This window comes from Alphaproteobacteria bacterium 33-17, from assembly GCA_001897445.1.
Lineage (GTDB): Bacteria > Pseudomonadota > Alphaproteobacteria > Rickettsiales > 33-17 > 33-17.
The window spans coordinates 1-104,657 of the sequence record MKSX01000017.1; the positions used below are offsets into that span (position 1 = coordinate 1).

At 33.6% G+C, this 104,657-nt stretch carries 100 protein-coding genes, 1 tRNA gene and 1 other RNA gene; 40 read left to right on the forward strand and 62 right to left on the reverse strand.

The annotated features are described in order from the left end of the window. Positions 1 to 107: 107 nt before the first annotated feature. The 11 genes from BGO27_08020 to BGO27_08070 are packed head-to-tail and all read right to left on the reverse strand — an operon-like array spanning position 108 to position 9,276. Positions 108 to 2,102 carry a DNA topoisomerase IV subunit B gene (locus tag BGO27_08020; protein ID OJV13830.1) on the reverse strand — a complete coding sequence of 665 codons (1,995 nt, stop codon included), beginning with the start codon at positions 2,100 to 2,102 and terminating at the stop codon, positions 108 to 110. Continuing rightward, positions 2,095 to 2,382: a hypothetical protein gene (locus BGO27_08025; protein OJV13925.1), complete on the reverse strand. Its 288-nt coding sequence runs from the start codon at positions 2,380 to 2,382 to the stop codon at positions 2,095 to 2,097. Before BGO27_08025 ends, BGO27_08020 begins: the two co-directional genes overlap by 8 nt. 22 nt (positions 2,383 to 2,404) lie before the next feature. Further along, entirely contained in the window at positions 2,405 to 2,878 is a 474-nt protein-coding gene (locus BGO27_08030; protein OJV13831.1) for a hypothetical protein, read from the reverse strand. Next, positions 2,865 to 3,833, reverse strand: a complete 969-nt coding sequence (locus tag BGO27_08035; protein OJV13832.1) for a hypothetical protein — start codon at positions 3,831 to 3,833, stop codon at positions 2,865 to 2,867. Before BGO27_08035 ends, BGO27_08030 begins: the two co-directional genes overlap by 14 nt. Then, complete coding sequence (locus BGO27_08040; protein ID OJV13833.1) at positions 3,823 to 4,899, reverse strand: hypothetical protein; 1,077 nt, start codon at positions 4,897 to 4,899, stop codon at positions 3,823 to 3,825. The genes BGO27_08035 and BGO27_08040 overlap by 11 nt, the downstream gene beginning before the upstream one ends. Beyond that, positions 4,890 to 5,522, reverse strand: a complete 633-nt coding sequence (locus tag BGO27_08045) for a guanylate kinase (GenBank protein ID OJV13834.1) — start codon at positions 5,520 to 5,522, stop codon at positions 4,890 to 4,892. The genes BGO27_08040 and BGO27_08045 overlap by 10 nt, the downstream gene beginning before the upstream one ends. A 2-nt stretch (positions 5,523 to 5,524) precedes the next feature. After that, on the reverse strand, positions 5,525 to 6,454 hold the full coding sequence (locus BGO27_08050; GenBank protein ID OJV13835.1) for a hypothetical protein: 930 nt from the start codon (positions 6,452 to 6,454) through the stop codon (positions 5,525 to 5,527). Beyond that, complete coding sequence (locus BGO27_08055; GenBank protein ID OJV13836.1) at positions 6,417 to 7,052, reverse strand: hypothetical protein; 636 nt, start codon at positions 7,050 to 7,052, stop codon at positions 6,417 to 6,419. The genes BGO27_08050 and BGO27_08055 overlap by 38 nt, the downstream gene beginning before the upstream one ends. Further along, on the reverse strand, positions 7,052 to 8,704 hold the full coding sequence (locus BGO27_08060) for a membrane protein insertase YidC (GenBank protein ID OJV13837.1): 1,653 nt from the start codon (positions 8,702 to 8,704) through the stop codon (positions 7,052 to 7,054). Before BGO27_08060 ends, BGO27_08055 begins: the two co-directional genes overlap by 1 nt. Next, positions 8,679 to 8,954, reverse strand: a complete 276-nt coding sequence (locus BGO27_08065) for a membrane protein insertion efficiency factor YidD (protein OJV13838.1) — start codon at positions 8,952 to 8,954, stop codon at positions 8,679 to 8,681. Before BGO27_08065 ends, BGO27_08060 begins: the two co-directional genes overlap by 26 nt. Then, the gene (locus BGO27_08070; GenBank protein OJV13839.1) at positions 8,941 to 9,276 is read right to left on the reverse strand and encodes a ribonuclease P protein component; all 336 of its coding nucleotides are present in this window, start codon (positions 9,274 to 9,276) and stop codon (positions 8,941 to 8,943) included. The genes BGO27_08065 and BGO27_08070 overlap by 14 nt, the downstream gene beginning before the upstream one ends. A gap of 295 nt (positions 9,277 to 9,571) precedes the next feature. On the opposite strand from BGO27_08070, the gene BGO27_08075 reads away from it, so the two are divergent. From BGO27_08075 to BGO27_08090, 4 genes are read left to right on the forward strand one after another with little or no spacing between them, the layout of a single operon-like run. Further along, complete coding sequence (locus tag BGO27_08075) at positions 9,572 to 11,332, forward strand: hypothetical protein (GenBank protein OJV13840.1); 1,761 nt, start codon at positions 9,572 to 9,574, stop codon at positions 11,330 to 11,332. Continuing rightward, a complete protein-coding gene (locus tag BGO27_08080) occupies positions 11,332 to 11,916 on the forward strand; it encodes an acyl-phosphate glycerol 3-phosphate acyltransferase (GenBank protein OJV13841.1) in 585 nt (194 codons plus the stop codon). Before BGO27_08075 ends, BGO27_08080 begins: the two co-directional genes overlap by 1 nt. Positions 11,917 to 11,930: 14 nt before the next feature. Next, on the forward strand, positions 11,931 to 12,719 hold the full coding sequence (locus tag BGO27_08085; protein ID OJV13842.1) for a hypothetical protein: 789 nt from the start codon (positions 11,931 to 11,933) through the stop codon (positions 12,717 to 12,719). Between the two features lie 46 nt (positions 12,720 to 12,765). Further along, a complete protein-coding gene (locus BGO27_08090; GenBank protein ID OJV13843.1) occupies positions 12,766 to 13,653 on the forward strand; it encodes a hypothetical protein in 888 nt (295 codons plus the stop codon). On the opposite strand, the gene BGO27_08095 is transcribed toward BGO27_08090, so the two are convergent. Together BGO27_08095 and BGO27_08100 are read right to left on the reverse strand one after the other, a co-directional pair. Continuing rightward, positions 13,650 to 15,269 (reverse strand): hypothetical protein, encoded by a 1,620-nt coding sequence (locus BGO27_08095; protein ID OJV13844.1) that lies wholly within the window; start codon positions 15,267 to 15,269, stop codon positions 13,650 to 13,652. The genes BGO27_08090 and BGO27_08095 overlap by 4 nt on opposite strands. Positions 15,270 to 15,397: 128 nt before the next feature. After that, positions 15,398 to 15,919: a hypothetical protein gene (locus BGO27_08100; protein OJV13845.1), complete on the reverse strand. Its 522-nt coding sequence runs from the start codon at positions 15,917 to 15,919 to the stop codon at positions 15,398 to 15,400. 341 nt (positions 15,920 to 16,260) lie between these two features. On the opposite strand from BGO27_08100, the gene BGO27_08105 reads away from it, so the two are divergent. The 3 genes from BGO27_08105 (at position 16,261) to BGO27_08115 (ending at position 18,798) form a co-directional block, all read left to right on the forward strand. After that, positions 16,261 to 17,235 carry a hypothetical protein gene (locus BGO27_08105; GenBank protein ID OJV13846.1) on the forward strand — a complete coding sequence of 325 codons (975 nt, stop codon included), beginning with the start codon at positions 16,261 to 16,263 and terminating at the stop codon, positions 17,233 to 17,235. Further along, complete coding sequence (locus BGO27_08110; protein ID OJV13847.1) at positions 17,236 to 17,604, forward strand: hypothetical protein; 369 nt, start codon at positions 17,236 to 17,238, stop codon at positions 17,602 to 17,604. 78 nt (positions 17,605 to 17,682) lie between these two features. Continuing rightward, entirely contained in the window at positions 17,683 to 18,798 is a 1,116-nt protein-coding gene (locus BGO27_08115; GenBank protein OJV13848.1) for a tRNA 2-thiouridine(34) synthase MnmA, read from the forward strand. A 54-nt stretch (positions 18,799 to 18,852) separates the two neighbouring features. On the opposite strand, the gene ssrA is transcribed toward BGO27_08115, so the two are convergent. Further along, positions 18,853 to 19,154: a transfer-messenger RNA gene (gene ssrA, locus BGO27_08120) on the reverse strand. A 37-nt stretch (positions 19,155 to 19,191) separates the two neighbouring features. Here ssrA and BGO27_08125 point away from each other — a divergent pair. Both BGO27_08125 and BGO27_08130 read left to right on the forward strand, forming a co-directional pair. Further along, entirely contained in the window at positions 19,192 to 19,986 is a 795-nt protein-coding gene (locus BGO27_08125) for a hypothetical protein (GenBank protein ID OJV13849.1), read from the forward strand. 74 nt (positions 19,987 to 20,060) lie between these two features. Beyond that, positions 20,061 to 21,875 (forward strand): hypothetical protein, encoded by a 1,815-nt coding sequence (locus tag BGO27_08130; GenBank protein OJV13850.1) that lies wholly within the window; start codon positions 20,061 to 20,063, stop codon positions 21,873 to 21,875. On the opposite strand, the gene BGO27_08135 is transcribed toward BGO27_08130, so the two are convergent. From BGO27_08135 to BGO27_08165, 7 genes are all read right to left on the reverse strand, one after another. Continuing rightward, positions 21,872 to 23,203, reverse strand: a complete 1,332-nt coding sequence (locus BGO27_08135) for a phosphoglucosamine mutase (GenBank protein ID OJV13851.1) — start codon at positions 23,201 to 23,203, stop codon at positions 21,872 to 21,874. The genes BGO27_08130 and BGO27_08135 overlap by 4 nt on opposite strands. A 147-nt stretch (positions 23,204 to 23,350) precedes the next feature. Continuing rightward, entirely contained in the window at positions 23,351 to 25,240 is a 1,890-nt protein-coding gene (locus tag BGO27_08140) for a cell division protein FtsH (GenBank protein ID OJV13852.1), read from the reverse strand. A 110-nt stretch (positions 25,241 to 25,350) separates the two neighbouring features. Then, a complete protein-coding gene (locus tag BGO27_08145; GenBank protein OJV13853.1) occupies positions 25,351 to 26,319 on the reverse strand; it encodes a tRNA lysidine(34) synthetase TilS in 969 nt (322 codons plus the stop codon). 45 nt (positions 26,320 to 26,364) lie between these two features. After that, complete coding sequence (locus BGO27_08150) at positions 26,365 to 27,375, reverse strand: tol-pal system protein YbgF (GenBank protein OJV13854.1); 1,011 nt, start codon at positions 27,373 to 27,375, stop codon at positions 26,365 to 26,367. Between the two features lie 104 nt (positions 27,376 to 27,479). After that, on the reverse strand, positions 27,480 to 27,845 hold the full coding sequence (locus tag BGO27_08155; GenBank protein ID OJV13855.1) for a hypothetical protein: 366 nt from the start codon (positions 27,843 to 27,845) through the stop codon (positions 27,480 to 27,482). Beyond that, positions 27,835 to 28,113 (reverse strand): hypothetical protein, encoded by a 279-nt coding sequence (locus tag BGO27_08160; GenBank protein OJV13856.1) that lies wholly within the window; start codon positions 28,111 to 28,113, stop codon positions 27,835 to 27,837. The genes BGO27_08155 and BGO27_08160 overlap by 11 nt, the downstream gene beginning before the upstream one ends. Positions 28,114 to 28,128: 15 nt before the next feature. Beyond that, positions 28,129 to 28,590 carry a hypothetical protein gene (locus BGO27_08165; protein OJV13857.1) on the reverse strand — a complete coding sequence of 154 codons (462 nt, stop codon included), beginning with the start codon at positions 28,588 to 28,590 and terminating at the stop codon, positions 28,129 to 28,131. Positions 28,591 to 28,701: 111 nt separating this feature from the next. Here BGO27_08165 and BGO27_08170 point away from each other — a divergent pair, with 111 nt between their 5' ends. The 6 genes from BGO27_08170 to BGO27_08195 are packed head-to-tail and all read left to right on the forward strand — an operon-like array spanning position 28,702 to position 34,842. Beyond that, the gene (locus BGO27_08170; protein ID OJV13858.1) at positions 28,702 to 29,880 is read left to right on the forward strand and encodes an acetyl-CoA acetyltransferase; all 1,179 of its coding nucleotides are present in this window, start codon (positions 28,702 to 28,704) and stop codon (positions 29,878 to 29,880) included. 32 nt (positions 29,881 to 29,912) lie between these two features. Continuing rightward, on the forward strand, positions 29,913 to 30,638 hold the full coding sequence (locus BGO27_08175) for a beta-ketoacyl-ACP reductase (GenBank protein ID OJV13859.1): 726 nt from the start codon (positions 29,913 to 29,915) through the stop codon (positions 30,636 to 30,638). 8 nt (positions 30,639 to 30,646) lie between these two features. Next, on the forward strand, positions 30,647 to 32,194 hold the full coding sequence (locus tag BGO27_08180) for a hypothetical protein (GenBank protein ID OJV13860.1): 1,548 nt from the start codon (positions 30,647 to 30,649) through the stop codon (positions 32,192 to 32,194). Further along, entirely contained in the window at positions 32,191 to 32,892 is a 702-nt protein-coding gene (locus BGO27_08185; GenBank protein OJV13861.1) for a hypothetical protein, read from the forward strand. Before BGO27_08180 ends, BGO27_08185 begins: the two co-directional genes overlap by 4 nt. Beyond that, entirely contained in the window at positions 32,889 to 34,118 is a 1,230-nt protein-coding gene (locus BGO27_08190; protein OJV13862.1) for a hypothetical protein, read from the forward strand. Before BGO27_08185 ends, BGO27_08190 begins: the two co-directional genes overlap by 4 nt. A gap of 58 nt (positions 34,119 to 34,176) precedes the next feature. Continuing rightward, positions 34,177 to 34,842, forward strand: a complete 666-nt coding sequence (locus tag BGO27_08195) for a hypothetical protein (GenBank protein OJV13926.1) — start codon at positions 34,177 to 34,179, stop codon at positions 34,840 to 34,842. Here the strand turns inward: BGO27_08195 and BGO27_08200 are convergent. The 5 genes from BGO27_08200 to BGO27_08220 form a co-directional block, all read right to left on the reverse strand. Continuing rightward, positions 34,821 to 35,852, reverse strand: coding sequence for a hypothetical protein (locus tag BGO27_08200; GenBank protein ID OJV13863.1), 1,032 nt, complete (start codon positions 35,850 to 35,852; stop codon positions 34,821 to 34,823). The genes BGO27_08195 and BGO27_08200 overlap by 22 nt on opposite strands. A 3-nt stretch (positions 35,853 to 35,855) precedes the next feature. After that, entirely contained in the window at positions 35,856 to 36,407 is a 552-nt protein-coding gene (locus BGO27_08205; protein ID OJV13864.1) for a NifU family protein, read from the reverse strand. A gap of 66 nt (positions 36,408 to 36,473) precedes the next feature. Continuing rightward, positions 36,474 to 37,382, reverse strand: a complete 909-nt coding sequence (locus BGO27_08210) for a 3-oxoacyl-ACP synthase (protein OJV13927.1) — start codon at positions 37,380 to 37,382, stop codon at positions 36,474 to 36,476. 58 nt (positions 37,383 to 37,440) lie between these two features. Further along, on the reverse strand, positions 37,441 to 38,484 hold the full coding sequence (locus BGO27_08215) for a hypothetical protein (GenBank protein OJV13865.1): 1,044 nt from the start codon (positions 38,482 to 38,484) through the stop codon (positions 37,441 to 37,443). 16 nt (positions 38,485 to 38,500) lie between these two features. After that, a complete protein-coding gene (locus BGO27_08220; GenBank protein ID OJV13866.1) occupies positions 38,501 to 38,746 on the reverse strand; it encodes a 50S ribosomal protein L32 in 246 nt (81 codons plus the stop codon). 111 nt (positions 38,747 to 38,857) lie between these two features. Here BGO27_08220 and BGO27_08225 point away from each other — a divergent pair, with 111 nt between their 5' ends. Next, positions 38,858 to 39,295: a hypothetical protein gene (locus BGO27_08225; GenBank protein ID OJV13867.1), complete on the forward strand. Its 438-nt coding sequence runs from the start codon at positions 38,858 to 38,860 to the stop codon at positions 39,293 to 39,295. Between the two features lie 21 nt (positions 39,296 to 39,316). Here the strand turns inward: BGO27_08225 and BGO27_08230 are convergent, their stop codons facing one another. The 11 genes from BGO27_08230 to BGO27_08280 form a co-directional block, all read right to left on the reverse strand. Continuing rightward, positions 39,317 to 40,348: a hypothetical protein gene (locus BGO27_08230; protein OJV13868.1), complete on the reverse strand. Its 1,032-nt coding sequence runs from the start codon at positions 40,346 to 40,348 to the stop codon at positions 39,317 to 39,319. Between the two features lie 57 nt (positions 40,349 to 40,405). Then, positions 40,406 to 41,185: an ABC transporter permease gene (locus tag BGO27_08235; protein OJV13869.1), complete on the reverse strand. Its 780-nt coding sequence runs from the start codon at positions 41,183 to 41,185 to the stop codon at positions 40,406 to 40,408. A 2-nt stretch (positions 41,186 to 41,187) separates the two neighbouring features. Beyond that, positions 41,188 to 42,318, reverse strand: a complete 1,131-nt coding sequence (locus BGO27_08240; protein OJV13870.1) for an alanine racemase — start codon at positions 42,316 to 42,318, stop codon at positions 41,188 to 41,190. After that, complete coding sequence (locus BGO27_08245) at positions 42,281 to 43,705, reverse strand: replicative DNA helicase (GenBank protein OJV13871.1); 1,425 nt, start codon at positions 43,703 to 43,705, stop codon at positions 42,281 to 42,283. The genes BGO27_08240 and BGO27_08245 overlap by 38 nt, the downstream gene beginning before the upstream one ends. A gap of 121 nt (positions 43,706 to 43,826) precedes the next feature. After that, entirely contained in the window at positions 43,827 to 44,228 is a 402-nt protein-coding gene (locus BGO27_08250; protein OJV13872.1) for a hypothetical protein, read from the reverse strand. 121 nt (positions 44,229 to 44,349) lie between these two features. Next, complete coding sequence (locus tag BGO27_08255) at positions 44,350 to 44,886, reverse strand: hypothetical protein (protein ID OJV13873.1); 537 nt, start codon at positions 44,884 to 44,886, stop codon at positions 44,350 to 44,352. Further along, positions 44,883 to 45,233, reverse strand: coding sequence for a hypothetical protein (locus BGO27_08260; GenBank protein OJV13874.1), 351 nt, complete (start codon positions 45,231 to 45,233; stop codon positions 44,883 to 44,885). The genes BGO27_08255 and BGO27_08260 overlap by 4 nt, the downstream gene beginning before the upstream one ends. Positions 45,234 to 45,323: 90 nt before the next feature. Further along, positions 45,324 to 45,971, reverse strand: coding sequence for a superoxide dismutase (locus BGO27_08265; protein ID OJV13875.1), 648 nt, complete (start codon positions 45,969 to 45,971; stop codon positions 45,324 to 45,326). 57 nt (positions 45,972 to 46,028) lie between these two features. After that, on the reverse strand, positions 46,029 to 47,177 hold the full coding sequence (locus tag BGO27_08270; protein ID OJV13876.1) for a molecular chaperone DnaJ: 1,149 nt from the start codon (positions 47,175 to 47,177) through the stop codon (positions 46,029 to 46,031). A 72-nt stretch (positions 47,178 to 47,249) separates the two neighbouring features. Further along, entirely contained in the window at positions 47,250 to 49,160 is a 1,911-nt protein-coding gene (locus tag BGO27_08275) for a molecular chaperone DnaK (protein ID OJV13877.1), read from the reverse strand. Between the two features lie 209 nt (positions 49,161 to 49,369). Continuing rightward, positions 49,370 to 51,397 carry an RNA polymerase sigma factor RpoD gene (locus BGO27_08280; GenBank protein ID OJV13878.1) on the reverse strand — a complete coding sequence of 676 codons (2,028 nt, stop codon included), beginning with the start codon at positions 51,395 to 51,397 and terminating at the stop codon, positions 49,370 to 49,372. A 261-nt stretch (positions 51,398 to 51,658) separates the two neighbouring features. Between BGO27_08280 and BGO27_08285 the strand changes: the two genes are divergently transcribed. From BGO27_08285 to BGO27_08320, 8 genes are read left to right on the forward strand one after another with little or no spacing between them, the layout of a single operon-like run. Continuing rightward, positions 51,659 to 51,961 carry a hypothetical protein gene (locus BGO27_08285; GenBank protein ID OJV13928.1) on the forward strand — a complete coding sequence of 101 codons (303 nt, stop codon included), beginning with the start codon at positions 51,659 to 51,661 and terminating at the stop codon, positions 51,959 to 51,961. After that, positions 51,958 to 52,245 (forward strand): hypothetical protein, encoded by a 288-nt coding sequence (locus tag BGO27_08290; GenBank protein ID OJV13879.1) that lies wholly within the window; start codon positions 51,958 to 51,960, stop codon positions 52,243 to 52,245. Before BGO27_08285 ends, BGO27_08290 begins: the two co-directional genes overlap by 4 nt. Next, positions 52,242 to 52,541 carry a hypothetical protein gene (locus tag BGO27_08295; protein ID OJV13880.1) on the forward strand — a complete coding sequence of 100 codons (300 nt, stop codon included), beginning with the start codon at positions 52,242 to 52,244 and terminating at the stop codon, positions 52,539 to 52,541. Before BGO27_08290 ends, BGO27_08295 begins: the two co-directional genes overlap by 4 nt. Next, positions 52,538 to 53,104 carry a hypothetical protein gene (locus BGO27_08300; protein OJV13881.1) on the forward strand — a complete coding sequence of 189 codons (567 nt, stop codon included), beginning with the start codon at positions 52,538 to 52,540 and terminating at the stop codon, positions 53,102 to 53,104. The genes BGO27_08295 and BGO27_08300 overlap by 4 nt, the downstream gene beginning before the upstream one ends. Beyond that, positions 53,091 to 53,759, forward strand: a complete 669-nt coding sequence (locus BGO27_08305; protein ID OJV13882.1) for a hypothetical protein — start codon at positions 53,091 to 53,093, stop codon at positions 53,757 to 53,759. The genes BGO27_08300 and BGO27_08305 overlap by 14 nt, the downstream gene beginning before the upstream one ends. Then, entirely contained in the window at positions 53,756 to 55,069 is a 1,314-nt protein-coding gene (locus BGO27_08310; GenBank protein ID OJV13883.1) for a hypothetical protein, read from the forward strand. Before BGO27_08305 ends, BGO27_08310 begins: the two co-directional genes overlap by 4 nt. Further along, entirely contained in the window at positions 55,047 to 56,057 is a 1,011-nt protein-coding gene (locus BGO27_08315; GenBank protein ID OJV13884.1) for a hypothetical protein, read from the forward strand. The genes BGO27_08310 and BGO27_08315 overlap by 23 nt, the downstream gene beginning before the upstream one ends. A gap of 9 nt (positions 56,058 to 56,066) precedes the next feature. Next, positions 56,067 to 56,642, forward strand: coding sequence for a malonic semialdehyde reductase (locus BGO27_08320; GenBank protein ID OJV13885.1), 576 nt, complete (start codon positions 56,067 to 56,069; stop codon positions 56,640 to 56,642). A gap of 119 nt (positions 56,643 to 56,761) precedes the next feature. Here the strand turns inward: BGO27_08320 and BGO27_08325 are convergent, their stop codons facing one another. The 7 genes from BGO27_08325 to BGO27_08355 all read right to left on the reverse strand — a co-directional run bounded on the left by BGO27_08325 (position 56,762) and on the right by BGO27_08355 (position 67,462). Continuing rightward, on the reverse strand, positions 56,762 to 57,154 hold the full coding sequence (locus tag BGO27_08325) for a flagellar export chaperone FliS (protein OJV13886.1): 393 nt from the start codon (positions 57,152 to 57,154) through the stop codon (positions 56,762 to 56,764). Between the two features lie 15 nt (positions 57,155 to 57,169). Beyond that, complete coding sequence (locus BGO27_08330) at positions 57,170 to 58,915, reverse strand: hypothetical protein (protein OJV13887.1); 1,746 nt, start codon at positions 58,913 to 58,915, stop codon at positions 57,170 to 57,172. 105 nt (positions 58,916 to 59,020) lie between these two features. Beyond that, entirely contained in the window at positions 59,021 to 61,657 is a 2,637-nt protein-coding gene (locus tag BGO27_08335) for a hypothetical protein (protein ID OJV13888.1), read from the reverse strand. Between the two features lie 148 nt (positions 61,658 to 61,805). Then, a complete protein-coding gene (locus tag BGO27_08340) occupies positions 61,806 to 64,463 on the reverse strand; it encodes a hypothetical protein (GenBank protein ID OJV13889.1) in 2,658 nt (885 codons plus the stop codon). A 36-nt stretch (positions 64,464 to 64,499) separates the two neighbouring features. Next, positions 64,500 to 65,276 (reverse strand): hypothetical protein, encoded by a 777-nt coding sequence (locus BGO27_08345; protein OJV13890.1) that lies wholly within the window; start codon positions 65,274 to 65,276, stop codon positions 64,500 to 64,502. 117 nt (positions 65,277 to 65,393) lie between these two features. Further along, positions 65,394 to 66,377: a hypothetical protein gene (locus BGO27_08350; protein ID OJV13891.1), complete on the reverse strand. Its 984-nt coding sequence runs from the start codon at positions 66,375 to 66,377 to the stop codon at positions 65,394 to 65,396. Between the two features lie 62 nt (positions 66,378 to 66,439). Beyond that, positions 66,440 to 67,462 (reverse strand): hypothetical protein, encoded by a 1,023-nt coding sequence (locus BGO27_08355; GenBank protein OJV13892.1) that lies wholly within the window; start codon positions 67,460 to 67,462, stop codon positions 66,440 to 66,442. 83 nt (positions 67,463 to 67,545) lie between these two features. Between BGO27_08355 and BGO27_08360 the strand changes: the two genes are divergently transcribed. Continuing rightward, positions 67,546 to 69,357 (forward strand): aspartate--tRNA ligase, encoded by a 1,812-nt coding sequence (locus BGO27_08360; GenBank protein OJV13893.1) that lies wholly within the window; start codon positions 67,546 to 67,548, stop codon positions 69,355 to 69,357. Positions 69,358 to 69,486: 129 nt separating this feature from the next. Here the strand turns inward: BGO27_08360 and BGO27_08365 are convergent, their stop codons facing one another. From BGO27_08365 to BGO27_08375, 3 genes are read right to left on the reverse strand one after another with little or no spacing between them, the layout of a single operon-like run. After that, entirely contained in the window at positions 69,487 to 70,518 is a 1,032-nt protein-coding gene (locus tag BGO27_08365; protein ID OJV13894.1) for a hypothetical protein, read from the reverse strand. Next, positions 70,499 to 71,275, reverse strand: a complete 777-nt coding sequence (locus tag BGO27_08370; protein OJV13895.1) for a hypothetical protein — start codon at positions 71,273 to 71,275, stop codon at positions 70,499 to 70,501. Before BGO27_08370 ends, BGO27_08365 begins: the two co-directional genes overlap by 20 nt. A gap of 4 nt (positions 71,276 to 71,279) precedes the next feature. Beyond that, positions 71,280 to 72,554: a hypothetical protein gene (locus BGO27_08375; protein OJV13896.1), complete on the reverse strand. Its 1,275-nt coding sequence runs from the start codon at positions 72,552 to 72,554 to the stop codon at positions 71,280 to 71,282. A gap of 183 nt (positions 72,555 to 72,737) precedes the next feature. Here BGO27_08375 and BGO27_08380 point away from each other — a divergent pair, with 183 nt between their 5' ends. The 5 genes from BGO27_08380 (at position 72,738) to BGO27_08400 (ending at position 77,707) form a co-directional block, all read left to right on the forward strand. Then, on the forward strand, positions 72,738 to 74,612 hold the full coding sequence (locus tag BGO27_08380; GenBank protein ID OJV13897.1) for a hypothetical protein: 1,875 nt from the start codon (positions 72,738 to 72,740) through the stop codon (positions 74,610 to 74,612). A gap of 95 nt (positions 74,613 to 74,707) precedes the next feature. Further along, positions 74,708 to 75,307 carry a hypothetical protein gene (locus tag BGO27_08385; GenBank protein OJV13929.1) on the forward strand — a complete coding sequence of 200 codons (600 nt, stop codon included), beginning with the start codon at positions 74,708 to 74,710 and terminating at the stop codon, positions 75,305 to 75,307. Further along, entirely contained in the window at positions 75,304 to 76,236 is a 933-nt protein-coding gene (locus BGO27_08390; GenBank protein ID OJV13898.1) for a hypothetical protein, read from the forward strand. The genes BGO27_08385 and BGO27_08390 overlap by 4 nt, the downstream gene beginning before the upstream one ends. 86 nt (positions 76,237 to 76,322) lie before the next feature. Continuing rightward, the gene (locus BGO27_08395) at positions 76,323 to 77,558 is read left to right on the forward strand and encodes a hypothetical protein (protein OJV13899.1); all 1,236 of its coding nucleotides are present in this window, start codon (positions 76,323 to 76,325) and stop codon (positions 77,556 to 77,558) included. 72 nt (positions 77,559 to 77,630) lie between these two features. Beyond that, positions 77,631 to 77,707: transfer RNA gene (locus BGO27_08400), tRNA-Val, on the forward strand. 96 nt (positions 77,708 to 77,803) lie between these two features. Here BGO27_08400 and BGO27_08405 read toward each other — a convergent pair. After that, a complete protein-coding gene (locus tag BGO27_08405) occupies positions 77,804 to 78,079 on the reverse strand; it encodes a hypothetical protein (protein ID OJV13900.1) in 276 nt (91 codons plus the stop codon). Between the two features lie 119 nt (positions 78,080 to 78,198). On the opposite strand from BGO27_08405, the gene BGO27_08410 reads away from it, so the two are divergent. Next, positions 78,199 to 78,576, forward strand: a complete 378-nt coding sequence (locus BGO27_08410) for a hypothetical protein (GenBank protein OJV13901.1) — start codon at positions 78,199 to 78,201, stop codon at positions 78,574 to 78,576. 36 nt (positions 78,577 to 78,612) lie between these two features. Here the strand turns inward: BGO27_08410 and BGO27_08415 are convergent, their stop codons facing one another. From BGO27_08415 to BGO27_08445, 7 genes are all read right to left on the reverse strand, one after another. Beyond that, positions 78,613 to 79,302 carry a hypothetical protein gene (locus tag BGO27_08415; protein ID OJV13902.1) on the reverse strand — a complete coding sequence of 230 codons (690 nt, stop codon included), beginning with the start codon at positions 79,300 to 79,302 and terminating at the stop codon, positions 78,613 to 78,615. Further along, positions 79,302 to 80,117: a cytochrome C oxidase subunit III gene (locus BGO27_08420; GenBank protein OJV13903.1), complete on the reverse strand. Its 816-nt coding sequence runs from the start codon at positions 80,115 to 80,117 to the stop codon at positions 79,302 to 79,304. Before BGO27_08420 ends, BGO27_08415 begins: the two co-directional genes overlap by 1 nt. 92 nt (positions 80,118 to 80,209) lie before the next feature. After that, positions 80,210 to 80,737 (reverse strand): hypothetical protein, encoded by a 528-nt coding sequence (locus BGO27_08425; GenBank protein OJV13904.1) that lies wholly within the window; start codon positions 80,735 to 80,737, stop codon positions 80,210 to 80,212. A 126-nt stretch (positions 80,738 to 80,863) separates the two neighbouring features. Continuing rightward, the gene (locus tag BGO27_08430) at positions 80,864 to 81,379 is read right to left on the reverse strand and encodes a hypothetical protein (protein OJV13905.1); all 516 of its coding nucleotides are present in this window, start codon (positions 81,377 to 81,379) and stop codon (positions 80,864 to 80,866) included. Between the two features lie 286 nt (positions 81,380 to 81,665). Then, positions 81,666 to 82,568, reverse strand: coding sequence for a protoheme IX farnesyltransferase (locus tag BGO27_08435; protein OJV13906.1), 903 nt, complete (start codon positions 82,566 to 82,568; stop codon positions 81,666 to 81,668). A 7-nt stretch (positions 82,569 to 82,575) separates the two neighbouring features. After that, positions 82,576 to 84,159, reverse strand: a complete 1,584-nt coding sequence (locus BGO27_08440; protein OJV13907.1) for a cytochrome c oxidase subunit I — start codon at positions 84,157 to 84,159, stop codon at positions 82,576 to 82,578. Between the two features lie 26 nt (positions 84,160 to 84,185). Then, on the reverse strand, positions 84,186 to 85,046 hold the full coding sequence (locus BGO27_08445; protein ID OJV13908.1) for a cytochrome c oxidase subunit II: 861 nt from the start codon (positions 85,044 to 85,046) through the stop codon (positions 84,186 to 84,188). Between the two features lie 39 nt (positions 85,047 to 85,085). Here BGO27_08445 and tldD point away from each other — a divergent pair, with 39 nt between their 5' ends. Both tldD and BGO27_08455 read left to right on the forward strand, forming a co-directional pair. Further along, on the forward strand, positions 85,086 to 86,519 hold the full coding sequence (gene tldD / locus BGO27_08450) for a metalloprotease TldD (GenBank protein ID OJV13909.1): 1,434 nt from the start codon (positions 85,086 to 85,088) through the stop codon (positions 86,517 to 86,519). After that, positions 86,516 to 87,088 (forward strand): hypothetical protein, encoded by a 573-nt coding sequence (locus tag BGO27_08455; GenBank protein OJV13910.1) that lies wholly within the window; start codon positions 86,516 to 86,518, stop codon positions 87,086 to 87,088. The genes tldD and BGO27_08455 overlap by 4 nt, the downstream gene beginning before the upstream one ends. Here the strand turns inward: BGO27_08455 and BGO27_08460 are convergent. After that, positions 87,085 to 87,291: a Fe-S assembly protein IscX gene (locus BGO27_08460; protein ID OJV13911.1), complete on the reverse strand. Its 207-nt coding sequence runs from the start codon at positions 87,289 to 87,291 to the stop codon at positions 87,085 to 87,087. The genes BGO27_08455 and BGO27_08460 overlap by 4 nt on opposite strands. Before the next feature lie 150 nt (positions 87,292 to 87,441). On the opposite strand from BGO27_08460, the gene BGO27_08465 reads away from it, so the two are divergent. Beyond that, positions 87,442 to 88,584 (forward strand): 23S rRNA (adenine(2503)-C(2))-methyltransferase, encoded by a 1,143-nt coding sequence (locus tag BGO27_08465; protein OJV13912.1) that lies wholly within the window; start codon positions 87,442 to 87,444, stop codon positions 88,582 to 88,584. On the opposite strand, the gene BGO27_08470 is transcribed toward BGO27_08465, so the two are convergent. Then, positions 88,581 to 89,075: a hypothetical protein gene (locus BGO27_08470; GenBank protein OJV13913.1), complete on the reverse strand. Its 495-nt coding sequence runs from the start codon at positions 89,073 to 89,075 to the stop codon at positions 88,581 to 88,583. The two genes, BGO27_08465 and BGO27_08470, sit on opposite strands and share 4 nt — an antisense overlap. A 2-nt stretch (positions 89,076 to 89,077) precedes the next feature. Next, entirely contained in the window at positions 89,078 to 90,475 is a 1,398-nt protein-coding gene (locus BGO27_08475) for a type I glutamate--ammonia ligase (protein OJV13914.1), read from the reverse strand. A 101-nt stretch (positions 90,476 to 90,576) separates the two neighbouring features. On the opposite strand from BGO27_08475, the gene BGO27_08480 reads away from it, so the two are divergent. From BGO27_08480 to BGO27_08490, 3 genes are all read left to right on the forward strand, one after another. After that, entirely contained in the window at positions 90,577 to 91,839 is a 1,263-nt protein-coding gene (locus tag BGO27_08480; protein OJV13915.1) for a hypothetical protein, read from the forward strand. Then, complete coding sequence (locus tag BGO27_08485) at positions 91,808 to 92,950, forward strand: hypothetical protein (GenBank protein ID OJV13916.1); 1,143 nt, start codon at positions 91,808 to 91,810, stop codon at positions 92,948 to 92,950. The genes BGO27_08480 and BGO27_08485 overlap by 32 nt, the downstream gene beginning before the upstream one ends. A gap of 163 nt (positions 92,951 to 93,113) precedes the next feature. Next, on the forward strand, positions 93,114 to 95,234 hold the full coding sequence (locus BGO27_08490; GenBank protein OJV13917.1) for a hypothetical protein: 2,121 nt from the start codon (positions 93,114 to 93,116) through the stop codon (positions 95,232 to 95,234). Here BGO27_08490 and BGO27_08495 read toward each other — a convergent pair whose 3' ends face one another. Further along, the gene (locus BGO27_08495) at positions 95,235 to 96,176 is read right to left on the reverse strand and encodes a hypothetical protein (protein ID OJV13918.1); all 942 of its coding nucleotides are present in this window, start codon (positions 96,174 to 96,176) and stop codon (positions 95,235 to 95,237) included. A gap of 63 nt (positions 96,177 to 96,239) precedes the next feature. Between BGO27_08495 and BGO27_08500 the strand changes: the two genes are divergently transcribed. The 3 genes from BGO27_08500 (at position 96,240) to BGO27_08510 (ending at position 101,869) form a co-directional block, all read left to right on the forward strand. Then, positions 96,240 to 97,862 carry a hypothetical protein gene (locus BGO27_08500; protein ID OJV13919.1) on the forward strand — a complete coding sequence of 541 codons (1,623 nt, stop codon included), beginning with the start codon at positions 96,240 to 96,242 and terminating at the stop codon, positions 97,860 to 97,862. A gap of 113 nt (positions 97,863 to 97,975) precedes the next feature. Continuing rightward, entirely contained in the window at positions 97,976 to 100,639 is a 2,664-nt protein-coding gene (locus tag BGO27_08505; GenBank protein ID OJV13920.1) for an aconitate hydratase 1, read from the forward strand. Further along, complete coding sequence (locus BGO27_08510) at positions 100,640 to 101,869, forward strand: hypothetical protein (protein OJV13921.1); 1,230 nt, start codon at positions 100,640 to 100,642, stop codon at positions 101,867 to 101,869. A 3-nt stretch (positions 101,870 to 101,872) separates the two neighbouring features. On the opposite strand, the gene BGO27_08515 is transcribed toward BGO27_08510, so the two are convergent. The 3 genes from BGO27_08515 to BGO27_08525 are packed head-to-tail and all read right to left on the reverse strand — an operon-like array spanning position 101,873 to position 104,552. Continuing rightward, on the reverse strand, positions 101,873 to 102,820 hold the full coding sequence (locus BGO27_08515) for a hypothetical protein (GenBank protein ID OJV13922.1): 948 nt from the start codon (positions 102,818 to 102,820) through the stop codon (positions 101,873 to 101,875). A 55-nt stretch (positions 102,821 to 102,875) separates the two neighbouring features. Beyond that, on the reverse strand, positions 102,876 to 103,700 hold the full coding sequence (locus BGO27_08520; protein ID OJV13923.1) for a hypothetical protein: 825 nt from the start codon (positions 103,698 to 103,700) through the stop codon (positions 102,876 to 102,878). A gap of 33 nt (positions 103,701 to 103,733) precedes the next feature. Further along, positions 103,734 to 104,552, reverse strand: a complete 819-nt coding sequence (locus BGO27_08525; protein ID OJV13924.1) for a hypothetical protein — start codon at positions 104,550 to 104,552, stop codon at positions 103,734 to 103,736. Positions 104,553 to 104,657: the final 105 nt, after the last annotated feature.

The following is a 104,657-nucleotide window of genomic DNA, read 5'->3' on the forward strand; positions in this document are numbered from 1 at the left end:
CTCAACCCTCAAAAATTAATCCCTAACTTATTAATAAATCGTTGCACTACTATCTAGAATGTACCATTATTACTACCATAACAATCTATGCTTTGACAGCTTTCAAATTAAACATCGATATTGTCTTTAATAAAGTCCATATGGTTTTGGATAGCTTCAGAAATAAATTTAAAGCGCATTTCTGGTTTTTTACCCATTAAATTGTCAATAAACTCAGATACTTCACCATAGTTTTCGATCGTTACTTTAATTAGATTACGCTTTGTAGGATCCATAGTGGTAGATTTTAATTGCTCTGGCGTCATCTCACCTAGCCCCTTAAACCTTCCCATTTCTATATTTCCCTTATTTTTAGGGAGCTTTTTTATGATTTCGTCTTTGTCTTTGTCATCACGCGCGTAATAAACTGTTGTACCGTGGTTTATTCTATAAAGTGGCGGCATTGCCAAATACAAATGCCCATTCCTAATCAGCGGGTTCATTTCTAGGAAGAAAAATGTCATAAGGAGTGAAGCAATATGCGCACCATCAACGTCAGCATCTGTCATGATAATAATTTTGTCATATCTAAGGCTATCTAGCTTGAAGTCTTTACCCCTACCCGTACCAAGAGCAACTACAATATCTGCAAGCTCCTGATTACCATAGATTTTATCTTTAGAAGAGCTAGCAACGTTTAATATCTTACCACGAAGAGGTAGAATCGCCTGTGTTTCACGGCTTCTTGCTTGCTTAGCAGAACCGCCCGCAGAATCACCCTCTACCAAGAAAAGCTCTGTGCCTTCCCTGGCACTTCTGGAACAATCTGCAAGCTTACCAGGAAGTCTAAGACGCTGGGTCATAGATTTACGATTAATATCTTTTTGCTTTTTACGGTTTAGCCTTTCTTCTGCTTTAGCAACGAAAAATTCTAATAGCTGGTTAGCAGCAGTTTTATAGGTAGCAAGCCATAAATCAAAAGCGTTTTTAATTGCATTTTCAACAATTTTAGCAAGTTCAGGATTAATTAACTTTTCTTTTGTTTGCCCTTGAAATTGTGGCTCTGGAATGAATACCGATACTAATGCGCATACATCATCATCTAAATCTTCTACAGATATATTTGCTGCCTTTTTATTGTTTATCATCTCAGCATAGGCTTTTAAGCTTTTAAGCAGCCCTTGTTTAAAGCCCTGCTCATGTGTACCGCCAAGTGGCGTATAAATAGTATTGGTATATGATCTGATGAAATTTTCCTTAACTTCGCCCCAGCCTACTGCCCACTCAATTTTACTAACACCATCTGGAAGGTTAACATTTCCATCAAAAAATTCTCCACCCACAACTGATGTTTTGCTTTCAAAGTAATCAAGCAAATACTCCTTAAGACCACTTGGGTAATGGAATGTCGCCTTACTGCTAATGTTACTTGATGGACTTATTAGTGATTCATCACATGACCAGTTAACAATCACGCCTCTGTATAAATAGGCCTTAGCTTTTGCAAAATTGTATAATGATTTTACATTAAATCTAACTGATTTAAATATTTCAAAATCAGGTAAAAATTCGATAGTTGTGCCTGTTTCTTTTTTAGCTGGTTTTTCTGCTTTTATTTCGGTTACTGCATGACCTTTGCTATATTCCTGTACCCATGTCTTACCATCACGCTTTACTCTTACCACTAATTTTTCAGATAGTGCATTCACAACTGAAATACCAACACCATGAAGACCACCCGATGTTTGGTAAGCTTTATTTGAGAATTTTCCGCCTGAGTGAAGAGTTGTTAAAATTACTTCAAGCGCTGATTTATCAGGAAACTTAGGATGCGGATCTACTGGAATACCGCGACCATTATCTGAAATCGTAACTGTCTGATTTTCGCTAATATGAATGTTAATATATGTTGCATAGCCTGCAATTGCCTCATCCATACAGTTATCGAAAACTTCTACAACCAAATGCTCAAGACCCTTTTCATCTGTACCGCCAATATACATGCCTGGTCTTTTTCTAACAGCTTCTAATCCTTCTAAAACCTCAATATCTTTAGCGGTATAAGTATTTACAGTTTTTGAAGTAGTTTTACGTGGTGTGTTATTGTTAAATAAATCAGACATTTTTATCCAGCGATTGTTTTGATAGTTTCCAAAAATATATAGTACCTAATAATAATAGAATGAATGGAACTAGCCAAACAAAAAGATTATTTATATCCATTTTTGGTGCAAATACTACAAAATCGCCGTATTTTTCACGCATTATATTTAAAATCTCAGCTTCACTTTTGCCATTTTTTATTAATTCATCAACCTGAGTACGCATTTTTCTGGCCGAGTCTGTTTCCGATTCTAAAATGGACTGACCATTACAGGTTATACATCTAAGCTGCTGCTTAATTTTAAATCCATTATCCGCAAAACTATTTTGGCTGAAACAAAGGTATAATATGATTATTAATAGTCGCATTTTGAAGTAATCCTACACTTTGAAACTCAATTTGTCTGTTAATCACAATTAAAGTATGTGGAATACCGTATATATCAAGGCTATATGGTAATTCCTCAGAATGCATAAATAAGACCTGATCAAATAAGCCTTTTGCATGCTGATTTACCCATCTTTCTGATGCTTCATCATTCTTATACCAAGAAATTCCGATATGATTTATATCAGGAAGCTTTTCTCTTAGTTTTTCAATGTAATAATGCTGCTTTATACAATATTTACATGTTGGTGAAAATATATAATAAATTGCGGTTTTAGGTAGTTCACTTGTAGGAACTTTATATTTCGTTTCCATATCAGTAAATTCATATTCTGGTAATAACTTACCTTTATTTGATGTAATGATATTTTTAGGATCTACATATTCAAAACCATTATACATTATCATGGCAAACGCCATAAGGCATGCCGCTATTAACCATGTTCTCAAGCTTATATTCATTCTCAATCTCTATAAATTTTAAAATTAATTCTTCTGGAAGGTTTATATTACAACTCTCTATATTTTCTAGCAAATGTTTTTCTTTTGTAGTGCCAATTACACTACTTGTAATATTAGGATTATTAATTACAAATTTAAGCGCTATAGATTGCGGTGTAAATTCTGGATATTTATCAAAAAATTTCTGCAATTTTTTAGCTTTCTCCAGCTCTAATTTTCTTATTAAATACGCTCTAAGTATATACCAGAACGATGCTATGGAATTTATTCTTAAAAATTTTTTGTCAATGTAGTTACTAGCAAGGGGTGCTGCTGCAATTATATCTCTGCCCTTTACTTTTATATCATTAAAGTGCTTAATTTTCAGTGGATTTACAATGTTATAATCTAGCATGTAAACATCTATAAAATCTAGTTTTATACATTCATTAATTACATTACTATTAAATGAGTTTATACCACCCAGCCTTAATTTTCCTTTCTCTTTTGCTAAATGTAAAAACTTTATCATATCTTCATTAAGCTCGTTAGGTCCATGTAGATATAATATATCTATATAATCTAAATGCAGGACCTTGAGACTTTCATCTAACTGTTTTTCTAAAAAATCATATTCAAAATTTAGCAGAATTTTTCCATCTTTATGATAGGAACCTACTTTAGTAGATATCACTAAACTATCTCGAGGATAGTTTTTAATAATATTTCCAAGCCTAATCTCAGCACTGCCTTCTGCGTAGCTATGACCTGTATCAAAGTAATTGACGCCATTATTAATAGCCGTATCAACTATTTTTCTCGCGTTTTCAAAACTATAGAGTTTATTTGCCCAAAAACTTGCGCATCCTAAACCTAAATTACTTATTTTAATATTACTATTTTGAAGTAAGTTATACTGCATTTTTCTTGCCGCTATAATACAGAATAAATGCAAATACTTGCGCAGCTAACCACCAACTCTGCCAAATGCCGTATGACACAAGTGATATAAAATAATATGTTATAAACATAGAGCAAAATATATGATCATGTTTATATTTGTGAATTAACTTAGATATTAAAATAAAATATAGTCCAAGCCCAACAACTCCGGTTTCATATATAATTTGTAAAATATGGTTATGAGGATGTAGTGGTACTAAAACTTTATAAGTTTCATAAATATTTCTGCTACTATCAAAACCTCTGCCTAATATAAAATCTGGTAAATTTTGCATCATATGCAAAATCAATCCCTGCCAAATATCTAATCTTAACTTTACAGTCAGCATAATATTATCTGATGCTGAAATATTCCACATAATAACTGGAAAAGCAATAGATCCTAATATAGTTACTGGTATAAAAGCTTTTTGTATAAACTTAAATCTACATAAGTAAAAACCCATACCTGACACAATTGCAGCTATAAGTGAAGTTGCAGAATCTGATGAAGCAAGCAACATTATAAATGCAATATAAAGTATACTGCTATAAAACTTACTTTTTTCATATAAATACCCTATTAAAGGCCATAATAACAAACTACCAAATGTCATAGCACGGTTTAAATCATCTAAAATAAATGGTCTGTAAACTTTAGTAAAATATGTTCTAAATATATTAGTTACCGCGCCTTTAGATGTAATTTCAATAAATGCTAAAGCAACGTATATTATAAATGCAATTACAACATATTTAGTATTTATAGTCTCTTTAAGAAGCGGTCTTACCATCAAAGCTACTAAAATAGTTGCAATAAATGTTTTAATAGAGGCATGATTTACATTAAATGCCAGGCAAATAATCAGATATACAGATACTATAAATATAGTATTTTGGTAAATTTTTATATTTTTAATAGCATTCCAGAGTTTTTGCTTAATTATAATCAAGACACTCATTATCCCATAAACAGGCGCAACAGCCAGACCTGCATAGACTGAAATAATTATAGCGATACTTAAAAAAACAGTAACTAGTTGCATAACTGTAGTGCGAATTCATCAATTTTAGGAGTACGTCTTCTTTTCATGCGCTCTACTTTGATAATATTACGAATCAAATATAGCGTATCTTCTACATTTTCATTAACTACCACATAGTCATATTCATTAAAGTGACTGATCTCAGATTTAGCTTTTTTCATACGTTTCATTATCACTTCTTCACTGTCCTGCCCTCTTTTACGGAGACGGTTTTCAAGCTCATCCATAGATGGTGGCAATATAAATATACTTACTAAGTTATCTCTGGAGTATCCTCTAAGCTGCGCTGCACCTTGCCAGTCAACATCAAATAAAACGTCATAGCCATTTTGTAAATGTTTCTCTACTGTCATTTTAGGGGTACCATAAGAATAATCAAATACCCGCGCATATTCCATAAGCTCGCTATTATCTACCATGTTTTCAAATTGAGGCTTATCAACGAAATAATAGTCAACGCCATCTTGCTCGGAAGGACGCTTTGGTCTTGTAGTTACTGAAATAGACATTTTAATTAAACCATCTTCTTCAAGCAAACGTTTACAAAGCGTAGACTTTCCAGCACCAGAGGGTGAAGAAATAACTAATAATAAAGAATCACCACGATATATAGAATTATTCATAATTAAACATTACAAGGATAAATTACAGTTCCGGGTCTATTGTCAGACAATACTTCAAAAATTAGCCCATGCTCAACACTTGAACTTAAGAAATGCGCAGATTCAGTAAAACCCTCTACTGCTTCTATAGCTGATTTAATTTTGTTTTTAACACGTAAGTTTTGCTTCGGTGTTATAGCATTTTTAGCCTGAACTGACGAAATTTCCTCAATCACATTGCTTTCATCATCTAAAAAAATATTTTCTTCTGTTAAATATATTACTTTAGAAGCTGATATACTTGAAGAAATCATAGATGCAACGCTATCATGATTTAAATATAATGTTGGATGATTGTCGTTAAAGCCAATAGAGGCAATTACTGGGATTAAGTCAGATTCATCTGTACATGATAATAAATCAGGATGGATAGCCAAAACCTCTCCATTAAGAGAACTGGCAAATATTTCAACATTATTGACCTTTTTGGAAGTGCTTGAGCGAACCTTTTTTGCTTCAATTAAACGAGCATCTTTTCCAGAAACACCAACTGCTAAGCCATCATTATTATTAATATAGCTTACAATTTTCTTATTAATAAGTAGAGCAACCATTTCAACTATATCAATATTCTGAGTATCTGCGTTTATTACACCATCTGTTTCAGCAATAGGATAATTATTTTTATCACAGAAAATTTTAATATTAGAACAAGCGCCGTGTACTATAATAGGATTAATTCCAGCATTTTTAAGTAATACTAAATCTTGTGCAAATGACTGCATTATTTCATGGCTCTCTAACATAGCCTCATCAAAGCTAATAACCATTGTTTGCCCTTCATATAATTTAATGTAAGGTATTGCCTCACTTAATATATTAAATTCGTTATTGTAAGCTTTTGGCTTATGAATATTATTTGCAATAACGGAAGGATGCTTTAGCAATCTCATTTCGTAGCTCCATGATCGACGCACTATCATGAACACTTGTTACAAGCATTTCAGGATAGAGCGCTGTAAATTTACTCATTTCGGATTTTATTTGATCTTGTACTTTTTGTAAATCATTAGAATTGGTCTTATCTGATTTTGTAAGTACCAGATGATATGACATAGCAGAATCATCCAGGAATCTGAAAATTTGTCTATCTGTATCTTTAAGCCCGTGCCTTGAATCTACTAATACAAAAACTTTTTGCATTTCGCGTCTACCTTTTAAATAGCGCGTGATTGTATTATTCCATTCATGCGATTCTTTCTTAGAAATTTTTGCAAATCCATAGCCTGGCAGATCAACCAGAATTAATTTGTTATTTAAATTAAAAAAGTTCATTTGTCTGGTACACCCTGGGTTAGATGAAACTCTAACAAGGCTTTTGCGATTTACCAAACTATTAATAATACTGGATTTACCAACATTAGATCTACCAACAAAAGCAACTTCAGGCAGCCCATTTAAGTCAGGCACTTGCGATAAGTTTTGCGCCCCTGCAACGAATTCACAAGGGCTACTAAACAATTTTTCTACTTCTTGTACTGTTAATTCCATTAGAATCTATTTAGCTCTTTTTTAACTCTTTTTTGAACATAAAGCTGCTGTAGTATTGAAAGTATATTGTTCCATACCCAATAAAGCACCAAACCTGATGGGAAATTGTAGAACATAACAGTAAATACAAGCGGCATAAACTTGCTGATTTGAGCCTGAACAGGATCTGCAGGTTCAGGATTCAGCCTTTGCTGAGCATACATTGAAATACCCATTAATATCGGCAATATACCAATCGAAAGGAAGCTTGGCGCTGCCCATGGCGCTAAGCCAAAGAAATTGAGAATTGACGTTGGATCTGGTGCAGATAAATCCTGGATCCAGCCAAAAAATGGAGCATGTCTCATTTCAATTGTAATATATAAAACTTTATATAATGCAAAGAATACAGGAATTTGAATTATAATTGGTACGCACCCAGAAAGAGGATTAATTTTCTCTCTTTTATAAAGCTGCATAAGCTCATAGTTAAAGCGCATCTTGTCATCTTTATACTTTTCCTTAAGCCTTGCTACTACAGGATTAAGCTCTTTCATTTTGGTAATAGAAGCATATGACTTATTCGCAAGCGGAAGCATTATAAGCTTAATAAGTACTGTAAATACTAAAATTGCTATACCAAAATTATATGTATATTTATAGATAAACTGAAGCGCCACAAAGAATGGCTTTGTTAGAAAATATAACCAACCAAAATCAATAGCATGATCAAATTTATCTATACCTAATGTTCTTTCGTATTCATCTAATATATTGATACTTTTTGTACCAGCATAAAAATGTGTTATATAATTTGTAGACGCGCCCTTATTTAGCGCTATCTTTTGACCTAAAAAATCTACCTGGAATCTGTCAATTCCATTTACAATTTTGTAGTTATAACTTGCATCAAAAGCATATCTTGAATCTGGTACAACAGTAGTCAGCCAGTATTTATCTGAAATACCAAGCCAGCCTTTGCTATTATTACGGTGGTCAACTTTTACTTCATCTTTTAGCTTTTCATATGCCATTTCATTTAAAATGCCATTAAACAAGCCAACAGGACCTTCATGAAGTATCGCTGAAGAATCTACTTTGTTTTTCACCATTTTACTGACTAAACCATAAGGCATAACAACAACGTCTTTGGCAGAGTTATTTTTTACAGTTTGAGTAACAGAAAACATATAGTCGTCATCAACTTCAATTTTAACGTGGAAATGTAAACCTTCACCGTTATCCCAGGTAAGATCAACGTCATTATCAGGAGTAAGATTGTGGCTGTCTGCACGCCATATTGTTTCAGCATTAGGGAGTTTCACACTACTATCATTAGATAACCAGCCGAAATTAGAAAAATAACCGATTTCTGTATTATTTGGGTTTAATAGTTTTACTTTCGGACTCTCTTTACTGGCTTCTTCATGATACTCAAGTAAAGTCAAATCATCAAATTTGATTCCTTTTAAGTCTATTGAGCCTTTGAATTTAGGAGTAACAACATGAATTCTATGATTTTTTGAAGCTTCAATAGCAACCTCAGGCTTCACAAGTTCAACGTTATTTTGCTGTTCAATAGCAGTATTATTTTTACCTAAAAAATAATACACACCCAATACGACAAGAGCCGCAACTACAAATGTTTTAATTATGCTTTTTATATTTTCCATTTTTCTTTTCCATTTTATCCCTATACTCAGGAACAGGATCAAAGCCCCATGGTGCAAAAGGATGGCATTTAATTAGCCTCTTTAAACCCAAGTATAATCCATAAAAACCATGGATCCTTATAGCTTCAATCATATAACATGAGCAGGATGGTTTAAACCTACATGATCTAGGGATTATAGGCGAAATTATGTATCTGTAAAGTAATAAAGGAGGTAAAAATAAATAGTATGCTAAGTTATTGTTTTTCATAAAAACTTGATACCAGATTTTGAAGTTCTGCCTCTATTTCTTGATATGGCTTACTAAAAATTATAGCTCTTGGAATAATAACTATGTCCAAAGGCAATTCAAATGACCTTAGAATATCATGTAGGGCAGCTTTAATGCGCCTTCTTATCTTGTTACGTTTTACTGCGTTACCCAATTTTCTGGAGGTAATTACACCAAGACAAAAAGCGCCAGACTTTGAAAGCCTAGCGCACATTATAAAATTTTGAGAGTGTATTTTTTTTGCTTTGAACTTTATGGCTTTAAAATTATTATCACCCGTTAAAGCAGAAAAACTACGCACTTAATTTTTTGCGTCCTTTAGATCTGCGGTTGCTGATTACTTTTCTACCACCTACTGTAGACATTCTATGTCTAAAGCCGTGACGACGTTTACGAACGATTTTACTTGGTTGGAATGTACGTTTCATGATTTCCTCTAGCGAATATCAAAAGTTTTCCAATTCTTCTATAGCAATTTTTACATAAAGTCAATGATTTTCTTAAATCTTTATATATCAATCGCTTGACTTACGAGCAAACATATGACCTACTATTAAAAGTAGATATTCATATATTATTCAAAATCTATAATTATCATGGCAGAAAAAAAATCTTACGAAAAGCTTACAGAAAATCTTTTTAACATAGCAACCAACTATCCTAAACTCCTCAATGATTATATGAATAAGGTTAAGGATAATTATCCAAATTATGCCAACAACAATCCTTTCAATCTTGTAACAGAATTCTGGAACGGCATTATCTCAAACCCTGAAAAATTTATGAAAATCAATGAGGATTGGTATAGTAATCACATGAAAATTTTAAATAACGTGGTTAACAAATTTAAAGGCGAAGAGTTAGACGATATTTATAAAGCTCAGGACAAAGATGCAAGGTTTCAAGATCCTGCATGGGATAAAAATGTGTATTTCGATTATTTAAAACAAACATATCTTATGACGTCCGAATGGATGAATGATATTATTAATGATAATATGCCTCAGGATCCTAAAAATAAAAAAAAGGTTGAGTTTTATGTACGGCAAATTACTGACGCTTTTTCGCCATCAAATTTTGTATGCACTAATCCTGCGGTACTCAGAGAAGTAATTGATTCCAATGCAGATAATTTAATTGAAGGCTTAGATAAGTTATATAAAGATGTTGTTGAATCTAAGCTCCCAAAAATAAGCTCTGTTGATATGAACGCTTTTAAAGTTGGTGAAAATATTGCTACAACACCAGGAAGAATCGTTAAAAAGACTGATATATCAGAGCTAATTTGCTATTATCCTAAAACTAAGGAAGTGAAGGCAGAGCCAATTGTCATTGTGCCTCCATGCATTAATAAATATTATATTCTTGATTTGCAGCCTAAAAATTCATTTGTTAATTGGTTGCTTGAGGAAGGATATCAGGTTTATATTGTTTCATGGGTAAATCCCGATGCTAAATTAAAAAATACTGGCTTTGACGATTATGTTCTTGATATTTGTGAGAATATCTTAAAAGCGCAGGAGTTTTCACATTCTAAAAAAGTTTCGGTAATTGGATATTGCATTGGTGGCACTTTACTTGCGACAAGTCTTGCTTATCTTACTGCGAATGAACAAAGCAATATCATATCTTCCGCAGCTTTTCTAACTACCTTAATAGACTTCACCGATCCAGGTGATTTAGGTGTATTTATTGACGAAGAACAAATAGAGGCAATGGAAGCTAAAATGGAAAGGCTGGGCTATCATGATGCAAGTGACATGAGCATGACCTTTAACTTACTCAGAGCTAATGATATGATTTGGAGCAATGTGGTAAATAATTATATGCTTGGCAAAAATCCATCTGCCTTTGATTTGCTATACTGGAATGCCGATGCTACAAGAGTACCAGCAGCTTTTCATAGCTTTTACTTAAGAGAAATGTATCTAAAGAATAATCTGATTAAGCCAAATAAAATCAAGATTGATAATGTTCCAATAAATATTTTGGACATAAACATACCGATGTATTTTATGGCTGCAAAAGAAGACCATATCGTGCCATGGCAAAGTTCATACGAAATTACCAAAACTCATAAGAAGAATATCAGGTTTATTTTATCTGAATCAGGTCATGTAGGAAGTGTTGTAAACCACCCGTCAAGGCAGAAATACGGTATATATGTAAACAATAAATATAGCGCCAATACTGAAAAATGGTTAGAAAATGCTGAATATCATAAAAAATCATGGTGGACAGATTACAGCGAATGGAATAATAAATATTCTAAAACCATGGAAAAAGCGCTTACTAAAAAATACATAGATTCCAATTCTTTGTATAACGCCCCTGGTATATATGTAATGGAGAAATAATGGATCAGTATATTATATTTTTATATTCCTATTTAATAGGATCAATACCCTTTGGTCTTATAATTGCCAGAGTTTTTGCAGGCAAAGACATCCGCAAAGAAGGCTCAGGTAATATTGGCACTACAAATGTCTTAAGAACAGTTGGTAAAAAATCGGCACTACTTACCTTATTATTGGATGGAATAAAAGGCGTGATTGCCATACTTATAACTCAGATACTTTTTAAATATCATCCCTACGATGTCTATCTATCTGGATTTGCTGCGATTATAGGTCACATGTTTCCTATTTGGCTTAAGTTTAAAGGCGGAAAAGGCGTTGCAACATCTGCTTTTGTACTTTTATATATAAATCCTATATTAGGATTAACAACAATAGGAACCTGGATTATTGTATTCTATCTTTCACGTATATCATCTTTATCAGCTATAGTTGCGGCTGCATTATCGCCAGTATATGCTATTACAATGTTTACCAGTGAAGATTTGCCAATTTTTTGTTTTGTGATATCATCCCTGGTGCTAGTAAAACATGCTAGCAATTTTAAAAGAATAATTAGGGGCGAAGAAAAGCCATTTAAATAGAATTTGGGAAAAATATGTTAAAACTTATTTCATTATTATTTGCTGTCATTACATTATCTGGCTGCTTTGGTCTGGTTGCTGCTACTTCTGCAACAACTGGCGTAGTTCTCAATAAAGATAAAACAGTTGGAAGTTCCGTAGATGATTTTGCTATTCGAACAAAAATCCATAACGATTTATTACGCAAAGATATTAACAGCCTATTTAGCAGGGTAAATGTTAAAGTATCGGAAGGAAAAGTATTACTTACAGGTGTAGTACGTAATCCTGAAGATAGAATGGAAGCCGTCAGAATCGCATGGAATCAGAACGGTGTTCGTGAGGTAATTAACGAAATAGAAGTTGATGACCGTGATAGATTTAATATTGGCGAATATAGCAAAGACACATGGATTACAACCAATATTAAAACCAAGCTACTTTTTAATCAAAATATCAAATCTGTAAACTTTAATATCGAGACCATTAAAGGCGTAGTTTATATCATTGGTATTGCAAGAACTCCGAAAGAACTTGAGTTAGTCAACTCAGTTGCATCAAGAGTTAGGTTCGTAAAAAAAGTTATCAGTCATGTTAAAATTAAAGACAGATTAAATGACACCCCAGAACAGGTTGAATATAACCGCGATCATAATGGCGTGGTTGATACAACATACAAAAATCACAAAATTGAGCCAATTAAATCACGTGAAATTTCAGCACCTGTAAACTCAAGACCAATTTCTGCTCCAGTGTCATCACGCACAGGCATGCCAGTCGATGAAAGCGGCATCGTAGAAGAATTTGACAGTTTTGATGATTAATTTTATTCAAAGCAGACCTTTATTTTAGGTCTGCTTATTTTATACCATGACAAAACTTATTTTATTTCAAATTGACCATCCATCTAAGCTTAACTTTGTAACTGATACATCTATACTATTTATCCGTCACTTAGAAAAGTCACACGACGTATGGTGCTATACGCCTAAAGATATATTTTTTGATGGCAGCTTAAAAGCAACTATTAGCAAATATATTTTTGAACAAAATAGCTTTAAATGTTTAGTTACAAAAACCATTAATTTAGAGCAAGCAGATAGCATTTTTATCAGGCATGATCCGCCATATAATATGGATTATTTAACATCCTGCTATATGCTTAAAACTATTGAGCATAAGGTTAAAATTTATAACAAACCTTCTGTGATTACCTCTCACCCTGAAAAAATAATACCTGTTTATTTTAAAGATTTTATGCCGAAGACGCTTATTACTGCATCATTAGATGAGGCTATAAAATTTAAAAAAGATCATAAGTGTATTATTAAACCTTTATATGGTCATGCAGGTGAAGGGGTAAAAATTTTTGAAACTTCAAATGACTTTTTAGACTATCAAAAAATTTATGGTGACTATTTAATTATTCAGGAGTTTTTACCTGAAATAACACAAGGTGACGTACGGATAATAATGTCCTTTGATAAAATTATGACCAGTTTTATCCGAGTACCTTTAGAGGGTGAGATTAGAGCAAACACTGCAAGGGGTGCAACACCGCATCCTTACAATTTAACAAGCAGGCAACTTGAAATGTGTAATAAAATAGGTATGTTTTTAAAAGAAAATGACATATTGCTCGCGGGTATTGATATGATTGGTAATTATGTTACTGAAGTAAACATCACCTCCCCTACAGGAGTACCGCTTGCAAATAAGCTTTATGGGAAGAGGTTTGAAGAAGAGATATTGGGTTAGTTATTTCTCAAATTAATTCCTTTATTTTTTCCTGGTGATTCATTTGGAGAATTTAATGGACTTACGGAATAATTTTGAACATTACCATATAAATTTGCATTGTTAATTTTCTTATCAGCTTTCATATTATTTAAATTACTCGCATTGTCTTCAAGAGCTGGTTTATTATTCCTAACTTGATTTGATGGATTCAAATTATTGTTATTTATGGAATTATTTGAGTGACCATGATTATGATGGTTATTATGCCCATGACCATGGTGATGACCGTGGTGATCGTGACCAGAATTTTCAGGAGATTGACTATTACTACCATCCTGAATCCAGTTTGGTCTGCTATGATGATCGCCCTTGTTTTCACCATGTTGATGGTTATTCTCTTTTTGATTTTCAATCTGACTAGTAGGATTTTGTGACCTTGGATCAAAATGACTAGGAAGACTATTGGTATTAGTATCGATTCTATCTGAACCTAAAACTTGTGCAAGCCCCCTGTCAACCTCCGAAGGTAAACTATTAACATTTTTATTTGATTCAAATGGATTTAAGGATTGTATAGCATCCCCAATTTTATCAAAAACACCTAGCATTCCTTTACTTTCTTCTTGTTTAGCCTGCTCTTTTTTAGCTTCTTCTTTTAGCTCTTCTAGTTTTTTAGCTTCATCTTTTTTATCTTCTGATTGTTTTTCCTCTGTTTTCTTTTCATCCTGCTTACTTGCTTCATCGCGATTTGCAGTTTCATTATCCTTGCTTGATTTATCTTCTAATTCGTGTTTAAGTTTTGGCTTTCTTAGAGCTATATCGTTTCTTTCAGCCTGAATTAATGACTTAATTTTATCACGCAATTTTTCAAGCAACTCTTTTAAGGGACCTTTATAACCCCTTTTATCAAGCATGTTTAGCAAACCTTCAAGCCTGGCAAGCATTTGATTCAGCAAAAACACTTTAAAGCTTTTACCAAAGTTTTTAAATCCAAGCACGCAGGCAAGTTTGCCAAGCAGTAAAACAGCTTCCTTAAAAATACGAATATGGAGCTTTGGTTCAACCATTTTAACATCTCTGCCTTTATTCTTAGCAGACGGAATGCCAAAAAGTTTTTGAAGCAAAACCATAAGTGGGGCTTTGTCAAGATCATCTATCTCATCCTGAAGCTGCTCTAATGCATCTTCATTTAAGGATTTTATATCCATTTCTAATTCTTGTTCTTTTTCTGCAAAATCCTGACCCATGGCAAGCATCATTTCTTTAATAACTTCCATATATTTTTGACCTGTCGGTCTTCCTGCTTCCCATTTGAAATTATCAACAGATGGCAGTGATCTTAATTTTTGCTGGATTTCTTCATATTTTTGTGGGCTTTTAAAATCACGATTGGGAGCTTCAGCAATCTGATTTTCAACATATTCGGTAAGTTCCTCTAGAACTTTTTCGGCAAATTCTGCATTACCTTTTTCAAGTGCATCTAGCACTTCAGGCATTTTATACTTCTGCCCTTTAATATTAACTTCAACATGACTAATATCGTCAATAAAAACAGGCATTAATTTTTTTTGAGATTTGATAGGCACTAAATCTTTTTTTTCTAAAAATTTATCTTCATTTGAAGAGTCTTCCATACCAAATTCAGCCTAAATTAAAAATACAAAAGTGTTAATATACTTAGATATTATACTTTATCTAAATATATTAACACAAACACTATTTTATATTTTTGCATTATAAATGTAGAATTGATAACCTAAAATTATAATACTCTACCTTTCTTCACTTCTTTCTTGGCTTCTTCTTTTGCTCTTTTGTTCTCGGCTTTTTCTGCTTTTTTAGATTCTTTCAATTTCTCCTTAACTAATTTAGCTTGCTGTTTTGCTATGAGTTTATTTCCTTCTTTAGCAAAATCATTTACTTTAAACTCAGCCATAAAGTAAAATACATCAGTCATTATTCTTTTAAAAGTATTGATTTCATTCTGTCTTATCGCTGCAGCTGATTTATTTTCAGGATCATCTTTAGTATTTAACACATTTACAATTCCTGTGTTACATTCAATTAATTTTCGCAATCCAGTTGTAAAGTCATAAACTTTGTTTGCAAGTTGCGGAGCCGATTTTAATTTATTTTCTTTTGAAGTATTCCCAAAGTATTTCAATTCTTTATTTACTTCTGGTTCCATTGGACCATAAATATCTAAATATTCTTCTCTTAATGCCTCTAAACGATCATATTTTTCTCTAGGGGTTTCATTAACTTTATTAGCGCTTGATGACATGATTCTTACCTTACATTTAAAACTTAAGTTAACATTTTATTAATAATTTTACCATCCAATTACCCTGGACGTCAAATAAGTTAAAATATTATATAATTTTATGCCATAGGCTATATTTTATACCCCAGACACAACTGATACATATAATATTTTTACCTGAATACAATTTATACGATTATCATCTTTTTTCATATATATCAATTATTTAGATTTATTGTCAAAAAAGATACAAAAAAATTTATTTTTAAAAAAAATTCAAAAATCATTATTTATCAATAAGATAAAATTTGAAAAAAAATTTTTAAGTTATAGAATGAATGTGAATACTTTAGGAAATGTAAATGTCTAAATCCATAATACTCAAAGCCCCTGGCGGGGTTGAAAACTTCGAAATATCAACACCTTCTATAACAGAAGCTAAGGGTAATGAAGTAACAATTGACCAAAAATTTATTTCAATAAATTACTCTGACATTTTATTACGTACAGGTGTTTATCAGGCAGATTTCCCTCTTTTACTTGGTAGCGAGGGGATAGGCGTAATCAGCAAGATTTCATCTGAAAATAAGTTCCCTGACTTAAAAGAAGGCATGCGAATTGCATATGCTACAGCACCTTATGGAGCATATACCGAAAAGCGCAATATAGATTTCAAATACTGCGTTGTAATTCCCGACGATATTGATGATTTAATATTGGCAGGATGCTTTTCTAAAGCCTTGACTGCCCATTATTTACTGAGACGCGTTGTAAGACTTCGCGAAGGGCAGACTATACTTGTTCATGGCGCTGCTGGAGGAGTAGGTCACATTTTATGTCAGATGGCAACTTCGCATAATATAAAAGTTATAGGTACTGTTAATTCACCTGACAAAGTAAGCTTTGCCCAGGAAAACGGCTGTATACACGTTATAGACACTTCATCAACAAATTTTGTAGATGAAACTTTGAAATTTACAAATGGGATTGGCGTAGACGTTATTTTTGACCTTATCGGTGGTGATTTTATATCAAAATCTATAGATTGTCTAAACTACCTGGGTATTGTTGTATCTTGTGGTGATACAGCAGGTACAGCGCCAATACTTGACTTGTCAAAACTGGATAAAAAATGCGCATACGTCACAAGAACAAGGCTTGAAGTCTATAGATTCTATAGACTAGAGCTTTTAATTGCATGTGAAGATGTCTTCGATTTAATAAGAAAAGGCGCTATCAAACCACATGTAAATGAATATAAATTCAATGAAATTCCTAAAGCTCATAAAGATATTGAGCAGGGTACTAAAAACGGTTCATATGTAGTGAGGTTATAAATGAATAAAATATCAAAAATTCTTTTTATCTTAGCAGGTATATTAAGCTTTAAACTCGCAAATGCTGCAACTATTATCGATAATATAGGTTTAATAAACGGTGACGTTGAAATTTTATTATCGATAACTGATAACATAACAATTACAGAATCTAAAAAAAATGGTGACAGATACTGGGTTACTTTTAAATCAGGTGAACGTTCTTTTTCTGTTAATATACCTAGTCGTGATTACGAAAAAATATCAAATAATCAAAAAGTTACATGCAATACATTACCTATGCCAAATTTAACAAGCATAGTGTGTAACAATACTGAAATATCACAAGTTGCTACTTATACGATTAAAGATCTGTTATCTCGTAAATAATATATACTTGACTTTTTTACTAAGTTATTATAAAAACTACTGCAAATTAACCAGAATTTTATAATAACTTCAGTAAAAATGCTTACAGCCCCTCATCTAACTAAACCTATTCGTGATACCAAAATTATCGTCGCCATGTCTGGAGGCGTTGACAGCTCAGTTGTTGCAGCCCTGCTGCATGAAGCTGGTTATCAGGTAATTGGCGTAACACTGCAGCTATATGACCTTGCCGTAACTCTCGAGAAAAAAGGTGCCTGCTGCGCAGGGCAGGATATTTACGATGCAAAAAACGTTGCAGATAAAATAGGCTTTCCACACTATGTTTTAAACTACGAAAGCCTTTTTAAAGAGTCTGTTATTGAAGAATTTGCTGATAGTTATATGAATGGCGAAACCCCCATTCCATGTGTTAAATGTAATCAATCTGTTAAATTTCGTGACTTATTGAAGGTTGCTAAAGATTTAGGAGCTGACGGGCTTGCTACTGGTCATTATATACAAAAAACCTATATAAATAATGAACCCGTATTACTTAAAGGAAATGACGAAACAAAAGATCAAAGTTACTTTTTGTTTGCAACCACTAAAGAGCAGCTAAATTATACGTTTTTCCCACTTGGACATATGAATAAAACCGAAACCAGAGAACATGCAGCTCGCTTTGGACTTGATGTTGCTAATAAAAGTGATAGTCAGGATATTTGTTTTGTACCAAATGGGGATTATGCATCCGTTATATCTAAACTAAGACCTGGCGCATTAGATGCAGGTGATATTGTAGATATGGAAGGCAAAGTATTAGGCAGGCATACAGGAATTATTAACTACACAATAGGTCAAAGAAAAGGTCTTGGTATAGCAGCAGCAAATCCGCTATATGTAGTGAAAATTGACGCTGAAAACAAGAAAGTAATTGTCGGAAGTGAAGATGATCTTAAAAGCAAAAACTTTTTCATATCTGGTCTTAATTGGCTGGGAATTACAGATTTTCCTGAAGAAGGCTTAGATTGCTTTGTAAAATTACGCTCTACCCATAAAGGCGCACATGCCCATATCAGTAAAACTGACGATAATAAATATAAAGTTACTATGTTTGATCCTGAAAGAGCGGTAACCCCTGGTCAGGCTTGCGTTATGTATGATGAAAATAAGGTTTTAGGTGGCGGCTGGATCACGCGTGACCATTTAAAGTAAATATGTTTCGTACGTGCGCGATGAGCGAGCATGAAATGGCTATTACTTCAAGATTTTGGGGGCATTCTGTTGCCCGGGGCCCCCTAACCGCGTAGAAAACTAAGCAGCGAGTGCTGAGTTAGCTACAGGTGCATTATTATCGTTTGCACTTACTTTTTTGATTTATCACGGCTAATCACACCGAGCAAAAACCACACCTTTATTACGCATGTCGAAGCTAATTCATCCCCATAAAATTATTTGGTGGAGATGCCGGGTACCGCCCCCGGGTCCATAACGTCTATTCCGAATAGCGTTTATTGCCATAGCCTTGCGGCAGTTACATTATATATATTTTTAACTAAAAATACAATATATCTTTACAAATATAAATATTTAGGTTAATAAATAAATATGGTTTTAATTTTACGTCAAGATTGGTTCATGGAAAGTCACGACGCGGAATTCGGTGAAATAGTTAGAAAAACGAGAGAATACAAGAGTCTTTCGATTGAAGACGTATGCCTAAAGCTTAAAGTCAATAGCCGCTACATTAAGGCTATCGAAGAAGGTAACATATTTAATATTGTAGCTAAAGTTTACGCAACAGCATATTTAAAAGCATACAGCGATTTGCTAGGTCTGTCAGTACCTGAAGAAATTAGATCTCATCCCGCACAACAGGACAATAATTATATATCGCCTGTATTTAATGACACTATGGAACGTAAACAGAGCAAATCATTAGCTGTTACGTCTTTATTTGTATTAGTCGTCATTTACGGAATATTATTTTTATATCATAAGAATAGCAACAAAAATCAGATCAGAGAACAAATTGTTAAATCAGCTCTTTTATCAATTCGTGATGTAGAAAATGTTAAAATGTCTGCATCAAATTTTTCAGTAAATCAGGTATTTAAAGATATTTTTGGTAGCAATAATTCTACTGTTTTAATTGCTTCAGAAAAAACAGCGTTAAAAATATATGATCCTAGCAGCAAACTACTTACAAATAAAATTATGGAAGTTGGCGATACTCTTTTCTTAAACAAAGAAGAAGGTTTAATAATTACCGCCGATAATGATAAAGGCGTGGAGGTTTTTGAAGAGAATGACTTAAAACCACTACATGATTTATATACTCATAAACTCAAGGATAAGTTTTATATTAAGTCAGCAAGATATATTCCTGTATCAAAAGAATAAATTTCTCTTGAAATTATATAAAAAATCTACAAAATTCTTAAAACGTTCTCAATTCAGCCTAATAACCAGTTATAATGTATAAACGCCCCGAAAAAACACTATCATCTGACTATTTTCACTTTATATTTATTGTAAGCTCAATACTTATTATTATTTATGCATGGATAAGCTGGCTGAATTTTAACAAACTTGAATCTCAGTATCAAAATGATTTAAGGTTACATTTAAATGGTCTGGATCAGGAAATAACTCAAAACTTTGACTATATTAACTACATTACAGATTTTATAGCAAATCAAATGCAGTATATTTATACTGATATTCCACAGGTTGCTAAACTATTTAGAAGTCTTGAATCGCATGTTGGTAACTCTACAAATTTACCTGCTATTACCACGTTCTCCTGGGCTGGACTTGACCGTAAAATTATTGTTAGTAGTAAGTTTGGATACCATCAGAAGCCGATTGATATTTCCTACCGCAAAGGAGCCGATACATCTTACAAAAACCCTGGTAAACTTGTATTTGACAGACAAACCTATGGTATAATCTCTGGGAAACGTCTTATTCCTGCGCTTAAAGCAATCAAGAACTTTTCTAATGAGATTATTGGATACATTAACGTAGGACTATCTATTGAAGGTTTAGCTCAGTATATTGATAAGGCAGTAGATGCTAATTTAGTTGCTTATATGATATTTTCTGAAAATGGAGAGATAATATTACAGTCTACTGCAAAAGGTGTAAAAATCCCAAGAGATTATTTTATCGACCAATTCGTTTCTAAGCATATTCCAAAACATTTAAAGTTTAATGATATAAATTACGATATTGTGCGTAAATCCTCTAAATATCCTTTTATAATAGCCGTAGGTTATTATCCTAATGTAATTTGGAATGATATTAAAGAAACCCTAAAACTCCAGGTAATTCCGTTTGCAATAATGGGATTATTATTTGCGGTAGTACTATATGAATTTAAGCATAGAATTTTCAAACCATTATTTAGCTTGTCTTTTGTAGTAGATGAAATTGCAAAAGGTAATACAGAGGTAAAAATTCCTGAGTTTCAAACATTTGAGATCAATAACTTTGCCCTCCATCTTTCTAAAATTAAGGACTATATTCGTGAAATTATTGAGATTGAAGAAAAATTACGCATCGCTAAAACCGAAGCAGAAGAAGCAAATATCGCTAAATCACAGTTCTTAGCAAATGTAAGTCACGAACTCAGAACTCCCCTATTTACGATTAGCGGATATGCAGAAATTATTAAAGAAAAAATCCATGGCGCACTAAAACCTGAATACGTAAATGCGTCTAATTATATTTATAACGCAGGTCAGCATTTGCTTGAGCTGATAAATGACATTTTAGATACAAGTAGAGCTGAATCAGGAACTATTTTACTTTATGAAAAACGTGTAGATATTTTGGAAATCATCATAGGTGCAATTGAGTTAATAGAATATCAGGCAAAAACTAAAAATATATCTGTAAATTATGAGATTTTGAACAAAATCAGATTTATATTTGCAGATGGTCTTAGGCTTAAACAAATATTTGTAAACTTACTTTCTAACTCAGCTAAATTTACTCCTGATAATGGGAAAATAGATCTTAAAGTTGGTATAGAAGGTAAGTTTATCTATTTTGATGTTATTGATAACGGCATAGGTGTAGAACCTGAGGATATACCTGTAATTATGGAAGAATTTGGACAAGTACGCCATGCGTTCCTTAGGGAATCAGAACAAGGAACAGGGCTTGGTTTGCCGCTTTCTATCAAACTAGCCAAGTTACATGGTGGAAATTTAGAGTTTCACTCGACTCCTAACATAGGCACTAGAGTTAGAATAACTATTCCTGTCAAAAGAATGCTATCCTAGCTAATTACAGCATTTTCTATTTTATCAGCAATGCTACCTAAAAGCTCTTCATTTTCTGCTTCAACCATAATCCTTATTAATGGCTCAGTACCTGATTTTCTTACTAAAATCCTAGCGCCAGTTTCCTTAGTTATTTCGTCAACTAAGTCTGATATCTTAGCAGAATCATAATTTGTGTCACAAAGCCTTACATTTTTAAGAATTTGAGGGTATGGCTTAAATAAATCGCTAATATCAAGGCTATTAAGTCCAGCTTCTACCATTACGCTTAATATTTGAAGCGCAGCCAGTAACCCATCACCTGTATAGGCAAAATCTGAGAGAATAATATGACCAGATTGTTCACCACCTAAATTTATATTATTGTTATGCATTTCCTGCATAACGTACCTGTCGCCTACGGCAGTGCGAATAACTTCTATACCGTAATCGTTTAGGAAGTCTTCCAAAGCCTTATTAGCCATCACAGTAGTAACAATTTTGTTTTGTGTAAGCTTTCCGTTTTTTTTCCAGTTCATAGCAATCAGAGCTAAAATTTTATCTCCATCGATAATTTCACCTTTGCTATCGACAATTATTACTCTATCTGCATCACCATCTAGAGCAATTCCTATATCAGCTTGATTTTCAAGCACTTTTTGAACTAAAAAGCCTGGGTAAGTTGATCCGCATTTTTCATTTATGTTATATCCATTTGGATTATCACCAATAGCTATAACATCAGCGCCTAGTTCCGATAAAATTACAGGTCCTACTGAGTATGCTGCACCATTTGCCGCATCCAGAACTATTTTCATACCAGTTAGTGACATTCTTTTAGGCAGAGTTGCTTTTAAAAACTCTATATATCTTCCGTGTGCATCATCTATTCTTTTTGCCTTACCAAGATCAGATGATCCCGCTAGGTATATCTCCCAGTTATCATTTTCAATTATCCTTGATACTTCTTTTTGCAAATCATCAGATATTTTATAACCATCTGGTCCAAAAATTTTAATCCCGTTATCTTGATATGGATTATGAGATGCTGAAATCATAATACCAACGTCTGCTCTCATAGATTTTGTAAGCATTGCTACTGCTGGAGTTGGGACTGGTCCTAATAAAAACACGTCAATACCACTTGCAATAAATCCTGCTGTTAAGGCATTCTCAATCATATACCCTGATAGCCTTGTATCTTTACCTATTACTACTTTAGCATGCTGCCTGCTTGATTTTTGTGACAACAAGCCAGATAATGCCACAGCTACTTTCATGACAACGTCAGGTCTTAAATTACCAAAATTTGCAACTCCTCTAATACCATCTGTGCCGAATAAGTTCATCTATGTACCTGATAAATAAGAAATTTTAAATATTATTAATTTATAATATACTTCTATTTCACTATTTTTTCAGCCTAATTTAGGTTACATTTTGTTACGATCAAATAAAAAACCCGGGATAAACCCGGGCATTTTATTTATAGTGAATTATGTAGCTTGTGGCTCCGGATCATCACCCATATCACGAGTCACAAATGTAGACTTTTTAGGTGTATAATCATTATCCTGCCTGATGATTTCCTTACCATTTATAAGATCACGTATTTCATCACCTGTCAGAGTTTCATAATCAAGTAGTGCTTTTGCTACCATATGAAGTTTATCAAGATTCTTGGACAAAATGTCTTTAGCAACATCATAACCAGTTTCTACAACAAGCTTGACTTCATCATCAATAAGCTTTGAAGTTTCATCTGCTCTAACCTTAGCAGCTCCGCTTGAACCCCCTAAGTATGCGTCTTGCTGATCACCACCAAAGAAAATTGGCCCTACTTTATCACTCATACCCCATTCTGTTACCATAGCTCTTGCCATACGAGTTGCTTGCTGAATATCTGAAGATGCGCCGCTTGTTACTTTTTCAGTACCAAATATTAGCTCTTCTGCAACACGTCCGCCCATAGCAACAGCAATATCAGCTTTAAGCTTCTCATAGGTTACTGATAATCTGTCATTCTCAGGAAGCCTCATTACTAAACCTAAAGCTCTTCCCCTTGGAATAATAGTTGCCTTATGAATAGGATCAGATGCAGGAGAGTAATATGCAACAATAGCATGACCGCCTTCATGATAAGCCGTAAGCTTTTTCTCATCTTCTGTCATAGCTAGCGACCTTCTTTCCGCACCCATCATAACCTTATCTTTAGCTTCTTCAAACTCAGTCATGGTAACAAGCTTACGATTACGCCTTGCTGCCATAAGAGCTGCTTCATTCACAAGATTTGCAAGATCAGCACCAGAAAAACCTGGGGTACCTCTTGCTATTACCCTTGCATCCACATCTGGCGCGAGCGGTACTTTCTTCATGTGAACACTTAAAATTTGTTCTCTACCATTAATATCTGGCGCTGGCACTACTATTTGTCTGTCAAAACGACCAGGTCTTAAAAGCGCAGGGTCTAATACGTCTGGTCTGTTTGTTGCAGCAAGAATGATTACACCCTCATTTGCTTCAAAGCCGTCCATCTCAACAAGTAACTGGTTAAGTGTTTGCTCTCTTTCGTCGTTACCACCCCCTAAGCCAATACCACGGTGTCTACCAACAGCATCAATCTCGTCGATAAATATAATACATGGAGCGTTCTTTTTACCTTGCTCAAACATGTCACGAACGCGGCTTGCACCAACGCCAACAAACATTTCAACAAAGTCAGAACCAGAAATACTAAAGAATGGTACATTTGCTTCACCAGCAATCGCTCTTGCTAATAAAGTTTTACCAGTACCAGGAGAACCTATTAAAAGTACGCCTTTTGGAATTTTACCGCCAAGAGCCTGGAATTTACCCGGATCCTTAAGGAAATCTACAATTTCTTCTAATTCTTCTTTTGCTTCATCAATACCAGCTACATCACTGAAAGTAACCTTAGCTTTTTCAGAGAGTAATTTAGCCTTAGATTTACCAAAGCCCATAGCTTTACCGCCACCGCCTTGCATTTGTTTCATGAAGAATACCCAAACACCAATTAAAAGGAATATTGGGAACCATGAAAGTAGTATACCAAATAAAGAATTGAATTTGCTTTCATTTGGCACAGCTTCAATTCTTACATTACTTGATTTAAGTTTATCTACAAGATTTGGGTATTCTGGCGCGTATGTGGAGAATCTTGTACCATCTGCCATTCTGCCTTCAATAGTACGACCCTGAATTATAACGCTTGATACCTGACCTTCATCAACTTTACCTAAAAAATCTGAGAAAGCATAAGATGAATATGACCCTGATATACTGCCGCCCTGTATAAAATTGTAAACTCCCGCAAGAGTAAATATTAGCAGCATCCATATAAGGAAGTTTTTAAGAAAGTTGTTCATTGTAATAAACCCAAATTTTTTAATCTATTATATTTATATTAAACAGGCATTTGACATGCAGTGCAACTACAATATGAATTTTAGGTGTAGTTTTAAATTTTTCAAGGCTGTTATGATGGTTTTTTATTTTTTTTCCTAATTTCTTTAGAAATCATTATATCCATTTTACTATTTTTAAATATTAAATTACCAGCGGTAACCGTTTTATTTAAACTTATTTTACTTATAACAGAATCAAGGGTTTTAAGGCGAATATCTGGCTTATCAGTATTTAGATTAGTTATTATTTCCGATATAAGCCTTCTTTTTTCATCTAGGGTAAGCGTCTGGAATATGCATTTATTTACTTTAATTTGCGCAGCACCTTTAAATTCAACAATATGTATGATTTTATTTATATAATTTTCTTCAGCTGAGTCATATGCAGCGCTGATATTTTTAAGAGTCGTTTTTATCGAAGGTAAATCTTGAGCCATATTTTCCAAAGATTTTCTAAGTCTTGACCTAAGATATTTATCACTAAAATTACTTTGGTCATTGCGGTATTCTATTTGATTTTCTTCTAAATAATTCAAAATTTGCTTTTTAGTAGAGTTTATTAATGGTCTGATCAATTTAAATTTTGAAGTTATTGAAGCAGGTTTATATACATTCATACCCTTTAAGCCACTGCCTCTGCCCACTCTTATAAAGAAATTTTCAATAATATCATCTAAATGATGGGCAGTAAAAATATAGGGCGCTTCAATTTTGTCTGCATGTTCAAAAATTAGCTTGTACCTGCCGTCCCTCGCCTCTTCCTGATTTTTAGCAAGCGGCATATCATCCTGCCATTCTAGAGTAATATGATTTATACCTAAATTATTGCAGTATTTTGCTACAAACTCCGCTTCTTCAAACGCTTCAGGTCTTAGCTTGTGATTTACCGTTACTACGTATAGCTGATCGATATTTACCAATTCTTTCATTAAGTTCAGCATAGCCATTGAATCACAGCCGCCTGAAACACAAATGACAAACTTAGTGTCTTTAAAAAACACTTCATTATTAAATATTTTCTTAAATTCTTGTAAAATCATATAAAGGTTTAGCTCGGGATAAAGATCTTCCCGAGCTTATTAAATTTATTTTTTACAACCAAGTTGCTTATATTCTTTCTCTGATTTTTTTCTAATATCAGGATTCATATCAGGGAACCTGTCTTTAAGTTTATCCAGAGTAGAACAAGCTTCTTGTGCTTTATTTAATTTTCCTAATGCAATAGACAATTTAAGTAATGAGTCTGGCGCTCTTTTACCTTTTGAGAATTGTTTATAACCTTTAAGATAATTTATTGCAGCTTTTTCATATTGCTTTTTGGCACTATGCACTTCACCAAGCCAGTAATATGCATTACCAACTAATGGATCATCTTTATATTTTGTAATAAAATTACCTAGCTCTAGTTGCGCTTTATCTAAGTCAGATTTTTTGATCATATCAATGATATTATCATAGCTTTTTCTTTTCTCCGCATCTTCCATAGCCTTTTTATCTGATGGCTCATCAAGTTCAGTTGACTTAATATCACCTTTTTGCTCACCAGGCTTTGCTGATTTATTGACCTGTTCATTTAAAGGTTTCCCTTTAGCATATTGCGTTTCACCTTTTTGATTTGCAAATGCTTCTTCATCATTGCCACTTAAATCCATATGTTCTGCATTTATATCAGACTTTGGATCTAAAGCACTACCATCTGAATGATTAAGATCAACAGGTTTTACTCCACCTTTCTCAAGCTGCTTAAATCTGAAGTCTGTATCTTTACTTAGCATTTCAACTTTATCTAAAAGCTGTTTACTTACAAATTGCGCTTCTTCAATTCTTCCGTTTAAATCTCTTAGCTGCTCTTCAATCATTGAAAGCCTTGATTCCATTTCAGCTACCTGATTTCCTGCAATACCTGTGGTACCCCCAGAAAATTTCGATGGCGCGGCATCACCTGTTCTGTAAAATTGCTTTTGCATTATAGATACATCACGCTCCATTCTATCAATCCGATCGATAAGCTGGGCGTTAACTTGTGATGAGTAATCAGCCGCAAAGCTAGTATTAGAAAAGGCGAATATAGTAAACGCTAAAAAGATTTTTTTCATATTATTTAAATATTTATGTTAATTGTTACATGCAAATTATGTACTTTATACTACAACTTCAGCATATGTATATCAAGGTTCTTTTACAGTCTTTGATTAAAAAATTAAAACTCAGGTTTAAATACCATAAGTAATATTATTACCTGTAGCAAAAACCAGGATCCCCACCATAAAAATCTATTATCTACAAATTTGTGAGATATACCTATTAATGGTATATATAGACCCAAAGCCATTAGTGCGTGTTTAATCCAGAAATCACTATACTCCATGCCTGCAACGTCCACTAAAATAGTACCTGTTGCTATTACACCAAGTAATGCGACTAATAAAGTATATCTTGGAGCTTTCAGATTAATGTTGCTAGCCAAATGCTTAATTTTAGGAAATATCATCATTAAAAATAGTTGTCCGCCAACTAAAATACTGGCAGCTACTATATGTACATATTTTAAGCTACTATATAACATTGATCATACTCTCATAAATTTGTTTAACAAGATCCTTAGACGATGTAAGTCCATAACTTATACGTTCCTTACCTGCTGCCAGCATGTCATCATTGGGGCTTTTAGGAACTATCATAAATCCTGACATTTCTAAAGATTTTATAACGTTATATGCCTGTTTATTATGATCCGCAATAAAAAAGAGGCCACGATCGACCTCTTTAATAGCATCTCTAACAATAGAAAAAATATCTTTAGAAGATTTTTTTTCATTTTTAATTTGCTTCATGTTAAAGTTACCAGATTAATTTTTGGCACTGTTATTGTTTTTGCTTTCTAATTTATCTTCAATTTTTTTTATTCTTTCGATAGCGTTTTCTTTTTTTTCATCAATTTTCTTTTCAATCTGATCTTGTTTTTCTTGCAAATGTTCTTTCTTTTCTTCAGCTTTTTCTGCTATATGTTCTTTTCTTTTTTCTAATTTTTCTTTTAATTTTGCTTTCCTGTCGGCTCTTTGCTGCATTCTAAGTTCTTTATTTTTTCTATTAACTTCATTTATTGCGCCTTTTGCCTCATCCGACAATTTTTCATATATCTCTTTTTTGGTATCGTTTAATTTTTTTACTTCAGCCCTATATGTTTCAACTTCGGTCTTAATATTCTCTGGCTTGCCATTTAGCACTTCTTTTTCAACATCGTTAAATTCAACTGCTACAGCGAGATTACTAATGATTCCGAAACAAATAAAAAGAAAAAATTTCAACATAAATACCTCAATAAAGTTAAAATAGTTAGAAACTGTTGATTTAATTATCAAGTACTTATAGTATAATTAAGTTGTAATTGTATAGTAAAATTTAATTCACTGGTATAAATTATGTCGAATTCAGAAGTGGTCATAGTTCAGGCATTACGAACTGCCGTAGGATCTCTTAACGGAACACTAGCTTCCATAGCTGCATGTGATCTTGGCGCTCACCTTGTTAAAGAAATAGTCAAAAGAGCATCACTTAAGAATGATGAAGTAGATGAAATTATTATGGGTCAGGTTTTAACTGCCGCCCAAGGACAAAATCCCGCAAGACAAACATGCATTAAAGCAGGACTTCATCATAGCGTTTCAGCATGGACTATAAACATAGTATGCGGATCTGGTTTAAAGTCAGTTGGACTTGCATTTGATTCTATCAAAAATGGCAATAGCAAAATTGTTATTTGTGGTGGGCAGGAAAGTATGAGTATGGCTCCACATGCTATTAAGCTTAGAGAAGCCGTGAAATTCGGTGACGCAAAAATGATAGATACCATGGCATTTGATGGGCTTACTGATGCTTTTCATCACTATCCGATGGGCATTACTGCAGAAAACATTGCAAAAAAATGGAATATTTCAAGAAATGAGCAAGATGAATTTGCATTGAATTCACAACTAAAGGCTGAGAAAGCTATTAAAGAAGGAAAGTTTAAAGATGAAATAGTACCTTACGTAATTCCATCTAAAAAAGGTGATATTACATTTGATCAGGATGAATTTCCAAGACTTGGCTCAACTTTAGAGGGTCTTACAAAACTAAAACCAGCATTTGACAAAGAAGGTACTGTAACTGCAGGAAACGCTTCAGGTATTAATGATGGCGCTGCTGCTCTATTAGTAATGACTAAAGAAGAAGCTGACAAAAGAGGGCTTAAAGTTCTTGCAAAAATTAAGTCATTTGCACAAGCAGGCGTTGAGCCTGAAATTATGGGTGCAGGACCAATTTATGCGGTACGAAAAGCTATTGAAAAAGCTGGGTGGAATTTAAACGAAATAGACTTAATTGAATCTAATGAAGCTTTCGCAGCTCAATCTATTTGCGTAATGAAAGAGTTAAATTTAGACGCAAATAAAGTCAACGTAAATGGGGGTGCAATAGCAATTGGGCATCCAATTGGAGCATCTGGCGCAAGGGTTTTAGTAACATTAATCCACGAAATGAATAAACGAGATGCTAAAAAGGGCTTAGCTACATTATGCATTGGTGGCGGCATGGGCGTTGCACTTTGTATTGAAAGGTAACAAATAAATTATTGGGAGGGAAATACTTTAAAATGTCAAGAATAGCAGTAGTAACTGGCGGAACCAGGGGAATAGGAAAAGAAATTGCCAGAACACTTAAAAATGCAGGATATACTGTAATTGCAACTTATAACAGTGACGATGCGAGTGCTGAAAAATTTAAGCAAGAAACAGACATCGGAATTATGAAATGGGACGTTTCAAATTTTGATGAATGCAACAAAAAAGTAAATGAAATTATTGCTACATACGGCAATCATCCTGAAATTTTAGTTAATAATGCTGGAATCACCCGAGATGGAATGCTACACAAGTCTAAATATGAAGACTGGGATTCTGTAATGAAAACTAATTTATATTCCTGTTATAATATGTGCCATGCTGTAATTACCAAAATGCGCGAAAACAATTTTGGTCGTATTGTAAATATCAGTTCTATCAATGCTTTATCAGGTCAATTAGGACAAACAAACTATTCAGCTGCTAAAGCTGGCATGATCGGTTTTACAAAAGCACTAGCAAAAGAAGGGGCTGTTAAAAACATTACAGTAAACGCAATTGCTCCAGGTTATATTGCTACTGAAATGCTTGCTACCATCAAAGAAGAAGTTTTAACCAATATTAAAAGTCAAATCCCAATGGGTAGACTTGGCACACCAGAGGAAGTAGCAAGAGCTGTAGAATTTTTAGTATCTGATAATGCTGGATTTATTACAGGCTCTACTATTTCTATTAATGGTGGACAGTACATGGCCTAAGGAGCTATATGGATATCAAAGCGCCAAAAGAACCAAAAATACTTATTACTAAGCCAAAGTCATTCTTTGTATTAGTTATTGGCGATTATGGCGCTATTTTAGTGTTTGGAAAAGGCAATACACTGGAAATGCGAAATTTTTTCCCAAATACAGATAGCAAATACTTAGATGACCTAAAAGATATAATTTCAGCCGATCCACAAACTCCAGTTTATGTTTTAATCGATGTTTTGGATCAAACATATAACCCTCAATCACTACCAGCTGTAAATGCCTTAAGCATTGGCGGTCTGGTTAAGAAAAGATTGGAAAGAGATTTTCCAGACAATAGCCTCAAAGGCAGCCTCTTTATTGATCGTAATCAAACTGGTAGAAAAGACTGGAACTATTTATTTATTGCAACTCCTTATGCTCCTCCACTTACAGAATGGTTAGAGGCAATTCTTGCTCTTCCAAACAGACTAAAACATATTGGATTGGTACCTGTAGAATCAGAGGTATTTTTTAATAAAGTCAGCAAATTAGTTTACCCTAAGGTTAAGTCACCCTTTAACATTCAAATGCTTGTAATGCATACTAAAGTTGGCGGTATCAGACAGGTAGTCTATAAAAATGGTCGCATTATTTTTAGTCGCTTAATTTCTGTAGAGAATATAGAAGACGACCAAATTGTAGCAGGACAATTTGAACAGGAAATTCAAAACACTTTACAATATTTAACCCGCGCATCTAAATCTACTGAAAAAATTGAAGTTTTTATTATTTGCGGCACAGCGATAAAAACTGCTTTAAGTACCAACAAAGAATTTCATATCTATACGCCCTATGAAATATCTGTACATATGGGTTTTAAAAACGCGGTACTGCCAAATGACAAATTTACCGATGTAATGTTTGGGATGATGTATTGCAATGCAAGACCAGTTTTACCTTTTAGTACTTCTGAAACAAGGCTATTAAATAATCTTTATGTTACACATAAAGTAAGCAAAGCATTATCTGCACTATTTTGTTTTACAATTTTTGCAATATACGCATTATATTTCATTACAACAGAATCGATATCTAATCAGATTGATGCCGATCAAGAAAAATTAGGGTATATAGCAAGAGAAATTGATAGCCGTAAAAAAGAAACTAAAATTGATGAAAGCGAATCAAGAAAAATAATAGAAGTTACATCTATATACAAGACCCTTACAGAGGACAAACTAAACCCCAAGGCAATATTATCAAGAGTTCAAAAAGCTATTAGAAAGGATGCTACAATAAGAAGTTTTGAGTGGAAATCAAACAATATCTCAACAGTTCCTCAAGCCTCCACGCCTAATCCTTTAGGTATGACAGCACTGGAAATCTCTATTAGCGTAAGCTTTATTAATACGGGTAACTCTTACCAGGAGCTATTCAATAATTTTGATAATTTTGTTAAAAATATTGAAAATGAGTTTAAAGAGTACCAGGTTGAATATACTAGAATTAATCAGCAAATTACTTTTCAGGAAAGCAAACAGCAAATCCCTATTAATATTACTTTAAGAGGGCCCAAATCATGAATTTAGAAGATCTTAAAAGTAAACTAAACAGTGATAAAAACGCAGCCGCTAAAAATTCAAATATAACACCTAAACAATTAAAAAATAACAAGATCAAATTGCAGGCTGTGGTATTTTTTATTATTTGTCTATTGCTACTAGCAATATCTCTTGCATCATATAATTATGCATCGCTTTCTAAAGATGAAAAAATCAACAGAGCTAACAGTCTTCGGATTCAAATTATGAATGCACAGCAAGATATGGCTAATTTAGAAAATAGAATTAGAGAATTTGAGGAAATTAAAAAAATATGGGAAAAAATTAAAGGCACGAATATTAAAAGAAACGGACTTGATTTTGATAAAGCACGTTTAGTTATAGCTGAACTTAATAAATCAAAATTTTTACCTGCTCCTGTAAATGTAAATTTATCCCCACCCTCCATGACCGTACATGATGAGAAAAGTTCTATTGGTATTGAAACAAGTGTGATGGATATCAACTTTACAGCTGTAAGTGATGTATATGCTTTAAAAGTTGTAGATATATTTACCGAACAACTACCTGGATATATAAAATACAATAATTTTAAAATAGTTAAGATCAAAGAATTATCTAATGATATAATTGACAACCTAAACAAAGGTTTTTATCCATCAATGATTGAGCTAAGCATGCAGGTTAGGTGGCAGAACTTAAAGGATATAAATAAATGAGGCTATCTTATATAATTTTAATCTTTATAAGCCTAAATCTGGTATATGCAGACGACCAGATCCTTGAAGTTATTACCAAATTAAATTCAGAAAATACCGATCTTGAAATTAACGTTGATGAGCTTTTAAATCCAAATTCTTCTATGCCAAACCAACAAGCTCCCGTTACAGTTAAAGACAGCCCTGCTAGCGACTTAACAGCTCCTAAAATTTCATTACCTGACATCAATACCACAAATAGTAATACTTCCCCTTCTATTAGCGTTCCGACTATAAATATTCCAAGTTCATTACCCGTTACCGAGCCTGCTACTAATGAAACCCCAAAAGCAATAATTGAGCCTGTAATAACAAAAGAATTGCCACCATCTAATATTATTAGCAGCCCTAAATCACCAGGATCTTCAAGTACTGTTATCAATATAGCACCTAAAGCAGAGTCAGAGAATTCAACACCAGAAACCAGGGCAGATCAAATTCAGCCTAGTATTCAAATACCAAAAGCTATAAGTCCGACTTTAGCACCAAAACCCAATGAAAATATTGACGATATTATAATACCTACATCTCCACAACAAGATCTACCCGTCTCTAATACTATAGCAGCACCGAAAGCTGTACCAACTAAGACGACGCAAACAGACAAACCTTCAAATACACCACCTATTTTTGAAGGGTTACTGCCAAAAGAAAATAATAAAAACTCAAAAACGCCCGATAATAAAAACCAGACTTCAGAATATCAGGTAGTTATCAAACCAGAACAGCTTTGGGAAGGTTCATTTATGTTCACTAAAGATGAACAGGATGAAATGTTGATTGCTTTATCTAATTTTATCAGTGGCATGACCAAAATTAAGAGTGATTCAGACACTCCTACTAAAGTAGTAAAAAAGAATAAGGTGAGCTATACAATCACATTAAGATCAATAATGTACATAAATTCTGAAAACTGGACGATTTGGATAAATAATTCAAGGATTTCCAGTAAAGATAAATCTAAAAGCAACAATGAATTCAAAATCCTTAAAGTTGAGCCTAAAAAAATATCTATTGAGCTAGTTCTAAATGATGATATGGATCTGCCAGATATGCTAACATTACATCAGGGTCACGGTCTTTTCACCGCACCTGTAGAATATAGAATTGGCGATAAAAAAGTAAAATTCGATATTAGTCCAAATCAAATCTTTAACTCAAAAACAATGACCATAAATGACTTATAAAATATTAGATATAAAAAATTTAAATAAGAATTTTTATGATAAACAAGTACTTGATGATATAAATTTTGCAATTACATCAGGGCAAATTTGTGCTTTAGTTGGATTAAATGGCATCGGCAAAACTACAATTATTAAATCTATTTTAGGCATTATATTTCCTGACTCTGGCAGTATTTTAATTAAAAATAATGATTATAAAAATTATAGTTCAAGAGATGATATTTTCTATTTACCAGAAAAATTTGCTCCAAATCCGAATCTTACTGCTAGAGAATATATAAACTTTGTTTTGTCTTTTTATAAAGTTGAGTTAAATAATGACAAATTAAACAAACTTATAAAAGACTTTAATTTACCTGAAAACTTTTTAACTTCGCGAATTGGCAAATACTCCAAAGGAATGACCCAAAAACTAGGACTAATAGCCATGGTACTATCTAACCGTAATTTATGGATATTAGATGAGCCAACAAGTGGTCTTGACCCCATGGGCAGGTATGAGCTTAAGAAAGTATTGCTAAATCATGCCAAAAATGGAGGAAGTATTTTATTTAGCTCCCATATTCTTAGTGATGTTGAGGAAATATCTGATCAAGTAGTAATTCTTCATAATACTAAGATTATGTATGATGGCACTGCATCAGATTTAAAGCTAAAATATAATACACAAAACTGCGAAGAAGCTTTCATGAAACTTTGTGGTTATGAGTTAGAATTTAAATAACTTTTAAGAAAACTTAGTGCCATTTCTTTAATATCACAGGGGTTTCCTGTTAAAGGTGAAACAATACAGTTATTTTTTATATAATAGTCCCCTAACCTTAAATCCTTGCTATTTAATCTCCTATCTAAATATTCAATTCGTTTATCTTTTGATATCAATTTATCTTCATCTGACTCTGAAAATTCAAACCAAACTATTGAAGTAACAAAATAACTCCTTTGAATAGCATTTTTTAGTAATCTATATTCTTGATCTGAACAATTCCTACCAAAATATGACCCCAGTAATATTTTATTCTTGTTTTCATCAAAACCATTTACAGCAGCTAAAAACCCAAGATCAGTATATTTATTGTCCCAGGTTGCAGTTGTCCAATCTAAAATTTGCAAATCATTATTTTTGTCTAACATAATATTAGTACGGTTGAGATCTCTATGGCACAGTACTATATTTTCCTTATTTTCAATAATTTGATAACCTTCTTGTATAAATTCTTCATACAATTTATGTACACAAGATGGGTGTGCAACGTCTTTTGCAATAGCTCTTGTATAATGTTTAACTACTCTATCGATGTTATTAGAAGTTTGATTAAGTGATCCTTTAAATTTATGTATTTGTGATAATATATTACCTAATTTATTTATGATATTTATATCATGAAAATCTTTATGTTCTAGAACCCTTCCTTCAATATATTCTATAATTAAAAACCTTAAATCTTTGTCTTCAAATATAATTTTTGATGCAAAACCTAGATTTGCGGCATAATTATGTGCAGTAACTTCAGTTTTTCGGCTATCATAACTATGTTTTGTTTTTAATGGTCTTAGAACATATTTTTTATCCTCAACGCTAATAATATAAAGCTGTATAGAAGACATTCCACCATCAAGTATGCTGATATGAATTTTATGTAAATTATTATCTGATATTGCTTTCAATCCGTTTATTAAGCCAGGCTGCAAATCACTTCTTAGATCTAAAAAACCTTCAGCAGTCCAATTCATTTTTTACTCAACAGCCTCAACTGCTACTACTTCTGGTACATAATACTTTAGCATATTTTCTATTCCGTTTTTAAGTGTAACACTTGAGCTAGGACACCCTGCACAAGATCCGTGAAGGGCAAGTTTTACAACACCGTCTTCGTATCCTCTAAATACTATATCACCACCATCTTGAGCAACTGCAGGTCTTACTTTTTCTTCAATAATTTCAACAATTTGTTTAACTATTTCGCCTTCTTCGCCGCTATAGTTATTGGTAATCTCGTTAGCTTCGTTGAAAGTAACCTGCTGACCTTTGGTGAAAAAGTCCATAATAGTTGCTATAATAAGCGTCTTAAGGATTGTCCAGTTTTCTTCTGGCTTTTTGCTTACTGTTACAAAATCTGCACCTAAATAAACAGAAGTAATTCCATCTATATCAAATATTTCCTTAGCTAAATTGCATTTCTCTGCATCCTGTTTTGATGAGAATGACATCGGAGATGATGTAACCTCAATGCCTGGATTAAATTTAAGTGTTTGTGGATTTGGTGTATCTTCAACGTTTATAAGCATAACATAACCTAAAACTAAATAATTTAGTTTGTAAATATCATACTCTACTATTTTAGTAAACTATTATTATGATCTAATGATTAAAGATCCCCATGCAAGACCGCCACCAATTGCAGTCATGAGAATATTTTGATTTGATTTTAGCATTCCTGCTTTTTTTGCATGATCTAAAGCAAGTGGAATGGTTGCAGCAGAAGTATTTGCATGTAGATCAACAGTTTTTATAACTTTTGAATCATCAATGCCAAGTTTTTCTCCTACGCTATTGATAATTCTGATATTAGCCTGATGAGGTACAAACACATCTACATCACCAATAGATAAATTAGCTTTATTCAAACACTTACTCACTGAAGACGACATTTTTTCAACTGCGTGCTTAAATACTTCCGTACCTTTCATGGTAAGATAATTTGAACCTTTATCCTGATAAAAACTTGCTGTAGTTCTTAATATCTCTAAATAATCACCATCCGATCTTAAATCAGACGCTATAATGCCCTTAGTATTATCATTTGAACCTGATAAAATAACTGCACCCGCTCCATCACCAAACAGCACGCATGTAGCCCTATCTTCCCAGTTAACAATCTTAGACATCGTTTCAGTACCAATAACCAAAACGTTTTTAACATTATTATTTTTAATTAATGCATCAGCAATTGTAAGTGCATATATAAAACCAGAGCAAACTGCCTGAACATCAAAAGCAAAAGCATTTTTTGCCCCTATTTTTGATTGTATAATGGTTGCCGTTGAAGGAAATGTAAGATCAGGAGTAGTTGTTGCTACAATTACTGCATCAATTTCGCTAGCTTGAATCCCAGCATCTTTTAATGCAAATTCTGCAGCTTTAGCACCTAAATCTGAAGCATATACTTCTTTTTCTGCAATGTGACGCTGTTTTATTCCGGTTCTGGTTTGAATCCACTCATCATTCGTTTCAACGACTTTTGCAAGATCTATATTGGTCATAATTTTTTCAGGAAGAAAACCGCCAATACCTTTTATAATAGAACCTATTGTCACTTTGCTACTCTAGTAATCCATGTATATTTATTGAAGAATCTAATGCTTCTGTAAGCAAACTATTAATTTTTGATTTTGCAAGATTTGCAGCAACACCTATAGCATTTGCATTTGCAATTTCATCAGCAGAACCATGGCTTTTAACTACTATTCCGTCAAGACCAAGTAACATCGCACCGTTATAATATCTGTGATCCAAGCGAGAAAATGTATTTTTGATACTTTTTTTAGCAAATAAGTAACCAATTTTTGCTAAAATAGAGCTTTCAAAACTTTGTTTTAAAAATTCTCTGCATAACTTCGCCGTACCTTCTGCTGTTTTAAGCGCAACGTTTCCTGTAAAACCATCTGTAACAATAACGTCGACACTGCCTTTTACAATGCCGTCACCTTCGACGTAACCAACGAAATTAATTAAATCTTTGCATTCTCTAATCATTTGAGATGCAAGTTTAATGGTATCACTACCTTTTATTTCTTCAGATCCAACATTTAAGACAGCAACTTTAGGCGAATCAAGTCCAAGTATTATTTTAGCAAAATTTGAACCCATTAGAGCAAATTGCATTAGTATACTTGCCGAGCAGTCAATGTTTGCCCCCATATCAAGTAAAATTGATTTTCCCGATACTGTTGGAATAATGCCTGCAATGGCAGGTCTTTCAATAGAACTTAGCATTCTAAGGATAACCTTTGAAAGTGCCATGAGTGCGCCAGTATTACCAGAAGATACTACGGCATGCGAAATACCAACTTTTACATCTTCAATAGCAAGCCTCATACTTGAGCGTCTTGCATTTCTGATAGCATAAGCGGGAGTATCATTAGATGATACAATTTCATCAGTATGAATTATTGTATAACGGTTTTGAAGACTACGATGTCTTCTGCATTCAGGAAGAATTTTAGTTTCATCACCAAACATTCTAAAATGTATGTCATGATTCTTTTCTGCAGCAATTGCAGCGCCAGAAATCATAGATTTATATCCATGATCTCCACCCATAACGTCAAGGGCAATAACTAATGTGTTATTAGAGCGCTGCATTTATTCAGTAATCTTTTTAATGATTATGATCTTCATGATCGTTATGATTATTACTATCATTTTGATCATTAGAATCATCTTGTTTTTTTGTATTTTTAATAAATACTTGTCTACCTTTATAGTATCCATCTTTTGTCATATGATGTTGATACTGAAGTTCACCTGTTGTTTGGTTTTCAACAACGCCTGCAATAGCGATTGCGTCGTGTGATCTTCTCATACCTCTTACAGAGGGACTAGTCTTTCGTTTAGGAACTGCCATGATAAAACCTTTGATTATTTAAAATATATAGTTTAAAACAGTGTAATACATAATGCATTTTCTTCAATTTTGCAATTTATTTTTACACAAAACCGTAATTAGTTGAATTTTATGATAAAAATTAATACCTTATTCTTAGTATCTACCCTTCTTATTAGCTCCTGTATTAAAAATACGCATATTTCTGGCGCAGCCTCTAATATATCTGTTGCTCAGGAGCTACCAAATTTATCTAAAGATGAAGTTATTAATAAACTTGGCTCCCCAACTGTTATTAATTACAAATTTGGCGAAACATGGGCATATATATCTGATGTATATGAAAAAAAGGCTTTTCTACACAATAAAGTTACAAAACAAAACGTTTTAATAGTTAAATTTAATGGCGATAAAGTATCTGATGCTAAATATTATGGCGAAGAGGAACTTAAACCTGTAAAATACTCAAAGCTTTCAACTCCATCATTTGGAGATGACACAACTTTACTTAAAGAAATGTTCTCAAACCTTGGCAGATTTAATGTTAGAAAAGGAAATCAGACAAAATAGATTGCCTTTCCCTGTAATTAATTACTGTCCGAATTTAGATAAAACATCCGCTATAGGAAGCGGGTCATATACGGCATTATCTTTGTCTATAAAAGATTTTTCAAATCTATCTTCCGCGGCTTTTAAACCCTTTTCTTCCATTTCCTTTTCATAAGAACTCCATTGAGAGCCATGAGCAAGCGCAATTTTACCCTGTTTCTGAACCGCAATATTTGCTTTAGCACCGTTTAGAAACTTTTTATGTACCTGGGAAAGCGACCTTATAGGATATTCAGTCATATGAATACCTAAAGTATTGCCTGCAGTGTAACTTAATGATTTGAATATTTTAGTTTTTTTACCTAAAACATTTGACCAGTTTTTAGTGGCAAAATGATTACCCTGCTCAATTACTATATCTTTATGCGCCCTTACTGCAACTTTACCAAGCCTTACTTTAAAAGCATTTTCTCTAAATTTTATGTTGTCGTAAAAAGGCGTAGAATCAATTTTTGAACCTTTTACTACATGATGTCTAGCGCATAATATTTGAATAGCATCAATATTTGCAGCTACTTTATTTAAAGCTTCGCGTAAATCTTTAGTAGGCACTATAAATTCATCAGCATCAATCGGGAATATCCACTCTACTTCAGACCATATGCTTGAAGCAAATTTATAAGTCCCTGTCATTTTCCTGCTTTGAATATACTCAAATATTGGATCATTAATAATAATTACCGTAGCTGTATCTTTTACTTTTTCTTTAAACTTGCTGATAAGATCTAAAGTTTGGTCACTTGAATTATTATTCAAAATTATAAACTTCCTGAAACCAATGCTATAATGCCAAACCAGATTCTCAAATATAATATCATCTTCGTCTTTAACCATGCCAATATAGGCAATATTATCTATGCCTTTCTCATTAAATACGGGTACCATTTTCTCTGAAATATTAACTTCTGCGTTTTGAGCGGCAGCATTTTTAATAGAATATTTTTTATAATTCAATACCATTACCAAAGCTATAGCAGCAAGACTAATAAAAATAGTCTTAAACTTTTTATTCATAGATTTGTTTCCTTGAAGATTTCATTTTAAACTAGTGTTTATATATATAATATCTAACTAATTTGCAAAGAATACTTGCGTGATAAAGTAATTGAAGCAAAGAATTAGTATAGATGAGCTAACAACTGCGTTAGTGGTTGCAACCCCTACACCTTGCGCACCTTTACCTGAATTAAAGCCATGGTAGCATCCCATAAGCGCAACAATAAAACCAAATACCGATGCTTTCACAAGCCCTGATATAACGTCCATGCTTTCTAAATACATAAATGTATTTTTTAAGTATGATACTTCAGCAAAGCCTAAATTATAAACAGCCACAGCATATCCACCAAAAATTCCAATAATATCAGCTATTAATACTAATATTGGCAAAGTAATGCTTGCAGCCAAAAGCTTTGGAGAAACTAAATAATATATAGGATTAGTAGATAAAGTTTGAAGCGCATCGATTTGCTCTGTAACCTTCATGGTTCCAATTTCCGCAGCAATAGACGCCCCTACTCTTCCTGATACCATAAGACCTGCCAGAACCGGTCCTAACTCACGTGTTATTGATAGTACTACGATTGTAGCAATTGTACTTTCAGCTGAAAACCTTGATGATCCTATGTAAGTTTGTAATGCTAGAACGGCACCTGTAAAAATTGCAGTTATTCCTACTACTGGCAAAGAATAATAACCTATTTCCATTATCTGGCGTAAAAATACCTTTGGGTAAAATGATTTCAGGTTAAACCAGCCATATACACCAGTAACCATAAATACAACAACCCTTCCGACTGCTGTAAAAATATCTAAAGTTTTAGCGCCTATTAATCTACAAATGTTTTTCATAATTATTTCCTTACATACTCACGAATCATTCTGCCGCCAAGACGCGCAAATAATTCTGAACTTGAAGTTCCAGACTGCACCAAAATGTCATGAAAATCAATATTTTTACCAATCAACTCTACAAAATTTCCTAATGCCAAAAATTCATCAGGTACATTTGTTACATCTATCGTTACTAAATCCATAGAAATTTTACCAATTACAGGCAAATGGTAACCCTCATAATATACCTTAGATATATTGCCAAAAAGCCTCATATAACCATCTGCGTATCCAATTGCTAAAGTTGCAATTTTTGAACCTTTTTTAGCTATATGGCTTGCGGCATATCCTACAGGAGAGTCTTCTTCAATTTTTCTAATTTGGATAATAGGAGCATATATACTTACAGCAGGTTTTAAGCTTTCAGGGAGCGCTGCATATTTATTGGGTCCATAAAGCGCCCTCCCCACCCTTATCATATCAAAATAATATTCATTACCAAGCGACATACTAGGTGAATTAGCAAGACTAAGTTTTGCGCCTTTAAAATATTTAGCAGCTTGCTTAAACTTTTCTATTTGCTGAAGATTCAGCTCACTATTTTTATTCTCAGCATATGATAAATGCGAAAGCACCAGAGTCACATCAAGCAAATGACTATCTATATTATCCCTTAGTTTCTTTGCACTATTTATATCAAAACCAAGCCTGTTCATACCGCTATCAAAGTGGATAGCACATCTAAGCTTTTGACCTATTTTCTTCGCATAATTTTGCCAGATATCTAATTGATAAAAATCATTAAGCACTGGAATTAGATTATTTTGATATGCAATTTCTTCCTCACCTTCCATAATTCCATGAAAAACAAAAATATTAGAGGAATCACTTAATGTTTGTCTGGCTTCCATACCTTCTATTATAAATGCCACAAAAAAATTGCTGCACCCAGCCTCTTCCTCTAGCATTTTACTTATTCTTGCCTGACCAAGACCATATGCATTAGCCTTAATAACGGCAGCTACTTCTTTACCATCTATAGTTTCTTTACAAACATCGTAGTTATGCTTAATAGCATTAAGATCTACTACTAATTTTGGCAGCGATTTATTACTAAGCACCTTCATATTCTGAATAGCCCCTTTCTTCATTATGATCAGCAAACCTTGTAGTATTTGAGCTAAACTTAAGCGTTACATTCCCGATAGGACCATTACGCTGTTTTGCGATAATAATCTCGGATAAATTTTTCACTCTTGCAAGTTTTGCCTCTATTTCTGGGCTTGGACTGCCATTATACTTACGCTCTAAATAATAAGAATCACGGTAAATAAACATTACAACGTCAGCGTCCTGCTCAATACTTCCCGATTCCCTAAGATCTGATAGCAAAGGTCTTTTGTCTTCCCTTTGTTCTACAGCACGCGAAAGCTGAGATAATGCAATAACTGGAATATCAAGCTCTTTAGCAATAGCTTTTAGTCCTTGGGTAATCTCTGAAATCTCCTGAACCCTATTACCTTCATTATTAGAGCTTCCCCTCAGTAACTGAAGGTAGTCTATAAATATCGCGCCAACGTTATGAACTCTTTTCATACGTCTTGCTCTTGTTCTAAGGGCTGAAATTGATAATGCAGGTGTATCATCAATATAAAATGGGTTTTGAGATATTTCCTTACAAACATCTGATATTTTGGCAAAATCGTATTGCGATACCGTACCATTCCTTAACGTTGCCGCATCAATTCCCGATACCATAGATAAAATCCTAGAGGTTAGCTGCTCACCTGACATCTCAAGAGAGAAAAAGCCAACAGATTTAGGTTTACCATCTTCATCTGGGTTATTTCTAAAAAACAGGCACGAATTATATGCCATATTAATAGCAAAGGCTGTTTTACCCATAGATGGCCTTCCCGCTAAAATCAAAAGATCGGATCTTTGAAGACCTGCGAGTATTTTATCTAAATCCCTAAAACCAGTTGATACACCTACTACGTTCTCTTTATTATTGATAGCAAATTCAATCTTTTTAAGCGACAATTCCATTGCCTTTTTATAGTGCATAGCACCAGTTTCGCTATGACCACTAGATGCAAGCTCAAAAAGCCTTTGCTCACACATTTCTATTTGAGTTGAAGCCTCATTCTTTCCTTCATACGCGCCATTTATCGTATCTTCCGAAATACGGATTAAATCACGTTTTAAGGCAAGATCATATATAAGCTTGGCATAGTCAGATATATTTAAAACAGTACTTGAAAGCGCAACCAGCTGGTTTAAATAAGCGTTACTGTCACCATTTTCAAAGGCTTGGTCATTATCTAGGTAATTTTTAAGGATTACAGGGGTAACGTACAGCCCTCTATCAATGAGTGACAGGACAGTTTCATATATTTTACGGTGAACTGGCACATAAAAATGGTCAGCAGTTAAATATTCACCAAACTTATTGATAGAGTCATTATCATAGATTAAATGACCAAGAACTATCTGCTCAGCCTCAATATTGTGGGGTACTACTCTAACATCTGCCATTGATTTATATACATTTGAAAATTGTTATGGCTGATTATAGCTGGTTTATATAATTTGGTCTATATAAGGCTTGAAAAAAATTTATGTCCTTACTTTTTAACTAAAATAATTCCATTAGTTTTTATTCCTCAACAAATTTATCTGCAAACCGAGAGGCTCTATCAAATATCTGATTTTGAAATGATTTGTAATTTCTAACGTTTTCCGTGTTTGGTTCCTTTGTCGCTTTTGCTAAAAGTTCATTTCCTAATTCTCTAATCTGCTGATCTGACATTCCTTCAATATTAATTAACGGATTTCCATCTTTATCATTTAATTCTCCTGATTCTTCAACAAATTTATCCGCAAATTCAGAGGCTTTAACTAACATTTCTTCCACTTCATTTTTTTGATAATTTCTATAAAAATCATTTGCAAAAGCATCTGAACCTATAAATACTAGCATTAAAAATAATATTTTCATAAACAACCATATTTCAATTAAATTATTGTTTAAATAATCAAGCCAAAATACAACTGTCAATTAAAAATCTACCTAATATATACCCTAAAGCTGAAAATAACACCCATTTTTAATCTCTTAAACTTCCTAAATACTAGAATGTAATGCAGAAGTGGATAATTAGAAATATTTTATCTATTGACTAGATATGCTTATTTGAAGAATAAGCTTTATCGAAACCTTTCAGCCAATGATCTGTTTCTTTATGTGCTTTGAATACTATGTAATCCTTACCTTCTATTTTGTTTTCGAAATATTTACCATAAGCTTTCTTCTTTTTATTATACGAAAATAAAATATCAAATATATTGGAAAAAGTTTTTGTAAAACTTTCACAATTACCATTACATACCGACTCTCTTTTCATAATATTATGTATCATACGCTTTAACGCCCCATACATACATCTCATTATACTATAATCAAGCCAAATTACTGTATCACAGTTATCCCATAAAAGATTTTTTAGTTTTGAACTATTACCGCTAAATACCCATGTTTCCTTATCAATCACGTTACTTATAAGCTTAATAAAATCTTCAGTTTTGCGCTCTTGCCAACTAGGAAGCCAATAGTAGTCGTCTATATCATATGCATCTATATTTAATTTACTACCCAGCTCTTTGGCCAAAGTAGTTTTCCCACTTCCGCTATGTCCTATTATGAAAATTCGCTTCATGAATAATCTGCTAGTCTCTTGATTTTACCGTTTTCAATCTCAAAAATTGACACTCCTCTTAGGTCTATTTTAGAATCGTTTATTAGAATACCCTTAAAGATAATTTCTGCCACAGCATGATTGTCTCCAGTATACAGATTTATTATCTGCTGCTCTTTAGTGCTAAAAATCTCCTTAGATTTTTCAACTAATGACTTCAGTTCATCTTTTCCAGATATTTTGAGGATACCGTTAGAATTCGAAATATTTTCAAATATACAGTCTGTCGCAAACAAATCTAACATTTCATCAATGCGAAAATTATTATAACATTCAATATATTCAGAAATTATTTGCTCTAGATCCATTTTTTACCTTTTTTACAGATATAAAAAATGAAATTTTGGAAAAAGTCAACAAAAGGGCTTGAGTATTACGTCCAAGCCCCTTTTTTATAATTAAGCCTTTAAGTTATCAAGTGCAAAGTCCCAGTTAACCAGGTGCTCAATGAATGTTGTGATGTAGTCAGGGCGTCTGTTTTGGTAGTCAATATAGTAAGCATGCTCCCAAACGTCTATTGTAAGAAGCGCTTTCTCACCGTTTGTAAGCGGAAGCTCTGCATTACCAGTCTTACGTACCTTTAATTTTCCTTCAGAATCAACAACTAGCCATGCCCAGCCACTACCAAACTGAGTTGTTGCAGCTTGCTTAAATTCTTCTACAAATTTCTCATATGAACCAAAATCACTTGCAATTTTATCCATAAGCTCGCCAGATGGTCTGCCGCCACCGTTTGGCTTCATAGAATTCCAGTAAAATGTGTGGTTCCAGATTTGAGCAGCATTATTAAATAATCCTACAGTTTCTTGCTTACCTGCTGATTTCATAATAATTTCTTCTAAATCAAGGTTTTGGAAGTCTGCCTTGTCTTTGAGCAAATTATTTAAATTTGTAACGTAAGCATTGTGGTGTTTGCCATGGTGGAAACTAAATGTGTTTGCGCTTAAATGTGGCTCAAGTTTGTTTGCATCAAATGGAAGGCTAGGAAGTACAAATGTACCTGCTGGTTGATTAGCAATTTTATTGCCATGTTTTAATTTAGTCATAAGAACCTCTCTTTGTTAAAAAAGGCCAAATTTAAAATTCAGCCTTTCATTTTCTAGTTAAAATAAATCCTTGATTTTATTAAAAAAACCTTCAGATTTTGGGCTTGATTCATTTTTAGACTGATTATTAAATTCTTCAAGCAATTCTTTTTGTCTGCTTGTTAAATTCACTGGAATTTCTACGTTCACTGTAATGATCATATCCCCACGAGTCTTTGACTTCATAGCTGGCATTCCCTTGCCTCTAAGCCTTAATTTATCACCATACTGAGTTCCAGCAGGAATTGTAAGACTTACTAAGTCGCCATCAATTGTTGGAACTTCTATAGTGCCGCCAAGAGCTGCAGTTACAAATTTAAGCGGAATGTTGCAATATAGGTTATTGCCGTCTCGAGTAAATAATTGATGATCCTTAATAGATACAAATATGTAAAGGTCACCCGAAACGCCGCCTCTAACTCCAGCCTCACCTTCGCCAGATATCCTGATTTTAGATCCGTCTTCAACGCCTACTGGGATGTTTACAGATAGCGTTCTTTCTTTCTGGTATCTTCCTTCACCATGACATTTCTTACATGGGTCTTTAATCATTTTACCAGAACCATTACATGTATGACATGTACGCTCTACAGTAAAGAATCCTTGCGATGATCTAATACGACCAGAACCATGACATGTTGAACAGTTTGTAGTACCTTTTTTGCTTGCGCTTCCTGTTGAGTCACATGAATCACATGATACATAAGTTCTAAATTTAATAACTTCTTGCTTGCCGTTTAAAACGTCTTCTAACGTAATATTTAAGTTATATCTTAAATCTGAACCACGTTGCCTGCCATCATGGTTGTGTGATCTTCCGCCACCCATAAAGTCGCCGAAAATATCACCAAAAATATCCGAAAAGCCCGAACCATGGAAATCAAAGCCTGATTGACCGAAACCACCGCCGCCAAAGCCACCAGGACCACCGCCTCCACCATTTGAGAATGCTGAGTGACCAAACCTATCGTATGCGGCGCGCTTTTGCTCATCTTTTAAAACGTCATAAGCTTCGTTTACTTCTTTAAACTTTGCTTCTGCTTCTTTATTTCCCTGGTTTTGATCTGGGTGATATTTCATAGCAAGCTTACGGTAAGCTTTCTTAATTTCATCCGCAGATGCAGTTTTAGAAATACCAAGGAGTTCGTAATAATCTTGTTTGCTCATAGTTTTTTAAATACCAAAGTGGTGCATAAGGTTTTTAGCCTTTTATACACCACTTTTATTAAGTTTTACTTATTACTTATTTTTGTCGTCTTTGATTTCTTCATATTCAGCATCAACAACTTTTTCATCATTTGCATTTGAAGAAGCACCTGTATCTTCTGTTGCAGCTGCGTCAGTTTGCTGATTCTTATAAATATGTTCACCAAGTTTCATTGAAGACTGCATAAGTTTATCAGTTGCAGCTTTAATGCTTTCAGCATTTTCACTATTTATAACTTCTTTAAGTGATGCAATATCTGCCTCGATTTCAGATTTCACCTCACTCGGAACACTTGCTTCATGCTCTTTTAAGCTTTTTTCTGTCGAGTATAAAAGGCTATCAGCATGGTTCTTAGCTTCAACTGCTTCTTTACGAGCTTTATCTTCACCAGCATATTGCTCAGCTTCTTTAACCATTTTTTCAATGTCAGCATCAGATAAACCACCACTTGCCTGAATCTTGATTTGCTGCTCTTTACCGGTTGCTTTATCTTTAGCAGATACTTTTACTATACCGTTAGCATCAATATCAAATGTTACTTCAATTTGCGGCATTCCTCTCTGAGCTGGCGCAATACCCTCTAAGTTAAACTGACCTAGAATCTTGTTTTGTGCAGCAATTTCTCTTTCACCCTGGAATACTCTAATTGTTACAGCTGTTTGGTTATCTTCTGCTGTAGAGAATACCTGGCTTTTTGTTGTAGGAATTGTTGTATTTCTGTCAATAAGCCTTGTAAAGATACCACCAAGAGTTTCGATACCAAGTGAAAGTGGTGTTACGTCGAGTAATAATAAGTCTTTTACGTCACCTTGTAATACACCACCCTGAATCGCAGCACCAATTGCCACTACTTCGTCAGGGTTTACGCCTTTGTTTGGCTCTTTACCGAAGAATTCTTTAACTTTATCAATTACTTTTGGCATTCTTGTCATACCACCAACGAGAATTACTTCGTCGATTTGGCTAGCAGATAATCCTGAGTCCTGGATAGCTTTACGGCAAGGCTCAATTGTTCTTGTAATTAAATCATCTACTAATGACTCAAACTTTGCTCTTGTAATTTTCATATTGAGGTGTTTTGGACCACTAGCGTCTGCTGTAATATACGGAAGATTAATTTCTGTATCAAGTCTGCTTGAAAGTTCAATTTTAGCTTTTTCAGCAGCTTCCTTAAGTCTTTGCAATGCTAAAGGATCTTTCTTAATATCAATGCCAGATTCTTTTTTGAATTCATCAACCATATGCTCTAAAAGTCTCATATCGAAGTCTTCACCACCAAGGAATGTGTCACCATTTGTAGATTTAACTTCGAATACGCCATCACCAATTTCTAAAATAGAAATATCGAATGTACCACCACCAAGATCATATACTGCAATTGTCTTGTTTCCTTGTTTATCAAAACCATAAGCAAGAGCTGCTGCTGTTGGTTCGTTGATAATTCTGAGAACCTCTAAACCCGCAATACGACCAGCATCTTTTGTAGCTTGTCTTTGAGCATCGTTAAAGTATGCAGGAACTGTAATTACAGCTTTTGTAACAGTCTCACCTAAGAAAGATTCTGCTGTTTCTTTCATTTTTGTTAAAGTGTAAGCACTAATTTGGCTTGGTGAGAATTTTTCGTTATTTACTTCTACCCACGCATCACCATTATCAGAAGATACGATATCATATGGTACTAAACCTTTATCTTTTTCTGTAAGCGGATCATTATAACGTCTACCAATAAGTCTTTTTACTGCAAAAATAGTCTTTTTTGGGTTTGTTACAGCTTGTCTTTTAGCTGGGTCACCAATAATTCTTTCACCAGAATCTGTAAAGGCTACAATAGATGGTGTAGTTCTTCTACCTTCACTGTTTTCTATTACTTTTGGATTTTTACCGTCTAGGATTGCAACGCAAGAATTTGTTGTACCTAAGTCAATACCAATAATTTTACTCATAATATTTACTACCGTTTTTAAAAGTTTTTCTTTCGATACTATAGATATAAGTATATTTAAAACGAATTCAATAGCTGAAAATCAAATTTTCTGAAAAATCTAGGTAAATCAATGACTTGATATTATTTATTCTCTTCGTAAAAAAGAAAAACCCTTACAGAATATGCTCTGTAAGGGTTTTTCTTTTTCCAATATGAGGAATTATGATATTAATCCTGATCATCCATATCAAAATCCCCTAAATCGTCTATCCTGTCATCATCTCTATCATGATCTCTGTCATCTTTCTTACTGTTCTTTACATTTAAGAAACCTGAAAGTTTACGCGCTCTTGAAGGATGCTTAAGCTTTTTAAGGGCTTTTGCTTCAATTTGCCTGATACGCTCCCTTGTTACTGAGAACTGGTGACCTACTTCTTCCAAAGTATGGTCTGTATTCATACCGATACCAAAACGCATTCTTAATACTCTTTCTTCACGCGGTGTAAGAGAAGCAAGAACTTTTGTAGTAATTTCACGTAAATTCGAGTGAATAGCAGCATCTAAAGGCAATACGGCATTTTTATCTTCAATGAAATCGCCAAGTGTACCGCCATCTTCGTCACCGATAGGGTTTTCTAAGCTTACAGGTTCTTTAGCAATTTTCATTACTTTACGTACTTTTTCTACAGGAATAGAAAGCTTTGTAGCGATTTCTTCAGGTGTTGGTTCTTTACCAATATCATGGAAAATTTGCCTTGAAGTACGGATAATTTTGTTAATTGTTTCAATCATATGTACAGGAATACGGATGGTTCTAGCCTGATCCGCAATAGACCTTGTAATAGCTTGCCTAATCCACCATGTCGCATATGTTGAGAACTTATAACCACGTCTATATTCGAATTTATCTACCGCTTTCATAAGACCTATGTTCCCTTCCTGAATAAGGTCAAGAAACTGAAGTCCACGATTTGCATATTTTTTAGCAATCGAGATTACAAGCCTTAGGTTAGCCTCAATCATCTCTTTTTTAGCTTTGTTAGTAGTACGCTCACCTTTTTGCACGGTATTTACAAGGTTTTTAAACTCTGTAATATTCATACCTACTTCTTTAGCAATACCAACAATACTTTCGTAAGTAGCCTCTAGCTCTTTAATATGATTTTCAACCAAAGCTGACCAGCCTTTTTCTTTCGATTTCACAGCCTCTTCAAGCCATGTAAAATCCATTTCATTGCCCATATAGCGCTTGATAAAGTTTTTACGATCAACTTTTTCAGATTCCGCAAGCCTTAAAAAGTTTGTTTCAATACCGATAAGCTTTTTATTGTAAGAGTAAAGTGTATCTAGCATCTCCTGAATTCTTTTATGATTCAGTCTTATTTCTTTAAGATGAGATAAAAGCTCTTCTACTGACTTCTTATGCTTTTTCTCATCAGATGCTGCGGAAGGCTTTTTACCTTTTGACTCACCAACAATAGCTTTAAGCTTTTTCATTTGATGCTCTAGGATTTCCTCAGAAACTTTTGCTATTTTGCTAAAATGCTCAAGCACTCCAGGAAGCATTTCCCTTTCCATATCCGAAATAGTAGCCGTTACGCTATCTTCTTCAACCTCATCAAAATCATCAAAGTCATCGGTTGGATTTTCTGCATCTTCTTCAGTATCTTCCTCAAAATCATTGGCTTTTTCATTAAATTCTTCTGTAACGCCATGCGTTGCGTCCAAATCTATAATCTCCCGTAGCAAAATTTTCTCATGCGCAAGATCCTGGTACCAGGAAATAAATGTTTTAAGCGCAACAGGCGTTTCGCAAAGGGCAAGCATCATTGTTTCCTTACCTTCTTCAATACGCTTTGCTATTTCAATTTCGCCTTCACGTGACAGTAGCTCTACGCCACCCATATCACGAAGATACATTCTTACAGGATCGTCGGTTCTTAAACCATCACTATCTTCTTCGTACACCTCGTCTTCAGCTTCAGCGTCTTCCTCATTGTAGTCACCGCCTATTGCCAGACCTTCTTCGTCATCACCATCGTCAACGATTTCGATTCCTGCTTCAGAAAGAGTAATAAGTGTATTATCAATTTGATCAACAGATAAACCATCACTAGGAAGCATATCATTTAACTCATCAAAGGATAAACTGTTACCCTGAGCCTTTCCTTTTAAAACTGCTTTTTTAACATTACCTTTTAGGCTTGAATCCTCACTAGATGATTCATTTTCAAAATTTTTAATTTTTTTGGTCATATATTATTAATTATGGATAATTGAATGGTTGACACTATATTCATCGTTATATAATCTTATATTTATATTTTTGTTTTACAAGCATTATCATGCTTTCCCCAAATAAAAACGGGTATTTAAATGCTATTTATCTCTGCTTTTTATTATTTTTCAATATGGTGCATACTCTCAGGCGACCCTGATACAACCATGTTAATTACAGGATTCATTGCATCCTTAACAATTTCATACCTAGTTAACAGAGACACAGAACAAGGAAAAATTAAATTTTTGAAATTTCTTCAATATTCTTTCTGGCTGACAAAAGAAGTGAGTAAAAGTTCGTTAACTACAATCAAAATTATTTTAACAGGCAAAATCAGACCATCATTTGAAAAAATTGAGATTTCCAATATATCGGAACTTGGTCATACAATTTTTGATAACTCTATTACCTTAACACCTGGTACAGTTTGTATTTCAGATAAAAATAATAATGTTTTAATTCATGCATTACACACTGATTTCCTTCATGACATAAAATCTGGCTTATTAGAACATAAAATGCGAGAAACAGTAAAATAATGAATGTATTTGAATTTTATATATTACTTGGTTCAATAATTTTTATGGTTATATCATTTGCATTATTGCTTGTCAGAGCAGCAAATGGCCCCACAGTATTTGATAAGCTTTTAGCAATAAATTCTATTAATAGCAAAATCAATGTAATGCTAATTATTTTATCTATTTTTTCCAATAATCAGTCATTTATAGATATTGCCTATGTTTATGCACTTACCAGTTATATAGCAATGTATTCAATACTTAAATTTATTAGAAATCGTAATCTGGATGTTAAAGAATGATTATTAGCCTTATAGCTTATATTTTAATAATTATTGGCAGTTTAATTTGCTTATTAGGATCTATTGGCGTTATCCGCTTCCCTGACTTTTTTACCAGACTTCATGCAGCTGGGGTGATTGACAGTTTCGGAGTTGTCCTGATAATGATAGGACTTGCTATACTATCGCCTTTAGTTCCTGCACTTAAAATTTTAATGATAGCTTTTTTTATCTTTCTTACCGCACCTACCAATACTCACTCCTTGGCAAACAGTGCATTTTTATATAAAAAACAGTCAGCAGAGCCAAAATTATGAATCTAGTATTCCCAGAACTTATTCAGGACATTATTATCTATTCAATGCTATTTTTTTTAGTAGTTATTGCAGTGATGGTTATGCGATCAAATAACCTGATAACAAAAATCGCTTTAGTGTCTGGATTCAGCCTGATTATTACATTTATATACACTTTACTAGATGCACCCGATGTTGCGCTCACCGAAGCTTCAATCAATGCGGCAATAGGAACTGTGCTACTTATTGCCGGAACAATTAAAGGTAAGTTTAGTTCTAGAAGCCAAAAATACAATCAGCTGTTAGGTTTTATAGCCTGTACATTATTTGCCATAGCCTTAATATATGGTATTAAAGATATTTATGATTTTTCCGATCCTAACTCACCTGTATTTGGCGAAACATACCAGTATTATATTAACAATACCGAAACTGAAATTGGCATCCCAAGTTTTGTAGCAGCAATTCTTGCAAGTTACCGTGGTTTTGATACAATGTGCGAAACTTTAGTAATTGCTATTGCCGCTATTGTAATAAGCGGATTACTTAAAAACAATGAACAACCTAAGTATGACAAAGCATAAAAACGTTTTAGTAGTGGATGATGATAACCGCATCAGGTCTTTACTTAGCAAATATCTTGCCGAAAATGGCTATTTTGTGATGTCAGCCGAAAATGCTAGCACCGCTATCGACTTACTTAATTCAAGTGCAATCGACATTATTGTAATGGATATCATGATGCCAGAAGAGTCAGGCATTAACCTTACAGCAAGAATTAGGAACAATGGTAAATCTATTCCAATTATTATGCTAAGTGCATTATCAGATGCAGATAATAGAATAAATGGCTTAGAGATTGGTGCAGATGATTATCTGACGAAGCCTTTTGAGCCAAAAGAACTTTTATTACGCATTGAGAAACTTTTAAAAAGACATCAAACAAACAAAGATATTATCAAATTTGGAGAATATTCCTTTCATATTGACTCAAGAAAATTATTGAAAAACAATGACATAATACCACTTACATCCAGTGAAATTAACCTCCTAATATTACTTTCAAATTATATTAATCAGCCCGTATCTAGGGATGAGATTGCCAAAGTATTTTACGGCGTAGGCGAGAGATCGATTGATGTTCAGGTTGTAAGACTCAGAAACAAAATAGAAGAAGACCCTAAAAATCCAAAGTACTTACTTACCGTTCGTAATATTGGCTATGGATTATATATATGATTAAAATTTTTAAAAAACATTTTATACCCAAATCGATTTGGGGAAGATTCTTCCTAATTATCATTCTGCCTGCTATTTTAATTCAAATAATTACAGCTTATGTTTTTTATGATCGCCATTGGGAAGATGTTAGTACTTATTTAGAAAAGTCTGTAATTGGTGATATTTCTTTAATTAATAAAATGTTACAGGACAAAAAACTTCCTAATTATGAAATTAAGAGTCTGGCAGCAGAAAATTTGTTTATTAGAATTTTACCTTATAAACCGCTCGATAATACCGATGATGAGAAATTTGATTCCTTAAAACTTCACTTACAAAAAGTTTTTAAATCTGATAGTTTTATTATTAATCAGCAAAATGACCGTGAAGACATTTATATTAGCGTTAATCTTCCAGATTATAAACTAACTTTTGAAATACCTAGAAAACGTCTATATACACCTACCTTAAATATTTTCATTGCATGGATGTTAGGGGTTTCTACTATTCTTATCATTATTGCGCTGTCATTTACTCGTAATCAGGTCAAATCTATTGAGAGGTTATCTACTGCTGCCCGTGTATTTGGTGAGGGCGGTGACATTAGTAACTTTAAACCTGAAGGTGCTGAAGAAGTACGCCGCGCGGGCTACGCCTTTATTGCCATGAAAGAAAAAATTGAACAGCAAATAAATCAGCGTACGCAAATGCTTGCTGGTGTTTCACATGACCTCAAAACTCCTTTAACCAGAATTAAACTGTCGTTAGCGATGTTTCCTAAAAATGATGAGACAGATGCTATTCAAAGTGATATTACTGAAATGCAGCATATTATTGATGAGTACTTACAATTTGCCGGTCAAATTGAGGTAGAAAGCAAACAAAAAATAGATATTATAGGTCTTCTTCAGGACATTGTAATTCGTTACAAGTCACAAGGTGCAAAACTTAAAATTAATAAAGATATTGAATCATGCATGATTTTTGCTCGCCCCGTATCGATGAGACGTGCATTTACGAACATTATAGATAATGGTCTTAAATATGGCGAAGAAGCAGAGATTACAGTTCATCATACTCGCTCAAGACTGACAATTATTATTGAAGATAATGGTTCAGGTATTAAGCCTGAAGAACATGAGAAAGTATTTAGTGCATTTTACAGATCTGACTATGCACGCAACATGAGCGATAAAAAGCAATTAGGAGCAGGACTTGGTCTTGCGATAGCACGAGATATTTTTAACGCACACGGCGCTAAAATTAAGGTTAATAAAACCAACCTAAAATTAAAAGGAGCCTCAATTGAAATTCAGTTCAAAATATAAAATTTTATTATTTATTCTAATTGCCACATTATTTTCTAATATATCATTTGCCAGTGACAATATACTCTTTAGTGAGATTAAACATTTAGAAGATAACTTCTATAAAAGCAAAATCAGAATTGGTTTCCATGCAATGGATTTAGATTCAGGCAGAAGCATTGGGTACAGAAATAATGAAAGCTTTATTATGGCAAGCACTGTAAAAGTTCCAGTTAGCATTTATCTTATGAATCAGGTAGATGAGGGCAATATAGACCTAGCAAAAATGATTTATATTGATAAATCCGATTTAGTACCAGGCAGTGGGAAAATTGGTTATTTTTTAACTCATGATGGGCTTGCAATATCAAATGCCAATTTACTTGAGCTTATGATGGCGATAAGTGATAATACAGCAACTGATTTAATTATTAGACAATTAGGCATGAATAATATCGCTAAGTTTTTTAATAGTTATCCTGATATTAGTCTTAAACATAATATTATGCAGTTATTTGATATTTATTATAACCTCAATCATAAATCAGATAAATCTCTGTTCGAACAAATTGCTGAATATAGATCTCGTTCAAATGATATAACAGCTAAGTATGCTAAAGATTTTTATTATAACAAAGCAGATAGAACTACACCGAAAGCTATGGCACTGATTCTCAAGGATTTTATGGATGGTAAATTTACTTCTATAAAATCAAGGGACTTCTTGCTAAAAGTAATGTCTCATACCGAGAACAAAGATCGCCTAAAAAAAGAAGTTCTACATTCTAGTGACTTTATCCATCATAAAACCGGAACCTTTGATTATTACAGCAATAAATTTGCCTTTGTCAGCATTGCTGATGTAGGTATAGTAAAGCTTAAATCTTGCAAAAAGATTATAATTAGTTTATACTTAGATAGTGTAGACACAGAGCTTAATGCTAAAGATCTTGAACAAGTATTATCAATAGCTGCACGCATCATTACCGATTATTTTTTATTTTCATAAGGGGTATATATGAAAGAAATTAAAGACTTATTATTTTATAATGCTCGCAGCGTAAATAGCTGGATCAATAAAGACATTTCTGAAGAAGTTATCAAAGAACTTTATGACCTAGTTATTATGGGACCTACGTCTTTTAATAGCTTACCTATGCGCCTAATTTTTGTAAGAAGCAGCGAGGCAAAAGAGCGTTTAAAATCTTGTATGATTGAAAAAAATATTGAAAAAACTATTACATCACCATATGTGGCAATTATTGGCATGGACAATAATTTCCCTGATGAATTTGTAAATACGTTCCCTGGACGTGATATTAAATCATTTTTCGCTGGTAATCAGTCACTTATTGAAACAACTGCTATGCGCAACTCCTCCTTACAAGGTGCTTACCTAATTTTAGCTGCAAGATTACTAGGTTTAGATGTAGCACCCATGTCTGGCTTTGATAACGCAAAAGTAGATGAAGAATTCTTTAAGGGCACAAGTATAAAGTCAAATTTTATTTGCGCATTAGGTTATGCAGACCATAGTAAAACTTATCCACGTTTACCAAGACCTGATTTTGATAAATACGCAAAAATTGTGTAATGGTTAGGGCTGTATAGTTAAAGTATTTGAAGGGTACAGGAATGAATAGCGAAGCCTAGGTGAGTGAGGAAATGACACCTACCAAAATTATAAAGACTTAACTATACAGCAGCCCTATTTTAGTCTTTCTTAATATCTTTATCTATGGTTTTTTCAACTTCACGCCATGATTCAAGCATGTTGTTTAGATCTTTTAGAATTTCTTCGCATTGCTTTACATCGGGCGTGTGATGAACAGACATCATTTTGATGTAAACGTGGTTATAATAACTTTCTAATGCCTGGGCTATATCTTTAGCATTTTTGTGATCAAGAGCCTCTTTCAATCCAAGTACTATTCCTGTAGCTTTTTCAAGTACGTTAAATCTGTTTTCCACATCATTATTTTGAATACAATCTATCACTTTATTCATGTGCTTTATAGCACCTTTATATAGCATTATAACCTGCTGAATATTTCCAGATGGAATTTGATTTAAATATCTAGAATATCCTTTGTTTACAATACTCATCTGTTTTTACCTATTTTATTTATTATTAGAAGCGTTGGTTTGAGCCTGCAAGAACATTATTGTACTGTTAAAACTAGATATCATTTGTTCAACTCTACCAAACTGACTTTTTAATTTCTCAACATAATCATCGAGGTCAGATTTTTTCTTTTTAACTTCTTCAGCATATTTAGTATTAATGTCATTAATAGATTTAATGGCAAGCTCAATATCACCACCTGGTTTAGATATATCTTTTAAGTAATTATAAAGTTTATCCGCAATACCCTGAGTCAGTGTTACGCTTACATTATCAGTACCGTCACCAACGTAAATCATGCTAAGACCATCTAGCACAGTATTTTTTTGTCCTGTAATAGCTCCGCTAGTAGTTGTCCCGTCATAATCAGCGTTAATAGTAACATTGGTTACTCCGTTGTGATATGTAACTCTTACCTGATCTCCGGCTGCTCTGCTCGTATCAATATCAAGGCTAAATGCTGTAGTATTAAGCGCGTTAGTTCTACCAGTATTTGCAATTGTTTTTGAGCTGCTTCTAAAATCAAATTCAAATACCCTTCTCACGTTTTCATACTGTGTTGCCAGGACATTATCTAAAATTGCATCATCTATCCTTAGTATATTATTAGTATGTGGGTTTTCATCATCACCCTCATATTCTATAAATGCAAGACCGACTTCACCAATTGTAATAAAGCTACTAGTTATACCTTTTACATATGAAGACATTTCAGTCATGATTTTACTACTAATTAATCGTAATGTACTATCGTTGCCAAGTACAGCTGACTCTTTATATTTAAAGTCCTCATCAAGCTCTTGTTGCTTTGAAACAAATAACGCAACATCGTTATATGCACCTACGAAATTCTTTATAGCAAGTTTTGTAGCTTCAACATCATTATTAATACTTAAGTATCCATACTTACCCGCATCAGTTGGTTGCTTTAGGGTAAAAGTTACATTTTGAATCACATCACTAATAATATTAGATGATCTTGTAATAGGAATTCCGTTTAAGTTAAATGTTGCATCTGCTGGAGTTTGCAAGTTAGAGAAAGTCACGTCACTTACAACATTACTAGCGTCTGTAATATTTATACTATTTGCAATACCAGTATTATTTGACCTTAATACTAAACGATAATCTGTAGCACTTACTTGAACAATACTTGCTGTAACCCCACTTGAACTGCTAACTGCATTTATAGCAGACTTTATTTCAATTAGGCTATCACCTGCTTTTAGGGCAACATCGATACCATTAATCTGAAATATGCCTTCAGAAAACAGCCCAGAAGTTATTCCACCAGCTGCTTCGGTAACAGAGGTGGTTTGACTGGTAAAAGTTTGACTTTGGCGAGCATGAGCCTTTGCTATGCTTATAACCTGAAGGCTATAATTTGCAAGATCAGATCCTTTATCGGCAAATACATCTATATAATTATCAATAGGTTGGCTACAATCTGTAGTCATTACAACTTTTCTGCCATTAAAACTATTTAAAGTCTTATCCATACTTGGCACATTTCTTAGAAAATTAGCAGCTTCCTGAAATATTTCTACTTTTTCTTTAAAATCGTGAAAAGCCTTATTTTTTTTATCGTTAATACTGATTGTATCTTCAAGCTGTTTAATAGGTATTTCTTTTGCTGCTTTAAGTCCGTCAATGATTGCTTTTGTATCAAAACCAGATGCTATACCGCTTATTACGGTTTGACCACCAATATCATTTACATTTCCAAAATTGACTTTAGACACAGGCAATACCAGCTAACTATAATTTATATTAAAATATTAGCATATTTTTCTTGTTATTCAAAGACATTAAATAAAAAAAGGGGATTTGAACCCCCTTTTTTTGCTTTACTTATCACCCCAGTTTAGGTTACCAGAGCCAAACCAGCACGGGTCACCCCAATCCCAGAGGTTTTGGTACAGATCACTGTTGAAGGTCCAGTGATTACCTGGGCATGTATCTTTTGTACCATGGTTTGTTGACCACCAGTACCTTGTATCATATAAATAATATGTCTCCAAAGTACGTTGACGATCAAGGAAGAAGTTATTGGTTACTTGTCTGCTATGACCTCCAGAATTATACCATATAGGTGCATTCATTTGTTGTCCTGCTACACCTGAATAGTTTCTCCATCCAAATTGATTAATAAATGGGGGACCAAATCTACTATCAATTACTCTTGAGCCTCCTCCATACGAAGGATTGTATGTATCCCACTGAATAATATTTGCTTCATGCAATATGAAAGTTAAACCAGTTTCGCCTAAAATAATTGAAGGTGTATTTCCACCCAGGAAAGTAGTAAAATTACTACCTATACCATTTAACCATACATCTGATGTACTTGTATGCACCAATTTACGGCTTCCATTTTGTGGATGAAAATACATTGTCCAGTCATTTCCACCAAAGTTTTGGTCACTTGATGCCATAAATTTTACTGGTGATTTCTCAAAATATATAGGTGCATATCTTCCACATTGCGGCCATATTGCAGCACATGAAGAAACGCATCCTACGTCTTCTCTACCACCAGAATTTCCCCAACCATCATCCCATTTACAGTCACTAAATCTTCTATTTGCAGGCGACTCCCATTCCCAGTCTTTGTTATAGGATATTTCATCTAAAGTAGTATCCATCATCGCCAAAAAGGCAGGAGTATTTGCACTAAATTTCTTGAAATTAGTACGATTATCCGCGGTATATGAGAATGCAAAATTTGAATCGTATCCCCATGCCCATCTTGGTTTACCTGCATACCTAAATACAGGAACCCATTGTGAACCACCCCCATTCCTATGTATTGTCAGGAAAGCCTTAACATTAGAATGGTTTATACCAAGTAAGTTTCTTCCATCCCAGTCAGGCGGTGCATTTACAAAAGAGAACAATCCTAAAACTGCAAATCTACCGCCCAGATCATTGCTAAATGCGGTATCATATGATACCCTACCTGGAATTTCCACACCACCACCATCTGCAGTTCGGTAGCGAGCATCTACCCCTGATAAGTCTATATGTTTATTACCCCATGAGTGATCTATAAGCGTAAGAACTCTGTCACCATCAGCTGGATATAATGAAGAGCTAGAAACAGCTAATGGATTGGCCCCTGAGTATACGGCTTCATAAACCCCATATCTACCCCATGCAGCTGGCATAAAGTTTGCGGTAAACGCACTGTATTGCGCTCCATGCCATAATTCTTGATATGGCCTTGATGTACTGGAAAAGTTCGTACATACCCCGTTGTTAGAATAAGTGTATGTGCCGTAGGCAGATCCGCTATTATAACTACATCCTATTGTTATTTGCCTATTGGTAAATAAAGTATTGGTAGAGTCAAAACAAGGTGTATAAGATGGTATAGTTCTTGGAGTACCATTTGATGTTTGATAAAAAGTTGCAATAGGTATTTCCCCTAAAGCTTTACCAAATGCTCCAGCAGGAATTGTAATAATATCATCTTCAACTATTTGAGGTAATCTCATGGATCTACTAACATTTGTTGGAACAGCAGGGTTATAGCAACGTTGTTTACAACCAGGACCCGAGACTGACCCCCACCCAGTTGCTTCACCAGTAATGGAATCTCTGTTACAAGTCCTGGTAGTTGTTGACACAACACTTCTTGCACCATTACCACTGGAAGGATTACACATTGAATTAGTTGCAGTAACGGTTACACCAGCATCTGTAGCAGGCCAGTTTACAAGTGACACACTTGAAGCAGCACACTGATCATTCTCAACTTCAATTGTCACTCCTGTAAATACTTTGTTTGTATCATAAGACGCACCAGAAAATGCTCCCATTAGTAATTTTAAAGTATTTGTTGTTGGCGAAGTTGTAACCTCATAAGCCTGATAATCTCTCATAGTGCCTGGCTCAGGACTTTCAGCAGTTGGGTTCTGAAAGTTACAAATTGTGTTATACGTCGTATTAACGAAAGGAGATACAGTAGTTCTAATTGTATTACTGGTACTAACATTTACTAGATTAACTATAAACATATGATATTGACCAGGCTGCGAAGGAGCTCTAAACCTTAGTTTCCAATGTGTGTTAGGAAGCTGCGGATTCTTTTTGCCACCTGCATCTGTTGCAAAACGCGTATCAACATCAAGATCTTTAATACATTTTAAAATTGCCCTACCGTTATTAGTGTTATGGTTTGTTGGTATAAAACCAATTATAAAACCATTAGAAGCATTGTTTTCTTTCCAAAAAACTTCCCCGTTGAGCTGTATATCCTGTCCTGTATATAGAAGAGGGCTAGAGCCGCTAGTTTGTTTAGTTGCACTTGATCTCCAGTTTAAATTCGTAGTAGCACCAGGATGTACATAAAAATTCATTACATTTGTGCTTCCTAGGGTTCCCAGGAATTCACGTAAATTAAAATGCACTACAGGCGCAGCATTTGAATTAAAAATAATGATGAATAAAAGGATAGTGGTTTGCAATATAAACTTAAACATTTGAAATCCTTATACAACGGTTTTGATAATATTATAAAAAAATCTTAACATACATTTTTTTTAAATAAAAACCTTTTTATTTATTCAGCGTTATGTTTTTAACAATACTATAAAATACAGGCAATTTAAGCTTTCAAAACTGCAAGGCTTATTTTCTTCCCCAATTCATTTGATCAACACCGTATCTACATGGATCATCCCAATAAAAGTAATCAGGCCATAGATCATTACTAAAAACGTGATGATATCCTGGACACCTATCTGTTACACCATGAAGCCTTGCCCAGCCATTACGAACATTGTATTGATAGTATGTTTCTAATGAACGCTGACGATCAAGGAAAAAGTTATTTGTAGCTGAGCGCCCTGCCACAATGCCTGTTAATGCCTCATTGCCACGCCATCCATAACTATTATTAAAGGGTGCAGATGATCTTGAATTTATTACTCTTCCACCGTCCTTACCATCGTAAACATCCCACTGAATAATATTCATTTCATGTAATATGAACGTTATTTGATCAGATCCTATTAATATTGAAGGACTATTACTTTTCCATCTGTATTCATTATATTTCCCTAACCCATTGGTTTCAGGTGGATCACCACGTCTGTGATTTAATAATCTACTATTACTTTGTGGATGAAAATACATTTTCCAATCATTTCCTGTATATTCCCCATCATCACCACTAATCATGAATTTAACGGGAGATTTCTCAAAATAGATCGGTCCATATCTGGTACCAGTAAAGTAATTTTGGCAACTATCCATTGTATCCTTAAAAACATTAACCTGAGCGCATGGAGAATAGGTATTATCATTATTGGTACTTTTAGTCCAACCATCTCCCCATTTACAATCGCTAAATCTTTTACAAATGTTTCTGTCTCTTGCATCATTTTCCCAATCAATATTGTAAGATATCTGATCTAAAGTAGTGTCTGCCATACTAACATAAGTTGGTCTATTATAATGCAGTAGTTTTACACCTGGTCTATCGATAGCCCTAAATGAAAATGCAAAATCAGGATCATTCCCCCATCCCCATCTAGCGGAACCATTATACATAAACACAGGAGTCCAGGCATTACCAAATTTTTTTGCTGTTATGAAGGCTCTAGCTTCGTGAGCATTTATTGCAATCATATTATTTGCGTTAGAATCATTGTGATTAACTAAAGAAACCATCCCCATTAATGCAAAACGCCCACCCATTGCATTAGAAAATTCAGGGTAATATCTGGCTTCACCAGTAATCTCAAGACCGCCGCCCTTTGAACTGCGGTAAATTGCTCTAACATTTGATAAATCAATATGTTTTCCACCCCATGACTGGTCTATTAAAGTAAGCACTCTATCACCATCGTTTGGCAACATATCTGAACTTGGCTGTGATAAGGGATTATAACCACTATAAACTGCCTCAAATTGACCAAATCTTCCAAATGTATTTTCCATTTTATCATTCAGCGAGTGATATTTATTGTTGTCACGAAGCTCAGAATACACATTTAAATTTGTGTTTCTTAGATCAACGCATACACCATCTGAATCAAAGCTATACTCTCCAATATAATTATTGGGGTTATATTCGCATTTAATTTTAACTGACTTATTTGACATTAATACGTGATTTTCACTATAACAAGGCGTAAAGCTTCCTATGTTTCTGCCCAGATCTGTAGTTGTGTAAGTTGTTACAGGTATCTGACCAAATGCCTTACCTGCAGAACCTGCATGTACAGTTAAAGTTTCATCTTCATATAAAGACGGTAAGTACATTGTTTTACTACCATCAAAACCTCTATTTTTGTTGCTTCCACACCTTTGTAAACATCCTGGACCACTTACAGGCGACCAGCCTTGAGATCTTCCTGTAATTTGATCTTTTATACATTGTCTATATGTTGTACCTACAACTTCTCTGTTACCATTACCACCATTGGGATCGCACATTGTATTAGCAGCGGTAATTGTAACACCAACATCTGTTTTAGGCCACTTAACATTAGAAGCTATATCTGTATCACACTGATCATTTATAACTTTAATAATTCTTTCTTCAAAAACTTTACTTTTATTGTATGAGTATGTACTTCCTGATCTGTTAACCAATTTAAATGTATTAGTTAAACGATTAATAGATGTCTCGTAGCCTTCTAAATCTATATCATCAAGTGCAACCTCAACGCCTTCGCTTCGCTGATTATCGCATATCTCTTGCAAAGAGTATGACTTGTTAGTATTTTTTACAATATCACTAGTGTTTTGAAATCTTGTACTTGAGGCGTTTATTGCATTTGTGACAAACATATAATATTCACCTGCTTCCGATGGCGCTCTGAATCTTAAGTCTTTATGAGTATTTGGTAGATACGGATCCTGATTATTATATAAATTTTTGCTACCTAGTTTTCTGATACATTTAAAAGTTATTTTACTCTTAGAGCCATCTTTATAAGCTACTGGCAAAAAACCAATAACAAATCCATATGAGTCATCATTTTTCTTCCAAAATATGTCACCATTTAACTGAATCGACTGACCAGTGTACAACAATGGTTTATTGCCTGATTCCATTTGAGTTCTGGCATTTTCCTTCCATTTTTTATTCTTAATATTACTCGGTTCTTCGTAAAATTTTATTATATTATCATTATTATTGCACTGACCAGCTTCTTTTGCACCAGGGCAACGCGTCATTAAAAAATCTTTTAAATTAAAATGTAATCTTTTCTGCCCTGCTTCTGCATTTATAAAGTTTATACAAATTAGCAATAGGGTAGCAAAGATTATACGCATTTCAAAAGCTCATATATTACATATTAAAGATTCTACCTAGCTCATTCTAATACGAACTCTGCAAAGTGGAGCAGTATTTACGTTATTATACTGATCCGGAGTCGGCGTACTATTAACACAGAATGCAGCCGAAGCACCACCTGCGCCGCTTGTTGCAGCACCGTTAGGCGTAGTATTTCCTGTTGCAGTTACAACCCCAGTTGTAGGCATCCCATCGTCAAGCTTAGAGTCGATACCAAAAGCATCAGCTGGAGCCAGTCCATCAAATAATGTGTAAGCACCCGCAGTAATACCTGTAATACCAGTGATCTCATAATAGTTTAAACCTGAAGCAGCATAAACTATGAAAAAGTTACCCTTACCTAGTTTTGCTGGTAAAAAGTATTGCTCAAGTGGTGTTGAACCAAGTGTAATTGCAGTTGCAGGAGCAGTATAGGCACTTGTATTACCTTCGATTAATCCTGCAGAAAAAAGATCCGTCCAGAAGAGAGCTGTTTCACCTGAAGCAGCTGTTGCACCTGCGCCACCAATTGATTCTATAAGACCATTACCATCACCCACACCTGCAGCACCTGAACGTGAAGTTAGACCAAATGAAGATGCCGTACTTGAATTTAAATCGCCTGGAAGACCATTATATTTAATACGGAAAGCCGCAACAGACGCATTAAGGTTAGAGATTTGTCTTATTGTAGCACTGATCTCAGCAGATCTAATTAAGTTTTGACCAACTAACACACCACCAATAATAAGACCAATAATTATAAGTACTATTGATAACTCTACTAGTGTAAAACCTTTTTTATTATACATAACTTCGACCTGATTTTATTAAATATATAATAAAAGTGTATATTTATTAATCTTTGGTGTCAAATCAAAAGCTACGTAATTTTAAAGTTTTTCACCATTTGCAAATAATGTTTACCTTTATTTTGTTGGATTAAGCGATCCATCCTTGTAACATGATGCATCAAATTGCATCTGATAAAGGAAAGCTTTTATGTCTGGAATTTCTTTAAATTCATCCCTAAGCTTATCAACATTATCACCCATATTATTACAAACATTATTTATGTATTGAACTTTAGCTTCGATTCCATCTATTTTTTGTTGCATTTGTTTTTTCTGCTCAAAATATTCTTTTACTTCATCATGTTTATCCTTGAATTTTTTCTCAATCTTACACATTACAGCAGAACTTATAGGTGACCACACTATAGAGGTTATTAGTGTATTCAAATAAAAGTTTGATATATACTTACCAATAATTCTTGATACAAAAGCCTGAGCTGTAATACACATCAGACCATTTAAAGCACCTACAAAATAGGAGAGTTTTCGAGAGGAAGCATCATGAACGTTATTACCAAATATCATTTCTTGATTCGGACATTTATCATATCCTTGCATTAATGCACTAAATGCCAACACCAGAGCTTTACTTCCTTTTGAATAATGATGAATCATGGATAGAACTATATTATCCAGAAAATAATAAGAATGCCATTCTGTAGCGCCTTTTGTTTTATCCACTGGTAATGTAGGTGCGCAGCAATTCTTAAATAATCCTACAGGCTCAAATTTTTTTGTAACATCATTTTTTAATTTAAACGTAGTAAGCCATACAAAGCCTCTATAAATATATATTTGCAAGTTTGTAAGCCCAATCTTTGAGAATACATTATTACCTAGATATGCGCTAAACTTTGTAAATAGGTACTTAAACCTTAAAGTTAAATTTTCAAATGTATATTCTACCTGTTTATTATCAATAAATAGCTCATTGCCAATATATGAGGGGTTACCGATTCTATAGAAGTAATTATATATATTATTATATTTATTTTTAAAAAAACCACTTACTCTAACTGACTGATTATCAAAGAAATCATATATTTGTTGTAGCCCCATATATCCCTCATATTAGTAAACAAATTTCATTTATGTAGCATCTATACTACTAATAGAAAAAGTCAAATATTTATCAGTTGATTTAAAATATTTGATAGCAGTTTTTTTCGCCATCCTTTATTAATTTTTTTAGAATTATCTTGAGGGTTTAAAGCAAAACTTATTAACTCCTCTTGAGTAGCAATTAAATGAGGCGGTAATTTTTTGATATTACAAATATAGTTGATCACTTGTTTTAAAAGACCTTTTAAATCAACTTTACCATTGAAACCCTTAATTTTTCTATATTCTTCATTAATATTTATTTTCTGATTTATAGGGAAAATCTCATCTAATTCGTTATTTCTAAAAATCTTATGGATAGACAGGCTTTTTATAACACTATCACTTAAAAGTAAACTTGGAGATATATCTAATTTTTTTGCTTCAATTTCTCTCCAGATAGTCAAATATCTTAAAACTCTATACTCTTTAATATTTTTTGGATTTGAGTTAATTCTAATCCAGATATTTCTTTCTTCTTCTAAGCTACACAAATAACTCATTTCCTCTAAAAGCCAGTCTTCTCTTTTTAAATCTTTGATTTTTAGAGAAAGATTTTCATAAATTTGCTCAAGGTATTTTACATCAAGTAGCGCATAATCAATATGTTTTGTAGAGAGCGGTCTTTTGAGCCAATTTGTATACTGCATGTCTTTGTTTAAAGTTATACCCAAAATTGCCTTACAAAGCTCAGCAAGACTCGGTGAATTTAGGTAACCTGTAAGCATTGCGGCAATTTGCGTATCAAAAATATTTTTTAAATTAATATTCAGCGAATGTTTAAGTGCTATAATATCCTGATGAGATGCATGGAAAATCTTAAGAATTTCCTCTGCTTCAAGAATATCTTTTAAAATACTGAAATCTAAGTCGGACAGACAATCAATTATAAATTCTGATCCTAAGAATGCTATTTGAATAGTGGATAAAATTGGAAAATACGTAGTTTTTCTATAAAATTCAGTATCTATTGCGATTATTTTTGCTGATAACGCACTTTCTAAAACTAAATCTAGCTCTTCCTGAGTCTCTATTAAGGACATTTTTTAAACTTTTTTGTGTATTTTTTTAAACTATCTGCTAGTATTACCAATCATATTATCAATTTCAATATATTTCGGTTATTATGCATAAGTTTCGTACACATTCATGTGGTGAACTAAATAAGTCACACGTAGGGCAAAATGTTAAGCTTTCTGGTTGGGTTCATAGAAAACGCGACCATGGTAATATATTATTTATGGACATTCGCGACCATTATGGTCTCACTCAGCTTGTAATTACTAATGAAGTAGATTTTTTAGATCTTGCAACCCATGCTAAATATGAGTCAGTCGTAACCATTACAGGTAAAGTCGTTGAGCGTTCTAAAGAGACAGTAAACGACACTCTTCCTACAGGCGCAATTGAAATCATGACTGAATCTTTCCAAATTGAGTCTGAAGCTGAAACACTACCATTCTCTGTAAATATTGAACAGGATTTGCCAGAAGAGTTAAGACTTAGATACAGATTCCTCGATCTTCGCCGTGATAAAGTTCATAAAAACATTATGTTAAGGCAAGATGTTATATCTTATATTCGTGAGCAAATGAATGCTTCAGGTTTTAGAGAATTCCAAACTCCAATTTTAACAGCAAGTTCACCAGAAGGTGCAAGAGATTACTTAGTTCCAAGCAGAATTCATCCAGGTAAATTCTATGCACTTCCTCAAGCTCCTCAGCAGTTTAAGCAATTACTTATGGTATCGGGCTTTGACAGATACTTCCAGATTGCACCTTGCTTCCGTGATGAAGATGCAAGAGCTGATCGTTCACCAGGCGAATTCTACCAGTTAGATATTGAAATGTCGTTTGTTGAGCAAGAAGATGTATTTAAGACTATTGAGCCAGTATTATATAATGTGTTCAAGAAATTCTCTAGTAAGCAAGTATTTGAATACCCATTCCCACGTATTACATATGATGATGCAATGCTCAAGTATGGTGTTGATAAACCTGATTTAAGAAACCCTATTATTATCAGTGATGTAACTGATATTTTTAAGGGTTCTGACTTTGCAATATTTGCTAAAGCTATCGAAGGCGGATCAATTGTACGTGCTATTCCTGCACCGCAAACAGCATCTAAAGCTAGAAGCTTCTTTGATGGCATGAACGATTTCGCGAGAAGTCAAGGCTTCCCAGGACTTGGTTATATTATATTTGGCGAAGATGGCGAAGCAAAAGGACCTATCGCTAAATTCCTAAGCGCTGAAAAATTAAATACCCTCAAAGAAACTGCAGGTCTTTCTAATGGCGACGCAGTGTTCTTCTCATGTGGTAAAAAAGATGATGCAATTAAGCTTGCAGGCAGAGCTCGTATTGAGCTTGGCAATCAGTTAGACCTTATTGATAAATCAGTATTTAAGTTCTGCTGGATTACAGATTTCCCATTTTATGAGCTTAACGAAGAAACAGGAAATATTGACTTTAGCCATAACCCATTCTCTATGCCACAAGGCGGACTAGAAGTACTTGAAAATGCTAAATCAGTTGATGACTTACTTGCAATTAAAGCATTCCAGTATGACATTGTATGTAATGGTGTTGAGCTTTCAAGTGGTGCGATTCGTAACCATAAGCCTGAAATTATGTATACAGCTTTCGAAAAAGTAGGATATACAAAAGAAGATGTAGATTCACGATTTGGCGGTATGATTAGGGCGTTTAAGTTCGGCGCTCCCCCACATGGTGGACTAGCCCCTGGAATCGACAGAATTGTTATGTTACTTGCAGATGAGCCAAATATCCGTGAAGTTATCGTATTCCCAATGACTCAGCAAGCAGAAGATATTCTAATGCAGGCACCAAACTATGTAACAGATAAGCAGCTTAAGGAACTGAATATTCAGCTTTCCCCATCAGTTGCGAAAAAACTCGCTGAAAAGCAAAAATAAATTAACAAAGCCCCGGGCTCAAATCGGGGCTTTGTTATTATAACTTTATGTCGCATTTCATATCTGGGAAAATTCCTCGATATAAAACTCTATCTCTGTGAAAAACGCCAAATCGTTAGAGACAAGTTTTTACAAATTAGAAATTAACATGCATTTAAATAGCTCGCCCATAAGCTTAGGATGAGTCAGACGGGATAAAGCGTTATCGATAATTTCATATTTGTCAGGGTTTTTAGCAATTAAGGCTCTTGCCCTTAAACCTATTCCGTTAGTTAGCAAGAATCCTCCTTGGGTAGTTACAGATGACTTGAATTCTTTTGGCAAAGAGTCCATCAGCATCTTGAAATCAACATGTGTGGTAATATCACAGCTTCCGATATTTAATAGCCAGTCAACCATTGTATGATTTTTAATAGCCTGCATTGAGAAAATATATTTTTCGTTATTTAAATAACCATAATCAAAAGTCAGAAAAAAACCTTTTTGAGACTCAAGTAATCTAGTTATATTTTTCAGATAATTAAGCGCATATTCAGGGTATTCAATAATGCCATTTTCGGGAACATTTTCATAATAAGTCAGGAAATCTTCATTTGCTTGTTTATACTCTATAAAAAGCTCATTTTGATCTGAATTAATATATGCTTCAAAGAAATTTTCACCTGTTTTTTTAAACTTTCTAATGGGCATTGCGTCAAATAGCTCATTTGCTACTATAAAGCACGGATGTTCGGTTTTAACGTCTAATATATCATTTACATATTTTATATTATAGCCCGCTAGCTTTTTTTGCTGCACAGACTTAAGCAAATCACTGTTATCGACCAAATAAATATCTGCGATGTTATCTTTAGGGATTATTTTTAATATATCGTTAAGTAAAGTGCCGTCACCCCCACCTATTTCAATTAGAGAAAATTTTGAAATATTATAAGAAAGCATCTTAGATAATCCAAACGCGCCTACAATCTCACCGAACATCTGAGAGATTTTAGGCGCAGTTATAAAATCCCCTTTATTTTCGAAAGGATTATATATTGAATAATATCCGTAATCCTTATCATAAAGTGCCATTTCCATTACGCTATCAAGCCTAAGGGGGTTTTGTAAATTTAACAGATACTTGTATAGACTTGATACGTTATCTTTGATTAATTCCATAGGCAACTACAAGCCCCTCTAATATTAGGTCAGGGAAATAATGATCGAACAATCCTGATTTATCAAAAAGACCTGCAATTCCGCCTGTCGCAATTACCAAAGCCTCTTCGTTTTCAAATAACTCTTTTTTAGTCCCTTCAATAATATATTTTATACTACCAAAATGACCATTAATTATACCTGACTGGACAGCTGCCTGAGTAGTTTTACCCATAAAAACAGATGGCTTTGTGATCTCAACGCTAAAAAGCTTTTCTGCACTGCTCGATATAGCGCTCATTTGGGTTTTGATTCCAGGTATTATTGAACCACCTAAAAACTCTTTTTTACTATTTATTGTTGTTATAGTTGTTGCTGTACCCATATCAATAATGATGATATTTTGAGAAGGAAACTTATTTGAGGCAGCAATTGATGCCACCACTAAATCCGCCCCAATTTCTGAAGGATTTTTATACTTATCAAGGATGATTCCTGTTTTGACACCAGGCTTTATTTCAAAGAAAATTGCATTAAAATATTTTTTTACCGCCGTTTTAATTGTAAAATCAACTGACGGAACAACTGAACTTACTAAAAACGCTTCAATAGATTCAGGATTTATTCCTGCTTCACGTAAATATGTAAGTAAGAAAATTCCTAACTGATCTTCACTCCAGCCAATTTTTGTATTAATACGAAGCGTTTTAACAAAATTTCCATTATCATAAATACCCCCATAAATTTGAGAGTTACCAATATCTAAACAAAAAAGCATTTATTTACTCGTATAATTTAATCTTCTTGATAGCGCTTTTAAAAGCAACCAACATACTAACTGTAATTCCCAGCATTATATAAGCAGGCATCATTTTATCAAAATTTGCAGAATACTTTAAGATTATTGGCGTAAATCCACCAAATATAGACACGCTTAGAGCATATAAAAACATTACTCCTCTGCATCTTGCCTCATAAGGGAAAGATTTATACATAATAATACCGCACATTGTAGCGTTGACCCCTAAAAGACCGCCTAAAATAGCACATGCAACTTCAATCAGCATAATATTCATACTCAAAATCATCATAAAAGCAGGAATAATAACCAAAATTATAGCATATATATTATTTTTCATAGCACCCACTAAACGAGAAGTCATATCTGAATATATCCCTGAAACTACAGAAAAAGTTGCCGTAGATACCAATGAAATTATAGTAAGCAAATATGCTTTGTCGCTTGATATTCCAAGACTTACCATATAAGGGTTCATAAATGCGTGCAGCATATATGAAACGCTTCCTAGTATCGCACCAAGTGAAAAGACCGCCACAGATTCATATTTATATTGCTTAAGTATACCAACTAAATCCCAAATTTTAGCTTTTTTAGGTGTTGTATGTTGTTCATACTTAGCCTTAATCTGTTCACGTCTTAGCATAATTCCAACATAACCAATTAAGCTTCCTAGTAAGAATGGAAATCTCCATGCATTTTCATAGTCAGATACTGATGATAAATATCCCATTACCATTGCCATCATTACGCCTACACCACCAGCAGCGCTCATTATGCCTGCAGTAGTACCTAATGATTTAGGATCAACTGTTTCCATCGCATAAATTTTAGCACCTTGGATTTCACCACTTGCACTAATGCCCTGAAGTATACGAGCTAATATTAAAATTATTGGTGCAAAAATTCCAATTTTATCATATGTAGGTAGAAAGGTGATAGTAAGAGATGGAATCGCCATAATTGCCATTGAAAGGTTTAGCATTTTCTGACGACCAAACTTATCACCGTACCATCCCCAAAATATAGAACCAAAAGCAGCAAATAAAAACGATATTGCAAATGTCAGCATTCCTAAAATAATAGATGTATTGGGATCACTTGCTGGGAAGAATTTTTGTGAAATAACCGAAAGCATTACTGCAAACAGTACATAATCATAAAGCTCAAGCATTGTGCCTATTGCACAAAAGCTTACTATTTTGCTTTGTCTGGATGATCCAAAAAAATTTGATATTTTACTTACATTTAAGTACATAACTTGGTACCTCGTATTTTATTAAAGCCCTGATATATAGATCTTTTGGCTTTATATAATTTATAACCCTGTGTTTATAAAGCCCCTATTTGACCTAATAGTCAATAATTTATAGCAGCAAAATGTTGAATATAAGCTTAAATTAATGTAAAATTAAAATATTAACTATTTAAGTTTATCTTTATGCCAAACCCTGATAATTCTTTTAATAAAAGATATGACAATGCGATTATTGTATCGGATAAATACTTACAACAGCCCATGCAAGAACATGACTTTGAAAAGATCAAAAAGGATCTTGAAGACAAAGTATCGACCTGCATTACAAATGGTGCTTATTTAGAAGCATGTTATCTTTTGGATTGCTTATATGATGCTAACAGAAGCATATACAGGGAAACCTCCGAAGATGGTACCATCGAAATTAGAGATGCAACGCAAGCTATACCCATAGAACAGCAAAATGAAGGAAATTCACCTGCAAGGCTTCAGATTTTAAAAGGTATGATGGCTGCTATTGATGTTTCTAAGCTTGAATTAGATAGTGAAAAAGCAGTACCCTTAAGCCTTAAAATAAGAGATCTTTGTTTACTTGTTGAAAACGAGATGCGAAAGCTTGAGAATCAGGCAACTACTGTAGAATTGCACAAACTTGTAGAAGAAACAAGAGGATCTATAGTGAAAGCATTAAATGATGCAGGTGTTGAAGAGGCTATGCAAAAATTCAATATAGCCTTACAATATCAAAATTTTAAAGACAAACAGCGCGATATAATACATGTATCAAGCTTAGAAACAGAAAGCGGCACCTTTAAAATTTCTGAAATAATGGTTGGCATAAGAGAACAAACCGCCAAACAAATAGACTTTCATGAAAGCAACTGGTTCAGAAAACTTTCTGAGTTTGAACAAAAAATTTATAGAATACATCATCCAGCAATAGTTAGTGGGGCAATAAAACCCACACAGCTTAGAAGCATTCCTGGAATACCAAACGCGTACAGCCACTTAGTTCGATCTTATTTAAATAAAGATACGCCTGAAAACCTTACAAAAATATATCATGCCGGAACATTAGTATCTCTGTCGCCTAATTATGATGTAAGATTTGAAATTTCTGATTTAAATCATGAACAATTAAAACAACATGCAGGTAATCAGGAAATTGTAGTAAATACTTTAGTGAATCCTAAAATAGTAGATAGCGAAAAAGATATAGTAGCAATTTCTGCTATTCACTCAAAAAAACATGGAATTAGCTATTCCAATACTTCAACCAATCTTTTTAGAGCTGTCGGTGGTAATGATACAGCTGCTATTGATGAAAATCTTAAAACAATAGCTTCAATTATAAGCGGCATTGAACCACAAAATGAAGAAGAAAGGAAAACCTTAGAAAAAACAAAGAAATATTTAGAAGGTAAAAGAAGCCCCATTCAAATTATATTAAGCGTTATTCCAATACTTTCCTTGATTGTAAAATACATTTCAAATAAGCAAGCTGAGAAACTCGGAAAAGCCCTATCTAATATTGCAATTGATGAAGATAGCAAAGAAGTTCTACATTCAGCAATTAAAACCCGAAATTCATTTAATAATCTTAAGTTTGGCTCAGTTATTGGTAATATGCGCCAGAATTATAACTTAGATTTATCTAAGGAATATACATCTTTAGCCCACAAACAAGGTAAACTTCAGATGATTACCTGCAAAAGCGGCAAAGACAGAACGGGTCAGGCTGTTTTTTCTTTTATTAAAAAGGAAGTTGATGAATATTGCAAAAAAAAGGACGTAAAAATTGAATTAGCACAAATTTCTTCAGATATCGGAAAAACTGACAGCATGGGATATATGCCAGGTGGAATCGTTGCAGGTGGTGGTACAGCAGGAAGCTATGGAGTAAAACCTCTAATATTTAGCATTCAGCCCAATGATCGTAAGGAAGTAAATAAAATGATCAGAACTACTGCCAAATCTAATTTGATTGCAAAAAATGCAGTTAAAAATGCCCCTCAAATGAGTAGTTTAGAAAACAGATTAAAATTCAAATCAAAGTAGATAAGCACGAAAAAGCTAGAATATTACTTGCAGAATTTACAATAATCAATAAGATATCTGGTAATTCATATTGTTTTTTGTAGTTTGCGATGGAAATACTTTTAAACTTGATTAAATGGCTTGTAGATTTTGCCCATAGCACTGGTTATCTAGGCATTTTTATCATGACATTTCTTGAAAGTACTTTCCTGCCGATTCCTAGCGAAATTACCATGATTCCTGCGGGTTACTTAATTTATCAGGATGTAATGAATCCTTTTGCAGTACTTGCAAGTTCAATTTCAGGCACTATCCTTGGTTCATGTTTTAGTTACTTTATTGCTCTTAAATATGGCAGAATGCTAATTATTAAGTTTGGCAAATATTTTTTCATGAACGAAGACAAGCTTAAAAAAATTGAAGATTTTTTTGCTAAACATGGCTCTATTTCTACATTTACAGGCAGGTTAATTCCTGGAGTAAGGCATTTTATATCTTTTCCTGCTGGGCTTGCGAAAATGAACCTTACTAAGTTTTGCTTATATACCAGCGCTGGAGGAAGCCTGTGGGTTATTACCCTGCTTGCACTGGGATATAAAATCGGCGAGAACGAAGAACTTATTTCTGAATGGATTACAATAATAACAATTGCTATGCTAGCTTTATGCTCAGTATTTGCAGCTTGGTATATTAAAAAAAATAGTGGTAAAAAATGAGTAATAGACTATATAATATTTTCTTATTTATCGGCAGCATATTTTTCATTTATTTCTTCATTAGCAGCACAAATCCTAAAACCATAGATAACACAAAAACAGCCATAAAATCACCTTTAGCTCCTGAAATTCCTGAGAATCAAAAAAAGGAAATCGAATCAAGGGAAAACTTTTTAGAGAGAAAAGTTGCAGGAATTATGGCTTCTTTTGCTGAAACAAGCCAAGGCAAACAATTCTTATCTACAATCATTAAACCCGCAGATCCTACTATAGCTTCAGAAAATACAAATGTCGTTCAGCTACCAAAAGGCTTTGGACAATATGAAATCCTCACTTATGGATCTGGTAAAAAACCTGAGTGTGGTGATAAAATTAAGCTTTATGACGTTAAAAACAAAAAATACTATGATTATATTTTAGGCAATAATAAATTTAAACCCAACTATGATTCAATTATTAGCATTATGAGTTTAGGTGAAATAAGAAAAGTTATGAAATCTGGCGAAGAAGACTTTACTATTAAACTTACAGATATTATTTCTAATAATGAAAAACCTATTATAAGATTTCACCAAAAACCTGTAGCGGCAAAACTTGCATGCGGTGCTTCAGTGATAATAAATTTCAACATTAAAACCTCCGATAATAAGTATGTTTTTGTTATGGAAGATTTTATTAAAAGCAATAATAATTCAATAACTCATAATCAACTTACTCTAGACTTAACGCCTTCTAGTTTAAATACAAAAATTTTAAGGTCGTTGATTGATGGTGGCGTAAATAATGTTAGTTACTTAATATTAAAAAGAGAAGAAATCTTACCATTACTTAAAATACACCCATTTAACATGGTAAAATCTCTTCCAGTTGATGATTTTTATGCGCTTGAATACACAGTACTTGGCTATAAAGACCAGGTTGAAAACTAACTTATTATAGATTCATTATGACTAAACTTTTTTCGCTCTTCATAATTTCATGTTTTTTTTTATTGAGCTGTAGTAACTTACAACCAGTGTATTTTTCTGAAATCAAAGATTTAAAGCAACTTCCACAGGATACAAGATCATTAAATATTGAAGAAATTCCTGAAATCATAACTACTAATAAATTACTATTCAGCGCATGGAATACAAAACATGTCGACAAATGGAATGGCATGAGTTTTAAAGAACTCAAAAGGAAAATCGGTGAAAATATAGAAAGACTTAAACACTCATATAATGAGGTATTAGCTCAAAGAACACCCGATGAATTTAATAGTGATTTAAAAAACGCCAATTTTAAAGACTTATTTGAAGAACGCAGATACGCATTAATTAGAAGAAATACTGATTTAAGAAGCCTTCCAACAATAAGACCTTACTTTAATAACCCTCTCTCTCCTGGTGAAGGATATCCGTTTGATCATGCACAGGAAACACATTTGTACATTGGTAGCCCTGTTTTGCTTAGCCATTATTCGCAGGATAAAGCATGGGCATTTATCCTGACTAACGATCATATGGCAGGATTTATAAAAGTTCAGGATCTCATGATAATACCTGCTAGAGAAGCTAAAATCCTCATGAACAGCCATAAATTCGGTGTAGTTATCAAGGAAAACCTCAACATTTATGATAATAACGATAACTTTATAGAACATATAAAACTTGGCACCATATTACCTACTACCTCTGAAAATGGAAAACTAAAGGTTTTAGTACCTACTCATCATGGGCTTGAGGAGATTAAAATTAATCCAAACGATATTGCTGTGAATCCACTAGCTTTTTCCAAATCTAATATAGATATGATTGCTAACCAGCTTATTGCACGTCCATATGGTTTTGGAGGATATTTAGGTAACCGTGACAGCTCACAGTTGGTAAAAGATTTTTATGCGCCCTTTGGCTTATATCTGCCAAGAAACTCTAAAGAACAGTCTGAGTTCTTCCCTCATAAAACTTTAGATGTATCAAATTTAAGTGTTAAAGAAAAGCTCAGATTACTTAAGGAAAAGGGTAAGCCTTTTGGTGCTTTAATTTATAAAAAGGGACGTATTGCAATTTATGCTGGTGACTTTGAAGGTAAACCAGTTATGCTTCATAGTGTCTGGGGAGTAGTGTTATCTAAAGGTAAAAACTTATCCAGAAATGTTATCGGTAAGTCCGTAATATCTTCTAGTAAAATTGGCAAAGAACTTGATAATTATAGCAAAAAAGATTCATTTATATACAAAGCTTCCAAGATTATTTTTTTGTACAAATAGATTTAGGCTAAATGGCTTGATTTTTGATAAAAACTGAAATATAAAGTTTGGTAATAAATATCCCTATTTTAAGGGCGATTAGCTCAGTTGGTTAGAGCGCCACGTTGACATCGTGGAGGTCGGAAGTTCGAGTCTTCTATCGCCCACCATTTAATTATATTAAATATTTTAAAGTATTGAGCAGTAAGCCAAGCCTGGTAAACATGGGCTAGCACAAATAATGATAAATACCATAACCTAAAGACTTAACTAGACTCCTTCCTTTTAAATTCCAAACTTAATGCATGGATTCTATCCTTTAACATTCCCTTAAGTAATGTCTTTACCCTTCTATGGCGATCCAATTTAGGTAAATCATATAAAATATTGGAAAATATCACAATTTTAAGATGTGACTCATCCTGATGCTTCAGATTATTATGCTGATGCTTTGCATGTTTTTCTGAGAAATCCTCTATAAAAACCTCTGAATCCTCAAAGGCTTTTCTTAATATTTCATTTATTAAATCAATGTTTTTCATAAAATTTTCAATTAATGCGATAAAAATGCTTTACATATATTACAAATTACTATATGAATAGTTAACAATCAAAACCATTCATTAAGAAAGATTAACATTTATATTATAGGTGAAGAATTATGGCACGTAAATCAGATATTTTACAAAAAATTGACAGAAATATTGGTAAAAAGATTAAATCTAGAAGAATTTTCTTAGGTATGTCACGTCAAGAACTTGCTGAAAAAATGGCAATTACTCAACAACAAATCCAAAAATACGAAACAGGTATTAACAGAATTTCTGCAAGCAGACTTTTAGGTCTTGCTGAAGCTTTAGGCGTAACAATTACATATTTTTATGATAACTTAACATCTAATGTTGCAGAAGAAATGAGCGAAGAAGGTCAAAGAATGTGTATTGAAGTTGCTAGAAACTTTATGAAGATTGATAATAAAGGATTTAAATCAGCAATTAATAACCTTGTTAAAACACTTTCTGAAGCTTCTGAAGCTTAACTACTGAAATTTTAATAGTCTTGAAAAAGGGTCTAATTAGACCCTTTTTCTTTTATAAACTGCGTAAATTACTAAATTAGCTATAGCTAACATATACCATGTAAGTGCATAACCCATGTGATCATTTCTAACCCTTTCTTTTGCATTTTGCCCAATTGGGTATTCATTATTAAGATAACTGCGCTGCATAAAGAAACCAGGATCATTAATCTTGAAATATTCAGAAAAGTTTTGACTATTGATATAAAACCAAACATTTAATTTTACATCATTTTCAGGGGTAAAGACTCTTTTAATTTCATTGGGCATTATAGTAACTAGCACATCATCAAGCACCCATTTTTTATGCATGAATTTTTCCTTATGACTTACAGGGATCCAGCCCATATTTATTATGAAATTATAAGAATCACATTTAACCTGCGTAACCAAGAAATAACCAGATTCGCCTCTAATAGCTCTGCTGCCTGCAAAAACAAAAACGTTCTCACCAGTAGTTTGCGCCTTATCAAGAATTAACCTTCTGAAATTCAAATCTTTATTGTAAATTTGATGAAGTTTTTCGCAAGATACTTTCTCAGGCTCTTTAGTTATTTTTTGATCAAGTTCGTGCTGAAGTGCAGTTTTATATTGATATCTTACAATTTGCCATGAGCCAAGGAAAAGGAGGATCAAGACCATTACCACTGTCATAAACAGTGGTAACTTACTTTTTTTAGAAGGCATTATCTACCCCAAATATATACAAATACGTAGAGGAATAACCATACTACGTCTACAAAGTGCCAGTACCAAGCAGCAAATTCAAAACCAAGGTGATTCTGAGCGTCCATTTGACCGCGTTTAGCACGAATTAAGCATACAAACAGGAAAATGGTACCAATTAATACGTGCGCACCATGGAAACCTGTAGCCATAAAGAAATTTGATGGATAAACACCATCAGTAAACTTAAACGGAGCATGCGAATACTCTATCACCTGACATAATGTAAATAAAACGCCAAGTCCTACTGTAAGACTTAGACCAGTTATAAAATCCTTACGGTTATTTTCAAGCAAACTATAATGTGCCCATGTTACTGTTGTACCTGATAAAAGCAGGATTAATGTATTCATGAGTGGTAAATCCCATGGATCAAATGTGTTGATACCAGCAGGAGGCCACATTCCTTCTGCAACAGTCCAAAACCCATCTAAAATTCCCACTGGAAATAGGGCAGCACTAAAAAATGAAAAGAAGAACGCAAAGAAGAACATAACTTCTGATAAAATAAACAGAGCCATGCCAATTCTAAGACCATTTTGAACCACAACAGTATGCGCTTTGTCAACTATTGCTTCTTTTACAACGCTTTTCCACCAATAATACATAACGCTCAACACAGCCAAAAACCCTGCTGGCAACAAAAAATTACCTATAGCATGTTTATGCATAAATAAGACTGCACCAGAAGTTAGAGCCAGTAACGAAAATGCCCCGGCTATAGGTAGTGGACTTGGGTCAACTAAATGATATGAATGGTTCTGCTTTGATGACATTGTTATATCTCCATAAAAAACTTAATTATATTATAAAGCTATTTGCTGAAATCGGCAATTTACATTTTGATTTAAGTTTAAATATAATATTACTATCTATCTGAAATATCGAAAAAAGTATAGGATAAAGTTATCTCTTCTATATCATCCATGTTAGAATCTTTTTCAATTTTCGGATCAATGTAAAATAAAACCGGAAATTCTACTGCCTGTTTTGGGTTTAGTATCTGTTCTTCAAAGCAAAAACACTCTATTTTTTGAAAATATCTTCCTGCTCTTAATGGCGTTACGTTATAAGTTGCCATTATTTTCAATGGTTTATCTGACAAATTTTCAGCCTTATAATATGCAATTAAGTTTGCACCACTTAAACCCTCAACATATCTTGTTACATTTTGAAATTTTAGCGTAAGATGTTGCTCAACATTTGCATCAAAAAAAACTTTATATTTTTTACTACCTATTTGTTTTGATGAAACATTTGCAATTTGTACAGTTCCTGCAAAGCCTGTTTTTTGGCAGAATATACGGTAAAGAGGAACCGATCCATATGCAAGCATAAGCATGCCGATTGCTGCAATTATAACATTAATAGCAAGATTTCGGTTTTTAGGATTCATTATTTATACTGGTAAGCCATATTTTTTAAAACCCAGGTAAAAGAATAGCACCACTATTCCCATAATAATTAAAAATAGAGCTATATTTTTAGACTTTTTCTTTTCGTGCAATGGATGTAATGGCATTTAAGTACCTGATTTTGATATTAATGGTCTAAAATTAACATTATTATAAGGGCTTAGTCCATATTTATTATAATGTTTATCGCCTTTCTTTATACCAAATAATCCATAATATATTGCATTTGATATTAAAAATGTTAGGAAACTGCCAGATAGTAAAGTTAAACTCACTGTAGTAATAACTGTACTTATAAGAAAATTAAGAAACCATATAGCAATGTAAATTATTATTATAAATAAAAACGATCTTCCGTAATCATGCACCCTTCTTCTTAGTAACATTATACCGCAAAAATAAGCATAAATTGACATAACCATAGTCATGCCTAACGTTATGTAATATACTATAAATCCTTGGTTATCTGCAATTTTCAAAATGATATAACCTATGAAGGTACATATTACTGAAGCCATATTTGCATACCAAAACTCAGCCCTACTTGCCCTTCCATGCCTGATCGGCTTTAAGAATGTGAGGATAAAAGCATGTTTAAGATTATATATGAGGTTAAGTAACATGGTGTGCCTTAATTATTTCAATGAATTCTAGGTTGTAGTATATTATGTATGTTCATCTGTCAATATTCGTATAATTAAGTTGTGGTTGCGTATGTTTGATAGAAAGTAATTTTTATAAAATCTATTTTTTTTAAAAGGTTTTAAAAATTCTGACCACCTCGGGAAGGATTTTTTACTTCAATTTAAATGCGCCTTAATTTGACTTGTAAATTGATCCCCTCGGTTTTTTCAAAACCTCACCCTTTGGTCACAATTTATGTGAACTTTATAAATTACTAAGCTAGACCTAAAACACTCTATCTACAACCATCATTCCGTAGAGAATGAATAGATAAAGTATAGAGTATCCAAATAATTTTGGAGCATAGTTGAGATTGTTTGCTTTAAGAAGCTTAAAACTTCCCCACACAAAATATATACCTAAAATATTGGCAGCAATAAAATATGTAACCCCAAGCATTCCAATATAATATGGCACTAAAGTTGTTAGCCACATAAGAATAGCATAAACAAATATATGTAACTTAGTTGACTTTTGACCTTTTACTACTGGCAGCATAGGCACGCCTGCTTTTTTATAATCATCTGACTTATAAATTGCCAGCGCCCAGAAATGTGGAGGCGTCCACATAAAGATTATTAAAAAAAGAATCAGACTTTCGATTGAGACATTACCAGTTACAGCTGCCCATCCGATCATTGGCGGAAAAGATCCAGCAGCACCGCCTATTACTATATTTTGCGGTGTTCTTCTTTTCAGCCAGATTGTATAGATAAATACATAAAATAAAATAGCGCTAAGTAATACTGCGCTTGCAACATAGTTTACGCACATTGCCATCAAGAATACTGATAAAAACGCTGTACATACGCCAAATTCTAGTACCACATGCGGCGCAATTTTACCGCTGGGAATTGGTCTTTTTGCAGTTCTAGTCATGATTTTATCAATATCGCGGTCATACCACATATTAATTGCGCCACTAGCACCAGAGCCTAGGCATGTGCAAAGCACTGTCATAATAGCTGTAAAAAAGTCTATTTTTCCTGGAGCCAAAAGTATGCCTACAATGGCAGTAAATACAACTAATGTCATTACGCCAGGCTTGAGTAGCGCTATAAAATCTTTAATTTCAGATTCATATGCACTACCTACCTGGCTTTTGTGTAGTTCATGAGTAGATAACATTCTTTCCTTATTTTACCTCAGGAATTGACTCATATGAATGGAAAGGTGGTGGTGATGGAAGTGTCCACTCAAGTGTATCTGCACCATCTCCCCATGGATTATTTCCAGCTTCTTTTCCTTTCATAAATGCATAGAAAACAATGTATATAAAAAGGAATGTTGCAAACATTGTAATTAAAGAACCAACCGATGATACATAATTCCAACCTGCATAAGCCTCAGGATAATCTGGAATTTGTCTTGGCATACCAGATAGTCCTAAGAAGTGCTGAGGGAAGAATGTAACGTTTACACCAATAAATGTCATCCAGAAATGGATTTTAGCTAAACATTCTGAATACATTTTACCAGACATTTTAGGGAACCAGTAGTAAAAACCAGCATATGCAGAAAATACTGCGCCCATTGACATTGTGTAATGGAAGTGAGCAACTACATAATATGTATCATGGAATACTCTATCAAGGCCGCCATTAGCAAGCACTACACCTGTAACCCCGCCAACTGTAAATAGGAAAATCATACCAATTGCAAAAAGCATCGGAGTTTTAAAGTCAATTGAACCGCCCCACATTGTTGCAATCCAACTGAATATTTTTACACCTGTTGGAACAGCAATAAGCATTGTTGCTGCTGTAAAATAAGCAAGTGCATCTACTGTCATACCAACAGTAAACATATGGTGCGCCCATACAATAAAGCCAACCACACCAATTGCGATCATAGCGTATACCATTCCTAAATAGCCAAATATAGGCTTTCTTGAAAATGTTGCAATAACGTGACTGATAATACCAAAACCTGGAAGAATAATAATGTATACTTCAGGATGACCGAAGAACCAGAATAAATGCTGATAAAGCACTGGGTCACCGCCACCAGCAGGGTTAAAGAACGATGTACCGAAATTACGATCAGTAAGTAACATTGTTATTGCGCCACCAAGTACTGGTAATGCTAAAACTAATAAAAATGCAGTAAGTAAAATAGCCCATACAAAAAGTGGCATTTTATGAAGTGTCATACCTTTACAGCGCATATTAAATATAGTTACTATCATATTGATAGCACCAAGTATTGACGAAATACCAGCTAAGTGCAGGCTAAAAATAGCCATATCCACAGCAGCACCTGAATGGAACATTGAATTTGAAAGCGTTGGATACACCGTCCAGCCAGTACCTGCGCCCCCTCCTACAAAAGCAGAGCCAACAAGTAAAATTAATGATGGTACTAAAAGCCAGAAACTAATATTATTCATTCTTGGGAATGCCATATCAGGTGCGCCAATCATGAGAGGCACAAACCAGTTACCAAATCCGCCAAATAGTGCTGGCATTATCATAAAGAATACCATTACAAACGCATGGGCTGTAAGTACTACGTTGTATAATTGATAGTCACCACCAAAAATTTGTCCATTTGGCTCCATAAGCTGAGCTCTGATAAGCCATGAGAAAAAACCACCTACTAAACCTGCAAAAATTGAAAATGCAATATACATTGTACCAATATCTTTATGGTTTGTAGAGAAAAGCCATCTTTTCCAACCTGTTGGATTATGATGATCTAAATGTGCGTCTGTACCCATAATTCTACCTTTCCTTTGCCTAAAACTTATTTAATACTTGCATGATTGTATGATCCAGAAAACTTTGTCTTAGCAGTTTTCAGCCACTCCGCATATTCTTCTTTTGAAACAGCTTTAATTGCTATTGGCATGAATGCGTGGTTTACTCCACAAAGCTGTGAACACTGACCATAATATACGCCAGGTTTTTCAATTTTCACCCATGTTTCATTTGTTCTGCCAGGTATCGCATCTGTTTTGAGACCAAAAGCAGGAAGTGCAAAAGAGTGAATCACATCCGCTGATGTTACTAAAATTTTTACTACTGTATCTACAGGAAGAACTACCTGATTATCTACCTCTAGCAATCTCTTTTGACCTTCTTTCAAATCTTCATCTTTGATCATATAGCTATCAAAGCGTATATCATCTTTTCCTTCCATATCAGGATAAATATATTCCCAGTACCATTGATGCCCAACTACTTTTAATGTTATCTCTGACTTAGGAGTTACATCTGACATATATAATGTTTTAAAGGAAGGAACAGCAATATAAGCAAGAATAAATAATGGTATTACTGTCCAGATTACTTCGACGGTTACATTATGTGTAAACTTATTTGGAACAGGATTTGATTTTTTATTATAACGAATCATTACATACGCAAGTAACGCGGTCACAAATAATGTGATAGCTGTTATTATAACCATAAGCTCATTGTGAAAATCATAAAATGCGTGCATCACTGGTGAAACCGGTGGTTGAAAATACATTTCCCAAGGCTTAGGCTCCGCCGCATTTGCAAAATTTATTATACCAAATACCAGCGCGATCAAATAACTTATAACTTTCATGCAAAACCCATGTAAATCTTTATGATATAGACAATATATATAAAATATCATATATTTCAGTAATTACAACACGCTTTTATATCATATATTATGTTTAATAAAGATAAATTTTCAAATTACTTTGCCAAAAAGTCCCAATTAGATGAAGAATTCTTCACAAATTTTACAAATAAATCTCTCTCAAAGTTTGCTGATGGAGAACTTTTTTTAGAATATGTTGAATCAGAAAAATTTGTATTTGACGACGGCAAATTAAAATCATCCAGCTACAATATTTCTAGTGGATTCGGCTTAAGAGGCATTGATGGAGAGCTTTCCTACCTTGCGCATTCATCTGATATTTCTAAAGCAGAACTAGAAACAGCTGCTAAAGCTATTACAACAAGCTCTAATGATAATATTAGCATTTCTAAACCTGCGCCGAGCAATATCATTAGTTTGTATTCAGATGAAAATCCACTTATTAAAGATTTTGATTATCAGGCAAAAATTAGATTAATGCAGCAAATTGATAATTACCTAAGATCAAAGCATAATGATATTAAGCAAGTATCAGTTGGTATTATCGGTGAGTTTCAGGTTATTACAGTCTTTAGAAAAGACGGTGAGAAATTTTTAGATGTCAGACCCTTAGTCAGACTTAATATTTCTGTTATAGCTGAAAGTAACGGCAGAAAAGAAGCAGGATCAAGTGGCAGCGGAGGACGTCATAGCTATACAAGGCTCTTTGAGGAAAGTCACTGGCATAAACAAGCTGATGAAGCTTATAGAATTGCAAAAGTTAATTTATCTTCAAAGCCAGCGCCAGCTGGTGAAATGCCTGTAGTACTTGGTTCAGGTTGGCCAGGAGTATTACTTCATGAAGCAATTGGGCATGGACTTGAGGGTGACTTTAACCGTAAAGAAACCTCTGCATTCACAGGTATGATCGGCAAACAGGTTGCATCTAAAGGCGTTACCGTCGTTGATGACGGCACATTGCCAGAACGTAGAGGATCTTTATCTATTGATGATGAAGGTACAAAAACCTCACGCACTGTTCTTATAGAAGATGGAATTTTAATGGGCTATATGCAGGACAGGCAAAACGCAGCGCTTATGAATACTCATTCTACTGGGAACGGTCGAAGAGAAAGCTATGCCTGTAAGCCTATGCCGCGTATGACTAATACTTATATGTTATCGGGGAATGCCACCCAGGAAGAACTGATTAAATCAGTAAAACGTGGTGTGTTTGCCGTTAACTTTGGTGGTGGTCAGGTTGATATTACCTCTGGTAAGTTCGTATTTTCAGCATCTGAAGCATATATGATAGAAGACGGTAAGGTTACTCATCCAATTAAAGGTGCTTCCTTAATCGGCAATGGTCCTGACTGCCTTACAAAAATTACAGGCATTGCTAATGATATGGAACTTGACCATGGCGTTGGAACATGCGGCAAAAACGGTCAAAGTGTGCCTGTAGGTGTTGGACAGCCAAGTTTACTAATTAGCTCTATGACGGTGGGCGGCACTGAAATATGATAGATAGTTTATCTATACCATGCGATGAATTATTAGATAAACTGGATCAGGAATTTCAAAAAGCAATTTTAAGTGCTAAACATCCTTGGCATTTGGCAAATATTGCTACTATAAGCCTAGACGGAACTCCAAACTCTAGGATGATGGTCGTTAGAAGTCATGATTTATCAAAAAAACTGATTACCTCTAATACTGACATTCGCAGCCCAAAAGCTCAGGAGATCTTGGCTTTTCCTAAAGCATCTCTGCTTTTTTATGACAAAGAACATAAAATCCAGCTTAGATTAAAGGCAAATGCAGAATTAAACAATCAAACCCTTTTTGCGAAGTCTATGTGGGATTCTCTAAAAAAATATAGTCAGAAATGCTATACTGCCGACTTTGCGCCTTCATCCGCAAAACATCAAGATGACTCACATTCTCAATCAGGATTTAGTAACTTTAGCGTTATATCACTTACATATTATGAAATAGATATTTTGTTACTGCACCACTTAGGTCATATTAGGCGCAAGATTAATTTTGATTTATACGGCAATATTTCAGGAGATAAATTTTTGAATCCCTAAGAATTTTCCCTAAGTTCGTACCATTCTGCCTGAATTGCCTCTAAAACTTTTTCGTTTGATCTTGCAGGATCATCATAAAAATCTTCTAGTTCAGTTACTAATTTATGAAGTGTAGTAAACCTAAGTGACATAATGTCTACATCATGGTGTTCTTCTTCTAGCGCTTCTACTATTTCTTCAACATCCGTCCAGCATAATCTCATAAATGCCTCCAATTATACTTTAAAATTTTCAGGAAAAGGATGGTTTACCCCATCTATTTTAAAAGATCAAGAGAAAATACATTGACTTATTGTTAATAATCTGTTAAAAATAGCGCATTATTTTACAATTATAAAATCCAGATTTTAGCCATGCAGCCTGACACCATTGAAAAAACTACTACTTTAGAAGTAGATAGCACAAAATCTATTATAGGAATGCTTAGAGAAGAATTAAAACTTGAGCTTGAAAATTTAGGAATTACAGATAGCTTCAGAGTAAAACAGCTTTATCACTGGGTTTACAATAAAGGCGTTCAGTCTTTTGATGAAATGACTAACATTGCTAAAGATTTAAGGGAACTACTTAAGCAGCATTATAATATAAATCGCCCAAAAATTGTAAAAGAACAAATTTCATTTGATGGCACACGAAAATGGCTTATCCAGTTTGCTGATGGCGAGCTTGCTGAAATGGTGTATATTCCAGAAAGCGAGAGAGGAACTCTTTGTATTTCCTCACAAGTTGGTTGTACACTTACATGTAAATTTTGCCATACTGGCACTCAAAAGCTTGTTCGTAATCTTACGCCTTATGAAATTGTCTCTCAGGTTATGGTTGTACGTGACCGCCTAGAAGAATGGCCTTCTACGCGCCTGCCCCGCCTTGTTTCAAATATTGTACTTATGGGTATGGGCGAGCCGCTCTATAACTATGAAAATGTTAAAAAAGCTATGCAAATTGTTATGGATAAGGAAGGAATTTCAATATCCAGACGTAAAATTACATTATCAACGTCAGGTGTTGTGCCAGAGTTAGATAACTGCGCAAGTGAAATCGGGGTAAATCTTGCTGTATCACTACACGCAACTACCAATGAAATTAGGGATGATATTGTTCCTCTTAACAAAAAATACCCTATCGAAGAGTTATTAGCAGCATGTAGACGTTATACAGAAATAAGCAATACCAAAAAAATCACATTTGAATACGTAATGTTAGACGGGGTTAATGACTCTGATCAGGATGCTAAGCGCCTTATTAAGCTTATAAAAGGTATTCCAGCTAAGATAAACCTTATTCCGTTTAATCCATGGCCTGGTACAATTTATAAATGCTCACCTTGGACACGTATTCAAAAGTTTGCAGAAATATTAGAAAATGCAGGTTATGTAAGCCCTGTACGTACTCCAAGAGGAAGAGATATTTTAGCGGCATGTGGACAGTTAAAATCTGATTCTGTTAGAAAATCTAAGTCTATTTTCAAGAAAGAAGCGGAAGAGGCAAATGCTTAGGAATAAAAACCTTTAAACATAGAAAGCAAATCCTCAATTTCCTGATCGTTTAGTTTTCTAAGCTCTGGATTTGAGGGTTTTTGATTTTCCACAAATGGCTTTCCAGTCACCATAATCGAGTAAGAAGGCTCATTAACTGGTCTGACGTAATGCCATTCTTTATCTGACAACATTTCATAATAGCAGTTATCACTCAAAGCAAATGTAGTCGTAATATCTGGTGCTATACTTAAGCTTTCACTATATCCCACCCCCATTTCATAACCACCTTTGACAATTTTTATAGCAGATGACCATGGATGCGGATGAAATAGAGATTCTTCTTTTAAGCACGGGAAGATTTTATGTAAGTAAAATCTATATTCCCCGTATTGCTTCCAAAGTCTTGCCACATATGGCTTATGATAGTCAACATACACTGAATTCCAGCCAGATTTATCAACAAGCCATAGCGGCAGTAATTTTTCTATATCTTTCAGCAAACTAATCATTATTAATAATATAGTGCGTATTCTATAGGAGTTGGATAGTTCATAACCTTTTTATATTCTTCCATTTTTAGAGCAATATAATCATTTATAAAACCATTTGTAAAGACTCCGCCTTCTAGTAAAAAGCTTCTGTCTTTATCTAGATTTATCAATGCATCCTCTAAAGATGAAGCAAGTTTAGGTATCTTTTTAAGCCTTGCTTCACTCATTTTATAGAGATTCTCATTTACTGGCTCATTTGGGCTAATTTTGTTTTTAATACCGTCAATACCTGCCATTAAAATTGCCGCAAAACATAAGTATGGATTTGCTGTAGGGTCTGGGAATCTAAACTCGACACGTACGCTATTGTTTGAGCTTGCATAAGGAATGCGGATTGATGCAGAACGGTTACAGGCAGAGTAAACAAGATTTACAGGAGCTTCGTAGCCAGGAACTAATCTTTTATAGCTATTTGTTGTTGGGTTACAAAATGCGTTAAGCGCCTTACCATGCTTAATCACCCCACCAATGAAGTATAAGGCATCATCAGAGAGTTTTGCATAATTTGACCCTGCAAACAGGTTTTTTCCTTTATTCCAAAGCGACACATGTACGTGCATACCCGAACCATTTTCACCGAATACAGGCTTAGGCATGAATGTTACAGACTTGCCATAAGACGCTGCTATATTATGCACAACATATTTAAACTTCTGAACATTATCAGCACAGTTTACTAATGTACTGAATTTAAAACCAATTTCTGATTGCGATGGAGAAACCTCATGGTGATGTAAATGAGCCTCTATTCCAATCTCTCTCAAGGTTACAGCCATTTCACTACGCATTTGATAAAAAACATCATTTGGATTGCTAAGCAAATATCCACCTTTTGGTAAAGACCTATAGGCATTATTATTTTCTGGGTAGGATTTATCTGAATTGATAGGTAGCTCATAGCTATCTACGCTAAAACTTGAAGAATACGGGCTTGCTTTAAATTTCACATCTTCAAATATGAAAAATTCTGGTTCCGGTCCAAAATATGCGGTATCTGCAATCTCAAACTCTTTGATGGCAGCCTCTGCTCTTTTTGCAATTGCTCTTGGGTCATTATCATACAGGGCTATACTATTAGGCTCTTTAATGTCGCATATGATATTTAGCGTTTTATGATGCGCAAAAGGGTCTAAAAAGCATGATTCTAAATCAGGAAGCATTATCATATCTGACTTACTGATGTCTTTCCAACCTGGTATTGAAGAACCATCAAATCCTATACCATGACTACATGCTTCTAAAAAGTAATCGCTACTAAAAGAAAAATGATGAAACTTAGAATCAATACCTGAAAATCTTAGGTTTACAAACTCAACTTTATTTTCATCTATAACTTTCTTTAGTTCATTAATATTCATAACTCCCCCTATTATTTAATACCAATTCATACGAATTCGTGATATTTCTTTCATATAAGAAATAAGTTCGCAACTAATAATTCATTACATTTTGTAACAATATGACAATAAAACCTGAAATCATTAAACTAACTAACGGCATCACTCTTCTTTTTGATAAAACTGATAGCTTCTTTAGCTCTGCTGTTAGAATGCAGTTTAACTTTGGTAGTCAAAATGAAAAGCCTGAGCATTATGGTATTGCTCATTTTATCGAGCATATGATGTTTAAAGGCACTCAAAAACGCACATCAAAACAAATCATGGAAGAACTTGATTTACTTGCTGCAGATATCAATGCTTTTACAGGAAAGGAAACAACAACGTACACCCTTAACATTGTAAATAAATACGTATTTGAAGGCTTAGAAATTTTGTGCGATATGCTCTCAAACAGCACATTTGCTTTAGAGGAAGTTGAAAAGGAACGCAATGTTATTATTCAGGAAATTTATGAGTGCATTGATGATCCAGAAGAATTCTTAAATGATAACTTTATCGATGTTTGTTACGCTAATGAGCCTATTGGGCATAATATACTTGGCACTTTAGAAACAGTATCAAGCATAAGCCAAGCAGACTTAATTCATTATAAATCTGAGTACTATACATCTCAAAATATTGTTATCGCTATTTCTGGCAATATAGATAAAGAAAAACTTGTAGATTTTTTAAATGCAAACCTAATACTTCCGAATAAGCCGCTAAAGACTGCCCCTGTATCTCAATTTAAATCAGGCAATATGGCTTTGCAAAGAGAGCTTGAGCAATATCATTTTATTATCTCATTCCCATCAGTGAATTTGTTTGATAAAGACTATTATAAAGCAAGCATTATGAGCATGATACTTGGCAGTAGCATGTCATCTCGTCTGTTCATGCAGGTGCGTGAGCAAAAAGGATTATGCTACAGTATTGGTGCTTATATTAGCAGCTTTCTTTCTTCAGGGATGCTTAGTATCTCAAGTTCAACATCCAAAGATAAACTTCAGGAATCGATTGATGAGATTATTAGCGTTATAAACAGTATGCAAAGTATTACTGAATACGAACTTAATAAAATTAAAACTCATTTTAGCGTATTTTTTATGACATCTCTTGATAGCGTATCTACTCGCGCTAATTATTTCCTGAGTCAGTTTATTAAAAATAAATATATTCCTAGCTTTGATGAGATTGCAAAAGAAATAGAAAGCATTACTATAAAAGATATTGAAGAAATAGCTAAAAAAACATTTAATAATTCAAATATTGCTTTTGGTATAATTGGAAATAAGGCTCCTGATAAACTTTATGATAAACTCAAAAATATCAAGCTCAATTAGTGAGTTTTTGCAAACACCAGAGATTCTTAAATTTTCTAAATTATTCAAAAATTTAGAAAACTTTCGCTTTGTAGGTGGTGTTGTTCGCAACTTAATTATGGGGCTTAAAGTTTCTGATTACGATATAGCAACAATTTACAAGCCTGAAGAAGTTATTGAATATTGCAAAAGCAACAATATACCCTGTAAGCCAACAGGACTTGCCCATGGAACCGTTACAGTTATAATTGACAAAATTCCTTTTGAAATAACAACATTACGTATTGATATCGAATGTGATGGCAGGCATGCAACAACCGCTTATACGACTTCATGGGAAGAAGATAGTTCTAGACGTGACTTTACTATCAATGCTATGTATCTCGATTTTAGTGGCAATATTTATGACTATCATAACGGTATCACTGACTGTAATAACCGCTTTGTAAAGTTTATAGGAAATCCCCAAGCAAGAATTGAGGAAGATTATTTACGTATACTAAGACTATTCAGGTTTTGGGCTATCTATGGAAGTGAGCCTATTGAAAAACAGACCTTAGATATTTGCAGGGAAACTTCAAAATATTTAAATATAATCTCCCCTGAACGCATTAAAAACGAACTTGATAAAATTATAGCTTCACCAAAGTTTTATGAAACAATAAGTATTTTATATGAGTATAAAATATTAGATTCCTTAGACTACTTCAAAACTATAGAAATACCAAAGCTTTCAAAAGAAAAACTTGAAAGCCCTACACTACACCGATGCTATGTATATTATATACTTTTTCATCAAAATGACTCTTTATTAAAAGATTTTCCATTTTCAAAAATTGAAAAAACAACTATTTCTGATTTTCACAAATTTTCTGATCAACCCATAGAATTTGCATTATATTATAATGGCTTTGAATTTGCTTATGCTACTGCAATGATTAAAGGTGACACATCATTAACCCTGCAATATCAGCATACTAGCACCACGTTACCTGTTACAAATCATGATCTTATATCATATGGACTTAAAGGAAGCGAAATTAGCAAAACAAAAAAAGCTTTAGAAATCAAATGGATAGAGTCAAAATTTAAAATTTCTAAAAAAAGTTTACTTGAGTCTATTGACAACTGAAAATAGAAATACTATATAAACTCTCCCTTACTTAACAACCTATTGTTACGTAATGTTAAATTCTACCTGAACAAGAATTGTATACACGTAACCAGTTAAAAGGTTTATAATTTAATAAGCCTTTGTTTATCAAACCACATTCATTTTTATATAAGAGGCTAACATGAAAATCAATTCACTAGTCTGTTTTTTAGACAACTTCAAAGAATTAACTATAAAAGAGTTTGAAAGTAATCAACTGCTATTTTCATCTCCATTATCATTACAAAATCCAGCATTCTCAGTGCTTAGGTTTTTGCAGAAACACCAAATTATTACTTTCATACAGGGTGAGAACGACTGCATTGATGGAATTAATATAATTAATGATTCAAAGATCCCAAGTCAGCTGAAAAATGCTAAAGACTTTATCAAAGCCATTGTTACCAAAACACATAACAATACAGAATCTGAATTAGAAATAGACATGCCTTTTTCCCTTGATCCTGTTACTGATTATCTTTTTACTGAATCCGATATGATTAGTACAAATATTGTGAATTTCACTAAAGTAGTATTAGATAAATTAGCATTACTTGCTCAAATTAAAGTGTATAAAAATGGCACTGATGAGAATACAACTTATGACACTGCAAATAATGTTGCTGAAATTAAAATCGTAAGTATATCGGCAAAAGGAAAAGAAATACTGAAATATTTTCAGGATAATTTAAAAATACTTACAGTAACATATACAGGCAAAAGACCAGGGTATATGGGAACTACATATGGTCAGGTTGATATTGATTTTATTACTATTAGGTTTTTACGTAGCTTAGAAGATATCGCAAACTATATTAATAACTTTAATCAAACTACTACATTGTTCAATAACATGCATAACCTATTAAATATTCAGGCAACTCACCTTGATAAAACAATGTCTAATTTTAGTGTATTTAATCAAGCAACCGACCAGTTGTTCTGTTTGTCTGCAAACATAAATCAAATACCGAGTTTTATACAAACGTTTTTAAATAATATTGAAGTAAAAGGAATTACGGAGAAGATAACATTTAGCTCTAAAGTTCAGTATAAATTTACACCAGAGAATGTGAAAGTACTCCATGATGAATGGCTTAAGTACACAGAACATTTTAATAAACTTAAGGCGTCTTTTTTAACTTCATTTTTTGATTCACCTACAAAATATTATGAGCAAATGGATAAGGTATTTAATCCTAAAACAATATTCTACCTTAGAGAATTTGACTTTAATATCGCAATGTTTCACAGATTAGAAAACGAAGGAATATTAAGCATAATTAAAGTGGATGAAGAACTCAGAACTATAGAGGTTCATTTAAACTGCAATAGACCGAACTTATTATTAATACGCAGATTATTTAACAACATAAAATTACTCAAAAATATAGAAGCTAAATTTACAGGCTTGTTATCTACTTCTATGACCGGAAAAACTATTGTATTAAATCAGGAGCAATTCAATACTAACCAGAAACTTATAAAAACTTTGGCTGATAATAATATCATTCTATACAGAGAGTTTAATGACCAGCATTTAATAAGAATTATTGATTATATTGAGCTAGTTAAAGCCACTCCTAACCTTCAATCACAAATTGCTGAGGAATACATACTTAAGGCTGACGAAGGCACATATTTTGCACTGCCTAAAGCTTTACTATTTTTTGGCGAAAGCAATAATAGCAGCATTGCTGAAGCAAATAAGCTTGAATGTATTGCAAGAGCAGATCAGAAAGAATTGGCACGATCAATACGATCTTTTTTAGAAAAATACTCAATGTCATACATAAACCATTCATGCAAAGTTGAAATTTTCGCTTACATGAGAAATCTCATTGCCAGTGAATCTACCAAAAAAATATCAGTTAGAAATATAAATAAACTCGTTTACACATTTGTAAGAATGTTATATCAGCCTAATGGAACACCACCGCAAGAATTTAGAACCGATCTAATTAATTTACAAAACAGAATTTTATCTATTACAAGTAGTGAAACAGCAGCAGGATTACAGCCATCAACTTATGTTAATCCTCTTGATAAAATACTCAAAAACAAACCATTTATCAGATCAACAATTGATAGTCGTTTTATACCCGAAAAATATAAGAAGAATAATTTGACCGATCCGTTTTATATATTAAACATGCCCCCTCATGAAATTTTGAAGGTTTCTAAAGATAATATGTTAAGTAGTCTGAGAACCTATGTAGATGAAATAAGAAACAGGCAAATTATGAACGGTACTAATTTATAGTTATTTAGTACCTAGTGTAAATACTCTCAAAGCACGTTTAAATACATGTTTTGAGAATTTACCTGTACCACTATAAACAATAAATTCACTATTAGCTTTCTTTCCCTGTTTAATTTGATCTATTATTGCAAGACCGTCTAAATAATATAGCAAAAATTTATTATTGATATTTTCGTAATCATAAGATCCTGCAAAATAAACATTTTTCATAATTTCTTTATCGGACTCACTTAAATCGTCATATTGGTTAAGCCCTAAAACTCTAAAATTATCTATATTAATTTTCTTCTCAATAAATTTATCAAAAACATCTCTTAGGTTATTAGCATGACCAAGTATCAAAATACCATCAATCTGCGTTGCCGTAGAGAGATTAGCAGCAACAGATTTAACTGAATAATCTAATGAAGATTCAGTATACTGTTCAATCTTAGCAACAGTCATATTATATTTACTCACAGACTGATTAATATAGCTGATAATATCACTGTTAAGCTTTGAACGCGGAGCTATAACATACAGGTTTTTCATACCCGTAACACTATGATATTTTAAAAGAGCATTTATTTGATCGTGCGGATGGACACCTAGCAAGTAAATGTTTTTGCCTGCTATATCAATATTATTTGATAATGAAAAGAACTTAGTTTTAGGTAATAATTTAGAAGCATTTACCGTATCATTATATTTAACAGGACCAATAACATATTTCGTGTTTGTAGCTATTTCTTCTACCTTTCCGACTATTGTAATATCATCCTTATTTTTAAGGTATGATATTATATTTTGATTCATTTCAGGCTCAGGAATAAAAAATACTTTATGACTATCTTGTTTTCCAGAAGAATATACAGGAGCAATTTTACTAAGATCGCTATTAGAGCAAGATGTTAATATAAAAAAAGTACAAATGGTTAAAAAATTTATAATGACGCGCTTCATTTTTTATGCTCTAATCTTTAATAATAAGTATATAAATTAACATATCATAAACAGAGGTTTGCTATGTCTACAGATAAGCTTGCGTCCACTCCCGAAAAGAAACCGTTTGACCCATTACGCGCCTCTGGAGAAGTAACCCTAGTTTACCAGCCTACTGATATGAAAGAAGATACAACGAAAAAAGAAAAGTTACAAGTTGAAACAAATAAAGAGCCTTCTTCAGCTAATGACAACCCTCCTACATCTGAAGAAACCATTATAACTATATCTAAAGAAAAGAAAAAAATTAAACGTCTGGGTTCAAAAATAACTCGTAATTTTATTCCAGCAGATGACCAAGAAAATGATAAAGATTTTGAACAAAAGAAAAAACTTCTAAAAACAATGGGAGATTCAGCTTTTAGCTCAGATAGTGTAGTTAACAATAAACCCACAAAAAAGAAATCTTTTTGGAAGAAAATATCATCCTGCTGTGGCTATGGTGATGATGCTTTGGAACGTGACATTGAATACCTAGAAGATAACAAAGAAATGTTATTAAATACTATGCAGCAGTGGAAAAATCGGATTAGTTATTTTGATAATCCCGACAATCAAGACGGCACCCCTAAAACGCAAGAGCAACTTAAAAGTAATAAAGAAATTGTCGAAGATGCAAAAGTAAAACTCAGGGAATTATCCAGCGAACTAACAGAAGTTTCTGAAGAAATTAATTCAACAGAAACTGCATTGAGGCAAAAGATACAAGGCAAGATTACTTCAAAACTATCTATGGGTCTTGGTATTCCTGGCGCTGTCATTACCGCAGGAGCTGCAATAATTGCACCGATGTCAATGGTACCTGAAATTGTTAAAAATGTAGCCAATCCTATTAGTGGATTATTAGGTACAATAGGGAATATTATTACGGTAAGTTTTGGTCAACAAGCTCGTTCTGAAGGCGCAAAAAAGTCTATAAAAGAAAAAACGAGATTCCTTGAGTCTAAAAAACAAAAAGAGCAAGATAGATATATTATGGAAAATGCCACTTCCCCTGAAGAAGCTTGGCTTTTATATACAGCAAGACAAAATAATATCACCCCTACCTCAACACTCAGAAGATCAACTTTAGGAGGATCTTCAACGTTTAGATGGCAAGAAGACAGAGCAAGAGACGTAGCGCAGAATATGGCGAATAATTATAAACGGATTAATAATAATGAAATTAAGAAAATTCTTACAGAGCATTTTAATAACATTACATGTTCTTTTTGCTCCGACAAAAAAGGGCTTTCTGACGCTATTGGTCAAATAAATAAAAATTATGATAATAACGGCAGATATCTATTTATTATAAAAAATGATTGCAACAAAAACTATAATAGTGCTGAGTTTTATACTGCACTTGTTATTTTTAATAAAAAGGCATATTACATTAATCCTCTTGCTTTGGATGTTCCTGATTATATAAAAACGATAGTTAATCCAATGTTTGAAGATACAAAGATCATAGTCACTAAAAATCAGGGATATGATATTAATCATAGGTACTTTAATTATGTTTTAACAGAGGATATAATCAAATTTTTCACTGCTTTAGACAATAGTACACTTAGTAGGTTTAAAATTACCGAATCACCTGATGTGGATAAAATTCAAAAAGAATTTTTAGATATAATAGGAGATAAAAACCTCAGATCCATATAAAACTCAACTAAAAATATTAATTTATATACAACTTGCTAACAAAAGTGTTGCGAATGCCCCCAATACTGGTAAAATGTATATTATTACCTTAAAAATTTAGCGGGATTTATAGCATGAACAAGTTTTCAGATGAAATTGTAGTAGGTGGCAAAGCGTATACTATTTATAGCTTAGAAAAAGTTGCTAAGGAATATGATATTGACTTAACTAAACTCCCTTACAGCATGAAGGTTTTAGTTGAGAATCTTGCGCGCAACTATGACGGCAAAAACGTTACAGATGAAGATTTTCTTGCTATCAAAGAATGGATAAAAAATCCAAAATCTGATAAAGAAATTGCATTTTCTCCTGCAAGGGTACTTATGCAAGACTTTACAGGTGTACCAGCAGTTGTAGACCTTGCTGCAATGCGTGATGCGGTCAAGAATTTAGGAGGCGACCCAAACAAAATCAATCCATTAGCCCCAGTAGACCTTGTTATTGACCACTCTGTTCAGGTATTAAAATATGGTACCAATGCTTCATTCACAGAAAACGTAGATGAAGAATACAAACAAAATGATGAAAGATACAAATTCCTTAAGTGGGGTCAAAAAGCTTTAGCTAATTTTAGAGCAGTACCTCCTGGAACTGGTATTTGCCATCAGGTAAATCTTGAGTACCTTGCAAAAGTTGTCTGGACAAAAGATGAAAATGGCAAAACAACTGCATATCCTGATACGGTAGTAGGAACAGACAGTCATACGACCATGATTAATGGTCTTGCTGTACTTGGTTGGGGCGTTGGCGGTATTGAAGCGGAAGCTGCAATGCTTGGTCAACCAATTTCTATGTTACTTCCTGAAGTTATTGGCTTTAAGCTAACAGGAAGTTTACCTGAAGGTACAACTGCCACAGATTTAGTACTAACTGCAACTGAAATGTTACGTAAAAAAGGCGTTGTAAATAAATTCGTAGAGTTTTATGGCTCAGGTCTTGATAAATTAAGCTTAGCTGACAGAGCAACAATCGCTAACATGGCTCCCGAATATGGCGCAACATGTGGATTCTTCCCAGTTGACGTTGAAACTATTAAATATTTAGAGCTTTCAGGAAGGGAAAAAGAAGTTATAGAATTAGCAAGTGAATACTCTAAAAAGCAAAAAATGTGGCGTGATAGTGGTGATACCATGGTATTTACCGATACACTTGAACTCGATATTTCTAAAGTAGAGCCAAGCCTTGCTGGACCTAAAAGACCTCAGGATAGAGTTACTTTATCTAAAGTAAAAGATTCAATGCTAACAGCTCTTCCAGAACTATCAAAAAATAAATCAACTTCAACAGACAGAACTTTTGAAGTTAAAAACCATGACTTTAAACTTGCAAACACTGACGTTGTCATTGCAGCAATCACAAGCTGTACAAACACATCAAATCCAAGTGTTATGATAGCAGCTGGTTTAGTTGCCAGAAATGCACATAAACTTGGACTTATGCCAAAACCATGGGTTAAGACCTCTTTAGCACCAGGTTCAAAAGTTGTAACAGAATACCTCGATAAAAGTAACCTTACTAAAGATTTAGATGCTATAGGTTTTAACCTTGTTGGTTATGGCTGCACAACTTGTATTGGAAACTCAGGACCTCTCAAGAAGGACATAGAAGATTCAATCGCTGCGAATGATATAGTCGCAGCCTCAGTTCTTTCTGGCAACCGTAATTTTGAAGGAAGAGTACATCCATTAGTAAAAGCTAACTACCTAGCATCTCCTCCTCTTGTTGTTGCTTATGCGTTAGCAGGAACTACCAATATTGACCTTACAAAAGATCCTATTGCTCAGGATAAAAATGGTAATTTTGTATATCTTAAAGATATTTGGCCTACAAATCAGGAAATTCAGGATATTATCAATAGTGTAATTACACCTGAAATGTTCAGATCTAAATATGCCGATGTATTTAAGGGTGATGCTTTATGGCAAAAAATTGCTGTGACAGAAGGTCTAAACTATAGCTGGAGCAAAGATAGCACATACATTCAAAACCCTCCTTATTTTGTAGGAATGACAAAACAGCCTACATTAAAAGGCGATATAAAATCAGCTAGAGTACTTGCAATTCTTGGTGATAGCATTACTACAGACCATATTTCACCAGCAGGTAACATCTCTAAATCAAGTCCTGCAGCTAAGTATTTAGTTACAAACGGCGTTGATCCAAAGGATTTCAACTCATATGGAGCAAGACGTGGTAACCATGAAGTTATGATGCGCGGCACATTTGCTAATATTCGTATTAAAAACGAAATGATTTCTGGTGTTGAAGGCGGATACACTAAGCATATTGATAGCAGCGAACATGAAAGCATCTATGACGCAGCAATGAAATATCAGGCAAGTAATACGCCTACTGTCATATTTGCTGGCAAAGAATATGGAACAGGATCTTCACGTGACTGGGCTGCTAAAGGTACTCTATTACTTGGCGTTAAAGCTGTAGTTTCTGAAAGCTTTGAAAGAATTCACAGATCTAACTTAGTAGGCATGGGAATTTTACCGCTAGTGTTTAAAAATGGTGAGACAAGAAAAAGCTTAAATCTAAAGGGTGATGAAACCATAGACATTCTGGGTTTAGAAAAGGGTATTTCTCCAAAAATGGACTTAAGGCTTATAATTACTCGCAAAGACGGCAGTAAGCTTGAAACTTTAGTTACATGTAGAATAGATACCAAAACTGAAGTTGAATATTACTTACATGGCGGAATACTGCCTTACATGATCAGGAGCATTGCATAGTTGCCACAAAATATTGAGAGCATTAAATCACAAATAAAAGATCAGCTTAGTAAGCAAACTTTTGCCGAAAGATCTAAGTATATAGCTGACAAAATGCGCGATACAATTGTAGCAGATCCTACTAATAAAAGATCTGAAATGCTTGTTAAAATGCTCTCAACTGTTGCTCTTGGTCTTGATCAAAAAGGCTCAAAAAAACTTATGCAGGCTAGCAATTATTTAGCACATGGTGGGGGTGCAAGCCGAATAAATATGCGCCTCCCCAAAACATCAGGTACATATCATCATAATGATACCTTAGAGTTCTATTTAGGTGGCTCGAAAAGTAAGATGTTATCCCTAAATTATAGCAGCAAAGATTTGGTTCGTAATCAAATAGGATTTCAAAGAATTTCCTCAACTCATAGCGCATCTGTTAAAAAGACTGAAAACGGTACTGAATTTGCTGAAAAGAAAACTAAAGGCGTTAGTAAAGCGGTTAGTAATCTTGATGACATTATTAGGCAAAAAGCTAAGAACTTTAAGGGCGCAACCAGGTTTTTCTATAAACTTGCAACTCTTATTCCAAGAGCTGTTTCAAAAGTAGCAAAACTGGGTAAAAAAAATATATTTAAAAAACACCATAAATATGAAGAATACGGCATTAATATGGCTATTGGCGGCAAAGGAAACACTAATGCTGCTGGCAAACCCATTGATTACAATGGTGAAAATGGACATGCTCTTATTGGTTTTATTCCACCTAATTATAAAAGAGAGGGACTCCTACAGTTTGGTATAGAAAACTCAGAACCAGGAAAAGCAGGTGCTTTATCAGGTGTTCACGACGCCAAAGCAATTCCATCTGAATTTTCAGCTTTTGCAACTCTTAAGATGAATAGTATTAAAGGATTATCTGGCGCCGAAAATTATGATATACCGCAAAAACTTGGGGATGTTAAAATTGATCTAACTCAAAAACCCTGGCTTATAAATGCAGCCGGAAAGCTAAATGATGCTATTATGACTGAAATTAAGCAAGGTAAGACTGAACTTTTAGATTTAGTCACAGGCAGGGACATTTCAGAAGTTAGGGAACATCCTAGAATTAAAGCAATCATAAATGACGCCCAAATGCAAACAGCTTTAGGCAATGATAAAGTTGATTTATCAGGCGTAACAACTGGCGGAAATGGAAATAGCGGCTTAATGAATAATATTCAGCAAGAAAACCCAGGAATAAAAAAATAAATCTTATTTACTAGACTTCTTATTATCATAACCAATAAGTACTGCACTTATCACTATTACTGCAAGACCTACCCATACTGTCATAGATGATGGAATTTCTCCAAATACTATAAAGCCTATCATTACAGTAAACACAAGTTTAGCAAATCCTACGGGCGTCAAAGTGCCAACTTCTGCAAGTTGATATGCTTTTGTTGTTGAGTAATGCGCCCCAAATGATAGAAAGCCTAATAACACTAACCACGGATACATAGATAAATCAGGCCATGCCCATTCAAAATATGCGAATACTAAAGCAAAAGGCGTCATATACACTAATAAACTCAATGTCATAGCTTCTGGAGAGTCGCCCAGAGTTCCCATTTTTCTGGATATTAACTTGGTAGTTGCAATTGATATAGCAGAAAGCAGTGGAAGGATCAGCGCCCAGTTAAAAACTGCATCATCGCTACGCAGCCCAATGTCTGGTCTCATAATAATAAATACGCCAAGCATTCCTATAAAAATACCTAGTAGCTTACTTATTGAAAATCTTTCATTTAAGTAAAGTTTTGCGCCTATTACCGTAAAAATTGGACCCGTAAAGTTTAGTGATGAAGCCTCAGCAATAGGCAGCCTGGATAATGCCGCATACCATAGAATAATACCAAGAACTGCAGTCGTAATTCTAATAAAATCAAGACCTTTATGTATGATTTTTAATTGACTAAACCCTGTACGCCACACAAAAAGCACCATAAACATGGTGCCAAATAAACTCTGCCAGAATGTAATTACTGAAGAAGGTACTAAATGAGTATGCCCTGGTGAAGAAATATACTTTACTACGCCGTTAATACTTGCAAAAAAGAAACAAGCGGCTAATTTCCAGCCAATACCTTTTAAAGTTTTGGAATCTATATTTAAACATAGCAGCTGAGCTATGTCTTTTATACTAATGGCTTTTCTCATTTTTAAAATACCTAAAAATATTGCCTTGCAGCCTACTATATGATTTTAATATTATTTAGCAATATAAAAATCCATCGATTGTGTTATGGCAAGAACTTGTATTATTTTCCCATGGAAAATCTAATGTAGGATTAAAGCATGCATCAGATATTACTTCGTTACAGTGTAACTCATCATGAAAATAACTATCATACTTATGTATTTTATAATTAAAATCACCAGTTACCAAATAGTGATCTGTATGAAGTTCCTCAAGCTTATGCAATATTTTTGTAGTCTCATTTACGCTTTTTAGCTCTTCCTTTGTATTCCCAAAATTAAAGCCTTTTAAATGGACGTTTGCAATCGCTAGACTATGACCTTCCTCATCTTCCAATACACTTACATTAAATCTATGAGCATTTTTTTCTAATTCTTTATTTAAATCTTCTTCTACGATTTTACTTTCCTGAGATTTTAACTTAAACTTATCACTGTTATATATTGTGACTTCATCTGAGTTATTGCTATAATATACAGAATAATGCTTATCATCTAGGTATGATAATTTAGCGTTGATTGACTCTATAAAATAATCTGCACTCTTACTTTCATAAGACATTTTAGGAAATTCCTGAAGGCATACTATATCTATATTTTGGTTAGATACATTTTTTTGCAAAACATCAGTAAGCAAATCTATTCTTGCAAAATACTCTTCTTCAGACTCAACAATTTTAAAACCATTATTATAAAAATTAACCCCGGTCTTTTTGTTATCGATAAATTTGCACTGCATCAGTACATTCCAGGTCATCACTTTTCCAAAGCCATTAGTATCCATAACTTGTGGAAGATGATCCGACACTATTTGATCGTTATATTTTAAATTATATCCCATATATTGCCCTATTTCTTGTTTCTTTAATATTATTTAGCAATATATAAAACCGTCGCATGTATTAAGCCATGCGCTGTCATCATTACCATGATATGCAGTTAATGTAGTCTCTAATTCAACTTGAGTTGCAATATCAAAATTATTAGCCTCTTTCTGGAAATAATCTTTATATTTATCAATATTATAATTAAAATCACCTGTTATTACATAATGATCTGTATCAAGATCTTCTAACTTATTAATAATCTTTGTTGTTTCATTTACGCTAATCCACTCTTCTGCTAAATCTGTGGGGTTAAATCCCTTAAGATGAAGGTTTGTAAGAGCTAAACTTTTACCATCCAAATTTTTAAACATACTCACATTAAATCTGTTAGAATTTCTTTCTAGAATATTATTTAATTCATTTTCAACAAATTTGCTGTCTTCAATTTTCAGAGTGTCGCTATTATAAATAGTAATTTCATCCGAATTATTACTATAATACACTGAATAATGTGTGTCATTTACATATGACAATTTAGAATTAATTGAATTAATAAAATAATCAGCACTTTCACGATCCCATGTCATTTTTGGAAATTCTTGTAGGCATATTACATTTATATTGTCGCTAGAAACAACATTTTGCAATACGTCAGTGAGTAAATCTACTCTTGCATAATATTCTTCATCTGATTCAAGAACTTTAAAACCGTTATTAAAAAATTTAACCCCTGTTTGTGAATCTTCAAAAAAATTGCATTGCATCAGTACATTCCAGGTCATTATTTTGCCAAAATCTGGTGTATCCATAACTTGTGGAAGATGATCAGATAATATTTTATCATTGTAAGTAAAGCTAATTGCCATAAAAAACCTATATAATTAATTTTATGGCAACATATTAACAAATAATTAACTTTTTGTCAAGCCTAAATTCTAGAATCTAATGCAACAGCTGATATGTAAAAAAGG

Bases quoted from the DNA above. Each gene is read 5' to 3' on its own strand.
- BGO27_08225 (OJV13867.1), top strand. From the start codon at position 38,858: ATGATAAAAATTAATACCTTATTCTTAGTATCTACCCTTCTTATTAGC.
- BGO27_08455 (OJV13910.1), top strand. From the start codon at position 86,516: ATGATAGATAGTTTATCTATACCATGCGATGAATTATTAGATAAACTG.
- BGO27_08425 (OJV13904.1), bottom strand. From the start codon at position 80,737: ATGAATCCTAAAAACCGAAATCTTGCTATTAATGTTATAATTGCAGCA.
- BGO27_08280 (OJV13878.1), bottom strand. From the start codon at position 51,397: ATGACCAAAAAAATTAAAAATTTTGAAAATGAATCATCTAGTGAGGAT.
- BGO27_08270 (OJV13876.1), bottom strand. From the start codon at position 47,177: ATGAGCAAACAAGATTATTACGAACTCCTTGGTATTTCTAAAACTGCA.
- BGO27_08255 (OJV13873.1), bottom strand. From the start codon at position 44,886: ATGAAGCGAATTTTCATAATAGGACATAGCGGAAGTGGGAAAACTACT.
- BGO27_08260 (OJV13874.1), bottom strand. From the start codon at position 45,233: ATGGATCTAGAGCAAATAATTTCTGAATATATTGAATGTTATAATAAT.
- BGO27_08305 (OJV13882.1), top strand. From the start codon at position 53,091: ATGACAAAGCATAAAAACGTTTTAGTAGTGGATGATGATAACCGCATC.
- BGO27_08055 (OJV13836.1), bottom strand. From the start codon at position 7,052: ATGGAATTAACAGTACAAGAAGTAGAAAAATTGTTTAGTAGCCCTTGT.
- BGO27_08320 (OJV13885.1), top strand. From the start codon at position 56,067: ATGAAAGAAATTAAAGACTTATTATTTTATAATGCTCGCAGCGTAAAT.
- BGO27_08310 (OJV13883.1), top strand. From the start codon at position 53,756: ATGATTAAAATTTTTAAAAAACATTTTATACCCAAATCGATTTGGGGA.
- BGO27_08200 (OJV13863.1), bottom strand. From the start codon at position 35,852: ATGAATTGGACTGCTGAAGGTTTTTTAGATCTAAGAAGTGATTTGCAG.
- BGO27_08475 (OJV13914.1), bottom strand. From the start codon at position 90,475: ATGAATATTAATGAACTAAAGAAAGTTATAGATGAAAATAAAGTTGAG.
- BGO27_08080 (OJV13841.1), top strand. From the start codon at position 11,332: ATGGATCAGTATATTATATTTTTATATTCCTATTTAATAGGATCAATA.
- BGO27_08460 (OJV13911.1), bottom strand. From the start codon at position 87,291: ATGAGATTATGCTGGACGGATGTTGAAGAAATAGTAGAAGCGCTAGAA.
- BGO27_08240 (OJV13870.1), bottom strand. From the start codon at position 42,318: ATGAAGAAAGGGGCTATTCAGAATATGAAGGTGCTTAGTAATAAATCG.
- BGO27_08265 (OJV13875.1), bottom strand. From the start codon at position 45,971: ATGACTAAATTAAAACATGGCAATAAAATTGCTAATCAACCAGCAGGT.
- BGO27_08235 (OJV13869.1), bottom strand. From the start codon at position 41,185: ATGAAAAACATTTGTAGATTAATAGGCGCTAAAACTTTAGATATTTTT.
- BGO27_08525 (OJV13924.1), bottom strand. From the start codon at position 104,552: ATGGCAATTAGCTTTACTTACAATGATAAAATATTATCTGATCATCTT.
- BGO27_08275 (OJV13877.1), bottom strand. From the start codon at position 49,160: ATGAGTAAAATTATTGGTATTGACTTAGGTACAACAAATTCTTGCGTT.
- BGO27_08065 (OJV13838.1), bottom strand. From the start codon at position 8,954: ATGAAAAACAATAACTTAGCATACTATTTATTTTTACCTCCTTTATTA.
- BGO27_08085 (OJV13842.1), top strand. From the start codon at position 11,931: ATGTTAAAACTTATTTCATTATTATTTGCTGTCATTACATTATCTGGC.
- BGO27_08360 (OJV13893.1), top strand. From the start codon at position 67,546: ATGCATAAGTTTCGTACACATTCATGTGGTGAACTAAATAAGTCACAC.
- BGO27_08520 (OJV13923.1), bottom strand. From the start codon at position 103,700: ATGGGATATAATTTAAAATATAACGATCAAATAGTGTCGGATCATCTT.
- BGO27_08220 (OJV13866.1), bottom strand. From the start codon at position 38,746: ATGGCAGTTCCTAAACGAAAGACTAGTCCCTCTGTAAGAGGTATGAGA.
- BGO27_08420 (OJV13903.1), bottom strand. From the start codon at position 80,117: ATGTCATCAAAGCAGAACCATTCATATCATTTAGTTGACCCAAGTCCA.
- BGO27_08435 (OJV13906.1), bottom strand. From the start codon at position 82,568: ATGTTATCTACTCATGAACTACACAAAAGCCAGGTAGGTAGTGCATAT.
- BGO27_08035 (OJV13832.1), bottom strand. From the start codon at position 3,833: ATGCAGTATAACTTACTTCAAAATAGTAATATTAAAATAAGTAATTTA.
- BGO27_08515 (OJV13922.1), bottom strand. From the start codon at position 102,820: ATGAGAAAAGCCATTAGTATAAAAGACATAGCTCAGCTGCTATGTTTA.
- BGO27_08340 (OJV13889.1), bottom strand. From the start codon at position 64,463: ATGCGTATAATCTTTGCTACCCTATTGCTAATTTGTATAAACTTTATA.
- BGO27_08190 (OJV13862.1), top strand. From the start codon at position 32,889: ATGAGGCTATCTTATATAATTTTAATCTTTATAAGCCTAAATCTGGTA.
- BGO27_08440 (OJV13907.1), bottom strand. From the start codon at position 84,159: ATGGGTACAGACGCACATTTAGATCATCATAATCCAACAGGTTGGAAA.
- BGO27_08150 (OJV13854.1), bottom strand. From the start codon at position 27,375: ATGAAAAAAATCTTTTTAGCGTTTACTATATTCGCCTTTTCTAATACT.
- BGO27_08040 (OJV13833.1), bottom strand. From the start codon at position 4,899: ATGCAACTAGTTACTGTTTTTTTAAGTATCGCTATAATTATTTCAGTC.
- BGO27_08495 (OJV13918.1), bottom strand. From the start codon at position 96,176: ATGAAGCGCGTCATTATAAATTTTTTAACCATTTGTACTTTTTTTATA.
- BGO27_08485 (OJV13916.1), top strand. From the start codon at position 91,808: ATGATAAACTCAAAAATATCAAGCTCAATTAGTGAGTTTTTGCAAACA.
- BGO27_08405 (OJV13900.1), bottom strand. From the start codon at position 78,079: ATGAAAAACATTGATTTAATAAATGAAATATTAAGAAAAGCCTTTGAG.
- BGO27_08105 (OJV13846.1), top strand. From the start codon at position 16,261: ATGTCTAAATCCATAATACTCAAAGCCCCTGGCGGGGTTGAAAACTTC.
- BGO27_08375 (OJV13896.1), bottom strand. From the start codon at position 72,554: ATGTACTTAAATGTAAGTAAAATATCAAATTTTTTTGGATCATCCAGA.
- BGO27_08215 (OJV13865.1), bottom strand. From the start codon at position 38,484: ATGCAGCGCTCTAATAACACATTAGTTATTGCCCTTGACGTTATGGGT.
- BGO27_08245 (OJV13871.1), bottom strand. From the start codon at position 43,705: ATGGCAGATGTTAGAGTAGTACCCCACAATATTGAGGCTGAGCAGATA.
- BGO27_08130 (OJV13850.1), top strand. From the start codon at position 20,061: ATGTATAAACGCCCCGAAAAAACACTATCATCTGACTATTTTCACTTT.
- BGO27_08410 (OJV13901.1), top strand. From the start codon at position 78,199: ATGGCACGTAAATCAGATATTTTACAAAAAATTGACAGAAATATTGGT.
- BGO27_08155 (OJV13855.1), bottom strand. From the start codon at position 27,845: ATGTTATATAGTAGCTTAAAATATGTACATATAGTAGCTGCCAGTATT.
- BGO27_08370 (OJV13895.1), bottom strand. From the start codon at position 71,275: ATGCTTTTTTGTTTAGATATTGGTAACTCTCAAATTTATGGGGGTATT.
- BGO27_08185 (OJV13861.1), top strand. From the start codon at position 32,191: ATGAATTTAGAAGATCTTAAAAGTAAACTAAACAGTGATAAAAACGCA.
- BGO27_08500 (OJV13919.1), top strand. From the start codon at position 96,240: ATGTCTACAGATAAGCTTGCGTCCACTCCCGAAAAGAAACCGTTTGAC.
- BGO27_08345 (OJV13890.1), bottom strand. From the start codon at position 65,276: ATGTATAATAAAAAAGGTTTTACACTAGTAGAGTTATCAATAGTACTT.
- BGO27_08430 (OJV13905.1), bottom strand. From the start codon at position 81,379: ATGTTACTTAACCTCATATATAATCTTAAACATGCTTTTATCCTCACA.
- BGO27_08165 (OJV13857.1), bottom strand. From the start codon at position 28,590: ATGTTGAAATTTTTTCTTTTTATTTGTTTCGGAATCATTAGTAATCTC.
- BGO27_08505 (OJV13920.1), top strand. From the start codon at position 97,976: ATGAACAAGTTTTCAGATGAAATTGTAGTAGGTGGCAAAGCGTATACT.
- BGO27_08390 (OJV13898.1), top strand. From the start codon at position 75,304: ATGAGTAATAGACTATATAATATTTTCTTATTTATCGGCAGCATATTT.
- BGO27_08210 (OJV13927.1), bottom strand. From the start codon at position 37,382: ATGACCAATATAGATCTTGCAAAAGTCGTTGAAACGAATGATGAGTGG.
- BGO27_08030 (OJV13831.1), bottom strand. From the start codon at position 2,878: ATGATAATGTATAATGGTTTTGAATATGTAGATCCTAAAAATATCATT.
- tldD (OJV13909.1), top strand. From the start codon at position 85,086: ATGTTTAATAAAGATAAATTTTCAAATTACTTTGCCAAAAAGTCCCAA.
- BGO27_08365 (OJV13894.1), bottom strand. From the start codon at position 70,518: ATGGAATTAATCAAAGATAACGTATCAAGTCTATACAAGTATCTGTTA.
- BGO27_08090 (OJV13843.1), top strand. From the start codon at position 12,766: ATGACAAAACTTATTTTATTTCAAATTGACCATCCATCTAAGCTTAAC.
- BGO27_08075 (OJV13840.1), top strand. From the start codon at position 9,572: ATGGCAGAAAAAAAATCTTACGAAAAGCTTACAGAAAATCTTTTTAAC.
- BGO27_08045 (OJV13834.1), bottom strand. From the start codon at position 5,522: ATGAATAATTCTATATATCGTGGTGATTCTTTATTATTAGTTATTTCT.
- BGO27_08135 (OJV13851.1), bottom strand. From the start codon at position 23,203: ATGAACTTATTCGGCACAGATGGTATTAGAGGAGTTGCAAATTTTGGT.
- BGO27_08175 (OJV13859.1), top strand. From the start codon at position 29,913: ATGTCAAGAATAGCAGTAGTAACTGGCGGAACCAGGGGAATAGGAAAA.
- BGO27_08205 (OJV13864.1), bottom strand. From the start codon at position 36,407: ATGCTTATAAACGTTGAAGATACACCAAATCCACAAACACTTAAATTT.
- BGO27_08230 (OJV13868.1), bottom strand. From the start codon at position 40,348: ATGAATAAAAAGTTTAAGACTATTTTTATTAGTCTTGCTGCTATAGCT.
- BGO27_08100 (OJV13845.1), bottom strand. From the start codon at position 15,919: ATGTCATCAAGCGCTAATAAAGTTAATGAAACCCCTAGAGAAAAATAT.
- BGO27_08380 (OJV13897.1), top strand. From the start codon at position 72,738: ATGCCAAACCCTGATAATTCTTTTAATAAAAGATATGACAATGCGATT.
- BGO27_08115 (OJV13848.1), top strand. From the start codon at position 17,683: ATGCTTACAGCCCCTCATCTAACTAAACCTATTCGTGATACCAAAATT.
- BGO27_08415 (OJV13902.1), bottom strand. From the start codon at position 79,302: ATGCCTTCTAAAAAAAGTAAGTTACCACTGTTTATGACAGTGGTAATG.
- BGO27_08095 (OJV13844.1), bottom strand. From the start codon at position 15,269: ATGGAAGACTCTTCAAATGAAGATAAATTTTTAGAAAAAAAAGATTTA.
- BGO27_08355 (OJV13892.1), bottom strand. From the start codon at position 67,462: ATGTCCTTAATAGAGACTCAGGAAGAGCTAGATTTAGTTTTAGAAAGT.
- BGO27_08325 (OJV13886.1), bottom strand. From the start codon at position 57,154: ATGAGTATTGTAAACAAAGGATATTCTAGATATTTAAATCAAATTCCA.
- BGO27_08160 (OJV13856.1), bottom strand. From the start codon at position 28,113: ATGAAGCAAATTAAAAATGAAAAAAAATCTTCTAAAGATATTTTTTCT.
- BGO27_08350 (OJV13891.1), bottom strand. From the start codon at position 66,377: ATGGGGCTACAACAAATATATGATTTCTTTGATAATCAGTCAGTTAGA.
- BGO27_08125 (OJV13849.1), top strand. From the start codon at position 19,192: ATGGTTTTAATTTTACGTCAAGATTGGTTCATGGAAAGTCACGACGCG.
- BGO27_08140 (OJV13852.1), bottom strand. From the start codon at position 25,240: ATGAACAACTTTCTTAAAAACTTCCTTATATGGATGCTGCTAATATTT.
- BGO27_08445 (OJV13908.1), bottom strand. From the start codon at position 85,046: ATGATATTTTATATATATTGTCTATATCATAAAGATTTACATGGGTTT.
- BGO27_08490 (OJV13917.1), top strand. From the start codon at position 93,114: ATGAAAATCAATTCACTAGTCTGTTTTTTAGACAACTTCAAAGAATTA.
- BGO27_08470 (OJV13913.1), bottom strand. From the start codon at position 89,075: ATGATTAGTTTGCTGAAAGATATAGAAAAATTACTGCCGCTATGGCTT.
- BGO27_08170 (OJV13858.1), top strand. From the start codon at position 28,702: ATGTCGAATTCAGAAGTGGTCATAGTTCAGGCATTACGAACTGCCGTA.
- BGO27_08110 (OJV13847.1), top strand. From the start codon at position 17,236: ATGAATAAAATATCAAAAATTCTTTTTATCTTAGCAGGTATATTAAGC.
- BGO27_08295 (OJV13880.1), top strand. From the start codon at position 52,242: ATGATTATTAGCCTTATAGCTTATATTTTAATAATTATTGGCAGTTTA.
- BGO27_08480 (OJV13915.1), top strand. From the start codon at position 90,577: ATGACAATAAAACCTGAAATCATTAAACTAACTAACGGCATCACTCTT.
- BGO27_08050 (OJV13835.1), bottom strand. From the start codon at position 6,454: ATGAGATTGCTAAAGCATCCTTCCGTTATTGCAAATAATATTCATAAG.
- BGO27_08020 (OJV13830.1), bottom strand. From the start codon at position 2,102: ATGTCTGATTTATTTAACAATAACACACCACGTAAAACTACTTCAAAA.
- BGO27_08060 (OJV13837.1), bottom strand. From the start codon at position 8,704: ATGGAAAATATAAAAAGCATAATTAAAACATTTGTAGTTGCGGCTCTT.
- BGO27_08180 (OJV13860.1), top strand. From the start codon at position 30,647: ATGGATATCAAAGCGCCAAAAGAACCAAAAATACTTATTACTAAGCCA.
- BGO27_08300 (OJV13881.1), top strand. From the start codon at position 52,538: ATGAATCTAGTATTCCCAGAACTTATTCAGGACATTATTATCTATTCA.
- BGO27_08335 (OJV13888.1), bottom strand. From the start codon at position 61,657: ATGTTTAAGTTTATATTGCAAACCACTATCCTTTTATTCATCATTATT.
- BGO27_08145 (OJV13853.1), bottom strand. From the start codon at position 26,319: ATGATTTTACAAGAATTTAAGAAAATATTTAATAATGAAGTGTTTTTT.
- BGO27_08465 (OJV13912.1), top strand. From the start codon at position 87,442: ATGCAGCCTGACACCATTGAAAAAACTACTACTTTAGAAGTAGATAGC.